At 67.4% G+C, this 112,488-nt stretch carries 115 protein-coding genes and 1 pseudogene (1 of these 116 running past the window's edge); 68 read left to right on the top strand and 48 right to left on the bottom strand.

All coding sequences use genetic code 11. The features are described from left to right. Positions 1 to 7: 7 nt before the first annotated feature. Positions 8 to 436, top strand: a pseudogene (locus IHQ52_RS21550) (extracellular solute-binding protein); the annotation flags it as partial. A 58-nt stretch (positions 437 to 494) separates the two neighbouring features. Further along, positions 495 to 1,607, top strand: coding sequence for an ABC transporter ATP-binding protein (locus IHQ52_RS21545; RefSeq protein ID WP_096274498.1), 1,113 nt, complete (start codon positions 495 to 497; stop codon positions 1,605 to 1,607). Here the strand turns inward: IHQ52_RS21545 and fdhD are convergent. From fdhD to IHQ52_RS21520, 5 genes are all read right to left on the bottom strand, one after another. Then, positions 1,597 to 2,454 (bottom strand): formate dehydrogenase accessory sulfurtransferase FdhD, encoded by an 858-nt coding sequence (gene fdhD / locus IHQ52_RS21540; protein ID WP_006434607.1) that lies wholly within the window; start codon positions 2,452 to 2,454, stop codon positions 1,597 to 1,599. The two genes, IHQ52_RS21545 and fdhD, sit on opposite strands and share 11 nt — an antisense overlap. Before the next feature lie 16 nt (positions 2,455 to 2,470). Then, positions 2,471 to 2,920 (bottom strand): D-aminoacyl-tRNA deacylase, encoded by a 450-nt coding sequence (gene dtd / locus IHQ52_RS21535; protein WP_096274496.1) that lies wholly within the window; start codon positions 2,918 to 2,920, stop codon positions 2,471 to 2,473. A 55-nt stretch (positions 2,921 to 2,975) separates the two neighbouring features. Beyond that, a complete protein-coding gene (locus tag IHQ52_RS21530; protein ID WP_096274494.1) occupies positions 2,976 to 3,479 on the bottom strand; it encodes a hypothetical protein in 504 nt (167 codons plus the stop codon). Between the two features lie 160 nt (positions 3,480 to 3,639). Beyond that, a complete protein-coding gene (locus IHQ52_RS21525) occupies positions 3,640 to 4,356 on the bottom strand; it encodes an SIMPL domain-containing protein (RefSeq protein ID WP_006434604.1) in 717 nt (238 codons plus the stop codon). An 11-nt stretch (positions 4,357 to 4,367) separates the two neighbouring features. Beyond that, positions 4,368 to 4,760, bottom strand: coding sequence for a phage holin family protein (locus IHQ52_RS21520; RefSeq protein WP_006434603.1), 393 nt, complete (start codon positions 4,758 to 4,760; stop codon positions 4,368 to 4,370). A 297-nt stretch (positions 4,761 to 5,057) separates the two neighbouring features. Between IHQ52_RS21520 and infA the strand changes: the two genes are divergently transcribed. The 8 genes from infA to truA all read left to right on the top strand — a co-directional run bounded on the left by infA (position 5,058) and on the right by truA (position 9,818). Continuing rightward, the gene (gene infA / locus IHQ52_RS21515; RefSeq protein ID WP_004023539.1) at positions 5,058 to 5,279 is read left to right on the top strand and encodes a translation initiation factor IF-1; all 222 of its coding nucleotides are present in this window, start codon (positions 5,058 to 5,060) and stop codon (positions 5,277 to 5,279) included. A gap of 119 nt (positions 5,280 to 5,398) precedes the next feature. Continuing rightward, the gene (rpmJ, locus tag IHQ52_RS21510; RefSeq protein WP_005207978.1) at positions 5,399 to 5,512 is read left to right on the top strand and encodes a 50S ribosomal protein L36; all 114 of its coding nucleotides are present in this window, start codon (positions 5,399 to 5,401) and stop codon (positions 5,510 to 5,512) included. A 210-nt stretch (positions 5,513 to 5,722) separates the two neighbouring features. Then, entirely contained in the window at positions 5,723 to 6,091 is a 369-nt protein-coding gene (gene rpsM, locus IHQ52_RS21505; protein WP_006360180.1) for a 30S ribosomal protein S13, read from the top strand. Next, positions 6,091 to 6,498, top strand: a complete 408-nt coding sequence (gene rpsK, locus IHQ52_RS21500; protein WP_004023536.1) for a 30S ribosomal protein S11 — start codon at positions 6,091 to 6,093, stop codon at positions 6,496 to 6,498. Before rpsM ends, rpsK begins: the two co-directional genes overlap by 1 nt. Positions 6,499 to 6,522: 24 nt before the next feature. Further along, complete coding sequence (gene rpsD / locus IHQ52_RS21495) at positions 6,523 to 7,128, top strand: 30S ribosomal protein S4 (protein WP_005197585.1); 606 nt, start codon at positions 6,523 to 6,525, stop codon at positions 7,126 to 7,128. Between the two features lie 89 nt (positions 7,129 to 7,217). After that, positions 7,218 to 8,270 carry a DNA-directed RNA polymerase subunit alpha gene (locus IHQ52_RS21490; protein ID WP_005197582.1) on the top strand — a complete coding sequence of 351 codons (1,053 nt, stop codon included), beginning with the start codon at positions 7,218 to 7,220 and terminating at the stop codon, positions 8,268 to 8,270. Between the two features lie 83 nt (positions 8,271 to 8,353). After that, positions 8,354 to 8,923, top strand: a complete 570-nt coding sequence (rplQ, locus tag IHQ52_RS21485; protein ID WP_006434601.1) for a 50S ribosomal protein L17 — start codon at positions 8,354 to 8,356, stop codon at positions 8,921 to 8,923. A gap of 19 nt (positions 8,924 to 8,942) precedes the next feature. Beyond that, positions 8,943 to 9,818, top strand: coding sequence for a tRNA pseudouridine(38-40) synthase TruA (gene truA, locus IHQ52_RS21480; protein WP_182156182.1), 876 nt, complete (start codon positions 8,943 to 8,945; stop codon positions 9,816 to 9,818). 41 nt (positions 9,819 to 9,859) lie between these two features. On the opposite strand, the gene IHQ52_RS21475 is transcribed toward truA, so the two are convergent. The 3 genes from IHQ52_RS21475 to IHQ52_RS21465 form a co-directional block, all read right to left on the bottom strand. Continuing rightward, positions 9,860 to 10,570 carry a TM2 domain-containing protein gene (locus IHQ52_RS21475; protein WP_096274492.1) on the bottom strand — a complete coding sequence of 237 codons (711 nt, stop codon included), beginning with the start codon at positions 10,568 to 10,570 and terminating at the stop codon, positions 9,860 to 9,862. Between the two features lie 60 nt (positions 10,571 to 10,630). After that, positions 10,631 to 11,137: a hypothetical protein gene (locus IHQ52_RS21470; protein WP_096274490.1), complete on the bottom strand. Its 507-nt coding sequence runs from the start codon at positions 11,135 to 11,137 to the stop codon at positions 10,631 to 10,633. Between the two features lie 73 nt (positions 11,138 to 11,210). Continuing rightward, entirely contained in the window at positions 11,211 to 12,281 is a 1,071-nt protein-coding gene (locus IHQ52_RS21465) for an alpha/beta fold hydrolase (RefSeq protein ID WP_096274488.1), read from the bottom strand. 190 nt (positions 12,282 to 12,471) lie between these two features. Between IHQ52_RS21465 and IHQ52_RS21460 the strand changes: the two genes are divergently transcribed. Continuing rightward, complete coding sequence (locus IHQ52_RS21460) at positions 12,472 to 13,143, top strand: DedA family protein (protein WP_040004493.1); 672 nt, start codon at positions 12,472 to 12,474, stop codon at positions 13,141 to 13,143. Between the two features lie 9 nt (positions 13,144 to 13,152). Here IHQ52_RS21460 and IHQ52_RS21455 read toward each other — a convergent pair whose 3' ends face one another. Then, positions 13,153 to 14,682 (bottom strand): MinD/ParA family ATP-binding protein, encoded by a 1,530-nt coding sequence (locus tag IHQ52_RS21455; protein ID WP_006434595.1) that lies wholly within the window; start codon positions 14,680 to 14,682, stop codon positions 13,153 to 13,155. A 398-nt stretch (positions 14,683 to 15,080) separates the two neighbouring features. On the opposite strand from IHQ52_RS21455, the gene IHQ52_RS21450 reads away from it, so the two are divergent. The 13 genes from IHQ52_RS21450 to ahcY all read left to right on the top strand — a co-directional run bounded on the left by IHQ52_RS21450 (position 15,081) and on the right by ahcY (position 25,709). Next, positions 15,081 to 15,467, top strand: coding sequence for a hypothetical protein (locus IHQ52_RS21450; RefSeq protein WP_006434594.1), 387 nt, complete (start codon positions 15,081 to 15,083; stop codon positions 15,465 to 15,467). A gap of 8 nt (positions 15,468 to 15,475) precedes the next feature. Beyond that, positions 15,476 to 15,790 (top strand): YbaB/EbfC family nucleoid-associated protein, encoded by a 315-nt coding sequence (locus tag IHQ52_RS21445; RefSeq protein ID WP_006434593.1) that lies wholly within the window; start codon positions 15,476 to 15,478, stop codon positions 15,788 to 15,790. A gap of 58 nt (positions 15,791 to 15,848) precedes the next feature. Continuing rightward, positions 15,849 to 16,157, top strand: a complete 309-nt coding sequence (locus IHQ52_RS21440; protein ID WP_006434592.1) for a type VII secretion target — start codon at positions 15,849 to 15,851, stop codon at positions 16,155 to 16,157. Then, positions 16,154 to 17,503 (top strand): hypothetical protein, encoded by a 1,350-nt coding sequence (locus IHQ52_RS21435; protein WP_096274484.1) that lies wholly within the window; start codon positions 16,154 to 16,156, stop codon positions 17,501 to 17,503. The genes IHQ52_RS21440 and IHQ52_RS21435 overlap by 4 nt, the downstream gene beginning before the upstream one ends. Next, positions 17,500 to 17,811: a PE family protein gene (locus IHQ52_RS21430; protein ID WP_096274482.1), complete on the top strand. Its 312-nt coding sequence runs from the start codon at positions 17,500 to 17,502 to the stop codon at positions 17,809 to 17,811. Before IHQ52_RS21435 ends, IHQ52_RS21430 begins: the two co-directional genes overlap by 4 nt. Positions 17,812 to 17,896: 85 nt before the next feature. Then, positions 17,897 to 18,961 carry a PPE domain-containing protein gene (locus IHQ52_RS21425; RefSeq protein WP_096274480.1) on the top strand — a complete coding sequence of 355 codons (1,065 nt, stop codon included), beginning with the start codon at positions 17,897 to 17,899 and terminating at the stop codon, positions 18,959 to 18,961. Beyond that, complete coding sequence (locus IHQ52_RS21420; RefSeq protein ID WP_096274479.1) at positions 18,958 to 19,764, top strand: ESX secretion-associated protein EspG; 807 nt, start codon at positions 18,958 to 18,960, stop codon at positions 19,762 to 19,764. The genes IHQ52_RS21425 and IHQ52_RS21420 overlap by 4 nt, the downstream gene beginning before the upstream one ends. A 115-nt stretch (positions 19,765 to 19,879) precedes the next feature. After that, positions 19,880 to 20,200: a WXG100 family type VII secretion target gene (locus tag IHQ52_RS21415; RefSeq protein WP_006434587.1), complete on the top strand. Its 321-nt coding sequence runs from the start codon at positions 19,880 to 19,882 to the stop codon at positions 20,198 to 20,200. A 29-nt stretch (positions 20,201 to 20,229) separates the two neighbouring features. Continuing rightward, positions 20,230 to 20,526, top strand: coding sequence for a WXG100 family type VII secretion target (locus IHQ52_RS21410; RefSeq protein ID WP_006434586.1), 297 nt, complete (start codon positions 20,230 to 20,232; stop codon positions 20,524 to 20,526). Positions 20,527 to 20,724: 198 nt separating this feature from the next. Then, positions 20,725 to 22,305, top strand: coding sequence for a sodium-dependent transporter (locus IHQ52_RS21405; protein ID WP_096274477.1), 1,581 nt, complete (start codon positions 20,725 to 20,727; stop codon positions 22,303 to 22,305). Beyond that, positions 22,302 to 22,481, top strand: a complete 180-nt coding sequence (locus tag IHQ52_RS21400; protein ID WP_006434584.1) for a methionine/alanine import family NSS transporter small subunit — start codon at positions 22,302 to 22,304, stop codon at positions 22,479 to 22,481. The genes IHQ52_RS21405 and IHQ52_RS21400 overlap by 4 nt, the downstream gene beginning before the upstream one ends. 121 nt (positions 22,482 to 22,602) lie before the next feature. Further along, positions 22,603 to 24,111 carry an amino acid permease gene (locus tag IHQ52_RS21395; protein ID WP_006434583.1) on the top strand — a complete coding sequence of 503 codons (1,509 nt, stop codon included), beginning with the start codon at positions 22,603 to 22,605 and terminating at the stop codon, positions 24,109 to 24,111. Between the two features lie 122 nt (positions 24,112 to 24,233). Next, on the top strand, positions 24,234 to 25,709 hold the full coding sequence (ahcY, locus tag IHQ52_RS21390) for an adenosylhomocysteinase (RefSeq protein WP_006434582.1): 1,476 nt from the start codon (positions 24,234 to 24,236) through the stop codon (positions 25,707 to 25,709). A gap of 99 nt (positions 25,710 to 25,808) precedes the next feature. Here ahcY and IHQ52_RS21385 read toward each other — a convergent pair whose 3' ends face one another. Further along, positions 25,809 to 26,318, bottom strand: coding sequence for a hypothetical protein (locus tag IHQ52_RS21385; RefSeq protein WP_006434581.1), 510 nt, complete (start codon positions 26,316 to 26,318; stop codon positions 25,809 to 25,811). 415 nt (positions 26,319 to 26,733) lie between these two features. Further along, complete coding sequence (locus IHQ52_RS21380; RefSeq protein WP_006434580.1) at positions 26,734 to 27,366, bottom strand: dTMP kinase; 633 nt, start codon at positions 27,364 to 27,366, stop codon at positions 26,734 to 26,736. Positions 27,367 to 27,463: 97 nt separating this feature from the next. Here IHQ52_RS21380 and mtrA point away from each other — a divergent pair, with 97 nt between their 5' ends. From mtrA to lpqB, 3 genes are read left to right on the top strand one after another with little or no spacing between them, the layout of a single operon-like run. Continuing rightward, complete coding sequence (gene mtrA, locus IHQ52_RS21375; RefSeq protein ID WP_004023513.1) at positions 27,464 to 28,141, top strand: MtrAB system response regulator MtrA; 678 nt, start codon at positions 27,464 to 27,466, stop codon at positions 28,139 to 28,141. Then, a complete protein-coding gene (gene mtrB, locus IHQ52_RS21370; protein WP_006434578.1) occupies positions 28,138 to 29,808 on the top strand; it encodes an MtrAB system histidine kinase MtrB in 1,671 nt (556 codons plus the stop codon). The genes mtrA and mtrB overlap by 4 nt, the downstream gene beginning before the upstream one ends. Continuing rightward, complete coding sequence (gene lpqB, locus IHQ52_RS21365) at positions 29,805 to 31,568, top strand: MtrAB system accessory lipoprotein LpqB (RefSeq protein ID WP_006434577.1); 1,764 nt, start codon at positions 29,805 to 29,807, stop codon at positions 31,566 to 31,568. Before mtrB ends, lpqB begins: the two co-directional genes overlap by 4 nt. Before the next feature lie 7 nt (positions 31,569 to 31,575). On the opposite strand, the gene IHQ52_RS21360 is transcribed toward lpqB, so the two are convergent. After that, the gene (locus tag IHQ52_RS21360) at positions 31,576 to 32,244 is read right to left on the bottom strand and encodes a ComF family protein (protein WP_006438665.1); all 669 of its coding nucleotides are present in this window, start codon (positions 32,242 to 32,244) and stop codon (positions 31,576 to 31,578) included. Between the two features lie 384 nt (positions 32,245 to 32,628). Here IHQ52_RS21360 and hpf point away from each other — a divergent pair, with 384 nt between their 5' ends. From hpf to IHQ52_RS21315, 9 genes are all read left to right on the top strand, one after another. Next, positions 32,629 to 33,450, top strand: a complete 822-nt coding sequence (hpf, locus tag IHQ52_RS21355; protein WP_006438664.1) for a ribosome hibernation-promoting factor, HPF/YfiA family — start codon at positions 32,629 to 32,631, stop codon at positions 33,448 to 33,450. Between the two features lie 177 nt (positions 33,451 to 33,627). Further along, positions 33,628 to 36,441, top strand: a complete 2,814-nt coding sequence (gene secA / locus IHQ52_RS21350) for a preprotein translocase subunit SecA (protein WP_096274471.1) — start codon at positions 33,628 to 33,630, stop codon at positions 36,439 to 36,441. Positions 36,442 to 36,496: 55 nt separating this feature from the next. Beyond that, a complete protein-coding gene (locus IHQ52_RS21345; RefSeq protein WP_040005075.1) occupies positions 36,497 to 37,108 on the top strand; it encodes an Rv3235 family protein in 612 nt (203 codons plus the stop codon). Positions 37,109 to 37,176: 68 nt separating this feature from the next. Next, on the top strand, positions 37,177 to 38,658 hold the full coding sequence (locus tag IHQ52_RS21340) for a wax ester/triacylglycerol synthase domain-containing protein (protein ID WP_096274469.1): 1,482 nt from the start codon (positions 37,177 to 37,179) through the stop codon (positions 38,656 to 38,658). Positions 38,659 to 38,718: 60 nt separating this feature from the next. Next, positions 38,719 to 39,285 (top strand): DUF6912 family protein, encoded by a 567-nt coding sequence (locus IHQ52_RS21335; protein WP_238063922.1) that lies wholly within the window; start codon positions 38,719 to 38,721, stop codon positions 39,283 to 39,285. A gap of 94 nt (positions 39,286 to 39,379) precedes the next feature. Beyond that, positions 39,380 to 40,495 (top strand): ferredoxin reductase, encoded by a 1,116-nt coding sequence (locus IHQ52_RS21330; protein WP_024497771.1) that lies wholly within the window; start codon positions 39,380 to 39,382, stop codon positions 40,493 to 40,495. A gap of 121 nt (positions 40,496 to 40,616) precedes the next feature. After that, positions 40,617 to 41,747, top strand: coding sequence for a GNAT family N-acetyltransferase (locus IHQ52_RS21325; RefSeq protein WP_006438658.1), 1,131 nt, complete (start codon positions 40,617 to 40,619; stop codon positions 41,745 to 41,747). Between the two features lie 270 nt (positions 41,748 to 42,017). Beyond that, positions 42,018 to 43,349 (top strand): fatty acid desaturase family protein, encoded by a 1,332-nt coding sequence (locus tag IHQ52_RS21320; protein ID WP_006438657.1) that lies wholly within the window; start codon positions 42,018 to 42,020, stop codon positions 43,347 to 43,349. Positions 43,350 to 43,436: 87 nt separating this feature from the next. After that, positions 43,437 to 44,633 (top strand): fatty acid desaturase family protein, encoded by a 1,197-nt coding sequence (locus IHQ52_RS21315; RefSeq protein ID WP_024497772.1) that lies wholly within the window; start codon positions 43,437 to 43,439, stop codon positions 44,631 to 44,633. On the opposite strand, the gene rsgA is transcribed toward IHQ52_RS21315, so the two are convergent. Genes rsgA through IHQ52_RS21295 form a run of 4 tightly spaced genes read right to left on the bottom strand, consistent with a single transcriptional unit; the run spans position 44,587 to position 47,576 of the window. Next, positions 44,587 to 45,630, bottom strand: coding sequence for a ribosome small subunit-dependent GTPase A (gene rsgA / locus IHQ52_RS21310; protein WP_024497773.1), 1,044 nt, complete (start codon positions 45,628 to 45,630; stop codon positions 44,587 to 44,589). The genes IHQ52_RS21315 and rsgA overlap by 47 nt on opposite strands. Beyond that, positions 45,627 to 46,904 carry a 3-phosphoshikimate 1-carboxyvinyltransferase gene (gene aroA / locus IHQ52_RS21305; protein ID WP_024497774.1) on the bottom strand — a complete coding sequence of 426 codons (1,278 nt, stop codon included), beginning with the start codon at positions 46,902 to 46,904 and terminating at the stop codon, positions 45,627 to 45,629. The genes rsgA and aroA overlap by 4 nt, the downstream gene beginning before the upstream one ends. Before the next feature lie 57 nt (positions 46,905 to 46,961). Further along, positions 46,962 to 47,345, bottom strand: a complete 384-nt coding sequence (locus tag IHQ52_RS21300; RefSeq protein ID WP_024497775.1) for a VOC family protein — start codon at positions 47,343 to 47,345, stop codon at positions 46,962 to 46,964. Then, positions 47,346 to 47,576: a hypothetical protein gene (locus tag IHQ52_RS21295; RefSeq protein ID WP_096274999.1), complete on the bottom strand. Its 231-nt coding sequence runs from the start codon at positions 47,574 to 47,576 to the stop codon at positions 47,346 to 47,348. Positions 47,577 to 47,705: 129 nt separating this feature from the next. Here IHQ52_RS21295 and IHQ52_RS21290 point away from each other — a divergent pair, with 129 nt between their 5' ends. From IHQ52_RS21290 to IHQ52_RS21270, 5 genes are all read left to right on the top strand, one after another. Beyond that, positions 47,706 to 48,200: an NUDIX hydrolase gene (locus IHQ52_RS21290; RefSeq protein ID WP_096274998.1), complete on the top strand. Its 495-nt coding sequence runs from the start codon at positions 47,706 to 47,708 to the stop codon at positions 48,198 to 48,200. Between the two features lie 281 nt (positions 48,201 to 48,481). Continuing rightward, the gene (locus IHQ52_RS21285; RefSeq protein WP_024497259.1) at positions 48,482 to 49,873 is read left to right on the top strand and encodes a recombinase family protein; all 1,392 of its coding nucleotides are present in this window, start codon (positions 48,482 to 48,484) and stop codon (positions 49,871 to 49,873) included. Continuing rightward, a complete protein-coding gene (locus tag IHQ52_RS21280; RefSeq protein WP_024497260.1) occupies positions 49,870 to 50,232 on the top strand; it encodes a hypothetical protein in 363 nt (120 codons plus the stop codon). Before IHQ52_RS21285 ends, IHQ52_RS21280 begins: the two co-directional genes overlap by 4 nt. A gap of 124 nt (positions 50,233 to 50,356) precedes the next feature. After that, on the top strand, positions 50,357 to 50,578 hold the full coding sequence (locus IHQ52_RS21275; RefSeq protein WP_075862724.1) for a hypothetical protein: 222 nt from the start codon (positions 50,357 to 50,359) through the stop codon (positions 50,576 to 50,578). A 319-nt stretch (positions 50,579 to 50,897) separates the two neighbouring features. Next, entirely contained in the window at positions 50,898 to 52,421 is a 1,524-nt protein-coding gene (locus IHQ52_RS21270) for an AAA family ATPase (RefSeq protein WP_238063920.1), read from the top strand. A 9-nt stretch (positions 52,422 to 52,430) separates the two neighbouring features. On the opposite strand, the gene IHQ52_RS21265 is transcribed toward IHQ52_RS21270, so the two are convergent. Beyond that, positions 52,431 to 53,596 (bottom strand): IS3 family transposase gene (locus tag IHQ52_RS21265; RefSeq protein WP_085948641.1). Its coding sequence is split into 2 segments (ribosomal slippage): positions 52,431 to 53,309 and positions 53,312 to 53,596, totalling 1,164 coding nucleotides; the frame shifts between segments, so codons are not numbered across the junction. Between the two features lie 134 nt (positions 53,597 to 53,730). Between IHQ52_RS21265 and IHQ52_RS21260 the strand changes: the two genes are divergently transcribed. The 9 genes from IHQ52_RS21260 (at position 53,731) to IHQ52_RS21220 (ending at position 60,128) form a co-directional block, all read left to right on the top strand. Continuing rightward, positions 53,731 to 53,886: a hypothetical protein gene (locus tag IHQ52_RS21260; RefSeq protein ID WP_157753378.1), complete on the top strand. Its 156-nt coding sequence runs from the start codon at positions 53,731 to 53,733 to the stop codon at positions 53,884 to 53,886. Next, the gene (locus IHQ52_RS21255) at positions 53,883 to 54,044 is read left to right on the top strand and encodes a hypothetical protein (RefSeq protein ID WP_157753379.1); all 162 of its coding nucleotides are present in this window, start codon (positions 53,883 to 53,885) and stop codon (positions 54,042 to 54,044) included. The genes IHQ52_RS21260 and IHQ52_RS21255 overlap by 4 nt, the downstream gene beginning before the upstream one ends. Next, complete coding sequence (locus tag IHQ52_RS21250; protein ID WP_024497263.1) at positions 54,037 to 54,309, top strand: hypothetical protein; 273 nt, start codon at positions 54,037 to 54,039, stop codon at positions 54,307 to 54,309. The genes IHQ52_RS21255 and IHQ52_RS21250 overlap by 8 nt, the downstream gene beginning before the upstream one ends. Positions 54,310 to 54,754: 445 nt before the next feature. After that, on the top strand, positions 54,755 to 56,209 hold the full coding sequence (locus tag IHQ52_RS21245; RefSeq protein ID WP_024497264.1) for a terminase large subunit domain-containing protein: 1,455 nt from the start codon (positions 54,755 to 54,757) through the stop codon (positions 56,207 to 56,209). Further along, positions 56,206 to 57,549, top strand: coding sequence for a phage portal protein (locus IHQ52_RS21240; RefSeq protein WP_024497265.1), 1,344 nt, complete (start codon positions 56,206 to 56,208; stop codon positions 57,547 to 57,549). Before IHQ52_RS21245 ends, IHQ52_RS21240 begins: the two co-directional genes overlap by 4 nt. 531 nt (positions 57,550 to 58,080) lie before the next feature. Next, the gene (locus IHQ52_RS21235) at positions 58,081 to 58,554 is read left to right on the top strand and encodes a hypothetical protein (protein WP_024497266.1); all 474 of its coding nucleotides are present in this window, start codon (positions 58,081 to 58,083) and stop codon (positions 58,552 to 58,554) included. A 121-nt stretch (positions 58,555 to 58,675) separates the two neighbouring features. Further along, positions 58,676 to 59,512: a phage major capsid protein gene (locus IHQ52_RS21230; protein ID WP_238063917.1), complete on the top strand. Its 837-nt coding sequence runs from the start codon at positions 58,676 to 58,678 to the stop codon at positions 59,510 to 59,512. Further along, positions 59,509 to 59,823: a hypothetical protein gene (locus IHQ52_RS21225; RefSeq protein WP_024497268.1), complete on the top strand. Its 315-nt coding sequence runs from the start codon at positions 59,509 to 59,511 to the stop codon at positions 59,821 to 59,823. Before IHQ52_RS21230 ends, IHQ52_RS21225 begins: the two co-directional genes overlap by 4 nt. Then, on the top strand, positions 59,820 to 60,128 hold the full coding sequence (locus tag IHQ52_RS21220) for a hypothetical protein (RefSeq protein ID WP_096274462.1): 309 nt from the start codon (positions 59,820 to 59,822) through the stop codon (positions 60,126 to 60,128). Before IHQ52_RS21225 ends, IHQ52_RS21220 begins: the two co-directional genes overlap by 4 nt. 268 nt (positions 60,129 to 60,396) lie before the next feature. Here the strand turns inward: IHQ52_RS21220 and IHQ52_RS21215 are convergent, their stop codons facing one another. The 19 genes from IHQ52_RS21215 to IHQ52_RS21120 form a co-directional block, all read right to left on the bottom strand. Beyond that, a complete protein-coding gene (locus IHQ52_RS21215) occupies positions 60,397 to 61,035 on the bottom strand; it encodes a DUF222 domain-containing protein (RefSeq protein ID WP_317698943.1) in 639 nt (212 codons plus the stop codon). A 201-nt stretch (positions 61,036 to 61,236) separates the two neighbouring features. Further along, positions 61,237 to 61,854, bottom strand: coding sequence for a TetR/AcrR family transcriptional regulator (locus IHQ52_RS21210; RefSeq protein ID WP_096274460.1), 618 nt, complete (start codon positions 61,852 to 61,854; stop codon positions 61,237 to 61,239). A gap of 23 nt (positions 61,855 to 61,877) precedes the next feature. Beyond that, on the bottom strand, positions 61,878 to 63,725 hold the full coding sequence (locus IHQ52_RS21205) for a hydroxysqualene dehydroxylase (RefSeq protein ID WP_096274458.1): 1,848 nt from the start codon (positions 63,723 to 63,725) through the stop codon (positions 61,878 to 61,880). A 134-nt stretch (positions 63,726 to 63,859) separates the two neighbouring features. After that, the gene (locus IHQ52_RS21200) at positions 63,860 to 65,398 is read right to left on the bottom strand and encodes a PH domain-containing protein (protein ID WP_238063915.1); all 1,539 of its coding nucleotides are present in this window, start codon (positions 65,396 to 65,398) and stop codon (positions 63,860 to 63,862) included. Then, positions 65,385 to 65,903, bottom strand: coding sequence for a PH domain-containing protein (locus IHQ52_RS21195; RefSeq protein WP_096274454.1), 519 nt, complete (start codon positions 65,901 to 65,903; stop codon positions 65,385 to 65,387). The genes IHQ52_RS21200 and IHQ52_RS21195 overlap by 14 nt, the downstream gene beginning before the upstream one ends. A 54-nt stretch (positions 65,904 to 65,957) precedes the next feature. After that, positions 65,958 to 66,719, bottom strand: coding sequence for an SDR family NAD(P)-dependent oxidoreductase (locus IHQ52_RS21190; protein WP_096274452.1), 762 nt, complete (start codon positions 66,717 to 66,719; stop codon positions 65,958 to 65,960). A 67-nt stretch (positions 66,720 to 66,786) separates the two neighbouring features. Next, entirely contained in the window at positions 66,787 to 68,637 is a 1,851-nt protein-coding gene (locus IHQ52_RS21185) for an acyl-CoA dehydrogenase (RefSeq protein WP_096274450.1), read from the bottom strand. Between the two features lie 325 nt (positions 68,638 to 68,962). Further along, positions 68,963 to 70,756: a sigma-54-dependent Fis family transcriptional regulator gene (locus IHQ52_RS21180; RefSeq protein ID WP_096274448.1), complete on the bottom strand. Its 1,794-nt coding sequence runs from the start codon at positions 70,754 to 70,756 to the stop codon at positions 68,963 to 68,965. 241 nt (positions 70,757 to 70,997) lie between these two features. Further along, positions 70,998 to 72,650 (bottom strand): chaperonin GroEL, encoded by a 1,653-nt coding sequence (groL, locus tag IHQ52_RS21175; protein ID WP_096274446.1) that lies wholly within the window; start codon positions 72,648 to 72,650, stop codon positions 70,998 to 71,000. A 298-nt stretch (positions 72,651 to 72,948) separates the two neighbouring features. Continuing rightward, a complete protein-coding gene (locus IHQ52_RS21165) occupies positions 72,949 to 73,974 on the bottom strand; it encodes an NAD(P)-dependent alcohol dehydrogenase (RefSeq protein ID WP_096274444.1) in 1,026 nt (341 codons plus the stop codon). 3 nt (positions 73,975 to 73,977) lie between these two features. After that, the gene (locus tag IHQ52_RS21160; protein WP_096274443.1) at positions 73,978 to 74,778 is read right to left on the bottom strand and encodes an iron-sulfur cluster assembly protein; all 801 of its coding nucleotides are present in this window, start codon (positions 74,776 to 74,778) and stop codon (positions 73,978 to 73,980) included. Continuing rightward, a complete protein-coding gene (locus tag IHQ52_RS21155; protein ID WP_096274441.1) occupies positions 74,775 to 75,821 on the bottom strand; it encodes an amidohydrolase family protein in 1,047 nt (348 codons plus the stop codon). Before IHQ52_RS21155 ends, IHQ52_RS21160 begins: the two co-directional genes overlap by 4 nt. A 160-nt stretch (positions 75,822 to 75,981) precedes the next feature. Further along, a complete protein-coding gene (mimD, locus tag IHQ52_RS21150) occupies positions 75,982 to 76,320 on the bottom strand; it encodes a propane 2-monooxygenase effector subunit MimD (protein ID WP_198362523.1) in 339 nt (112 codons plus the stop codon). A 5-nt stretch (positions 76,321 to 76,325) separates the two neighbouring features. Then, positions 76,326 to 77,453, bottom strand: coding sequence for an aromatic/alkene monooxygenase hydroxylase subunit beta (locus tag IHQ52_RS21145; RefSeq protein WP_096274436.1), 1,128 nt, complete (start codon positions 77,451 to 77,453; stop codon positions 76,326 to 76,328). 28 nt (positions 77,454 to 77,481) lie between these two features. After that, the gene (locus IHQ52_RS21140; protein WP_096274434.1) at positions 77,482 to 78,522 is read right to left on the bottom strand and encodes a 2Fe-2S iron-sulfur cluster-binding protein; all 1,041 of its coding nucleotides are present in this window, start codon (positions 78,520 to 78,522) and stop codon (positions 77,482 to 77,484) included. A 76-nt stretch (positions 78,523 to 78,598) separates the two neighbouring features. Beyond that, positions 78,599 to 80,236: an aromatic/alkene/methane monooxygenase hydroxylase/oxygenase subunit alpha gene (locus IHQ52_RS21135; protein ID WP_096274432.1), complete on the bottom strand. Its 1,638-nt coding sequence runs from the start codon at positions 80,234 to 80,236 to the stop codon at positions 78,599 to 78,601. Positions 80,237 to 80,428: 192 nt separating this feature from the next. After that, positions 80,429 to 81,568 carry a helix-turn-helix transcriptional regulator gene (locus tag IHQ52_RS21130; protein ID WP_096274430.1) on the bottom strand — a complete coding sequence of 380 codons (1,140 nt, stop codon included), beginning with the start codon at positions 81,566 to 81,568 and terminating at the stop codon, positions 80,429 to 80,431. Positions 81,569 to 81,600: 32 nt separating this feature from the next. Next, positions 81,601 to 82,989 (bottom strand): FAD-binding oxidoreductase, encoded by a 1,389-nt coding sequence (locus IHQ52_RS21125; protein ID WP_096274428.1) that lies wholly within the window; start codon positions 82,987 to 82,989, stop codon positions 81,601 to 81,603. A 215-nt stretch (positions 82,990 to 83,204) separates the two neighbouring features. After that, positions 83,205 to 84,413 (bottom strand): aminotransferase class I/II-fold pyridoxal phosphate-dependent enzyme, encoded by a 1,209-nt coding sequence (locus tag IHQ52_RS21120; RefSeq protein WP_024498878.1) that lies wholly within the window; start codon positions 84,411 to 84,413, stop codon positions 83,205 to 83,207. Between the two features lie 60 nt (positions 84,414 to 84,473). On the opposite strand from IHQ52_RS21120, the gene IHQ52_RS21115 reads away from it, so the two are divergent. Next, positions 84,474 to 84,947 (top strand): NUDIX hydrolase, encoded by a 474-nt coding sequence (locus IHQ52_RS21115; RefSeq protein ID WP_024498879.1) that lies wholly within the window; start codon positions 84,474 to 84,476, stop codon positions 84,945 to 84,947. A gap of 87 nt (positions 84,948 to 85,034) precedes the next feature. Next, entirely contained in the window at positions 85,035 to 85,229 is a 195-nt protein-coding gene (locus IHQ52_RS21110) for a hypothetical protein (RefSeq protein WP_006437429.1), read from the top strand. 18 nt (positions 85,230 to 85,247) lie between these two features. Here the strand turns inward: IHQ52_RS21110 and IHQ52_RS21105 are convergent, their stop codons facing one another. After that, complete coding sequence (locus IHQ52_RS21105; protein ID WP_024498880.1) at positions 85,248 to 85,865, bottom strand: hypothetical protein; 618 nt, start codon at positions 85,863 to 85,865, stop codon at positions 85,248 to 85,250. 480 nt (positions 85,866 to 86,345) lie between these two features. On the opposite strand from IHQ52_RS21105, the gene IHQ52_RS21100 reads away from it, so the two are divergent. The 6 genes from IHQ52_RS21100 (at position 86,346) to malQ (ending at position 92,680) form a co-directional block, all read left to right on the top strand. Further along, positions 86,346 to 87,212: a ParA family protein gene (locus IHQ52_RS21100; protein ID WP_024498881.1), complete on the top strand. Its 867-nt coding sequence runs from the start codon at positions 86,346 to 86,348 to the stop codon at positions 87,210 to 87,212. Between the two features lie 120 nt (positions 87,213 to 87,332). Then, a complete protein-coding gene (locus tag IHQ52_RS21095; RefSeq protein ID WP_081712446.1) occupies positions 87,333 to 87,782 on the top strand; it encodes a lipoprotein LpqH in 450 nt (149 codons plus the stop codon). A 230-nt stretch (positions 87,783 to 88,012) separates the two neighbouring features. After that, the gene (locus IHQ52_RS21090; protein WP_024498883.1) at positions 88,013 to 88,291 is read left to right on the top strand and encodes a GlsB/YeaQ/YmgE family stress response membrane protein; all 279 of its coding nucleotides are present in this window, start codon (positions 88,013 to 88,015) and stop codon (positions 88,289 to 88,291) included. Between the two features lie 125 nt (positions 88,292 to 88,416). Continuing rightward, entirely contained in the window at positions 88,417 to 89,070 is a 654-nt protein-coding gene (locus tag IHQ52_RS21085; RefSeq protein WP_024498884.1) for an SDR family oxidoreductase, read from the top strand. Between the two features lie 4 nt (positions 89,071 to 89,074). Beyond that, entirely contained in the window at positions 89,075 to 90,472 is a 1,398-nt protein-coding gene (locus IHQ52_RS21080; RefSeq protein WP_024498885.1) for an FAD-binding oxidoreductase, read from the top strand. Between the two features lie 75 nt (positions 90,473 to 90,547). Continuing rightward, positions 90,548 to 92,680, top strand: a complete 2,133-nt coding sequence (gene malQ / locus IHQ52_RS21075) for a 4-alpha-glucanotransferase (protein ID WP_024498886.1) — start codon at positions 90,548 to 90,550, stop codon at positions 92,678 to 92,680. On the opposite strand, the gene IHQ52_RS21070 is transcribed toward malQ, so the two are convergent. After that, complete coding sequence (locus IHQ52_RS21070) at positions 92,652 to 93,845, bottom strand: MFS transporter (protein WP_024498887.1); 1,194 nt, start codon at positions 93,843 to 93,845, stop codon at positions 92,652 to 92,654. The genes malQ and IHQ52_RS21070 overlap by 29 nt on opposite strands. A 111-nt stretch (positions 93,846 to 93,956) precedes the next feature. Between IHQ52_RS21070 and IHQ52_RS21065 the strand changes: the two genes are divergently transcribed. Continuing rightward, a complete protein-coding gene (locus tag IHQ52_RS21065; protein ID WP_024498888.1) occupies positions 93,957 to 95,147 on the top strand; it encodes an ATP-grasp domain-containing protein in 1,191 nt (396 codons plus the stop codon). A 340-nt stretch (positions 95,148 to 95,487) separates the two neighbouring features. Beyond that, positions 95,488 to 96,999: a flavin-containing monooxygenase gene (locus tag IHQ52_RS21060; protein ID WP_191834491.1), complete on the top strand. Its 1,512-nt coding sequence runs from the start codon at positions 95,488 to 95,490 to the stop codon at positions 96,997 to 96,999. Here IHQ52_RS21060 and IHQ52_RS21055 read toward each other — a convergent pair. Genes IHQ52_RS21055 through IHQ52_RS21045 form a run of 3 tightly spaced genes read right to left on the bottom strand, consistent with a single transcriptional unit; the run spans position 96,984 to position 99,447 of the window. Further along, the gene (locus tag IHQ52_RS21055; RefSeq protein WP_191834490.1) at positions 96,984 to 97,625 is read right to left on the bottom strand and encodes a TetR/AcrR family transcriptional regulator; all 642 of its coding nucleotides are present in this window, start codon (positions 97,623 to 97,625) and stop codon (positions 96,984 to 96,986) included. The genes IHQ52_RS21060 and IHQ52_RS21055 overlap by 16 nt on opposite strands. A gap of 17 nt (positions 97,626 to 97,642) precedes the next feature. After that, positions 97,643 to 98,323 (bottom strand): ABC transporter ATP-binding protein, encoded by a 681-nt coding sequence (locus IHQ52_RS21050; protein WP_006437415.1) that lies wholly within the window; start codon positions 98,321 to 98,323, stop codon positions 97,643 to 97,645. Further along, positions 98,320 to 99,447: an ABC transporter permease gene (locus IHQ52_RS21045; protein ID WP_006437414.1), complete on the bottom strand. Its 1,128-nt coding sequence runs from the start codon at positions 99,445 to 99,447 to the stop codon at positions 98,320 to 98,322. Before IHQ52_RS21045 ends, IHQ52_RS21050 begins: the two co-directional genes overlap by 4 nt. 138 nt (positions 99,448 to 99,585) lie before the next feature. Between IHQ52_RS21045 and IHQ52_RS21040 the strand changes: the two genes are divergently transcribed. Continuing rightward, positions 99,586 to 100,614, top strand: coding sequence for a zinc-binding alcohol dehydrogenase family protein (locus IHQ52_RS21040; RefSeq protein WP_040004891.1), 1,029 nt, complete (start codon positions 99,586 to 99,588; stop codon positions 100,612 to 100,614). A gap of 7 nt (positions 100,615 to 100,621) precedes the next feature. Here the strand turns inward: IHQ52_RS21040 and IHQ52_RS21035 are convergent, their stop codons facing one another. Together IHQ52_RS21035 and ybaK are read right to left on the bottom strand one after the other, a co-directional pair. Continuing rightward, on the bottom strand, positions 100,622 to 101,368 hold the full coding sequence (locus IHQ52_RS21035; protein WP_238063905.1) for an SOS response-associated peptidase: 747 nt from the start codon (positions 101,366 to 101,368) through the stop codon (positions 100,622 to 100,624). 56 nt (positions 101,369 to 101,424) lie between these two features. After that, positions 101,425 to 101,919 (bottom strand): Cys-tRNA(Pro) deacylase, encoded by a 495-nt coding sequence (gene ybaK, locus IHQ52_RS21030; protein ID WP_006437411.1) that lies wholly within the window; start codon positions 101,917 to 101,919, stop codon positions 101,425 to 101,427. A gap of 206 nt (positions 101,920 to 102,125) precedes the next feature. On the opposite strand from ybaK, the gene IHQ52_RS21025 reads away from it, so the two are divergent. Further along, positions 102,126 to 102,920: a sigma-70 family RNA polymerase sigma factor gene (locus IHQ52_RS21025; protein WP_006437410.1), complete on the top strand. Its 795-nt coding sequence runs from the start codon at positions 102,126 to 102,128 to the stop codon at positions 102,918 to 102,920. Next, positions 102,917 to 103,204, top strand: a complete 288-nt coding sequence (rsrA, locus tag IHQ52_RS21020) for a mycothiol system anti-sigma-R factor (protein WP_006437409.1) — start codon at positions 102,917 to 102,919, stop codon at positions 103,202 to 103,204. The genes IHQ52_RS21025 and rsrA overlap by 4 nt, the downstream gene beginning before the upstream one ends. A 119-nt stretch (positions 103,205 to 103,323) precedes the next feature. On the opposite strand, the gene IHQ52_RS23815 is transcribed toward rsrA, so the two are convergent. Continuing rightward, positions 103,324 to 103,398, bottom strand: coding sequence for a 50S ribosomal protein bL37 (locus IHQ52_RS23815; protein WP_369758845.1), 75 nt, complete (start codon positions 103,396 to 103,398; stop codon positions 103,324 to 103,326). 143 nt (positions 103,399 to 103,541) lie between these two features. On the opposite strand from IHQ52_RS23815, the gene IHQ52_RS21015 reads away from it, so the two are divergent. Then, positions 103,542 to 103,757 carry a biotin/lipoyl-binding carrier protein gene (locus IHQ52_RS21015; RefSeq protein ID WP_040004884.1) on the top strand — a complete coding sequence of 72 codons (216 nt, stop codon included), beginning with the start codon at positions 103,542 to 103,544 and terminating at the stop codon, positions 103,755 to 103,757. Positions 103,758 to 103,799: 42 nt separating this feature from the next. Then, the gene (locus IHQ52_RS21010; RefSeq protein ID WP_191834489.1) at positions 103,800 to 105,305 is read left to right on the top strand and encodes a sensor histidine kinase; all 1,506 of its coding nucleotides are present in this window, start codon (positions 103,800 to 103,802) and stop codon (positions 105,303 to 105,305) included. Between the two features lie 91 nt (positions 105,306 to 105,396). On the opposite strand, the gene IHQ52_RS21005 is transcribed toward IHQ52_RS21010, so the two are convergent. Then, positions 105,397 to 105,651 carry a WhiB family transcriptional regulator gene (locus tag IHQ52_RS21005; RefSeq protein WP_004023450.1) on the bottom strand — a complete coding sequence of 85 codons (255 nt, stop codon included), beginning with the start codon at positions 105,649 to 105,651 and terminating at the stop codon, positions 105,397 to 105,399. Between the two features lie 441 nt (positions 105,652 to 106,092). Here IHQ52_RS21005 and IHQ52_RS21000 point away from each other — a divergent pair, with 441 nt between their 5' ends. After that, entirely contained in the window at positions 106,093 to 107,331 is a 1,239-nt protein-coding gene (locus tag IHQ52_RS21000; RefSeq protein ID WP_096274416.1) for an MFS transporter, read from the top strand. On the opposite strand, the gene IHQ52_RS20995 is transcribed toward IHQ52_RS21000, so the two are convergent. Then, positions 107,250 to 108,185: a diacylglycerol/lipid kinase family protein gene (locus tag IHQ52_RS20995; RefSeq protein ID WP_006437405.1), complete on the bottom strand. Its 936-nt coding sequence runs from the start codon at positions 108,183 to 108,185 to the stop codon at positions 107,250 to 107,252. The two genes, IHQ52_RS21000 and IHQ52_RS20995, sit on opposite strands and share 82 nt — an antisense overlap. Before the next feature lie 130 nt (positions 108,186 to 108,315). Here IHQ52_RS20995 and IHQ52_RS20990 point away from each other — a divergent pair, with 130 nt between their 5' ends. Next, positions 108,316 to 108,762 (top strand): hypothetical protein, encoded by a 447-nt coding sequence (locus tag IHQ52_RS20990; RefSeq protein ID WP_024498902.1) that lies wholly within the window; start codon positions 108,316 to 108,318, stop codon positions 108,760 to 108,762. 106 nt (positions 108,763 to 108,868) lie between these two features. Then, positions 108,869 to 109,657: a ParA family protein gene (locus IHQ52_RS20985; protein WP_006437403.1), complete on the top strand. Its 789-nt coding sequence runs from the start codon at positions 108,869 to 108,871 to the stop codon at positions 109,655 to 109,657. Positions 109,658 to 109,676: 19 nt separating this feature from the next. Here IHQ52_RS20985 and IHQ52_RS20980 read toward each other — a convergent pair whose 3' ends face one another. Together IHQ52_RS20980 and IHQ52_RS20975 are read right to left on the bottom strand one after the other, a co-directional pair. After that, the gene (locus IHQ52_RS20980; RefSeq protein ID WP_238063903.1) at positions 109,677 to 110,948 is read right to left on the bottom strand and encodes an Rv3212 family protein; all 1,272 of its coding nucleotides are present in this window, start codon (positions 110,946 to 110,948) and stop codon (positions 109,677 to 109,679) included. 17 nt (positions 110,949 to 110,965) lie between these two features. Continuing rightward, on the bottom strand, positions 110,966 to 112,488 hold the 3' portion of the coding sequence (locus tag IHQ52_RS20975; RefSeq protein WP_024498904.1) for a DEAD/DEAH box helicase. 88 nt of this gene lie beyond the right edge of the window; 1,523 of the gene's 1,611 nt are visible here — the last part of the coding sequence; the start codon falls outside the window, past its right edge; it ends in the stop codon at positions 110,966 to 110,968.

The raw sequence follows: 112,488 nt of genomic DNA, 5'->3' as shown, positions 1-112,488 counted from the left end.
ACGAGCCCTTCCCCAAGTAGACGGGACAAAGGGCTGCCCGACCGGCGGCGCCGGCCTCGCCATCCCGGCGAAGATCTCCGATGAGCGGAAGGTGAACGCGCTCAGGTTCATCGACTTCTTCACCAACACCGCGAACACCGCGTACTTCTCGCAGAACGTCGGTTACATGCCGGTGCGGACCGGGGCGGCCGACGACCCGTCGATGAAGAAGTTCCTGGCCGAGAACCCGAACTTCAAGACCGCCATCGAGCAGATGCCGAACACCAAGTCGCAGGATTACGCCCGGGTGTTCCTGCCCGGCGCCGACAAGGTGATCGGCACCGGCTACGAGCAGATCGGTCTGCGCAACGCCGATGTCACCAAGACCCTCGGCGATGTGCAGCAGCAGCTGCAGCGGATCTACGACGGACAGATCAAGTCCAAGCTGCCGAACTGATCACGCACCCCGCAACCATCTCCTAACAGCAAGACACAGGGCAGGATTCGATAGTTTCATGGCTTCAGTGACCTTCGACGCGGCGACCCGTCGGTTCGCCGACGACCTACCACCCGCGGTGGATTCGCTCGATCTCGACGTCGCCGACGGCGAGTTCATGGTGCTCGTCGGCCCGTCGGGTTGCGGTAAGTCGACCAGCCTCCGGATGGTCGCGGGCCTGGAGTCGGTGGAATCGGGGGCCATCCTGATCGACGGCGTCGACGTCGTCGGGATGGCCCCCAGGGCGCGCGACGTCGCAATGGTGTTCCAGAACTATGCGCTGTACCCGAACATGACGGTCGCCGACAACATGGGCTTTGCCCTCCGCAATGCCGGTATGAGCAAGCCGGACACCGGCAAGCGTGTGGCCGAAGTCGCCGAAATGCTCGACATCGCACATCTTCTCGACCGGAAGCCCGCCAAACTGTCGGGGGGACAACGGCAGCGGGTGGCGATGGGACGTGCGATCGTCCGGCGTCCCAAGATCTTCTGCATGGACGAGCCGTTGTTCAACCTCGACGCGAAGCTGCGAGTCAGCACCCGCGCGCAGATCGCCGCGATGCAGCGGGAACTGGGTGTCTCAATGCTGTACGTGACACACGACCAGATCGAGGCGATGACCATGGGGCACCGGGTGGCCGTCCTCGACCATGGTGTGTTGCAGCAGGTGGGCACTCCGCGGGAGATCTACTCGAGGCCGTCGAATCTGTTCGTCGCATCGTTCATGGGGTCGCCGCAGATGTGTCTGATCAACGGCCGTATCGACGCCGGTGTCGTGCGTCTGGGCGCGGCACACCTACCGGTGCCCGACTCCGTTCTCGCCGCTGCGACGTCCGCGGAGGTGGTCGTCGGACTCCGCGCCGAATCGTGGACGGTCTCGACCGTCTCGCACGACGGGGCGCTGCGCGGGACGGTTGATCTGGTCGAGGAACTCGGTGCCGAACAGTTCGTCTACTGCAGTGCCGATGTCCCGCTGCGGAACAGCCGTATCGTCGTTCGCGTCGACCATCGACGCACCATCGATGTCGGTGACGTGGTCGGTCTGGTGCCGGAGCCCTCCGAGACCTACTGGTTCGACCCGGTCACCGGTGCCGCACTCGACGATCCGCTGCGCCACGACCTCAACTCGTGACGGTCCCGGCGTGTTCGTCGACGGCGACGACCCGGTCCGGCCGCGTGTAGACCACCATCGACTCGCCGCGGGAGAACCCGATCAGGGTGATGCCGAGTTCGTCGGCGAGGTCGGCGGCAAGCGAGGACGGCGCCGACACCGCGCTCAGCATCGGGATGCCCGCCATCGCGGCCTTCTGCACCAGTTCGAAGCTCGCCCGGCCGGAAACCTGGAGGACGGTGCCGGTCAACGGGAGTCGGTCGGCGAGGACCGCCCAGCCGACGACCTTGTCGACGGCGTTGTGCCGGCCCACGTCCTCGCGGACGACGAGCAGTTCGCCGTCGGCGTCGAAGAGCGCCGCCGCGTGGAGCCCGCCGGTCTTGTCGAAGACGTCCTGTTCGACGCGTAGACGGTCGGGGAGACCCAGCAGCGTGTCGACGTCGACGGTCAAGGTGTCGGCTGCCGGGTCGTGGGCCGACGCGGTGTGGACGGACTCGATGCTGTCCTTGCCGCAGACACCACAGGCACTGGTCATGGTGTTGTGACGGACGACGCCGGGTGCGGGCGGCGGAACGTGGGCGGCCAGCGAGACGTCGACGACGTTGTAGGTGTTCGCGCCGGTGGAGTCGGTACCCGCGCAGTACCGCGCGGTGGCGTAGTCGCGGCCGGCGATGATGAGACCCTCGGAGACGAGGTATCCGGCCACGAGTTCGAAATCGTGGCCGGGGGTACGCATGGTGACGCTCAGCTGTCGACCGCCCACGCGGATCTCCAGCGGTTCCTCGACGGCGAGGGTGTCGGCACGCTGCGTCGGGGCCGCATCGCGTCGGATGCGGGTGACGCGGCGTCGTGCGGTTATTCGTCCCACGGTTCGACCCTAGCCGTCAGACGTCGAGGATCAGGGTGACCGGTCCGTCGTTGACCAGGCTCACCTGCATGTTCGCTCCGAACCGGCCGGTGGCGACGGTTGCCCCGGCGGCGCGCAGGGCGTCGGCGACCGCGTCGACCAGCGGTTCGGCCACCGGGCCCGGCGCCGCGGCGTTCCAGGACGGGCGTCGTCCCTTGGCGGTGTTGGCGTACAGGGTGAACTGGCTGATGACCAGGATCGGGGCGTCGATGTCGGCGGCGGCCTTCTCGGGGCCCTCGTCGCCGTTGAAGATCCGCAGACGCCAGATCTTGTCGGCCAGTTTCGCTGCGTGGTCGGGGGTGTCGTCGTGGGTGGCGCCGACGAGCGCGACCAGGCCCGAACCGCCGGCCGGGATGTCGAGTTCACCGACGACCTCGCCGTCGACGCTCACGCGGGCTTGACTGACTCGCTGGATGACGGCTCGCACCGGTCCAGGATGCCAGGCGCGCGTGGCTCTTTCGCGCCAGGGGAGACCCGGAGAGCTAGTTGATCTCGATGTCCCCGTCGAACTCGTACGGGGTGGCCCCGGGATTGCATCCACGGAAGGAGTGGGTGGGTGCCGGGCCGTTCACCCCGACCGTGTTCTCATCGCCCTTGCGTACGGTGATCTGCACCGCGAGCGCGTCCCTCAGCGGAGCGGGGACGAGGTTGGGCTCGGTGCCGGTGATCGGGTAGACCAGCGACGCCGTGTTGCCCTCGGTGTAGATGCATGTGATCGGTCCCTTGACCTTGAACGGGAGGGGATTGTCGTCGTCGCCGGCCAGCAGTGTCGCGACGTAGGTTCCGGTGGTCTTACCCTCCGCGTCGGTGGTGCCCTCGGCCTTGATCTCGAGGATCTCGAGGTCCGGCGCGATCTCGAGTTCGCCGGAGATCTTCAGCGACTTGGTCTCGGCGGCGTCGGCCGGTGCGGCGACCCCCAGGGTCGCAATCACTGCGGCCGCGGCCATCCCGGTGGCGGTGAGTACGCGTACTCGAATACCCGTCATGACAATCTCCTTCGATCGACCCCGTTCTGGTCCTCCCGACCCGCCTCACCGTAAGAGCGTGTTTCGGCGACGATGGGGAGTTGTCACCCAGTCGTTGCCGTTCTGTGCCGAGAATTCTCCGCGCACCGGGCAATTCGGACGCGTCTCACCGCGAACGTGCTCAGTTGAGCGCGAAGGTCACCGTGACCGTGAAGGTCAACTCCTGTTCGCCGGGCTCGATGGGGACGGGTGCGGCGGCGACGTCGCGCTCGAAGGTGCCGGGGGAGGCGGGCTGCTCCTGGCCACTGGTCGTCTCCTTGATGGTCAGCACCTTGCCGAGTGAATCGTCGGCGAGCGAGGCGTACTGCTCGGCGCGGCCGCGGGCGTCGTCGAACGCTGCCTTTCGGGCCTGCTCGAGGAGTTCCGAATCGTCGTCGATGGCGAATGCGACGTTGCTGATCCGGGTGTTGTCGCCGCCTACGGTCGCCGCGGCGCTCAGGACCGTGGACGCCTTGGAGATGTCGCGGATGGTGACCCGGATCGAGTTGGTCGCCACGTAGCCGCTGATCTGGCTGGAACCGCCGGGGACCGGACTGGCGTACTGCGGACTCACCGACACCTGCTGGGTGGCCACGTCCTTGCGATCCACGCCGGCGTCGACCACAGCGTCGGCGACCGCGCGGATCTTCTCGCTCGTCTCGTTCAGTGCGGTGGTCACGTCGCCGGCCGTGGACTCGACGCCGATGTCGGCTCGCAGGGTGTCCGGGGCGCCGCTGACCTGACCGGACCCGACGACGGTGACCGAGCGTTGTTGGTCGACGGCACCGTCGCTACCGCACGCGGTCAGTGCCAGCGCGGCCGCGAGGGCCGCCACGAATCCGACTCGACGGATGCCCATGCTCATCGTCCTCATCGATCGACCGGGTCCCGCATCAGCAGCGCGAGTAGCCAGCCCACGACCGAGACGACGATCGCGCCGAAGATCGCCGACCAGAAGAAGTCGTCGACCTCGAGACCCCAGTGCGTGGTGTTGCGGGTGATCCACGCGGTGATCTCCAACATCAACGCATTGATCACGATGTGGATGAGCCCCAGCGTCAGGATGTAGAAGGGGATCGAGATGATCTGCACGATCGGCTTCACGAAGGCGTTGAGGACGCCGAAGATCACGGCCACGACCAGCGCGATCCCGATCTTCTCGGCCGTCGTCGACCCGCCGACGAACTCGATGCCCGGGACGATCAGCGTCGCCACCCACAACGCCACCGCGGTGCACACGGTGCGGACCAGAAATGCCAGCATGCGCAACAGTCTGCCGGTACGGTCGTGCCGAAATCGTGGTCTCGTGTCCGAACCACGTGGATTGCCGGAGTGGATCGGCACGCATTTGGACTGTTCTCGCAGTTCGCGTAACATAGAACGTCGGTGCGTCTCGCGTGCCGGTGTCTGCGTGTCCCCACGCTGGTCCGGCAATCGCTCGCACCGGGTGCAGGTCCTCGCGGACCGGTGCCCACACCCTAACGGACAAACACTGATTCAACCGGGCCAACGACGCAGCACCACCCGGGTGTCGCGGAAACGGCCAGGATCGCGGAGGACATGGCGAAGAAAGACGGGGCCATCGAGGTCGAGGGTCGAGTGATCGAACCCCTGCCCAATGCGATGTTTCGTATTGAGCTGGAAAACGGACACAAGGTTCTCGCCCACATCAGCGGCAAGATGCGGCAGCACTACATCCGCATCCTGCCCGAGGACCGGGTCGTCGTGGAACTTTCGCCCTACGACCTGGCTCGTGGGCGGATTGTGTACCGCTACAAGTAAGACTTTCCCGGCACCGCCGGGAGAAGACTTCCCCGACATCCGTCTGGGAGGAGACCGACACCCACGTGTACGGCCGCGTTTCGGCGTGCGCGCGGGCGAGCCGAGCAGGAGAGATTGACGTGAAGGTTCAGCCGAGCGTCAAGCCGATCTGCGAGAAGTGCAAGGTGATCCGCCGCAACGGTCGGGTCATGGTGATCTGCGAGAACCTGCGTCACAAGCAGCGTCAGGGCTGATCACGCGCACCCTCCGGGTCGCTTGAGTCAAAACAACTGAAAAACGACAACTGAACATCAGAAGACCTCTCAGCACCAGCGGCGACAGACGAGTCACCGCCTACCTCCGGATCAGAGGCCGGAGCCCGCGAGGCCGAACACACGGTTCGGCACCAGCTCACGGGACGGACTGGGAGAAGACCTCTGGAAACCGAAAAGGAAATCCGCCACATGGCACGTGTTGCTGGTGTGGATCTCCCCCGCGAAAAGCGGCTGGAGATCGCACTGACCTACATCTACGGAGTTGGGCGCACCACCTCCAAGGAGATCCTCGCGGGAACGGGCCTCAGCCCCGACCTCCGTGCGAAGGACCTCACTGACGCAGACGTCTCGAAGCTGCGTGAGTACATCGAAGCCTCGGTGAAGGTCGAGGGTGACCTGCGTCGCGAGGTGCAGGCCGATATCCGTCGCAAGATCGAGATCGGCTGCTACCAGGGTCTGCGCCACCGTCGTGGCCTGCCCGTCCGTGGACAGCGCACCAAGACCAATGCCCGCACTCGCAAGGGCCCGAAGAAGACCATCGCCGGGAAGAAGAAGTAATGCCTCCGAAGTCACGTAGCGCAGGCCCCAAGAAGGGCACCCGCCGTCGCGATAAGAAGAACGTCCCGCACGGCCACGCACACATCAAGTCGACGTTCAACAACACCATCGTGTCGATCAGCGACCCCAGCGGAAACATCATCAGCTGGGCGTCGTCGGGCCACGTCGGTTTCAAGGGCTCGCGCAAGAGCACCCCGTTCGCGGCTCAGCTCGCGGCCGAGAACGCTGCGCGCAAGGCCCAGGAACACGGCGTCAAGAAGGTCGACGTGTTCGTCAAGGGACCGGGCTCGGGTCGTGAGACCGCCATCCGCTCCCTGCAGGCAGCCGGCCTCGAGGTCGGCACCATTTCCGATGTCACCCCGCAGCCGCACAACGGTTGCCGTCCGCCCAAGCGGCGTCGGGTCTAGCGGGAAAGGGAGGAACAGAGAAACATGGCTCGTTATACCGGCCCCGCAACAAAGAAGTCTCGTCGTCTTCGCGTCGATCTGATCGGTGGAGACGCTGCGTTCGAGCGTCGCCCCTACCCGCCCGGCCAGCACGGCCGCTCGCGGATCAAGGAGAGCGAATACCTCCTGCAGCTGCAGGAGAAGCAGAAGGCCCGCTTCACCTACGGAGTGATGGAGAAGCAGTTCCGTCGCTACTTCGAGGAGGCGAATCGTCGCACCGGCAAGACCGGTGACGAACTGCTGAAGCTGCTCGAGACCCGTCTCGACAACGTCGTGTACCGCTCGGGCATCGCGCGGACCCGTCGTCAGGCTCGCCAGCTGGTCAGCCACGGCCACTTCACCGTCAACGGTGTGAAGGTCGACGTCCCCAGCTACCGCGTCAGCCAGTACGACATCATCGACGTCCGTCCGAAGTCGCTGCAGACCGTCCCGTTCCAGATCGCCAAGGAGCTCGTCGGCGATCGTCCGGTCCCGGGTTGGCTCCAGGTCGTGCCCTCGACCCTGCGCATCCTCGTGCACTCGGTGCCCGAGCGCGCCCAGATCGAGGTCCCGCTGCAGGAACAGCTCATCGTCGAGTTCTACTCCAAGTAGTTCTTCGAGCAAGACCAGCCCGACAGCTACCTGCTGTTCGGTTCACCCTCGAGGCCGTCATATAGCGGGCGGCCAAAGGAGAAAACGAAATGCTCATCTCACAGCGACCCACCCTCACCGAGGAAGTCATCGCCGAGAACCGGTCGAAGTTCGTCATCGAACCGCTCGAGCCGGGCTTCGGTTACACCCTCGGTAACTCGCTGCGTCGTACTCTGCTCAGCTCGATCCCGGGTGCTGCGATCACCAGCATCCGCATCGACGGTGTCCTGCACGAGTTCACCACCGTCCCCGGGGTCAAGGAAGACGTCACCGACATCATCCTGAACCTCAAGGGCCTCGTGGTCTCCTCGGACGAGGACGAGCCGGTCACCATGTACGTGCGCAAGCAGGGTCCGGGCACCGTCACCGGCGCCGACATCGTGCCCCCGGCCGGTGTCACCGTGCACAACCCCGATCTGCACATCGCAACCCTGAACGACAAGGGCAAGCTCGAGATCGAGCTCGTCGTCGAGCGGGGCCGCGGCTACGTGCCGGCCGTGCAGAACAAGGCGTCGGGTGCCGAGATCGGCCGTATCCCGGTCGACTCGATCTACTCGCCGGTGCTCAAGGTGACCTACAAGGTCGAGGCCACCCGTGTCGAGCAGCGCACCGACTTCGATCGGCTCGTGCTCGACGTGGAGACCAAGAACTCGATCAGCGCGCGTGACGCGCTGGCGTCGGCGGGCAAGACCCTGGTGGAGCTCTTCGGGCTCGCCCGGGAGCTCAACGTCGAGGCCGAGGGCATCGAGATCGGGCCGTCTCCGGCGGAGGCCGACCACATCGCGTCGTTCAGCCTGCCGATCGAGGATCTCGAGCTGACCGTCCGTTCGTACAACTGCCTCAAGCGCGAGGGTGTTCACACCGTCGGCGAGCTGGTTGCCCGGACCGAGTCGGATCTGCTCGACATCCGCAACTTCGGCCAGAAGTCGATCGACGAGGTCAAGGTCAAGCTGCACGCGCTCGGCCTGTCCCTCAAGGACAGCCCGGCCAGCTTCGACCCGTCGCAGGTCGCCGGTTACGACCCCGCCACCGGTACGTGGTCGGAAGACGCGTCGTTCGACGCCGATTCCGGTGAGGATTTCGCCGAAACCGAACAGCTCTAGTCGCGTCGCCGCGGCAAGCTGTCACGCTCGCCCAAACCCTGACTTCCCGCTCGAGCGATCGGGAGTCCTCCTAGGAGAAGACAATGCCCAAGCCCACCAAGGGTGCCCGCCTCGGCGGGTCGGCCAGCCACCAGAAAGCGATGCTGGCGAACCTCGCCACCTCGCTCTTCGAGCACGGCCGCATCACCACCACCGAAGCAAAGGCCAAGCGCCTGCGCCCGTACGCGGAAAAGATCATCACCCACGCCAAGGCCGGCAAGCTGGCCAACCGTCGTGAGGTGCTGAAGGACATCCGCAACAAGGACGTCGTGCACACGCTGTTCGACGAGATCGGCCCGTTCTTCGCCGATCGCAACGGTGGCTACACCCGCATCATCAAGACGCTGCCGCGCAAGGGTGACAACGCCCCCATGGCCGTGATCGAGCTGGTGCGCGAGACCACCGCGTCGAGCGAGGCTTCGCGCGCGACCCGCGTCGCCGCCTCGAAGAAGGCCGCGGAGACCGAGAACGTGGTGGAGGCCGTCGAGGCCGACGCCACCGACGCCGAGGTCGCCAACGCCGAAGCTGTCGCCGAGGCCGTCGACGACGAGTCGACCGCCGCCATCGCCGTGGAGGCGGAAGAGGCGACCGACGCAGACGACGACAAGAAGTAGTCGACTGAGTCGAGAACTGCTGACCGAACCCGTCGGCCCGGATTCCGGTGCCGGCGGGTTCTGTCGTCTGCGCTTCGACCTCGGCTACGACGGCACCGATTTCGCCGGATGGGCACGGCAGATCGGTCAGCGCAGTGTGTGCGAGGAGCTCGAGACCCGGTTGTCGACGATCCTGCGGGTGCCGGTCCGGCTGACGGTGGCCGGGCGGACCGACGCCGGTGTGCATGCGACGGGGCAGGTCGCTCATGCCGTCATCCCGGCCTCGGCGCTGGAGACCCGGTCGATCGGCGGGGACCCGTCGACCCTCGTCGGTCGACTGGCGAAGATGTGCCCGGATGACATCCGGGTGAAAGAGGTCCGGGTGGTGCCGGACGCATTCGATGCGCGGTTCTCCGCGCTGCGACGCCACTACCGGTACCGGCTGGACGATTCGCGCTGGGGCCCGGAACCCGTGGTGGCTCGGACCACGGCGACGTGGCGCCGACCGCTCGATGTGCAAACGATGAACGCCGCGTCGTCGGAGTTGTTGGGACTGAACGATTTCGCCGCCTTCTGCCGTCGACGCGAGGGCGCGACGACGATCCGCGATCTCCAGCGTTTCGAGTGGACCCGCGACCCGGACGGTGTCCTCGTCGGTGAGGTCAGCGCGGATGCGTTCTGCTGGTCGATGGTGCGGTCGCTGGTGGGTGCCGTCGCGAGCGTCGGCGACGGCAGGCGCGACCTCGACTGGTGTCGAGGACTTCTCTCGGAGAAGGTGCGCAGCCCGCAGGTTCCGGTGGCGGAGGCCCGCGGCCTGTGTCTGGTGGGCGTCGACTATCCCGCCGACGACGAACTCGCCGCCCGCAACACGGTGACCCGCGACGTGCGCGGGTCCACCGGTTGCTGCGGCGGCTGAGTAGCCCTGCTCCCTGAGTAGCCCCGGAGCGTATCGAAGGGTCAGTTCCCGAGCTTGAGGCCGTTCTTGTCCCGGACGCTGCCGGTCAGCATCATGATGCCGTCGACGAGGGCCCAGATCGCCACGCCGAAGATCAGCACGAACCCGATCAGGAAGATCGCGGTGATGTAGCCGATGATGGTCAGGCCGAGCTGGATACCGCCGATGGTGTTGTCGCCGATGTAGAAGCGGCCGACGCCGAGGGAGCCGAGGAAGATCTGGAGCAGACCCGCGACGAGCTTCGACTTGTCCGACAGCGGTTCGCCGGTCGCGGGATCGCGACCGTACGGAGCGGTCGGGTCCGGTGCGCCGGGATATCCATAGCCCGCCGGTGCACCGTACTGAGGTGCTCCGTACTGAGGTGCTCCGTACTGAGGTGCTCCGTACTGGGGTGCTCCGTACTGGGGTGCTCCGTACTGGGGTGCTCCGTACTGGGGTGCTCCGTACTGGGGTGCTCCGTACTGGGGTGCTCCGTACTGGGGTGCTCCGTATTGGGCGGAACCGTACTGCGGCGGGGTGCCGTACTGCTGCTGGGCGTCATACCCCTGCGGCGACTGGTAACCCTCGGGCGCGCCGGGAGACGGCGGTGCCGCGTATCCCGCGCTGGGGTCGGTGCCGTGGGCCGGGCCGCCGTTCTGGGAGGTCTCCGCAGGCGGGGGCTGTTTCACGAACGGATCGTACGGCTTGTCTCCGGGGTTCTCCGGACTGGTCATCGGGGTCGTCCTCCTCGGTGTGGTCCTGCGTGGTGTCGAGCGTGCTCGGGGGTCGTGCGGTCAGGCCATCGCAGCCAGCGTGCGGGCGTAGTTGACGCGACCCGAGACGTCACCCATGGCGACCGGCGAAAAGGCCGGGATGTTGGTGACGTGCAGGAAGCCGCCCGCGCCGCGCACGGTCACCTGGATGTATCCGGTGGTACTGCGTTCCTTCATCAGCAGGAACAGCATGCTGAGAAAGCACACCATGAAGAACCCCACGATGGCCAGTACCAGACCGGTCTGTGACATCCGTTCGGTCGACACGGACATGTCGGTGACGGTCCACTGGGTGCCGGAAATGGGACAGGTGCCCGAGGGCGTGATGACGAAGTTCTGGGTGCACGTGATGTCGCCGATCACGACGAGCGGTTGCTCGGGGATCGGTCCTGCACCGTACTGGTATTGAGTCGGATCCGCCTGTGGCGCACCGTAGCCGGGCACGGCGAAACCGGGGCTCGAGTCGTACTCGGAACGTTGGTGCGGGAACGGTGTGGTGCCGTCGGGCCCGCCACCCGGGTAGGTCATGGACCCATGGTGGCACAGACCTCCGACGTGTGACGGCGGTGTGCGGGCTCACGCCCGGCGGCGGTGTGTGGGCTCAGGTCGCGTTGCGTTCGTCTTCGAACGCCTCGAGTACCTCCTCGACCGTGTCCTCGTCGCCGGTGAACTGCTCGGGATGAGCTCCCTTGGACATCAGATGACGCCAGTTCAGCGGGTCGAACACGATGGGCTCGTGCCGCGAGATGAAGTCGATGACCACTCGGCAGAAGCGTTCCGGATCGTCGTGGAACGGGAAATGTCCGGAGCCGACAAAGGTTTCGAGTTCGGAGTGCGGAATCGCCGAATGCGCGAGTTCGGCGTGGTGATACGGGATCACGATGTCCTCGTCACCCCAGACGAGCAGCACGGGGAGGCGTTCGGTGAGGTAGCTGCGGTCGAGCATCGTGACCGACTGTCCGCGCCAGTCGACCACGGCTCGCAGTGTTCGCAGGAACGCCGAACAGGCCGTCGGGTCGGCGAGGCCGCCGAGGACGCGCATCAGGTCCTCATGATCGGCGAGAAGGCGCGCGGGTGTGGCGCTCGCCGGCGCGAACGGGAGTACCGGGGCGGCCGCGGCGGCCTTCGCGGCGACCCGGAGTCCGGGTACGACGCCCGGGATCCGCAGCGCCGACAGGGCCTGGTGGACGACCGGCAGCGAGATCAGGCGCAGGGCCGGGTTGACCTCCCTGGTCACGCCGCCGGCGGCGACGAGGACCAGGCGCTCGACGAACCGCGGGAACTGATAGCAGAACTGCATCGCCACACCGCCGCCGAGGGAGTGCCCGACGACGGTGACCTTGGAGTGCCCCAGGACGACGAGGAGATCGCGCATCCCGTTGGCGAAAGCCGGGACCGAATAGTCGGCCCGGGGTTTGTCGGAAAGGCCGTGGCCGAGGAGATCCGGCGCGATGACCGTGTAGTGCTGCGCCAGAATCGGGATGACCTCGTCCCACGTCGACGAGTTGTCGCCGATGCCGTGGATGAGCAGCAGGGCGGGACCGCTGCCGGCGATCCGGTAGGCGCGACGGTAGCCGTGGATCGTGTGGTACTCGATGCGGACGTCGGTGTCGGTGACGGGTCGCAAGGACGGGCCTGGTGTCTTCGACGGACCGGGGGTCTTGGACGGCACTGTGGTTCCCCCTTCTGCTCGAGGTGTGCTGCTTTCAATCGAGTAAACCCCATCTCGTGGGAGGTCGCGCGCCGGTATGTGAGTGGGACGGATGACCAGGCCGGCCGTCGCCCGGACCTCGACCGGAATTCATCTGTTGGTCCGGTCCGAACAACCGTCTCACCTGCGCGAACCACTACTGTTGGCGCTGATGAATCCGTTCGATGTCGAATCCTTCGTGGCCACCGGTGGCCTGGTCGGTCTGTGCGTCCTGGTCTTCGTCGAGACCGGATTGCTGGTCGGCGTCGTCTTCCCCGGTGACTCGCTCCTGTTCACCGCGGGCGTCTTCGTCGCGCAACCCGACCCGTTCGCACCGGTCTGGCTGGTCATTCCCCTGGTGGCGCTGGCCGCGGTGGCGGGGGACCAGTGCGGCTACTTCATCGGTCGACGGCTGGGTCGCGGTGTCGTCGAGGGCCGGATGATGCGGAGCATCGGTCCCGAATATGTGGTGAAGACCAACGCCTTCTTCGACCGATTCGGTCCGCTGACGGTGTTTTTCGGCCGGTTCATCGGGATCGTCCGAACGCTGACGCCACTCGTCGCGGGCTTCAGCGGGATGTCGCACCGTGTGTTCACGCTGTTCAGCGTTCTGGGTAGCTTCGTCTGGGCGGGCGGGATAATCCTGGCGGGCTACCTGCTCGGCAACGTGCCGGTCGTCCGCGACAACATCGAGATCCTCATCATCGGATCTGTTTTCACGGTCGTGGTGCCGATGTTCGTGCACGCGGCGCGGCGCTGGCGGGAGACGCGACGACGGCAGCGCGCCGTCGCGCCGGTGGACTCGACCCCGTCGGAGGAACAGGTCCCGCCAGAAGCGACGTGAGATCCCGATCTATCCGAGGTAGGGATCTTCCCGCGGCAGCGTGGTACCCGAGAAATCGTCGGCGATGGTGGCCGCGAGCTCGACGAACGACCGCTTGGCGTCCTTCGACATCAGCTCGAGGTCGACGTCGGCGCCCTCCGCGAGATGGTCGTCGAACGGGATCTTGTGGACCGCACGGCACCTGGTCAGGAAGTGCTGGCCCAGCTGATCGGTGTCGATGGTCGACGACCCGGGACGCGACGAACTCAGCACGACGACGGCCCGCGACACGAGGTGTCCGAAACCGTGGGCCTCGAGCCAGTCCAGGGTCGCACCGGCGCTGCGTGCACCGTCGAGCGCCGGCGAGCTGACCAGGATGATCGTGTTGGCGAGGTCGAGGACACCGTTCATCGCCGAGTGGCTCAGACCGGTGCCGCAGTCGGTGATGATAAGGTTGTAGAACCGCTGGAGGATGGTGACGACCCCGCGGTACTCCTCCTCGTTGAACGCCTCGGCCACCGCCGGATCACGTTCGGAGGCAAGCACTTCCAGGCGGCTGGGCGCCTGAGATGTGTGAGCCCGGACATCGGAGTAGCGGTACACGTTCTGATCGGCGAGCAGATCGCGGACCGTGGACCGGGTCTGCTGCGGGATGCGCTGGGCAAGCGTGCCGAGGTCGGGGTTGGCGTCGACGGCGATCACCCGGTCACCGCGCAGGGAGGCGAAGGTCGAGCCGAGGCCGACGGTGGTCGTCGTCTTGCCGACGCCGCCCTTCAGCGACAGCACCGCGATCCGATAGTCGCCCCGCACGGGTCGGTTCACCCGTTCCAGGAGCTGCTGATAGGCGATGTCGCCCTGTGACTCGCCGGGATTTATGGCGCCGGCCGACAGGGTGTGGACCGCTCGTCGCCATCCGCGGCTCGGTGCACGACGGGCCTTGCGGATCAATGCAACTTCGTCCAGCGACGGTCCGCCCGGTGGCGGACCGTAACCCGCAGGCATCGGCTGACCCGGATATGCGGGCGCGGGGCCGGTGCCCGGGCCGAACTGTCCCGGCGGCATCTGCCCGTTCACCATCGGCGGGCCGGCGGGGCGAGCCGGGAAGTGGGCTCCGGACTCCGGGAACGACGGAGGCAGGTGAGGTGCGGGTGGGGGTGACTGGTCGAACGGGGGAGTGGGCCCGGGGTGGATGGGCGGTCCGGGCGGCGGCGTGTAGGGGTCGGCTGCCGGATGCGTGGCGGGGAACCGGCCCGGCTCGGGCGCGGGCGGAACCGGCGGTGGCGTGTACCGACCGGTGGTCGCGGGCGTGGTGCGGTCAGCGGGATTCGTCTCGGGTGGACGCGGTGCGTCGTGGCCGGGCGGCGCTGCGGAGTTCGGCGGGGTGTGGCCGGGGACCGGCGGAAAAGCGGTGTCCTGGCCGTCTTTCGACGAGGGCGGTGGCGCCGGTGCCGACGGTGGTTGCGGAGCCGGTGCGGCCTCCGGGGGAGGCGGTGCGAACTGCAGCCACGGCGGTGGTGCCGGCGCGTCGGCGCCGTTCGGCGTCGAGTTCTCGTACGTCATCGGGGAATCCTCTGGTCTTGCGGCCGGGCCGACGGGGCGAGCGGTGATCCGTGCGCGAGCACGATCACCGGCGGCATGCGAGGATCTGCTTGCACTGTGATCGACTCCGGCAGCGTCGACGAGAGTGTACCCAAGGGTGTGAGAGGATTTCGGACGAGATCCACAGTTCGTCTCACGCCTGGGTTCGAGATATCGGATTCGGTGTGTGGTGGCGTTGATCGGATTGTGGCAGGATCAGGCACTTGAATCCCAGGTGCGAGGCGGGGCGGCACCGTGGTCATGGTGAGGCATGACGCGGTGCACGGTATCTGGGAGATGGTTTCGTCGAACGAAAATTCGATGGAACCGGGAGGGACCCCGTCTGCGTCTAATTCGGCGTGAAGGGGGGTTCGGCTTCGATGAGCTACACCGAAGAGACGGCAACGTATGCCGATGACGCGCGCGACGGCGACGATCCGTGGGCGGCTGTGCATCAGTTCTCACAAGCACGTTCGCGATCTGGTGGCCTGGCCGTCCGGACAACGGCCCAAGGTCTGCCGGTTGCCGTGCACATCGCGTCCACCGAACTCGACAAACACCCCGAACTGCTGGCTGCTGACATCCTGCGTCTGTGCAAGCAGGCCGCGATGTCGGCCGGAATCCGGTTGCGGGAGAACCTGCTCGCGGCCGGAATCGATCGCGATCTCGTCAACGAGATGAAGCTGCCGCGTCCGGAGGATCTGTCCGCGGCCGAAGAGCGTGACGACGAGGAAGCCGACGCCATGACGTCGTGGTTGCGCCGATGAGCTGGGCCATGGACGAACTCGAGGCGCGTGCCGCCCGTCAGCTGGACGGACTGCGATCTTTCCAGGAGAACCTCGAGGCGATCACGGTGGCGGTGACCTCGGCCGACGGTCTGGTGACCGCCGAGGTCGACGCGAAGGGGGCCTTGATCGATCTTCGCCTCGAGCGTGGCGCGAACGAACTCGGCGCCGCACGGCTGGGTGAGCAGATCGTGGCGACTTCGGCTCTTGCCGCACAACGGGTCTACGCCCGCGTGGCGGCCGTGACCGAGGACTTCAACGAATCATTCGGCGACATGCTCGGTGCGCGTCCGGCGGGTGAATGACGTCGACCGGCCGACAGGTGGCCGACCGAGAAAGACTTGCACTCACGAGGGGGTTGTGATGACAAACGTGAAAGTGACATCCGAAGCGCTCGAAGGCTTCGCGGCGACGAATGCGGCCATGGCGTCCGCCATCGGAACGGCCGGGTCGATCGACGCCGCCGCCAACACGGCTGCGATGGTCCCGGTGTTCGGCCTCATCGGTCAGGAGTTCCTCGCGTCGTTCATCGTCGCTCAGGCCAATCACCTGATGTCGGTCGGACAGCTCGCCGCGGTACACGCCGCGACCGCCGCCTCCACGGTGGCAGGTCTCGCCGAGTACGAGGGCACCGACGCGGCGACCGCCGCGGCGATCCGTTCGGTGCTGTGACCCCGATTCCACCGTGGCCAGGCCCGCTGCCCGGCGTCCCGGACGTGCCCGCACTCGACCACATGACGGTGCAGGAGATGATCGACGCCAGTCCGCTCGGACCGATCCTCGACCGCACGGTTGCGGATGTGCTCGGGGGACTGGGACTTCCGCCCCTCCCCGCGCTGCCGTCGTTGCCGCCGATGCCGGGTCTGCCACCGATACAGCCACCGAACCTGGACATGTTCATCAAGCCGATCACCGACCTGCTCGGTGGGTTCGGCAGCGGTGATCTCAACGGGGCCGGCTTCGACCCGACGATCATCTTCGACAGCCTCACCAAGGTGCTCGAGACGTCGATGACGATGGGGCAGGGCGCACTCAAGCTCGCCGATCAGCTGTGGGCGGGCCAGGGTGCGGTCGGTGCGGCCACCAAGACTGCCGAGGCCGGAACGAACAGCACAGCCCTGGCAGCCCAGGGGTCCGGTATCTCGATCGACACCAAGACCGCCGCCGCCATCGTCGCGAAAGGGCTGGCCGTCGTCCAGGGAATCGTCGCCGCCACGGTCGCCAAGATCTCGGCTCTGGTCCCCGTCATCATGAGTCCGGCGATCGCGGTCGGGCTCAGTACGGCGGCAGTGGTCGCCGGAGCCGGGCTCGAACTGGCCACCGCGGCGGTCGCGGTGACCCGGGGAGAACTCCTCGCTCCCACGACGGCCATGACCGCGAACGGGGCGCCCGTCGCGGTCACGGGCGCGCCCAGCGCAGGTGCCGGGCAGTCCCCGTTCACCCTGGCCGGCTCGGTCCTCGACGTGGTCTCCCCGGCGGTGTCCACTGCCGTCGAACTCCCGTCCTCGTTGATGCAGCCGATCAGCAAGATGCTCGGCGTCGATCCCGATTCGGCGATCGTCGGTCCAGCTGGAATCCCGCTCACCAAGGCCAAGGCCGCCGGAGGCGGCGGCGGAGGGGGCGGCGGCGGTGGTGGCGGCGGAAGTGGTGGAGTCGGCGGCATCATGGCGCCGCTGAGCGCGTCCCGTCCGACGGTGCCGACCGGTTTCGGCGTCGGCGAGCCTGCGATGGGATCGCCGTCGGCGACGCGGGTCGTGACGACGCCGGCGGCGATGCCGATGGGCGGGGCGCCGATGGGCGCAGCCGGAGCCGGAGCGCGTGGAGCAGGCGCGGCCGAGGGGCAGCACAGCGTGCCCGATTATCTGGTCACCGAGGACAACGGGCGCGCGGTGGTCGGTGAAGATCCCGAGGTCGCACCCGCGGTCATCGGCCACGACGAGACGGCCGACACCGATTCCGGTCCGGACATCGAGCTACGGCTGGGCGTGCCCGGTCTGACACGAGACGAGGAAGTATGAGCAACACACAACTTCGCGTAGAGCCCGCCGAATTGTTCTCGGCTGCAGGTGATCTCGACAAGATCGCGGATCGACTCGAGCTGGCTCTCAACGGAGCGGGGCCGAAGCTCGCGGTTCACGCCCAGGGGCGGGATGAGGTGTCGACCGCGACCGCGGCCAGTTTCACCTCGGTGGCCCGGGAGTTCGAGAAGGACACGGCGACCGGCATTCTCGAGCTTCGCAAGATCGCCGCCCTGCTCCGGGCGCAGGCGTCCGGATTCATCGAGGGTGAAGCCGAGGCCGTCGCAGCATTCAAGACCGAGGCGTGAACCCACATACCTGACCGACCGCCGCCACCGCGGCAGTCGACTCGTACATCGCACCAGACTCGTGGACCAGCAGAGGGGAGGGACCATGACCAGCACGACCGGAGCAGGCTTCACCGGCGTCAACTGGGACGCGCGTACGAGCGAACAACTTGCCGCCGACCTCGGGGCGGGGCCGGGTCCCGCGCCACTGGTGGAAGCCGGGTTGGCGTGGGCGTCGCTCGCGACCGAGATAGGCGAGGCCGGGGTCGACTACGCTGCGGTACTCGCGCGGATGGGCGTGCACTGGCAGTCCGCACACACGAGTGCGGCGTTCGAGAAACTCACGGAGCTGGCTCCGTGGTTCGCCGACACCGCCGCCGAGGCTGCGGAGAATGCCCTGCGTGCGGAGGCGCAGGCAGCTGCGACCACCGTCGCGCGCCTGAACATGCCCAACCTCGCCGAGGTCGAGGTGGTGGCGAAGTTCCACGAGATCGCCACCAGCGCAACCGCGGTCGCGCCGATCATCGCCGGGGCCGCGGCGGAGGCCGAACGTGCTGTCGCACAGCAACGTATGCGCGCAGCCCGGGTCATGCAGACGTACGAGAACGCGACGGAACCGGTGGGCAAACCCTGGCCGTCTTCGCGCCGGGCTCCCGACCTGGTGTCCGGCGAGGCGCTCGCTTCCGAGCAGGCCGCCGCAGCTCGGGCTGCGGCGCGGGCCGAGGTCACGCCGCCGGTGACGCCTCCGATCGCGCCGATGGCCGGTGTGATGTCCGGCGCGTACGCGCCGCCCGCGGAAAAGCTCCGCTACGCACCGACGGTCGTGGCGAGCGCTGGACCCACGTCTGCGACTCCCGTTGCGGCACCCGCGAGTACGGCGACCACGCCGGGGGCCGGTGTGCCGCCACCGATGGCGCCGGGAACGGCGGCCGCCGGCGATCGTGGCGCCACCATCCGCAGCGTCTCCGTCGACTCCGAGTCGTCCGATCCCGACGATGGCCTCGCACGTGCGTCGGACGGCCTTGACGCCCCGCTCACCTGGGCCGACGTCGAAACCTCCGATCATCCTGCAGCCCACTATGTCTCGGCTCCGGCCTCCGAGTCTTCGAAGGTCGATCCGCGGTACCTGGCGGAGACGTTGTTCCTCGGTGATCACGGGGACCGCGCATGATGCCGACGACTCACGACGACCCCGTTGCGCTCGACGCGGCTGTGCTCCTTCGCCTCGGGGATCGCTTCGGCGTGCAGACCTGGCCGGTGGTGCTCGACATGCCCGTCGGTGCTGAGGACGAGTCCGCGCAGCGTGTGGCCGACCGTGAGCGCGATGCGGCCATCGCCGCCCTCGGCCTGGTGGACCATGACGAGCCCGTCCCGTGGCTGGCCACCGTTCTCCGTGTCCTCTCCCAGCCGCAACGTGAGATCGAGATCCGTTCCTTCACCGATACTGGTGTCCGCCGAATGTGCCTGGCACGCAGGGGTTATGAGCATGTTCTGGCCGAACGTGCCGGCGAACGGCTCGACCTGGCCGTCGTCGAGGTCGCCGACCTCGACGCGGTGGCCGACATCGTGCGCTCCCGGTTCGACGACGCCGCCGCATGCGAGTTCACCTCGTTCTCGGTACCCACCGACGAACTCGTCGACAGCCTCGGACGGAGTGGCACGGGTACCGAGGTCACCGACGCTCTGTACACGCTCGGCGTGCCGCTGTCCGATGCCGTCGTCATCTCCTCGGCATTCGCGTCCTGCCGGGTGCGCACCGAGATCGTCGCCTCCTCGAACGAGGACGGACGATTCTCCCAATCTTCTGGGGCCCTAGCCGTTTTCGACACCGCCCGGGGGCGGATCGTGTCGAGTCCCAGTAAGTCTCCGGACGGTCGGGTGTGGACCACCCTCTCACCGGGTTCGGGTCATCGGATCGCGCAGGCCGTGCGCCTGCTGATCGAGACCCTCCCGGACGGGACGTGGTCGACATGATCCGCATCGGGGGATCTCGCGGTCCACACCGCGAGAGACAACTGTCAGGGGTATCTGTGTCACGGATACCAACGGGGGCATCGCCAAACGGTGCCGTTACACAGGAGGACAACTCATGCTGAATCTGCCAGGTGCCAGTGGCCCCGGTGTGAAGGTCGATGTCGCGGAGGGCCAGGCCACCGCGGCCGGTGTCGGCGGGATCGTCGCCGATATGAAGGAAACGATCGATGTCATCGCGAAGCATGCGTCGAACGCGACGCCGACGTGGCAAGGCAAGGCGGGCGTGGCATTCGACGGCACACACACCGACTGGAACAAGGCCGCGAACACGATGAACCAGCTCCTCGATCAGATCAAGGCCCAGCTGACCAACGGCTTCACCGGCTACGAGGACCAGGACGCCGCCGCAGCCGGTGGCCTCAACATCACCGTCTGACCTGCTTCGCCTCTTCGAAAGGGACTTCCATGACCATCAACTACGATTTCGCGGCACTCGGTGACCTCAGTGGCGGACTGCAGCGGGCATTCAGTGAGCTCGACGCTCTCAACACGCAGCTCAAGAACCAGATCGCTGCGCTCGACGGCAACTGGAGCTCGGCTGAGGCGAAGGCGGCCTACCTCGACGCACAGATGAACTTCGACCGCATCTTCACGCAGTCGCGGGAGTCGCTGCAGTCGCTGCAGTCCGGCGTCAGCAACGCGAGCCGCATCATGTCGGACACCGACTCCTCGATCGCCAGCGGGTTCCGCTCGCTCGCCTGACCGACACCCCGACGGGGACTCCGCGGTCACCCCGCGGGGTTCCCGTCGTCTCTGCTCAATCGGGGGGCATCCGTCGACGGCATTCCGACAGGCCGACGTCAACGGACCCGCGTGACGGGTGGGTGCGATAGCGTCGGACTCCGACGTTCGTCGGGGCACCCGTGTCTCGAGGACTCAGCGCCCGACGAGGAGGTAGCAGTGGCATCTGCGAACGCCGCCGGAGAGCACCGGGAGTCCTTCACCCGGAATTCCGGCTTCATCTTCGCCGCAATCGGATCGGCGGTGGGGCTCGGCAACATCTGGCGATTCCCCGGCGTGGCCTACGAGAGTGGAGGTGGGGCATTCCTCATCCCGTATCTGGTCGCCCTACTCACCGCAGGCATCCCGGTGCTGTTCCTCGACTACGCAGTCGGTCACCGTTCCCGGGGCACCGCGCCGTTGTCCTTTCGGCGGATCAAGAAACCGGCCGAGGTGCTCGGCTGGTTCCAGACCGGCCTGCTGTTCGTCATCGGTGTCTATTACGCGGCGGTCATCGCCTGGGCCCTGAGCTATTTCTTCTTCTCGTTCAATCAGAGCTGGGGCGACGATCCCGCGGCCTTCTTCACCGGCGAGTACCTGAAGGTCGGCGACCCCGGGGTCTCCACGACCGTCGTCGGCGGCGTCGCGTTACCGCTGATCGTCGTGTGGCTGGCCGTGCTCGCCGTGCTGATGCTGGGCGTCGCGAACGGCATCGAAAAGGTCAACGTCGTCTTCATCCCGCTGCTCTTCGTCGGCTTCGCCGGGCTGGTGATCCGCGCTCTCACGCTGCCCGGTGCCGTCGACGGCCTCAATGCCCTGTTCACCCCGCAGTGGGCGGCGTTGAAGGACCTCGACGTGTGGATCGCGGCCTACAGCCAGATCTTCTTCTCGCTGTCGATTGCCTTCGGGATCATGATCGCCTACGCGTCGTTCCAGCGGCGTAAGGCGAACATGACCAGCTCCGGTCTCGTGGTCGCATTCGCGAACTCCTCGTTCGAGATCCTCGCCGGCATCGGCGTCTTCTCCGCGCTCGGCTTCCTCGCCTACCAGCAGCAGGTCGCCGTGTCCGACCTGGAAGGTCTCACCGGACCGATCCTGTCCTTCGTGACGTTCCCGGCGGTCATCTCGGAGATGCCCGGCGCCGCGTTCTTCGGTGCACTGTTCTTCGGCTCGCTGGTCATCGCCGGGTTCACGTCGTTGATCTCCTTGATGATCGGCGTGTCGAGTGCGCTGCAGGAGAAGTGGGGCCTGTCCCGGACCAAGGCCGCGGTCGGCGTGTCGGTGGTGTGCGGTCTCATCTCGGTCGGGTTGTTCTCGACCACCTCGGGTCTCATCGCCCTCGACACCGTCGACATGTTCGCCAACAACGTCGGCGTGGTCTCCTCGGCGATCCTGATGACGATCATCCTGATCTGGGTGCTGCGACGCGGAGACATGCTGCGCCACCACCTGAATGCCGTGTCGACGTTCAAGGTCGGCAAGATCTGGCTCGGGCTGGTCGGTGTGGTCGCGCCCATCTTCCTGACGATCATGCTCGTCCAGAAGGTCCGGTCGGTGATCGACGAGGGTTACGAGGGGTATCCCACCTGGTACATCAGCATCTTCGGGTGGGGCACCATCGCCCTGATCGTCGTCGGTGCCGTCGCCCTGACCCTGCCGTCGTGGAAGGGCCGCGACGAACCCGATTTCCTACCGTGGCCGCCACTGCCGGACGGTGTCCGCGGCGCCGCCCCCAATCCCACTGAGGAGGCCCTCCGATGAGTGGAGTCGCCATCGTCATGCTCCTCGTCTCCATCGGAATCGTGTGGGGAGGGCTGGTCGCGAGCATCATCTTCCTGAACCGTCGCCCCGAGGTGGAGGATCTGTTCGAGGATCCCGACCTCGTACGCGACGACGAGGAACGCGCAGCGCAGCCGCACCCGTTCCGCGACACCTGAACCGCAACGGCTGACCTGGGTCCGGCCTGGTGGTCCCATCTGAGCTCGGCCTACGACCAACCTCCGGTCAGCTAGCCTGGATGAGCTGCGATGCGCGTCACCTTCGGTCCTAGGAGGCACGATGAGTAACCCGTTCAAGCGCATCAAGTCGGTCGAGCAGTCGATCACCGACACGGACGAACCGGATACCAAACTCCGCAGAGACCTCACGGCGTGGGATCTCACCGTGTTCGGCGTCGCGGTCGTGGTCGGTGCCGGCATCTTCACCCTCACCGCCCGGACCGCGGGCAATCTCGCCGGGCCGTCGGTCTCGTTGGCCTTCGTGCTGGCCGCGATCGCCTGCGCGCTGGCCGCGCTCTGCTACGCCGAGTTCGCCTCGACCGTGCCCGTCGCCGGTAGTGCCTACACCTTCTCGTTCGCCACCTTCGGCGAGTTCGTCGCATGGGTGATCGGGTGGGATCTGATCCTCGAGTTCGCCTTGGCCGCGTCCGTGGTCGCGAAGGGCTGGTCGCTCTACCTGGGCAACATCCTCGGCTCCGCGGCATCTGTACAGATCACCGACTCGATCGGCTTCGACTGGGGCGCGGTGCTGCTGATCGCCGTGCTGACGGTGTTGCTGGCTCTCGGTACCAAACTGTCGTCGCGGGTGTCACTCGTCATCACCACCATCAAGGTCTTCGTCGTCCTGCTGGTCATCGTGGTCGGCGCGTTCTACATCAAGATGAAGAACTACGACCCCTACGTGCCGCCCGCCGCGCCGCCCGCCGAGGGCGACACCGGCCTCCACCAGACGCTCTTCTCGGCGATCACCGGTGCCGAGGGCAGCACCTTCGGCTGGTACGGCCTGCTGGCGGCGGCATCGCTGGTCTTCTTCGCCTTCATCGGTTTCGACGTCGTGGCCACGACCGCCGAGGAGACGAAGAACCCGCAGAAGGCGATGCCGCGCGGCATCCTGGGATCACTGGCCATCGTGACGGTCCTCTACGTCGCGGTCAGCCTGGTGGTGTCCGGGATGGTGCCCTACCCCGAACTGGCCGACCAGACCGATCCGGTGACCGGAGAGGTGACCGGGTCGACCCTCACCACGGCATTCGAGGCGAACGGTGTCACCTGGGCGGGCTGGGTCATCGACCTCGGCGCGCTCGCCGGCCTGACCACGGTCGTGATGGTGCTGCTGCTCGGTCAGACCCGCGTGGGATTCGCGATGGCGCGCGACGGACTGTTGCCCCGATCGCTGGCGCACACCGGCAGGCGCGGTACACCGGTGCGCTTCACCGTCGTCGTCGGCATCGTCTCGGGTGTGCTGGCGGCGTTCTTCCCCATGGGGACCCTGGAGGAGATGGTCAACATCGGCACCCTCTTCGCGTTCGTGCTGGTGAGCATCGGGGTGCTCGTCCTCCGCCGGACCCGGCCCGATCTCGAACGCGGCTTCCGGGTGCCCTTCGTTCCGCTCATCCCGATCCTCTCCATCCTCGCCTGCCTGTGGTTGATGCTGAACCTGTCCGTGGAGACATGGATCCGGTTCGTGGTGTGGATGGTGGTCGGCGTCGTCGTGTACTTCTCGTACGGATACCGGCATTCGGTCTTCGCCCGGCGCGAGCGGGGTGAGCAGATCGGAACGGCGGCGTAGCAGCCGGAGACGCCGGGCCCGACACCTGACAATGGGCTCGGCGGGCGTGGTCGGATAGCCTGGATCGAACGCATATCGCGCTGCAGACACGCGGCGTCCGACGCGAACGACAAGGGGATCAGATGACGACTGCTCAGGACGAGCTGAAGGCCGACAGCCGCAACGGGATCGACTACAAGGTGGCCGATCTGTCCCTGGCGGACTTCGGCCGCAAGGAGATCGAGCTCGCCGAGCACGAGATGCCCGGACTGATGGAACTGCGTCGTGAGAACGCAGACGTCCTGCCGCTCAAGGGTGCTCGAATCTCCGGATCGCTGCACATGACCGTTCAGACCGCCGTGCTGATCGAGACGCTTGTTGCGCTCGGCGCCGAGGTCCGCTGGGCGTCGTGCAACATCTTCTCGACCCAGGATCACGCGGCTGCGGCCGTCGTCGTGGGTCCCCACGGCACCCCGGACGAGCCCAAGGGCGTCCCGGTGTTCGCCTGGAAGGGCGAGACGCTCGAGGAGTACTGGTGGGCCGCCGAGCAGATGCTGACCTGGCCCGAGGCGGACAAGCCGGCCAACATGATCCTCGACGACGGTGGTGACGCCACCATGCTGGTGTTGCGCGGTGCCGAGTTCGAGAAGGCCGGTGTCGTGCCGCCCGCCGAGGATGATCACCCGGCCGAGTACAAGGTCTTCCTCGAACTGCTGCGCAAGCGTTTCGAGACCGACAAGAACAAGTGGACCACCATCTCCGAGTCGGTCCAGGGCGTGACCGAGGAGACCACCACCGGCGTGCTGCGGCTCTACCAGTTCGCGGCCGCCGGCGAGCTGACGTTCCCCGCGATCAACGTCAACGACTCGGTCACCAAGTCCAAGTTCGACAACAAGTACGGCACCCGCCATTCGCTGATCGACGGCATCAACCGCGGTACCGATGTCCTCATCGGCGGCAAGAAGGTGCTGATCTGTGGTTACGGCGACGTGGGCAAGGGTTGCGCGGAGTCGCTGGCCGGGCAGGGCGCCCGTGTCCAGGTCACCGAGATCGACCCGATCAACGCGCTGCAGGCCCTGATGGACGGCTACGACGTGGTCACCGTCGAGGACGCGATCGGTGACGCCGACATCGTGATCACCTCCACCGGCAATCTGGGCATCATCACCATCGACCACATGCGTCAGATGAAGCACCAGGCGATCCTGGGCAACATCGGTCACTTCGACAACGAGATCGACATGGCCGGCCTGGAGCGTTCGGGCGCCAAGCGCATCAACGTCAAGCCGCAGGTCGACCAGTGGATCTTCGACAGCGGCAAGTCGATCATCGTGCTGAGCGAGGGTCGTCTGCTCAACCTCGGCAACGCGACGGGCCATCCGTCGTTCGTGATGAGCAACAGCTTCTCCAACCAGGTCATCGCGCAGATCGAACTGTGGACCAAGAACGACGAGTACGACAACGAGGTCTACCGTCTGCCCAAGCATCTCGACGAGAAGGTCGCGCGCATCCACGTGGAGGCGCTCGGCGGCAAGCTGACGAAGCTCACCAAGGAGCAGGCCGAGTACATCGGCGTCGACGTCGAGGGTCCGTACAAGCCGGAGCACTACCGCTACTGATCGGACCCGCGTCGCAAACCCACCACTGATGGAGATATCCACCACCCGATCGGGTGGTGGATATCTCCAAAAGTGGTGGGTTTGCGGCTTTTTCGCTGTTCAGGCGCCGATGTCGGGTTCGGCGTCGGGGCAGTAGATCCACGAGCCCCGTTCCTTCAGGAACCGCTCCTTGGACTTCTCGGATTCGGTGCGCTGGTTGCCCTTCTCGAGGTGGGACACGACCTCGGACTGTGCGACGTCGCCGTCGAACACGGTCCCGAGGAAGCCGTCGACCACGATGTTGCCGTCGTCGTCGGGCGGCGGGCCGGTGATCCGGTCGCGCGATTGCGTGCAGACCGCGGCCTTCATGCGCACGACGTCACGCGCGTTGCGAGCCGACACGTAGTTCTGAAGGGCCGCTCGGATCTGGGAAAGCGCTGCGTCATCAGCGGATTCGGATTCCGATTCGTCCGCGGTGCTCGCGGAACCATCCGGCGAACCGCTCGACGAGGTGCTCGAACCCGTTGCCACGGAGGACTCGTCCGGTCCGGACGACGTCACCATGAGGGTGACCACGAGGGCGACGAGGGCCACCACGGCGACGCCGCCGGTGATCCAGGCGACGATCACGCCGGCGTTGCGCCGGGGCGGCGGGGGACCGTAGGGGCCGCCCGGAGGGCCTCCGTGACCGCCGCGCTGAGCGTATGGCCCGGGACCGTGGGCGCCGTACGGAGGCGGGGGGCCGTATGGTCCGTAGGGTGGTCGCGGCGGTGACGCGGGGGGTGTCTGCCCGGGCGGGAACTGTCCTGGACGGGGTCCGCCGGGCTGCCGCCCGCCGGGGCCCGGCCACTGGGGGCCTTCTCCGGGCCGACCGGGACCGAATGGTGGCGGCGCACCGCCGGGTGGTGGCGGTTGATAGGTCATGCGACCCTCTCCCCAGTCATTGATTCAGGCTATCGAAGTGCCGTCGTGGCGGCAGAGGCCCGTCATCGCCGGTGGCGTTCGTCCGAATGACACCTGTCTCGGGTGTCGCGCGGGCCCTGGGTCAGGGAATCAGGAGATCGGCCAGCGCGGCGATGTCCTGCCCGTCGTACCGGTACCACGGGGATGTCCAGTTGTCCTCGGCGAGCCGGCGGTACACCGCGTCGACGCGGCGCTGCAGGTCGCTGTCGCGTTCGTAGGCGTCGCGTACCCGGCTCGCATCGCCGGCGGCCCGGGTCCGGGCCCGCTGCATCGCCACCTCGGCGGGCACCCCCAGCAACACGTGTCGATCGGGTACGGGCATCCCGAACCGGCCGTATTCGAGGTCGGCGACCCATCGCACGACCTCTCCGTCGACGTCCTGTTCCAGGCGTCCGGCGTTGTAGGCCGCGTTCGACGCGACGTAACGGTCGAGGATGACGATGTCGTTGGCCTTGGTGGCCGCTGCGATGTCCTCCGCGGCATCGGCCCGGTCGAGGGCGAAGAGCAGGGCCATGGCGTACACGCTGTCCCGCAGGTCGCCGTGCGAACCGTGCAGCGCCTCGGAGGCGATGTCGGCGGTCGCGGACTTCCCGTAGCGCGGGAAGGTGAACGTCGCGATCCGCAGACCCGACGCCGTCCAGCGCTCGACCAGACCGGTGACCAACGTGTTCTTACCGGCGCCGTCGAGCCCCTCCACCGCAATCAACTGACCCACGCGGAGGAGTGTATGTGGTGGGACGAATCCGGCCAGTACGTCCGGTACGGCGCGTCATTCACCACGCTTTCATCACGATGGTGTCACCATTGAACACATGAAGCCTCGCATCCTCGTCGTCGACGACGACGCCGCTCTCGCCGAGATGCTGACGATCGTGTTGCGCGGCGAGGGTTTCGAACCCTTCGTGGTCGGTGACGGGACTCAGGCACTCACCGCGGTGCGGGAGATCCGGCCCGACCTCGTGCTCCTCGACCTCATGCTCCCGGGCATGAACGGTATCGACGTATGTCGCGTGCTGCGTGCCGACTCCGGTGTCCCGATCGTCATGCTGACCGCGAAGTCCGACACCGTCGACGTCGTGCTGGGTCTCGAGTCCGGCGCCGACGACTACATGGTCAAGCCGTTCAAGCCCAAGGAACTCGTCGCCCGTGTGCGCGCACGCCTGCGCCGGACGGACGAGGAGCCGGCCGAACTGCTCTCGATCGGTCCGGTGGAGATCGACGTCCCTGCACACAAGGTGACCCGGGACGGCGTGCCGATCTCGCTCACCCCGCTCGAGTTCGATCTGCTGGTCGCGCTCGCGCGGAAGCCGCGTCAGGTCTTCACCCGCGACGTCCTCCTCGAACAGGTGTGGGGCTACCGTCACCCGGCGGACACTAGACTCGTCAACGTGCATGTTCAGCGTCTGCGTGCGAAGGTCGAAACCGACCCGGAGAATCCCGAGGTCGTGCTGACTGTGAGGGGGGTCGGCTACAAGGCCGGCCCGCCGTGATCGGTCGTTCCCGACGACGGGTCAACAGCACCTTCGGACGCTTCACCCGCGCTGCCGGCGCTGTCGGACGTGCCTTCGGGCACATCTGGCGGCGCTCGCTGCAGCTGCGGGTCGTGGCGTCGACGCTGTCGCTGTCGGTCGTCGTGCTGCTCATCCTGGGTTTCGTGCTGGTCTCCCAGATCACCGACCGACTCCTCGACGTGAAGCTGGCGGCGGCGACCGAGGAGATCGACCGCGCCCGCATCTCGGTGGAACGCGATTTGTCCAGCGGCGCCGGCAACATGTCGGTGCAGAACCGGCTGCAGCAGACGCGGTCGCTGCTGACCGATCGTGACGCCGACACCGGACAGACCTCTGGAACCGTCGGCGCATTCGACACCGTCCTGCTCGTCCCCGGATCGTCGGGGGGCAGTGCGTCCAGCGGCGTCGGCCCGACCGCCGAGGTGCCGTCGAACCTCCGGGACATGGTCCGCGGCGGCCAGGTGGCCTATCAGTACACCCAGGTACCCAACGGTTCCGGCGGGCACGCGCCGGCGCTGATCGTGGGCACGCCGACCAACGCGTCGGTTCCCGGTCTCGAGCTGTATCTGGTCTTCCCCCTGACCGCGGAGCAGAACACCGTCGACCTCGTCCGCGGCACCCTGCTGACCGGCAGCATCGTGCTGCTCGGGTTGCTCGCGGCCATCGCCTGGCTCGTCTCGCGGCAGGTCGTCATCCCGGTGCGGTCGGCGTCCCGGATCGCGGTCCGCTTCGCCGACGGCCGCCTCAAGGAGCGCATGCCCGTGCGCGGTGAGGACGACATGGCCCGGCTCGCGATGTCGTTCAACGACATGGCGGAGAGCCTGTCCAAGCAGATCACCCACCTCGAGGAGTTCGGCGGGCTGCAGCGTCAGTTCACCTCCGACGTCAGTCACGAACTGCGGACGCCGCTGACCACGGTCCGCATGGCCTCGGACGTGCTCTACGAAGGCCGCGATGAGCTCGACCCCGTCCGGAAACGTTCGGTCGAGTTGCTGGACAAGGAGCTCGACCGCTTCGAGACGCTGCTCAACGAATTGCTGGAGATCTCCCGCCACGACGCCGGTATGGCCGAGCTGGCGGCCGAGCGGATGGACATGGCCATCCCGATCGACGGAGCTCTCGCCACGGTGCGGCATCTCGCCGAGGAGACCGGGACCGAACTCGTCCTCGATCTGCCCGCAGAACCGGTGCTCGCCGAGATCGATCCGCGCCGCGTCGAACGCATTCTGCGGAACCTGCTGGCAAACGCGATCGACCACGGCGAACGGAAGCCGGTGACGCTCACGATGCGGTCCGATGGCGACGCGGTCGCCATCACGGTCCGCGACCAGGGCATCGGGCTTCGGCCGGGGGAGGAGAAGCTGGTGTTCAACCGGTTCTGGCGCTCGGATCCGTCGCGGTTCCGCCGCTCGGGCGGCACCGGTCTCGGACTGGCCATCAGCATCGAGGACGCACGTCTTCACCAGGGCCGGCTCGAGGCGTGGGGCGAACCCGGCAAGGGTGCGTGCTTCCGGTTGACCCTGCCTCTGGTGCGCGGTCACAAGGTGCTCGGCTCGCCGTTGCCGCTGAAATCCGTCGGCTCGGCTCCTCGGACCGCCGCCAAGACGAGTGGCCGTACACCAGGCGTGGAGGCTGGTATCGAATGAGCGTCGCAGGTCGTCCGGAACACCCGCGTCGGAGTGTTCTGGGGTTCGTGATCGCCGTCGCGATGGCCACCGTCGCGATGGTGGTGGTGTCGGCGTGCGGGTCGATCCCGAGTGACTCGTCTCCGCAGCCCATCAAGTCCTTCCAGCGCGAGGGCGCCACCAACGCGGCCCCGGTGCCGCAGTCCGACATGGACCCGGAGGCCCTCGTCCGCGCATTTCTCAAGTCGACGGTCGACCCGGACTCCGGACACGACACCGCGCGTGCCTTCCTGACCCCGGTCGCCTCGCAGCAGTGGGACGACCGCGGGGACGCGCTGATCCTGGACGAGATCAGCATCTTCGTCGACCAGCGCAACGAGGACTCCGTCCGCATGCGGCTGACCGGCGACAACGTCGGCACCCTCAAATCGGACGGACAGCTGCTGCCCGCCTCGGGCCGGGTCGAGACCAGCATCAGCCTGACCCGGCAGGGCGACCAGTGGCGGATCGACGGGCCCCTGCCGAACGGGACGATGATCGACCGCGACCAGTTCGACAACACCTACCGTGCGGTCTCGCTCTACTTCTCCGACCGCACCGGCCGGCGACTGGTCCCGGACCCGCGGTGGTTCTACGCCGGGCAGGCCACCGACCCGACGGTGCTGGTCAACCGGCTCATCGCCGGTCCGGCGGCCGACCTGTCCGCCGCTGTCGACAGCGGATTCCCGAGCGGGGCGACGCTGCGCGGGCCGGTCGTGGGACTGGCCGGCGGCGGGGTACGCGTCGACCTCAACGGCATCGGCAACGCGTCGAGCCGGGATCGCGCGGTTCTGGCGGCCCAGATCGTCTGGACCCTCGACGGGGCCGACATCTCGGGGCCGTACGTGATCGACGCCGACGGTGCGCCACTGGTGGGCGAACGGGCCTCGGGGTGGCAGCCCGCCGACGTCCGGTCCTTCGATCCGAACGCGGTGCCGTCGACCGACGTCGGTCTGAACATCGTCACCGGCGGGGCGTTGCGCGCGGTGACCGACACGGGCACCGTGCCCGTGCGCGGACCGCTGGGATCGTCACGTGATGTGCGGGCGGCGACGATCTCCGACAACGGCGCGCGGGTTGCCGCGGTCCGGACCGCGAGCGACCGCCGGCTCGAATGCGTGATCGGCGACTACGGCGGCGACGTCGGTCCGATCGTCAGCGGCGTGTCCATCACCCGGCCGTCCTTCGGGGCGGACGAGAACTCCGTGTGGGTGGTCGTGGACGGCAAGCCCGTCCAGTGGCAGCGGGACGACGACGGGACCCAGACCGTCCCGGTCGAGGCGTCGTCGATCCCGACCGTGGCGCGCGGGGCCATCACCGAGATGCAGGTCGCACCGGACGGCGTCCGTGCGGCGCTCGTCGTCGGCGGGCAGATCGTGTTCGCGGTGCTGTCGACGAACGCCGAGGGGCAGGTGTCGCTGACAAGTCCGCGCATCGCGGCCTACAACGTCGGCAATCGTGCGGTGTCGCTGGACTGGGCGTCGCCGACGACGCTGGTCATCGCGCGGGAGGCACCCGAGTCCCCGGTCGTGCAGCTGTCGATCAACGGCACCCCGGCGGTCGGCCTGCTCAGCGGCAACGTGTCGCCACCGGTGCGGGCCGTGGTGGCGAACTCCTCGACCATCTACGTCGGGGATCAGCGTGGCGTGCTCCGCCTCGGCAGCAACAACGGGCAGCCCGACCAGTACTGGACCGAGGTCGAACCGGCCATGATCGCTGGCGCCATCCCGGTTCTGCCCTGATCTCTCGCTAGGCGGCGGCCAGCACCACGACCGCCGCGACCCCGACCCCGGCCGCACGCAGTACGCGCACCGACTCGGCCGCGGTGGCACCCGTGGTGATCACGTCGTCGATCAGTAGTGCCGCGCCACCGAGCGGTGGACACGGACCGGCGCGCAGACGGACCGCACCCGCGAGATTGCGGGCCCGCGCCCGGGCGTCGAGTCCGGCGGAGTCGCGAGCGGTCGCCGATGTCACCAGCAGCGGCGTCACGACGACCCGGGATCCCAGAAGAGGTGCGGCGTGTTCGGCGATCGCGGTCACCCGGTCGCCGCCGCGACGGCGGGCGCTCATCCGGCGGGTCGGTGCGGGGATCAATGTCAGGCGATCCGCGTCGGGCATCTCGCCCCAGCCGGCCAGGACCCGCACGGCGTGGGCGAGTGCGGCGCCCAGCGGTGGGATCAGATCACGCCGATCGTGTTCCTTGACCGCGATGATCCCCTGCCGGTGCGGACCCCGGTAGCGCCCGAGAGCCCACACCGGAACGCCGGGCGGGATGCGCGGCCGGGCGGCGACGGGAACGTCGTGCCACGCCCTGTCGCAGCGTGGGCACCACGGCGTCCCCGGCCGCCCGCACCCGCCGCACACCAGGGGAAAGACCAGATCCGCCGCCGCGGCCGGCACCTGTCGCCAGGTCATGTCCCGACCCTAGGTCCGGTCGTGGCCCAACCCGGTGGCGTCGCGCCGGCTGTGGACAGATCGGCCTGTTGGACGACGTGTGCCGAGACCTTGGGATCACCGTGCCGGGGCCTTCGTACCCCACTTGTCCCGACTCCGCCGACGCGGCAGGCCAAAACGTGGCCGATACCCGAACTTGCGACTACGGTCGTGGGTACATCGGGTTGCCGGGAGGACAACAGATTCCCCGCGCCGGTAACGACCGGTTTTCAGGAGGTGGTGCCCCTGCCGTTGAGTGTCAGCTGTCAGTTGGCATGGACTAATCCTCGACGTCGACCAAATCATCAGTGCGACAACAGATCACGATGTATCAGGCGCGCCGGGAACAATTCAGGAGGTAGTTGAATGTCCAACGTCATCCACCGCAGAGGCCAGCGCGAACCCAAACTCGCAGAGCAGAGGCCGACCGTGGAGGAGGGCCTCGAGCCCGACCACCAACCCGCCCAAACCGACTCCGACGACCAGGAGTTCGCGTTCGTCCGCCCACCGGGGACGGTGGAATCCGACGAACCCGCCGAGCCCATCGCCAAGATCGTGTTCAGCGGCCGGAACGTCGAAATACCCGACCACTACCGCATCTACGTCGGCGACAAGCTCGCCCGCCTCGAGCGATTCGATCCGACGATCTTCCAATTCGACGTCGAGCTGTACCACGAACGCAACCGGAGACAGTCCAAGGCCTGTCAGCAGGTCGAGATCACCGCGAAGGGCAAGGGTCCGATCGTCCGTTCGCAGGCCTGCGGCGAGAACTTCTACGCCGCACTCGAGCGGTCCCTGGACAAGCTCGAATCCCGCCTGCGCCGGGTCAAGGACCGGCGCCGTGTGCACCACGGCAACCGCCGTCCGCTGTCGGTGGCCGAGGCCACCGAGATCGGGGCACCGCCGTTGCGGGACAACCAATTGTCCGTGGAGGGGCTCGTCGGTGAGCCCGGGACCGCCGCGGCCGGTGCCACGACGTCCAATCATGACGACGTGGACGAGTACACGCCGGGTCAGATCGTCCGCGTGAAGGAACACACCGCGGTACCGATGAACGTCGACGACGCGCTCTACGAGATGGAGCTCGTCGGGCACGATTTCTTCCTGTTCCACGACAAGGAGACCGACAAGCCGTCGGTGGTGTACCGCAGGCATGCGTTCGACTACGGCCTCATCCGCCTGACCTGAACGCCGCTGAGCCGCCCTTCCGGTGAGCCGCCGACGAATCCGAAGGGATGAAGTCTTCGGCCAACGTGCCGGTCGATCAGGGTCTGCTCAGCTCACCTCGCTACCATGGGATCCGGTCTGTGTGTTCGCACGGGCCGGATTCCGTGTGTTTTCTACAGGTGAGGGACTCGATCCACGGTGCTGAACAAGCTGTTGCGTGTCGGCGAAGGCCGCATGGTCAAGCGACTCGACGCGATCGCGTCGCACGTCGAGGCGCTGTCCGACGAGTTCGAGGCGCTTTCCGACGCCGAACTGCGAGCCAAGACAGACGAGTTCAAGAAACGGATCGCCGACGGTGAGACGCTCGACGAGCTGCTGCCCGAGGCCTTCGCGGCAGCCCGCGAGGCGGCATGGCGCGTGCTCGACCAGAAGCACTTCCACGTGCAGCTCATGGGCGGCGCGGCGCTGCACTACGGCAACATCGCCGAGATGAAGACCGGTGAGGGCAAGACCCTCACCTGTGTGCTGCCGGCGTACCTCAATGCGCTGTCGGGCGACGGCGTCCACGTCGTCACGGTCAACGACTACCTCGCCAAGCGCGACTCCGAGTGGATGGGGCGCGTGCACCGCTTCCTCGGCCTCGAGACCGCGGTGATCCTCACCGGCATGTCCTCATCTGCGCGCCGCGAGGCCTACGCAGCCGACATCACCTACGGAACCAACAACGAGTTCGGCTTCGACTACCTGCGCGACAACATGGCGCACTCGCTCGCCGACCTCGTCCAGCGCGGCCACGCCTACGCGATCGTCGACGAGGTCGACTCGATCCTCATCGACGAGGCGCGCACCCCGCTGATCATCTCGGGCCCGGCCGAGGGGTCGAGCAAGTGGTACACCGAGTTCGCGCGCATCGCGCCGCTGCTCGAGAAGGATGTCCACTACGAGGTCGACATCAAGAAGAAGACGATCGGCGTGCACGAGGCCGGTGTCGAGTTCGTCGAGGACCGCCTCGGCATCGACAATCTGTACGAGGCCGCCAATTCGCCGCTGGTCAGCTACCTGAACAACGCCATCAAGGTCAAGGAGCTGTTCCAGCGCGACAAGGACTACATCGTTCGCAACGGTGAGGTCCTGATCGTCGACGAGTTCACCGGACGTGTGCTCGACGGCCGCCGCTTCAACGAGGGCCTGCACCAGGCGATCGAGGCCAAGGAAGGCGTCGAGATCAAGGCCGAGAACCAGACTCTCGCCACGATCACCCTGCAGAACTACTTCCGTCTCTACGACAAGTTGTCGGGTATGACCGGTACCGCCGAGACCGAGGCCGCCGAGTTCGACCAGATCTACAAGCTCGGGGTGCTACCGATCCCGACCAACCGACCCATGGTCCGCAAGGACCAGGGCGATCTGATCTACAAGACGGAAGAGGCCAAGTTCGCCGCGGTTGTCGACGACATCGTCGAGCGTCACGAGATCGGCCAGCCGGTGCTCATCGGTACCACCAGCGTCGAGCGGTCGGAGTACCTGTCGCGCCAGCTGAAGAAGCGCGAGATCCCGCACAACGTCCTCAACGCCAAGTTCCACGAGCAGGAAGCCCAGATCATCGCCGAGGCGGGCCGTCTGGGAGCGGTCACCGTGGCCACCAACATGGCCGGCCGTGGTACCGACGTCGTGCTCGGCGGCAACCCGGACATCATCGCCGACACCCGTCTGCGCAAGGCCGGTCTCGACCCGGTCAACACGCCCGACGAGTACGAGGCGGCCTGGGACGAGGCCATCGAGGTCGCGCGCAAGGAGGCGACCGACGAGGCGGAGGCCGTGCGCAAGGCCGGCGGCCTGTACGTGCTCGGCACCGAGCGCCACGAGTCGCGTCGTATCGACAACCAGCTGCGCGGCCGCTCGGGCCGTCAGGGCGATCCGGGCGAGTCGCGGTTCTACCTCTCCGTCGCCGACGAGCTCATGCGCCGCTTCAACGGCGGTGCGCTCGAGGCGATCATGAGCCGTCTGCCCGACGACGTGCCGATCGAGGCCAAGATGGTCACCAAGGCCATCCGCAGCGCTCAGACCCAGGTCGAGCAGCAGAACTTCGAGATGCGCAAGAACGTCCTCAAGTACGACGAGGTCATGAACGAGCAGCGCAGGATCATCTACGCCGAGCGCCGCCAGATCCTCGAGGGCGAGGATCACCACGAGCAGGTCAAGCAGATGATCGACGACGTGGTCAGCGCCTACGTCGACGGCGCGACCGCCGAGGGCTACGCCGAGGACTGGGATCTCGACGAACTGTGGACCGCCCTGCGCACCCTGTACCCGATCGAACTCGATCCCAAAGCGGTCGTCGGAGAGACGGAATACGGTGAGCGCGACGACATCTCGGCCGAGGAGCTCCGTGAGACCCTCGTCGCCGACGCGAAGGCCGCCTACGACAAGCGTGAGCAGGCCATCGACGAGCTCGCCGGTGAGGGTGCGATGCGCCAGCTCGAGCGCAGCGTCCTGCTGAGCGTCCTCGACCGCAAGTGGCGTGACCACCTGTACGAGATGGACTACCTCCGCGAGGGCATCCACCTGCGTTCGATGGCGCAGCGCGACCCGGTGGTCGAGTACCAGCGCGAGGGCTTCGACATGTTCACCGGCATGCTCGAGGGCCTCAAGGAGGAAGCGCTCGGCATTCTGTTCAACGCACAGGTGCAGACCGAGCAGCCGGCACCGCAGGCGCCGCTGCCCACCGCGGCCGATCTGCGTGCCGCGGTCGGTGCCGGTGCACCCGCCCCGGCGACCGACGCCGGTTCGCAGGTGCCCGCGGCATTGCGGGGGTCCGGCGTCACAGATGGTGACGTGCCGATGACGTTCTCCGGGCCCGACGAGGGTGGTGGCACGGTCGTCCACTCCGAGGAGGAGGAACTCGCCGGTGCCGCCGAGTCGGCCAGCCGTCGGGAGCGTCGTGCGGCCGCGCGTGCGAACACCAAGGGCAGCCGCCCGAAGCCGCCGAAGGCCAAGAAGCAGCGCCGCTGAAAAATTTTCGGGTGAAAAGCGGAACCTGACAGGGGAGTGGCTGCGTCCAATCCCCATGCAGACACTCACTTCCGCTCCACCCGCCGGCGCACAGACGACGAGGGTTCGGGTTCGGCCGGCCCCCACGTATGAACCGGCCGGGCCCGGCGCGATGGGGGCCGGGGCGACCGGTGCCGGGCCCGACCGGGAGCGCACCGTGTTCCCACGGCCGCGCTCCGGTGCGGGGCCGTCGCGCAAGACCGTGGCCGCCGCGGTGGAGGCCCGGAGGTTCACCGTCGCCACGTCTCGACTGCTCTTCGAGGTCATCGACCGCCGCCGCGGGATCGCGCACCTCGGCGACTCCGTCTCGCCCGCGATCGCCGACCAGGTGGTGGCACTGGTCCGCCACGACGCCTTCCGCGTCGCCGAGACGAGCGGTGCCCCCGGGGGACCGCCGGCTCGCGGTACGGTCCTCCACCGCGTCCACGTCCAGCTGCGCGATACCAGCAGCGCCGAGGTCTTCGGGTCGTACACCAGTGGCGGGCGGGTCCGCGCCTTCGCCGGGCGCGTCGAACGCAAGCCGTGCCGTGTGCGTGGAGCCGATCCGCGCGCCGCTGGCCGGGGTGCGCGAGCCGGCCTCGGTCAGGTCGAATACCGCTGGCAACTCGTGGCGCTCGAGTTCTGCTGACCGCTGTGCAGTTCTGCTGACACTGTCGATTCCGGCCACCACGCGTCCGGGCGGCTAGGATCGGCGGCGTGGTGAACCGTTTGTCGCCGCGCGACGCGATGTACTACTTCCTCGACGATGCCCGGTCGACGACCCATCTCGGGGCGCTGCTGGTCATCGACCCCTGCGCCGGCGAAGGGACGAAGGCAGGTGACACGGCGACCGGGGAGAACGGTTCCGCTTCCGCTTCCGTGTCCCGCAGACCCGCGATCGACTATCAGTCGCTGGTGTCGCTGGTCGAGAACCGACTCCAGCGTGCGCCCCGGTACCGGCAGGTGGTCCGCGAGGTCACGCTTGGGCTCGCTCGCCCGGTGTGGGTCGACGACCGGGATTTCGACATCAACTTCCACATCCGGCGCTCGGGACTACCGCGGCCGGGCGGTCCCACCGACCTCGCCGAGCTCATCTCCCGGGTGATGTCCCGACCGTTGGATCGCACACGGCCGCTGTGGGAGATGTACCTGATCGAGGGTCTGGCCGACGGACGGCTGGCGATCCTGACGAAGTCGCACCGCTGTCTGATCGATGGTCCGGAGCACCCGGAGATCAGCGAGGTCATCTGCGACGACACCGACACGCCGGAGTCGCTGCCCGAGGAACTGTGGATGCCCGGCTCCCCGCCGGGAACGACGAGCCTGGTCATCGGTGCGCTCGCCGAGGCGATGGCCCGTCCGGGCGACCTGGTCGAGACCATGGTGCACGGCAACGGCCTGGTGTCCGAGGTGCGTTCGGCGGTCGGCAACACCGTCCGGCGGTTCGGGGACGTCGTCGGCCAGCTCACCGACTCCGCTCCCCGCAGTCCGCTCAACAACTCGGGTACGACGACGCGGACCTTCACCACGGCGTCGGTGCCGCGCCGCGACTGCGCGAAGATCGCCGAACACCACAACTGCACCGTCACCGACGTCGAGCTCGCCATCATCTCCGGGGTGATGCGCAGGTGGATGCTGTCGGTCGACCCGGCTACGGTGCCGGCCGACACCGTCCGGGTGGTGATCCCGTTGTCGACCCGGGACCCCGGTGTGGAGGTCGAGGCGGAGTCCGAACCCGGCTGGATCAGTGTCGGCAAACCGAGCTTCGTGACGGACCTGCCGGTGGGGGAATCGAACCCGACCGTGCGGCTCGCCCAGGTCGCGGGACTCGCCGACCGGTACGCGCAGTCGTCGCGACGCATGAGTACCGGCCCGAGTCCGCTGTTTCCCGAGCTGGGTATGGTGCCGTTCGCCGACATCAGTTCCCGGGCGTTCCGGTCTCTCGACAGCCGCTCGTACAACGTGCCGGTGGCGATGAGTACGGCGCCGGTCGCCGACCGTTTCGTGCTCGGTGTTCCGGTGCGCGAGGTTTTCTACATCCCGGTTCTCGTGTCACCGCGGGCGCTCGCGGTCAGCGTCGTCGAGTACGGCGACCGGTTGCAGTTCGCGTTCATGGCCGACCGCGGTGTCATCCGGGACCTGCCCGACATGGCGGATTACGTCGCCGAGTCCTTCGAGGAGTTGCTGGTCACCGGCTGAGCCGAGGTCGCGGCTAAGGTGAGCGGGTACCGCAATCGGACCGCGAGGAGCGAAGGTCGAATGAGGGTCTACCTGCCGGCGACGTTGGCAATGTTGATGCAGCTCAACTCGAATGGCGAGTTCCGGCCGATCGGCGGTACCGGATTCTCCTTGACCCCGGCGCTGCGCGAGGCGTTCGTCTCCGGCGATGACGACGAACTCTCCGAGGTCGCGATGCGCGAGGCGGCACGGGCGTCGTTGCGCCTGCTCGCCGGGGAAGCGCCGGAGCCCGGCGACGCCGCCGCCGAGGGCGATCTCGCCGCCGACGAGGCCGTCACGAAGCCGGGCGACACCCCCTCGTTGCCGCCGCGTCGGGTCGTGGTGGCCGCCGACGTCGAGGAGGTGGAACTCCGTCCCGATCTCGACGACGCCGTGGTGAAGGTCTCCGGGACGATTCCGGTCTCGGCGATCGCCTCGGTCCACGTCGACGTAAAAGAGGCGGAGGACAAGGTCCGTGCCGCGGTGGTCGTCATCGACGCAGCCGACATGGGCGACCTGGACGCCGAACTGGCCGTCGGCGACGCCGAGGACTTCGACCTCGCGTGGTATGCCACCCAGGAGCTGCCGTTCCTGCTCGAACTGCTCTGACCCGACTCGTCCCCGACTCCTGACGGCGCTAACCTACGGTTGCGTAGGTTAGAGTGTCAACGCAGTGTTCCTGACGTCGAAGGCGGTGTGTGGGTTGGGTCTGCTCGAGCGATTCGAAGAACCGGTGGCCGGGGTCGCGGCGCGAAGTCGCGGTGCCCAGTGGGTCCGTGCGGCGGTCACCCGCATCACCACGCCGTTGCTGCCCGACGACTACCTGCATCTCGCCAACCCGTTGTGGTCGGCGCGCGAGCTGCGCGGCAAGGTCATCTCGGTGATCCGGGAGACCGAGGACACCGCGACCATCCGGATTCGTCCGGGCTGGGGATTCTCGTTCGACTACGCGCCCGGACAGTACGTCGGGATCGGCGTGCTCATGGAGGGCCGATGGACGTGGCGCTCGTATTCGCTCACCTCGACCCCCGATACGTCGGCGAACGACAAGACCATCGCGATCACCGTGAAGGCGATGCCGGAGGGTTTCCTGTCGACCCACCTCGTGAACGGCCTGACGCCGGGCACCGTGGTGCGCCTCGCCGCGCCGCGCGGTGAGTTCGTCCTGCCCGACCCGCTGCCGGAGAAGATCCTGTTCGCCACCGCCGGCAGCGGACTCACGCCGATCATCTCGATGCTGCGCACCGTCAAACAGCGCAAGCAGAACACCGACATCCGCCTGATCCACTCGACACCCACCGAGGCCGACCTGCTCTTCGCCGACGAACTCGAGGAGATGGCGTCTTCGGGTCTCGTCGACCTGCACGTGCAGTACACCCGCACGGCAGGCAAGATCACCCCTGAGGTGCTGCCGAACCTGTGCCCGGACTGGCGTGAGCGTCAGACCTGGGCGTGTGGCCCAGCAGGTTTCCTCGACGGTCTGCATCGCCTCTACTCCGACGCCGACCTGGCCGACCGCTTGCACATCGAACGGTTCGCCCTCGAACGCGGTGTGGTCGGTGCGCAGGGCGGGACGGTGACCTTCGGCCGGTCCGGCAAGACCGCGGCTGTCGACGGCGCCACCACTCTTCTCGAGGCCGGCGAGGCCGCGGGCGCGATCATGCCGTTCGGCTGCCGGATGGGGATCTGCCAGAGCTGCGTGGTGATGCTCGACAAGGGATGCGTGCGCGATCTCCGCTCCGGCGTCGAACATGTCGAGGGCGAACGCGTCCAGACGTGCATCAGTGCCGCTGCCGGGGACTGCACGCTGGACGTCTGACCTGCTTCTTCGTCTGTGACCCGGCGACGCCGCGGGAACAGCCGGTACGCTCGAAAACGTGCGTGGTCACAGTGATGGGTCCCGTCGAGCTCGGCGTCCAGTTCGGTCTGGAGGCTGACCGGTGAAAGCCGCGGTCCCGATTCCCGAAAACGTCCCCGTTCTCACCGACGGCGGAGTGACCCTGCGGCCTCATGAGCCCCGAGATCTCGATCGCATGGTCGAGCTCGCGGCTGATCCGGCCATGATGCGGTGGACACCCGTCCCGGCGCCCTACAGTCGCGCCGCCGCCGAGAGGTTCGCCCTCGACTATGCGCCCCGATCCTGGGCGGAGGGTTCCCGGATGTTGTGGGCCGTCGAGTTCGACGGCCGGTTCGTCGGCACCGTCGACCTCGAGGGGGAGGGGCCGCTCAGCAGGCTGAGTTACGACCTCCACCCCGACGCCCGTGGCTGGGGCGTGATGAAACGCGCGGTCCTCCTGGCGGTCGATTACGCCTTCACCGAGGCGGGCAAAGAGGTCGTCCGCTGGACCACGGTCGCGGGCAACATCGACGCCCTGCGCGTCGCGCACTCCTGCGGGTTCCGTCTCGACGCCGCGGTGCCCGACGGGATCGAGGTCCGCGGACACATCCGGGACGCGTGGGTCGGCTCGCTGCGTGCCGACGATGTGCGGAAACCGAAGACGGAATGGCGCACCGACGTGTTCGAGACCGAGCGGTTCCGTCTCCGGCCCCTCGCCGAGCACGATGATCCGCGCATCCGCGAAACCCTCGACGACCCGGTCTCCCGCAAATACCTTTTCGCACGACCCGACCCGCTGGAACTCGAGCACGCCGCGGCCGAACGTCTGCGCAAGTGGTGGACCGCGGCGCAGGGCCTTACCTGCACCTGGGCGGTCGCCGACCTGGAGACCGACGACTACCTCGGTGACATCACCCTGCTGCACATCGACGAGGTCACCGGTGCCGAGGCCGGCTTCTACACGCATCCCGAGGCGCGCGGTCAGGGCGTTCTGGGAGAAGCGTTCCCGGCGTCTGTGCGCTATGCCTTCGAGAAGCTGGGGTTCCGGCGGTTGACGCTGTTCGCCGCCGACAGCAACGAAGGCAGCAAGAAACTCGCCCGCGCGGCCGGTTTCCGCGAGGTCAGCAGGCAGAAGCTGGCTGCCCGCTCCGACGGTGTCTTCGAGGACCTCATCGGCTTCGAGCTGTTCGTCGACGACTACCGCGAGGCCGCGTCCGTGTGCCCTGCTCGTTGAGCCGGTACCGAGCGCAGCGAGGCACCGCGTCGAAACGGACCCGCCCGCCCCATCGCCGCGTCCGTGTGCCCTGCTCGTTGAGCCGGTACCGAGCGCAGCGAGGCACCGCGTCGAAACGACCCGCCCACCCCATCGCTGGACACACGCGCGATCAGTAACCTACGCTTGCGTAAGTTACGGAAACGTAGGGTTTGGAACCCAGGCATGAGCCGCACCGGTTGTCGACGCCGACACCAGCGCAGCCACCCACCCGGCGAAGGGACCACACGTATGGCTATCACCGACATCCCCGAATACGCGCATCTGTCCGAAGCCGACGTCGAAGCACTCGGCGCAGAGCTCGACGCGATCCGCGCCGACATCGAGGCCAGCCGCGGCGAGCGGGACGCCCGCTACCTGCGGAACACGATCCGCTTCCAGCGCGGGCTGGAGCTGACCGGACGCGCCCTGCTGTTCGGGTCGACCAAGAAGTCGGCCTGGTGGGCCGGTGCCGGTGCACTCGGGGTGGCCAAGATCGTCGAGAACATGGAGCTCGGCCACAACGTGATGCACGGGCAGTGGGACTGGATGAACGATCCCGAGGTCCACAGCACCACGTGGGAGTGGGACAACACCGACCCGTCGGCGCACTGGAAGCACACCCACAACTACATCCATCACAAGTACACCAACGTGCTCGGCATGGATGACGATGTGGGCTACGGCCTGCTGCGCGTCACGCGTGACCAGCGCTGGCGGCCGTTCAACTACGGCAACCTCGTCTACAACACGATCCTGGCGCTGGCGTTCCAGTACGGAGTCGCCGTGCAGCACCTCGAGCTCGGCAAGAAGCGCCGGACGCCCGAGGAGAAGGAACAGTACAAGCGCGACGTCGCCGACGTGTTGTCGAAGGTCGGCAAGCAGGTCGCCAAGGACTATCTCGCCTACCCGGCGCTGGTGGCCGCCACCACCGGACACAAGGTGGGATACGTCAACGCCTACCGCAAGGCGGCCACTGCGACCGCCCTGGGCAATGTGATCCGCAACGTGTGGAGCAACGCGGTCATCTTCTGTGGGCACTTCCCCGACGGTGCGGAGAAGTTCACCAAGCAGGACGTCGACCACGAGACCCAGGCCGAGTGGTACCTGCGTCAGATGCTCGGCAGCGCGAACTTCGACGCCGGTTTCGTGCTGGCGTTCATGAGCGGCAACCTGTCGTACCAGATCGAGCACCACATCTTCCCGGACCTTCCGAGCAACCGCTACGCCGAGATTGCCGTGCGCGTTCGTGAGCTGTGCGACAAGTACGACCTGCCCTACACCTCCGGCCCGTTCCCGGTGCAGTACGCCAAGACCTGGCGGACCATCGCCAAACTGTCGCTGCCGGACAAGTATCTGAAGGCGACCGCCGACGACGCCCCGGAGACCGCTTCCGAGCGTCGCTTCAAGCAGGGGCTGCCGGAAGGCGCGCGCCTGCAGGCCACCGTCGACGAGCAGACCGGTACCCGTCGCGGGCTGCGATCGGCCATCGCGGGTCTGCGCGAGCGGCGGCGCGCCGGCCGTGGAAGCCGTGCCGTCGTGACGCCGCTGCGCGCGACGCGCGACGACGAGGCGGCCGCCTGATTCTGGGATCGTGGTCGGCGGGCGCGTCGGACGCCCGCCCGGCTGCGTCCATGCATCGATTCGACAACGTCGGCATAATGGGACCCAATGGCGATCACTGACATCAACGAGTACGCACATCTGACGGACGCCGATGTGGAGGCGCTGGGTGCCGAACTCGACGCCCTCCGTCGTGAGATCGAGGCGGACCGGGGGATTCGCGACGTCAAGTACCTGCGCCGCACGATCCTGGCGCACCGCGCCCTCGAGGTCGCCGGCCGCGCAGCTCTGCTCGGCAGTCGATCGCGGCCGCTGTGGCTCCTCGGGTCCGGGGCTCTCGCGCTCTCGAAGATCATCGAGAACATGGAGCTCGGGCACAACGTGATGCACGGGCAGTGGGACTGGATGAACGACCCGGAGGTCCACTCGACCACCTGGGAATGGGACATGGTGTGCGCCTCGCCACACTGGAAGCACTCCCACAACTACATCCATCACAAGTACACCAACGTCCTCGGCATGGATCACGACGTCGGCTACAAGACGCTGCGCGTCACCCGCGACGAGCCGTGGCAGCCCAAACAGATCTTCCAGCCGTTCACCAACATCGTGCTCGCGGCGCTGTTCGAGTGGGGGATCGGTCTGCACGATCTCGACCTCAAGGACGTCATCTCCGGCGACAAGCCCAAGGAGATCGCGATCCCGCAGCTCAAGCTGTTCGCGCGCAAGGTGGGCAAGCAGGTCGCCAAGGACTACGTGCTGTTCCCGGTGTTGTCCGGACCGAATTTCAAACACACGCTGACCGCCAATCTCACCGCGAACCTCATCCGCAATGTCTGGGCCTATGTGGTGATCTTCTGCGGCCACTTCCCGGACGGTGCAGAGAAGTTCACCGCAGACACCCTCGACAACGAGACCCAGGGCCAGTGGTACCTGAGGCAGATGCTCGGCACGGCCAACTTCGACGCCGGACCCGCGATGGCGTTCTTCAGCGGCAACCTCTGCTATCAGATCGAACACCACCTGTATCCCGATCTGCCCAGCAATCGGTATGCCGAGATCGCGGTTCGGGTCCGTGCGCTGTGCGACAAGTACGACCTGCCCTACACGACGGGTTCGATCGTGGTGCAGTACTTGCAGACGCTGCGCACCATCAACAAACTGGCCGTGCCGGACTCGTTCCTGCGCGCGACCGCCGACGATGCCCCGGAAACCGCGTCGGAGAAGCGTTTTGCCGGGATGCCGAGGTCGACCGGGCTCAAGACGGCGATTCGTCAGCTGCGGGAACGGCGTCGTCGTCGCTGAGCGTTCCGCTGACGGCCGCCAGTAGGTGCCGGACGGCCATGCCGCGCCGGTAGGAGTGACCCCCGAGGTCGTCGAGCCGGCATTCGGGATCTGCCGGCGGGCCGAGATGCGTACAGCCCCTGGGGCATTCCTCGATGGCGTCGCGGAGATCGTCGAACGCTGCGATGATGTCGTCGGGACCGACATGGGCGAGTCCGAAGGACCGGATGCCGGGGGTGTCGACGACCCAGCTGCGCGGGATGCCAGTCCCGGGTAGCGGAAGCGCCACCGACTGGGTCGAGGTGTGGCGTCCCTTGCCGACACCGGAGACCACCCCCGTCGCTCGATATGCGTCGGGGACAAGGCGATTCACGAGTGTCGATTTTCCGACGCCGGAGTGTCCGATGAAGGCGGTGATGTGCCCGCGCAGCGCGTCGAGGATGTCGTCGATGGGGTCGTCGCGTCCGGCGCGGATGACGGGTAGGTCGAGGTCGGCGAAGGCGGCGGTGAACTCGATCGGATCGGCGAGGTCGGATTTGGTCAGGCACAGGATGGGGGACAGACCGCCGACGTAGGCCGCCGCCAGTGCTCGTTCGACGAACCCCGTGCGCGGCGGCGGGTCGGCCATCGCGGTGACGATCAACAACTGATCGGCGTTGGCCACCACGATCCGCTCATACGGGTCGGAGTCGTCTGCGGTGCGCCGCAACACACTTCGGCGCTCGGCGACACGCACGATCCGCGCCAGGGTGTCCGGCTTCCCGGAGAGGTCGCCGACCACCGACACGTCGTCGCCGACGACGATCGGAGTCCGGCCGAGCTCTCGGGCCCGCATCGTCACGACGCGACGGTCCGGATCGCCGCCGAGGACGACACCCCACCGGCCGCGATCCACCGACACGACCATGCCCTGTTCGGCATCGTCGTGGGACGGACGTTGTTTGGTGCGCGGACGCGTGCCTTTTCCCGGACGAACCCGGACATCGGATTCGTCGTAACTCGCCGCGCGGCGGCTCAAAGGCGACCGATCATCTGCTGCCACATACCGGGGAAGTCGGGCAGGGTCTTGCTCGTCGTCTCGATGTCGTCGACCACGACATCGGGCGTGACGAGTCCGACGATCGCGCCGGCGGTGGCCATGCGGTGGTCGGCGTAGGACTCCCAGGTCCCGCCGTGCAGCGTCGTCCCGGTGATCCGGAGCCCGTCCTCGGTCTCGGCGCAGATCCCGCCGAGCCGGGTGATCTCGGTGGTGAGGGCGGCCAACCGGTTGGTCTCGTGGCCGCGCAGATGGGCGATGCCGCTCAGCTCGGATTCGCCGTCGGCGACGGCACACAGGGCGGCGATGGTCGGGGTCAGTTCGCCGATGTCGCGCAGGTCGAGGTTCACCGCCTTCAGCACGGCGGGCCCGCGGACGGTCAGAGTGCCGTCGAGGTGCTCGACGGTGCAGCCCATCGCGGCCAGCACGTCGGCGATACGTGCACCGGGCTGCGTGGTGACCGCCGGCCAGTACGGGACGCGGACGGTGCCGCCGGTGACCGCGGCCGCGGCCAGGAACGCCGCGGCGTTCGAGAGGTCGGGTTCGACGGTCCAGTCGACGGCCCGGATCGCACCGGGGGACACGCGCCAGACATCGGCTTCGGAGGTGTCGACCTCGACGCCCGCGGTCGCCAGCATGTCGACCGTCATGTCGATGTGCGGTGTCGACGGGACGGGCGGCCCGACGTGGCGGATGACCAGTCCCTCGTCGAACCGGGCGGCCGACAGCAACAGACCCGACACGAACTGCGACGACCCGGACGCGTCGATGGTGACCTCGCCACCCCGCACCCGGCCGGTGCCGTCGATGGTGAAGGGCAGGCGGTCACCCTCGATCGCGACGCCGAGACCGCGCAGGGCGTCGAGGATCGTGGTCTGGGGGCGGACGCGGGCCTGCGGGTCGCCGTCGAAGCGGACCCGCCCGGTGGCCAGCGCACCCAGCGGCGGCAGGAACCGCATGACCGTTCCGGCGAGGCCGCAGTCGATGTCGGCTGCGTGTAGCGGCCCGGGGGAGAGGGAGACGGTGGTCTCGGCAGCGGGATCGACACGCACCTGCACCCCGAGCGCTGCCAGAGCATCCAGCATGAGGTTGGTGTCGCGGCTGCGGAGGGTTCCACGGACGGTCGACGGGCCGTCGGCGAGCGCGGCCAGGACGAGCGCGCGATTGGTGATGGACTTGGAACCGGGCAGCTCGACGGTGGCATTCAGACCGGCGTTCGGGCCGCTCGCGCAGGTGGGCGCGTTCCAGGTACTCATGCGAACCAGTTTGTCATGCCCGGTCCTGCCGGTTTCACCACCGCCGAGGCCGTCCGACTAGCGGGTGTCCTTGCGCAACGGGTGATCGGCGGGGATCTCCACGACGATGATCCGGCGTCCGTCGGGGTCCTCGGCATGCATCTCGATGAGGCCCCAAGGTTCGGTTCGCGGCTCGCGTGTGACGCTCACCCCGCAGTCGCGGAACTGCTTCTCGGTGGCCTCGGCGTCGCGGACCTGCAACCAGAGCGCCGCGTTGCTCGACGGGTCGGGTGCATCGGTCTTCATGTGCGACGAGATCTCGATGAGTCCGTTGCCGGCGAAGAACACGATTCCGCCGGTATACTCGCGGTGGATCGGGAGACCCAGCTGGTCACGGTAGAAGGCCTGCAGTCGTTCGGGATCTGCCGAGAGCAGGAGTACTCGGCTGGACAAGACCTCCATCTACTGCCCCTCGGTGCTTCCGTCGGACCCGCCCACCGCGTGGCCCCGGTTGTAATCGGCGTGACCGGCCGCCTCGTACGCGGCGCGTTCACGGGCCAGGCGATCGGTCTCGCCGATCGGCGTCGAATCACCGAAGGCGAAGGCCGAGGCGTGGGGCCATTCATGCGGGACGTCGGGATCGACGATGTGTTCGTCGGGGCCCGATTCCTCGGGGTCGAGTCTGGAGGCCATGTCCACAACGATATGCCCATTCGACGGCCCAGGATGCTCGGAGCGAGCGATGCGTCGGCAGATGTCGCCGATCGTGCCGCCCGCCGAGACGTTCGACGACATCTGACGCGTTTCCGCGATGATGTGTGGGTGACCGCTTCCACCACTCGCCGCAGCGCAGGAATCCTGCTGTTCCGCCGGACCGACTCCGATCAGGGCGTCGAGGTGCTCCTCGCCTATCCCGGCGGTCCGATCTGGGCCCGCAAGCCCGACGAGGGATCGTGGTCCATCCCCAAGGGCTTGATCGACCCGGACGAACCGGAATGGGAGGCAGCCCGACGCGAGTACCTCGAGGAGGTCGGCACCCCGGTGCCCGACGGCCCGCACATCGAACTCGGCGAGGTGAAACTCAAGAGCGGGAAGATCGTGATCGGGTTCGCCGTCGAAGGTGATCTCGACGTGTCGACGGTCATCAGCAACACCTTCGAGATGGCCTGGCCCCCGCGGTCGGGGCGGATGCAGTCGTTCCCCGAGATCGACCGCGCCGAGTGGTTCGACCCGGAGACCGCACGGAAGAAACTCAACCCGGCGCAGGCGGCGTTCGTCGACCGGTTGCTCGAGGCACTCCCGCCTGTCCCCTTTTAGAAGGGCGGCGGGTTGGCTGTGTCCCACTCGTCGAGTTGTCGACGATGAGTTGTGGTGCGGGCGGCCCGCTCGTCTGCGAGTCGTTGCCGGGCCGGGTGATCGGGTGGTTTCCGGGGCGTCAGGGCACCGAAGAGGTCACGTCCGGTGAACGCGTTGCCCAGATATGTGTGGCCGGTGGGTGCTTCGAACAATACGGCGAGGTAGTCGTCCTGGTGGTCGCGCCACCTCCCGAAGGTCTTGATGCGATGGTGTATGCGACTACGCGAAGTACACTCTAGGGTATGCCGATCAGCCCGACGCGCAAAGCCGCGATCTACGTCCGAATATCCCTGGACCGCACGGGCGAACGGCTCGGTGTCGAGCGCCAGCTGGAGGACTGCCGCGCACTGGCCGAGCGCCTGGGGTGGACGGTAGCCGCCACCTACGACGACAACGACCTGTCGGCCTACAGCGGCAAGACGCGCCCCGGATTCGAGGCACTGCTCGACGCGATCAAGCGCGACGAGGTCAACGCGGTGGTGTGCTGGCACCCCGACCGGCTGTATCGCAAGCTGTCTGATCTGGTGCGCCTGCTCGACGTGGCCGACGGCGTCGCGATCCGCACGGTCACCGCGGGCGACCTCGACCTGTCGACCTCGTCCGGCCGCATGATGGCCTCAATCCTCGGATCGGTGTCAGCCGCCGAGGTCGAGCACAAGTCCGAGCGGCAACGCCGCGCGTTCTCTCAGATGGCGAAGCTCGGGAAACCGAAGTGGCGCCGCGCGTTCGGCTACCTCGACGACACCCACCAGCCGGACCCGACGACCGCGCCGCTGGTCGCCCGGGCGTACGCGTCGATCCTCGCCGGTGGTTCGATCAGTGACATTGTGCGCCAGTGGAACTCGGCAGGACTCTACGGTTTGACCGGCAAGCCGTGGACGCCGACGACGATGAGCCTGTTCCTGCGCAACCCGCGTAACGCCGGCCTGCGCGCTCACCGTGGGGAGATCGTCGGCCCTGGCACGTGGCCCGGTCTGGTCGCCGAGGACACCTGGCGAGCGGCACAGACGATCCTCACAGCTCCTGGCCGCGGCCCTGGCCGTAAGAGTGTGCGTCGGCACCTGCTGACCGGGATGCTCACGTGCGGCAAGTGCGGCGGCGATCAGATGGCCGGTAAGCAAACGCTCGACAAGGCAATCGTCTACGGCTGCAAGCAATGCCACGGCGTGTCGATCCGCGCCGAGTACATCGAGCCATTCGTATACGAACTCATCGCCGGTCGGCTGGCGATGCCCGATGCGGTGGCGCTGCTCGAAGCCGAGCAGGACGAGGCCGACGTCGAGATGCTGCGCACCCAGCGGGCAACTCTGCTCGCACGGCTGGATGACATCGCCGACGAGCGTGCCGACGGACTGCTGACCGGCGCCCAGGCCAAGCGCGCCACCGACCGGATCACCGAGCAGATACGATCCCTCGAGGTGCAGGCGCACGACGCCGAGAAGGTGCGCGTGTTCGACGGGCTGCCGTTGGGCACCGACGACGTCGTGGCCGCGGTCGAGTCGCTGAGCCCTGATCGGCTGCGTGCGATCCTGGGTGTGCTGGCCGAGGTGGTCATCGCCCCGGTGGGTAAGGGGCACAGGGGAACCGACGGCGTCAGATTCGATCCCAAACGGATACAGGTGGTGTGGAAATGACAAGCATCTCGCTCTACTGCGACTCCCAACACGAGCGCGAGGACGTCGCGCGGTTCGTGCATCACGACGCGCTCGGTCGCGGCTGGACTCTCGAGCATCCGCTCGCCGGGTATCGCCGCGATCTGGTCAGGATGGTGCAGGTACTCGACGAGTCTGGTCGGCCCTCGACCACGATCGGAGCACCCGCCGAGCAGGTGTTCGCTCGGCGCTATCGCCTGTCGTGCCAGCAGTGCCACACGCGCGTGGTGGTCCGCGACAACCTGCCGTTGTGGGACTGCCTCGCCGAGCTGACTAAGCGTGGTGTCGTCGAGCTGCGACTCGCCGAACTTGCCGCTGCGCTGCGCTTCCGTGGCAAGTAACTGCTACTGTTTCTAGCAAGCGTTCCACGCGGATATGGATTCAAGGCCCTCGTGCTATCGGAATCCGCGGATCGTCAGAAAGCCTCCCAGCAGAGGGTGAATAACCCATGCTCGGAGGCTTCTGTTGTCTTCCCCGACCCATCATCGAGCGCGTGTCGCCGCGCTCTCACGCGTCAAGCGACCTGACGACCCCGCACTGATCGATGCTCGGCGTGATCTCAAGCTCGCCAACATCGAAAGCTACGTCGGAAAGGTTCTGGCCGAAGCGCCACCGCTGACCGATGAGCAACGCACCCGCCTTGCGGAGTTGCTCCGGCCCGCGCGTCAGGGCGGCGGTGCAGCTTGAGGCCCCCGAACAGCGAAGAGGCCCCCGCGCCACACGAGGACCTCTCCAAGTCAGTCGCCACCAAGCAAGCCGACACCACACAGTCTATCGGCGGTGGTGGCGAATGAGCAGCGCATACGAGCGTGTCATCGATGCTCTTCGAGCCAACGGCAGCAGGGTCGAGGACCGCGGTCGAAACGATGCAATGGCGCAATGCCCCGCTCACGACGACCGCAACCCCTCGCTGAGGGTGTCGGTCGGACGGGCCGGTGACCGGGCGGTAATCCACTGCTTCGCCGGGTGTGCCCGCGCCGAGGTTGTCGAGGCTCTCGGAATGAATATGCACGACCTCTACGACGACGATGTCGAGTACCGCTATGCCGGCGGTGCGGTGGTGCATCGTCGATCGGGAAAACGCTTCTCGCAGAGTGGCAACAAGGCAGACCGGTCGCTCTACCGTGTCGAGTATCTACCCGAGGATCACGCGCAAACGGTCTACGTGGTTGAAGGTGAAAAGGACGCCAACACCGCAATGGACCTCGACGGGGTCGTGGCCGTCTCGCCGCGGCAGGGCGCGAGCACTCGGCCAGAACGCTACGACTGGTCACCGCTCAAGCATCGACCCGTCGTGGTGGTGGCTGATCGCGACGAGAAGGGCCTCGAACACGCCCGCCGCGTCGGTGATCTCCTCGAGCCCATCGCGACGTCTGTGGTCATCGTCCAGGCCGCCGAAGGCAAAGACTTCACCGACCATATCCAAAGCGGTCACACCGTAGCCGAGCTGGTGCCGGTCGAGGAAGGCCCAGACCTGTTGGCGGGCTTGATCTCTGCCGCCGAGCTGGACTGCAAGACCTTCGCCGACCTCGTCGAGCACGTACCCGGCATCATCACCGAAGGATCGGGACTCATTGTCGGCCCACCGAAGGCCGGCAAGTCGTGGCTGATGGGCAATATCGCGCTCGCGTGTGCGTCCGGTGGTCGTGCGCTCGGCACCATCGAGGTCGAGCAGCGGCCGGTCCTGTACCTCGCGCTGGAGGACGGGCACAGGCGCCTGCAATACCGACTGCGTGCGATCAACGGCACCGACCCGCTACCGAAGGCACTCGACATCCTGACCAGTGTGGTGCCCGGTCAGGTGATCCCCACGATCGCAGCGTGGCTCGATCAACACCGCGGTGACGAGCCACTGGTCATCCTCGACACCCTCGGCAAGGCGCGCAAACAGCGTCGTTCGGGTGAGGATGCCTACCTGGCGGACTACCAGACGGGCTCAGAGCTCAAGGCGCTTGTCGACGTCGTGCCGGGCGCGTGCTTGTTGGCCGTCCACCACACCCGCAAGAGTAGCGGTGAGGACTTCGTCGACAGCGTCAGCGGTACGCAAGGCATCGCCGGTGCCGCCGACTTCGTCCTGGTGCTGCAACGACCACGCAAGAGCAACGAGGCCACCCTCGCAGTGACCGGGCGCGACATCGTCGAACGCGAAGTGGCGTTGGTGACCGAGGACGGGCGTTGGCGCTTAGACGGCGACAGCATCGAAGCCGCCGAAAGCCAAGGCGAGACGCGGAAGGACCGTCAGCGGCTCGGCGATCTAAGCATCGACGTGCTCGAGTACGTCAACGGGCGCGGCGCCACAACGCCAGCTGAGGTGGCAGCGGAGTTCGGCGTGGACAACAAGCACGCCGGGGTGATCCTGAGCCGCCTCTACGAGTCGGGACGACTGACGAAACCGAAGAGGGGCACCTATAGGGGTGTTGTATCTGTTGAATTGTTGAATTCGGAGCCTCAGAACCCCTCCACTTTCAACACATACAACGGATACAACACCACCCTTTTAGGCACTTGGGCCTGGTGCACGGATAGGTGACAGGGTTAGTCACGCGGCCTGAGGGGCCTCGTGGTTGATGATGGTCTCGAATTCAATGGGGGTCAATCTGCCGAGGCGGTCCTGTCGTCTGCGGCGGTGGTAGGTCCGTTCGATCCAGTGCACGATGGCGGCCCGGAGCTCGTCTCTGGTGGCCCAGGATCGACGGTCGAGGACGTTGTTCTGTAGCAGCGAGAAGAAGCTCTCCATCGCCGCGTTGTCACCACACGCACCGACCCTGCCCATCGACCCGAGCATGCCGTGCCGGGTGATGGCCTTCTGCATCTTCTTCGAACGAAATTGAGACCCTCTATCGCTGTGCAGAACGCAGCCGGCCACGTCCCCTCGCCTGGCGACAGCGCTGTTCAGGGCGGCCACGGCCAGGCGGGACTTCATTCTCGAGTCGATCGAGTACCCGACGATCCGGCCCGAGTAGACGTCCTTGATCGCGCACAGGTACAGCTTGCCCTCGGCCGTCCAGTGCTCGGTGATGTCGGTCAGCCACAGCTCGTTGGGGCCGGGCGCGGTGAAGTCTCTCTTGACGAGATCGTCGTGTACAGGCGGGCCGGCCTTGCGGTGCTTGCCGCGGCCTCTCTTGCTGATGGTGCTGGTCCAGCCGCCGGCGGAGCAGATCCGCCACGCCGTCCGCCGGCACATCTTCTCGCCTGCGGCTTCGGCCTCGTCGGCGAGGTAGCGGTAGCCGAACTCCGGGTCTTCGCGGTGGGCGTCGAACAGGGCGTTGGCCCGGTACGCCTCGGCGAGCTCGGCGTCGGTGATCGGGTTCTTGCGCCACCGGTAGTAGGGCTGGCGAGCGATCTTGAGTACCCGACACGCCACCGTGACGGGGATGCCGTCAGCGGCCAGCTCACTCACGAGCGGGTACCACCTTTTCCCGGCAGATTCGCTTGGGACAGGTACGCCGCCGCCCGGCGTAAGACCTCGTTCTCCTGTTCAAGCAGGCGCACACGCCGCTTGGCCTCGCGCAGCTCACGCGATTCGGCCGACGTGGTGCCGGGCTTGATCCCGGCCTCCACGTCGGCCTTGCGGATCCACTTGTTCAGGGTCATCGGGTGGATACCGAAGTCGGCAGCGATCTGTTCGAGAGTCACACCGTCTTCACGGTTCTGGGCGACGCGGACAACGTCGTCGCGGAACTCCTGGGGATAGGGCTTGGGCACAGCTGGCATCCTTCCAGGCCGCCCGGCAGGGCAAGCCAGATCAGATGTCACCTACTCGTGCACCAGCCCCCTTGTTCGGTCTGTGGCATTTCGTTGCCCTCCGACCTCGTCGATACGTGCGGGGGGTGTGCATCGTGATCGAGACCCGTCGCCTGCCCTACGGCCTCACCGCAGTCATCTACCTCCGTGACGAGCGTGACGACCTCGCACCCGAAACTCGCGACCGCCTCGACCACATCACCGAGTCGGAGTCGGAGTACACCCGGCGCTGCGAGAGGGGCAGCTCATGACCGAGTCACGGCCCCGCACCCGCCGACGCCTGGTGTCCCGGCTCTACGGCCTGGCCGCGCGCATCAACCACGACCGACTCAACGACGCCCAACTCGCCTACCTCACTGCGGTACTCGACCACTACAACCACGCCATCAAGGGGATGACCGATGACTGAGCCGACCAACCTCGACGACCTCGACCACCGCGACTCGATCAACCACTACCTCGCGTTGTGTGCCCTCGTCGGCGAAGGCCGACGCCTCGACGCATTCGCCTACATGAAGAGCCTGACCGACGTCGAACGCATCGACATGTGGCTCGCAGGCTGCTCCATCACCATCGCCTTTGCCGACGACTGCCGCCGCTTCCACAAGGTGCCGGTGGAGCTTCCGGCGTGGTTGCGCCTCATGGCGCTCGCCGACGAGGACGGCGCCCAGTGATGGGCCTCATGCGGCCGTGCGTCGAGTGCGGCGAACCCGCCGAGGACACCCGCTGCGCCGAGCACACCGTCAGCCACCGCGCGGTCACCCGTACGCCCGAATCCCGTCCGTCGCGGCGCGCGGGCTATTCGACGGCGTGGGACCGGCTCTCCAAGCGAGCCCGACGTCTGCAACCGTTCTGTTCCGACTGCGGTACGCGCGACGACTTGACCGCCGACCATTCGCCCGAGGCATGGCGCCGCCACGATGCCGGCAAGCCTGTACGGCTCTGTGACATCGACGTCGTGTGCCGCCGATGCAACTCCCGCAGAGGCCCCGCGAGGCCGTCAGCGGCCCGCTCAGACCCCAGGGGGGTGCCCCCTGCGCCGGGGGGTGGGAGCCGACGGGGGGAGTCGGGATGTCGCTCTCACACCCCCGGGGGGTACCCAATGGCGGGTGGTGCGGCATGAAGGCCGGCGTCAAGCAGCAGATCACGGTGGACCCGCTCGATCTGAGCGACTACCCGGCGGAGCGGGCGGCCCGCATCGCTCGGTTCATTGAGGAGTTCCTGGTGATCCCCAAGGGTGTGGGTGCCGGTGAGCCGGTGCGCCTGCCGGACTTTCAGCGCGAGATCATCGACGGCGCGTTCGCTGACGGTATCCGTCAGGCGTTGGTGAGCATCGCCCGCGCCAACGGTAAGACCGGCTTGGCCGCGATGGTGGGTGTCGCCGAGCTGTTCGTCGGTGGTGAGTCTCCCGAGGTGCTTGTGGTGGCCTCAGATCAGCGTCAGGCCAACATCACGTTGCGGGTGGCACGCCGCATGGTGGAGATGAGTCCGGCGCTCTCAGAGCGTTGTCACATTTACGCCGACAAGCTCCAGACCCCGCACAACGGAGGCCTGTTGCAGCCGTTGCCGGCCGATCCGGCTGCGCTGCATGGTTGGGACCCGACGCTGTTGATCGTCGACGAGTTGCATGTGGTGACTGAGGAAGTGTGGGAGGCGGTCACCTCGATGGTCGGCAAGCGGCCGGTGTCGACGACGCTGGCCATCTCGACGCCGGCGACCAGTATCGAGTCGGTGATGTGGCGGTTGGTGCAGCACGGTCGCACCAACGACGACCCGGCGTTCTATCTGCGAGAGTTCGCGGCGCCGGAGGGGTGCGACATCGACGACCGCGAGGCGTGGCGCATCGCGAACCCGGCGATGGGCCTGTTTCTCGCCGAGGACGGTATGGCCGCGGCGCGACGCACGTTGCGTGAGCCGGTGTTTCGTCAGCTCCGACTCGGCCAGTGGGTGGGGCAGGTGGACAGGTGGTTGCCGTGGGGTGCGTGGGAGCCGCTGGCCGACGCGAAACGCACGGTGGGCCGACGCGACAAGGTGGTGCTGGCGTTCGACGGGTCGGCCTCGGGGGACTCGACAGCGCTCGTTGGCTGCACGATCGGCCCTAAGCCGTTTCTGTTCACCGTCGGCATGTGGGAGAACCCCGGTGATCCGCGGTGGCGTGTGCCGCGCGGTGAGGTCGATGTCGCGGTGGCGCGCGCTTTCGACCGGTACGACGTGGTCGAGTTGGCCGCGGACCCGTGGGGGTGGCGCTCGGAGATCGAGGCATGGGCCACCCGGCACGGTCAGCGTCGGGTCCTGGAATGGAACACCGCTAACGCCGCCCGCATGGCCCCGGCGACCGATCGCCTCTATCAGGCGGTGGTCGACAAGACTGTGTCCCACGACGCCGACGAGCGTCTGGCCCAGCATCTGGGCAACTGCGTGGCCAAGTCGACGCCGGCGGGCGACCTGGTCAGCAAAGACAAGAAGGGCAGCAAGAACAAGATCGACGCCGCGGTCGCGGCAATCGTGGCTCTGGACCGGGCCGCGTTTCACACCAACAAACCTCGCAAGAGGGCAAGGAGTTTCCCATCATGACCAATGCTCTGCACACCGATCTACTGCAACGCATCGACGCCCCGCAGGCCCGCTACGCGGTGCTGGACCGCTACTACGCCGGCGAACAACCGCTGGCGTTTCTCGCCCCGGAGGCCCGTAAAGCGTTGGGGGACAGGTTCGGTCGTATCGCATCGAATCTGTGTCGTCTGTCGGTGACGTCGATCGCCGAACGGTTGCGCGTTACCGGATTCACCGGCGCCGACGTCTGGGACGACTGGCTGCGCAACGACCTCGACCAGCTCGCCCCGGTCGCTCACCGCGAAGCGCTGCTACTCGGCGCCACCTACGTCCTGGTGTGGGCCGACGCCCAGGGCCGCCCGCAGGTGTCCATCGAGTCGGCGCATCAGATGTCGGTCAAGGTCGACCCTGGCACTCGCCAGATCGTCGCCGCCTGTAAACGGTGGACTACTGACACCACTACCGAGGCAACGATTTTCGAGGCCGACAAGGTGACCCGGCTGCGTGCCAACAACACCGGTGCGACGACGGCAGGATTCGAGACCGTCGAGGTGCTCGACAACCCGCTCGGCGTGGTGCCGGTGGTCCGGCTGGCCAACACCGACCGCATCCTCGGCGACCCGGTCTCCGAGATCGCCGACCTGATCCCGCTCAGCGATGCGCTCAACAAGATTCTCGCCGACATGATGGTCGGCTCCGAGTTCTACGCCCGCCCCCGCCGTTGGGCCACCGGTGTCGAACTCGTCGAGGAACCTGTCGTTGACGACGAGGGCAACCCGGTCCTCGACGAGGACGGCGTACCGGTCGTCGAAGAGACATCGCCATATCCAGAGACCAACAGGATGATGCTCGCCGAGCAGGCCGAGGCGAAGTTCGGTCAGCTCGAAGCGTCCGGTCTGACGGCGTACTCGTCGAGCATCGAGGCGCTGCTCACTCAGATCATGGCCGTCAGCGCGCTACCGGCGCACTACGTCGGCATCACCTCGGCGAACCCGGCCAGCGCTGACGCCATGCGTGCCGCTGAGGCCGCGCTGACCGCCCGCGCCGAAGCCAAGCAGGCGCTGTTCGGTCGTGCCTGGGAGCAGGTGGCGCGGCTGATCGTTGCGGTGCGTGACGGCGTCGATCCGGCTGAGGTGCAGGCGTCGGTGCAGTGGGCCGACCCGTCGACCCGGTCGATCGCCCAGGAGGCCGACGCGGTCACCAAGCTCTACCAGGCGGGTCTCCTGCCGGCGACCTACGCGCTCAAGCGGCTGGGCTACTCCGACACCGACATCGTCGAGATCCGCACCGCCACAAGGCTTGAGGCTATGGACTCCGCCGGCGCCGACGTCACCAGCCTGTTGCCCGAGGCTCCGAGGTGAACGCGTACGCCGAGCGGGTGGCAACGCTGGCCCAGTCCACCAGCGACTCCGTCCAGGCGCTCTACGACCGTCTCCTGGCCGGTGAGCTGACCGAGGAGATGTTCGTCGAGCTGGCCATCACCGCGCTGACCGTCAACGATCACCGCGCCGCCACCCTGGCCGACGTCGGCGTCGCCGCAGTACTGACCGCGCAACTGCGCACGGTGGCGCTACCCGTCGGCATACCCGCGCCGAACCCACCGAAACGACTGTTGCACAACCTGATTCGGGAAGCGCTCGACGACCCAGACCCGCGTACCAAACTCGACACCGCCGCCCGCGGCCGGACGCTGGAAACCGCGCGCGAATCCTACGCCTCCGGTCTGCGCCGCCACGAGGTGCAGTTCTGGAAGCGCGTACCGAACTCCGGCGCGTGCCCGGCATGTCAGAACCTCGCCGGCACCGTCCTACCCATCGACACCCCGATGTGGCACCACACCGGTTGTGCCTGCACTCAGCAGCCAGCCACCCCCACCGAGAAGGAGAACGCAGATGCCCAACGATCCGCAGCAGCCCGACGAGCAGCAGCAACCCGACGAGCCAACGACACCCCCGACGCCGCAACCCGACGATCAGCCGCAGCCCAACGAGGCGCAGCAACCCGACGAGCCAACCGAGAACGAGCCGACGCCGGAGCCTGAGCCCGACACGTTCCCGCGGGCCTACGTCGAAGACCTCCGCAAGGAGAACGCCGACTACCGCACCCGCGCCAAGGCCGCCGACGACCTCGCCAAGCGGCTGCACACCGAACTGGTCCGGGCCACCGGCAAGCTCGCCGACCCCACCGACATGCCGTTCGATCCCGAGCACCTCGACGACCCGGACAAGCTGGCCGTGTCCATCGATCAGTTGCTTTCTGCCAAGCCGCATCTGAAGGCCCGCCGGGTTGTCGGTGCCGTGGGGCAGGGTGAGTCCGGCACCACCACCGGTGTCGACCTGCTCGGCATCATGCGCGGCACCGCCTAACGACAACCGTTGTCATCTGGCCTGCATCCTGTCATCATGGGTGCAGGCCAGATGCCTGTCTAAGAGACGTTGCGAGCCGGGCGCTCGACGTGAATCCCCAACACTCACGTAGGAGCCCCGTATGGCCACCCAGACCACCGCAACCCTGTCCACGCTGCAACAGACCCAGATTCAGCAGCTACTCGTCCAGCCCCTCGAGAGCGAGTCCGTGTTCCTCGCGTCGGGCCCGAAGGTCATCGACACCAACGGACCCATCCGCATCCCGCGTATCGCGTCCGGTCTGACCGTCGGATTCGTCGCCGAAGGCGGCACCATCCCCGAAAGCTCCGTCGGCCTCGACGAAGTCTCGATGCTGCCCTCGACGCTCAAGAGCCTCAAGGTCATCAGCCGCGTCACCTCCGAGGTGCTCCGCTCGTCGGCCCAGGCACTCGACGCAATCCTCAAGCAGCGCTTGGTAACTGATACCGCCAAGGCGCTCGACGTCGCCCTGTTCACCGGCACCGGTACCTCCAACACCATCCGCGGTCTGCTCAATCAGAGCGGCGTCGCGACCGGCACCCTCGATGCCGACGAGCCCGACAGCCTGCTCGACGGCATCGGCATCGCCCGCGCCAACGAGGTCAAGCCCAACCGCTGGTTCCTCAGCCCCGCCGACTACCTGTCGATCCGCAAGGTCAAGGACGCCGATGGTCGCTACATCCTGCAGCCTGATCTCACCCAGGCCGGCCAAGAGGTGCTGTTCGGTGTCCCGGTGACCGTGACCGCTCAGATGCCCACCGGCAAGGCAGCACTGGCCGATATGAGCATGGTGGCCATCGCCCGCGACATGAGCCCGAGCGTGACCGTCGACAGCTCGCGCTACTTCGACACCGACGAGGTCGCGCTGCGCGTCGTCGCCCGCTACGACCTGGCGCTGTTGCAGCCCAAGGCCGTCACCATCCTCACCGCCACGCCGTGATCGAGTCCTCTCAGGTGGTGGCCCTGCTCGGCCGCGACGGCGACACCGAACTCGCCGCCGTGGCCGAACGGGCACTACCGATCGTCACCGCCCAGGTGCGCGCCTACACCCGCGGTCGTGGATTCTCCGGCGACCAGCCGGCGCCCGACGTCGAGACGGTCATCCTCACCTCGACCGCACGCCTGGCCGCCAACCCCGAGAACCTGCGCGCCGAGAAGATCGGCGATTACGAGGTACAGCGTCAGGTGATCGACGGGTGGACGTTGCCCGAGCTGGCGATCCTCGGCCGCTACCGCAGGCGTGCCCGATGATCCCGAAACGGCTGCTCCCTCAACGGCTGACCTACCGGCCGATCGTCGGTCGGGGCAGTTTCGGCCCGATCTACGACGACCCGGTCACCATTCCGGCGCGGGTGCAGTTCACCGCCAAGGCGGTCCGCAACGCCAACGGTGAGGATCTGGTCGCCGCCGCGACGATCTACGTGCAGCCCGGCGAGAACCTGCCCGACGTCGGCGACATCGTCACGTTGCCTGACGGCAGCGTCCGGCCGATCATCGCCCGCTCCGATCAGGTGGGCGCCCGAACTGTCGAGGTGGTGTCCCTCGACGTGTCCTGAATGGTGGACAGGACACACAGAACGACCCCGGTTCTCCTCTGGGCATGGTGGAGGACCGGGGTCGTTCGCTGTCTACGGTTAGCGGTGCAGACCTTTTCACGGTCAACCTTGAAAAGACCGGTGGCCGACCACCTACACCAAGCGCAGCACCGGCGCCGCGGTTGCCTGATGCAGAGCGTTGATGTTCTCCAGCATGACCGTCAGCGCGGCAATCTGCTCGGTCGACAGGTCGTCAGTGTGCAGCCGGTTGAGCGCGTCGCAGCAGCGGTCAATCCATGCAGTTCTGTCTGGTATCACGTCGGGCCTCTCGATAGAAGGGTTCTACGGCGAGTCGCTTGTGGAACCGGCACAACGGTTTGAGGTTGCGTTCGCTGGTCTTCCCGCCGCGGTCGGGGGTTTCGGGCGCGTCGGCGGATGCGTAGGTGGCGCTACTCTTTTCGGCGCTCACCCTGTCGGCGCTCACCTTGTCGGCGGGCTCCGGTACGTCGCGCTCGGTGGGCGCGTCGCCGGGCTCGCGGGCGTCGAGCTCCTGCTCAGCGGGTTCGGGCGTGCAGTCCGGGCAGAGGCAGTCCAGGGCTCGTTGCCCGTGAGCCAAGGCGAGGAGGGCGTCGGCGCGGCGTTGGTCGATGGTGCGCCCGTCACCGGGGTGGGCGGTGGTGGCGATCGCGGTCAGCTGTGCGTTGAGTGCGGCGGCGTCGGTGTGGGGTAGGTGGCCGGTGGTGCGTGACCGGCCGGGCTGGAATCGGTCCGGGCGGATCGTCACACCGCGGTCGCGGGTGGCGTGGTCGTTGCGTCGGCGTACCGCATCCGGTGCGTGCTTGTGCACGACCTGGTCGACCAGGGCGGTGAATCGCGTGGTGGACAGGGGTTCACGTGACAGGATCGCTTCGGCCAGGTGCGCGTCCACGATCCATGACCAACACCATACGATCAGCCACCGACAATCCTGCCCGACGTGCAATCGTGCGGATCGTCCTGGTGACAACGACTTTCGGTAGTAGAAGCTCCCGCTTATCGGTTTCCTTCCCGCCTATTGAGCTCAATAGGCGGGAAGGAAATGGTCAAGCGGGACCTCGATACGGTCCTCGGTCAGCAGGAGGGCGGGGCCTCACTTGTCCACCAGGTACACCCGGATCATGTCCTTCCACAGCGGCAGGTGCGGGTCGGTGCGCGGGTCGCGTCGATCGATGAGGTAGGTCGTCGCGGCACCGCGCATGCTCGTGAACAGGATCGGGTAGAGGTCTGCGTACCGCGGCGACGCCGTCAGTTCCGGCCCGAGGAACCCGGCGACCGCCTCGCGCACGGTCTTGCCGATCTCGCGTTCGGTCGGCAGCAACGCGGTGCGCAGGTTCTCGTTGGTCCGGGCGGCGACCCACAGTTCCATCGACGCCACGAAGTACGGCTGATGGAACGTCGACCACCCGACGTCGGTGGCGAGCGAGATGCGGGCGATCGGGTCGTCGGGCCAGTCCACCCGACTGGGGAGTTCCTCGATCCGGGTGCGGGCGAGGTGCCCGACCGCGGCCATCAGCAGTGCATCCCGCGACGGGTAGTGGTGCAGGAGCCGGCCGCGACTCATGCCGGCCTCGTTCTGGATGGCGACCGTGCTGGCACCGGAGTAGCCGCGCTCGACGAGCACGCGGATCGCTGCGTCGAGGATGCGGGTACGCGTCACGCCACTGCGTTGCTGGACGGCGGGGCGTGCGCCACCGGGTGAGGTGGTCACCTCCGCATCCTAGATCGCACGGCTCACACGTCGAGGATGTGCGGGAGGCCGGCGCGGTAGCGGTCGCGGTCGATCTGTTTGAGGGGGTCGAGCATCGGCAGCTCCCACAGGGGAAAGAGCGTCGCATTCTTCGCGGGACTGTCGGCCGCGGCGATGATCGCGTTGGTGACCCGACGACCGGATTCGTTGGCGCCCTCCATCGTTGCCAGGTCGATGTTGCTGCGGACGTGGTCGCCGCCGATGAACAGGTTCGGGATCCTGGTGTGCGCGTTCGGCCGGTTCGCATACGACCCGGCGGTGTTGACCATCAGCGGTGTCGCGTTGGCGATGTTCGGCGACCACGTGATCCCGGGATCGAGCGACCATGTCACGATGTCCGCGGAGTTCAGGATCTTTCGTCCACCGGCGTTCATCGCCCGGCTCATCTGCGCCCACACCTCCCGGGCGATCTCCTGCTTGGTGCACTGCTTCGCAGGCTTTCCGTACAGGATCCCGGGCTTCTCCCACTCCGAGATGTCGATGGACAGGCAGTCTTTCACGCGACCGTCGCCGTACTTGCGGGAGAAGTCGACCTGCCACGGAGGTGCCTGGTACAGGCCCGTCAGCGCCCACGGCGTCCCGAGCGCGGCGATGTGGCCCGGTGGCAACTCCGATCGCCTCGACAGGAAGTACTGGATGCCCACCATCCAGTCGTCCTGGAGCTGGTGGATGCCCGCGAGCGCCGGGTCCGCGGAGACCAGCTCGGGCGACAGCAGCGGCTTGAGCCGGTCGATCGGCATGGCTGCGACGTACCAATCGGATTCGACCGTCGTGCCGGTGGTCAACCGGGCACCGGTGATCCGGCCGCGTGCGACGTTCAGCTGCGCCAGACCCGTCCCCATCGCGAATCGGACGCCTCGACTCCGGAGATAGGCGACCCACGGGTCGATCCACGCATGGTTGGTGGGCCGGTTGAGAATACGGTCGACGTCACCGATGACCAGCCCGGACTGGTACTGCGGGATCAGGCCGCTGGCGGCGGTGGTGAGGGCCAGACCGATCTGGCCGATCGTACGGGCCGACGCCGAGTCGGGTTTCGCGGCCACCAGGGCGCGGGTGAGGGCACCGACGAGGTAACGCTGGTAGGAGCGCGATTTGCCCTTCGCCTTCACGAATTGCATCCAGGACTGGTTCTCCCACTGGCCGATCCGGCGTTCGGTGCAGCTCGTCGCGATCACCAACTCCCGCGACACGAAGTAGGCGAGTTCGGTCAGGGGGACGTCGACGACGAACTTCAGTCCGGTCATCATGGCGTTGCGTAGGTTGTCCAGGGTGACGATCTCGGGTGCGTGGTCGACGAAACCCAGGAGTGAGGCGGGCGCCGTGGTCGGTGCGTAGCCGGATTCGTCGAAGGCGATCGTCGCCGATTCGACGCTGATCAGGTGTCGTTCGCGAACGCTGCTGCGGCCCGCGGGGATTCGTTCCATCATTTCCGGAACGTGCTGATAGCAGCTGGGGAAGAAGCGGAATCCGTGCTCGCCGGGCAGCGCCAGGCGGCCGCCGCTCGCGGTGCCCGGCACGTCGTGGCTGCGGGCTTTCCCACCGAGGTGTGCGGGCTCGTAGACGGTGACCGCGAAGCCGCGCTCGACGAGCTCGTGCGCGGCGGCGAGACCCGACATCCCACCGCCGAAGACGGCGACATCGCGCCCGCGCCCGCGACCGTGGCGAGGCACTGCCCGTGCCGATGGCACGTGCGCGTGTGGGAGTGCCGTCGCGGTGCCGGCGAGCACGGCCGCGGCTGCCGATCCCCGCAGGACCGAGCGCCGGGAAAAGCCCTCCCGACCGCCTCCCGCACCCGAATCGCTCACCGTAGATTGCTGGTCATCCGACATGTGTCCGACCCTCCATCGACCCCAGAACAGTCAGTGCTGACTCATCTGGTGTGGTGTCTACCACATCGGTTGGCGCCGTCGGACGGATTTCCGAGAACGTCTCGGTCAGTCGTCCAGGTCATACGTCGGTCGGGTCAGGAGCGAAGGAACGGCGCCACCCAGTCCGGCGACACCTCGCCGGTGATCCCCGCGGCGGTCGGATCGTCGAGGTCGACCAGCGAATAGTGCTCGGAACCGGCGGCCGTTGCGAGGATCAGCGTGCTGACCCCGGCGCGACGCTGGAAGACCGACGCCCTGCTCGCCCAACCGATGACGCCGTCACGGTTGATGACGATCCGCTGTCGGGCGACGGTTGGGGGTGCGATGACGACCGACGACGGGGTGAGGCGGTGACCGAGGTGCCGTGCCCGGACCGCGCCGAGGCCGATCGACCCGGCGAGCGCGAGCACTCCCACGGCGATCCAGCCGACCGGGATCGCGCCGGTGACGACCGGGACGGTGATACCGACGAGGATCACCAGACCCGCGAGGAACCCGCGGTTGAGCCGCCGGAGGTAGGCGACGCGGCCGTGCCCGGTCAGCGATGCGGTGAGTTCGGAACGTTCGTGGGTGACCAGATCGGCCACCCGCATCGCCTCGTCGATCGGAGCGGGCGGGAGCAGGAGCGGGTGTTTGGTTGCCCCGGTGGCGATCGCCTGCAGTCGAGCGCCTCGAAATGGGCGCATCAGGACGGGTTCGGTGAGATGGCTGCCGCGGATGCGCTTCTCGTCGAAGCTGATCGCGGTGGTGGTGAGGAGTCCGCGTTCGGTGCGCAGCGTCCCGTCGGGATGTCGGGTGAGCCGGAAATCCCAGTAGCTCAGGACATATCCGATCACCGACAGGACGGCGCCCACGAGGATCACCGCCACCACGACCACGGCGATGATGAGCGCGAGTGGGATCGACCGCAGGCTGTGGAACGCATCGCGCGCCAGTCCGACCCCTTCGTCGAACATGCCTGCGTCGTTCGCGATCTGGAGTCCGATGCCGCCGACCGCGGCGGCGATCGCGAGACCGCCGAGGGAGAACGGTGAGTACCGCAGCCAGGCGTTCTGGAATCGCGTCAGCACCTCGGGTGCCGCCGCCGGTGTGTCGGGAGAGGCCGGCGAATTCGACGCCGCTGCAGCCGGTCGGGCTCCTGCCGTCGGCATCAGGTCGTCGTGCAGTGCGCGCGCTTCGGGGAGGGTGACGGCGCGGAGTTTGACCTGCGACGCCTGTTCGTCGCCGCCGGTTCCGATGGTGACCTTCTGCAGGTTCAGCACCCGGTGGACGAGGGATGCGGTGAGGTCGACGCTTCGGATCCGGTCGCGCCGAGCGGTGGCGACCTTCTTGGTGACCAGTCCGCTACGGACCCGGACGTGTTCGCCGGTCACCTGGTAGTGCGTCGTCAGCCACGGTACGACGGTCACCAGCGGCACGATCACGATCGTCGCGATCAGTGTGATCAACGGCGCGCCCTGACCCGCGAAGATCAGTGCGATGAGGATCGGCACCAGCGAGGGGAGTTGTTCGACCGGGGTCACGGCCATCATCCACGGCGACAGGCGATGCCACTCGTCGGGGGCGTCGATGTGCAGGCCCGGCACCGGGGTCGGTGGCGACTCGGGGCCGGGCTGCGGATCAGGTTGCGTCATCGGTGAACGCCTGCGTGCGGATGGTGAGGTCGGATGCGGTCGCGCGGGCCAGCTCGGCGTCGAGGCCGGCGATGTGGATCGTGCCCGCCGACGAGGCGGTGGTCACGGTCAGCTTCGCCAGCCTCAGCAACTGCTCGATCGGTCCGGCCTCGGTGTCGACGACCTGAATCCGTGCGATCGGGATGATCACCCGGTGCCGGACGAACCAGCCGGACTGCGCGTACACCGCGTCCTCGCTGACCTCCCAGCGGTGAAAGCGGTACCGCCACAACGGGACCACCGTTGTGTAGAACACGGTCAGCACCGCGAGCGCGATTGCGGCGAGCGCTGCGCCCCATCGTGCGTCGGCGACGACGACCGCGACCACGATCGCCGCGACGGTGGCCGGGACGCCCATGATCAGGGGTCCGATGCGCCACAGTGTCTTGGCCCGGGGGTCGACCTGGTTGACCGGTTCGCGCAGGGTGGGATGCAACGGATTGTCAGGAGCGGGTGCGGATTCCATTGCGGCCAGTCTAGGGCCGCGCGGCCCCCACTCGCCGCAATCGCGTGCCGCCTTCTAGGTGATTGTCACGCCACCGTCGACGGCGAGGGTCTGGCCGGTGACGTACCCGGCGGCCGCAGACGACAGCCAGATCGCGGTGGCGGCCAGTTCCTCGCCGTGGCCGGTGCGGCCCAGGACGACGCGCGGCATCTGGGAGTCGAGGTAGCCGGGCTTGTAGGTGTCGGTCATCTCGCTCTCGAAGAAGCCGGGCGCGATCGCGTTGACCCGGATGCCCTTGCGGGTGCCCCACTGCTGGGCGAGGTCGCGGGTGAGACCGATGACACCGGCCTTGCTCGCGGCGTAGGCAGCCTGCGGCAGTCCGGCGGTCGTGATGCCGAGGATCGACGAGATGTTCACGATCGCACTGCCCGGCAGCATCACCCGCCCACACGCCTGCGCCATCCAGTACGAGCCGTTGAGGTTGATGTCGATGACATCCCGGAACTGCTGAGGGGTCTCGCGGGTGGCGGGGTACGCGGTGCCGACACCGGCATTGTTGATGAGGACGTCGACCTTGCCGAAGGTCTCCATCGCCGCGTCGACGACGCGCTGGCACTGTTCGGGATCGGAGATGTCGGCGGGGACGACGAGCGCCTTGCGCCCCAGCGCCTCGACGGCCGCGGCGGTGTCGGCGAGTTTCTCGGCCCGACGCGCGGCGAGCACGACGTCGGCGCCGGCCTCGGCGAAGCCACGGGCGAAGGAGACACCGAGTCCCGACGAAGCGCCGGTCACGATGACCACCTTGCCGGTGGTGTCGAACAGATCCATCACGGACATCGTTGTCTCCCTTGCATATTCTTACGTGACGCGGCGCATCGGGCGCCGCGTCGATGTGGTGGTGAGGTCAGAACCAGGACGGTTCGACGTCGAGCGTGGTCCGGTCCAGAGCGGTCAGGAGATCGAGCTGCGGACCGGTCTTCGGTAGTTCATACCGGAAGAAGTACTGGGCCGCAGCACGTTTGCCATCGTAGAAGTCACCGGTCCGTCCGTCCGCGGCGAGCAGCTGCTCGAGCCACATCCAGGCTATGACGATGTGACCGGCGGCCTCGAGATAAAGCGTTGCGTTGGCCAGGGAGAGCTTCGGATCGCCCGCCGACCAGATGTGCGCGGTCACCTTGACGAGCCGGTCGACGGTCGACTGCAACACCTCGGCGTAGTCCGCCGCATCGGGTACCTCGAGTGCGCGCGTGACGGTCGCGCCGATGGTCTCGGCGAGCAGTGCCAGCCCGGCCCCGCCCTGCATGATCACCTTGCGGCCCAGCAGGTCGATTCCGTGGATGCCATGTGCCCCTTCGTGGATGGGGTTGAGCCGGTTGTCGCGGTAGTACTGCTCGACGTCGAACTCGCGGGTGTAGCCGTATCCGCCGTGGACCTGGATCGCCAGGCTGTTCGCCTCCAGGCACCACTGCGACGGCCAGCTCTTGGCGATCGGGGTCAGCACCTCGAGCAGCAACTCGATCCGCGCGCGTTCCTCGGCGTCCGCGGCCGTCGCGGCCTGGTCGACGAGGACACTGCAGTACAGCTCGAAGGCGAGTGCGCCTTCCACATAGGACTTCTGGGCCAGCAGCATGCGCCGGACGTCGGCGTGTTCGATGATCGGCACCGGCTTGGTCGACGGGTCCTTCTGGTCGACCGGCCGGCCCTGGGTGCGCACCTTCGCATACTCCAGCGAGGCCTGGTAGCCGGCGTAACCCAGTGCGGTGGCGAGGAATCCGACGCCGATCCGCGCCTCGTTCATCATGTGGAACATGTAGGAGAGGCCGCGGTGCTCTTCGCCGACCAGGAATCCGACAGCGCCGGGAGCGGAGCGAGCGGGCTGAGTGTCTACAGCGCCGGGAGCGGAGCGAGCGGGCTGAGTATCTACAGCGCCCGGCGTCGAGTCGTCGGAGAAGGTGCCGTCGCCGAAGTTCAGCAGGGTGTTGGTGGTGGCCCGGTTGCCCATCTTGTGGTTGAGGCCGACCAGGGCGACGTCGTTGCGGGTGCCGTCGGGGAGGAACTTGGGCACGATGAACAGCGAGATCCCCTTGACGCCCGGGCCTCCGCCGGGAACCTTCGCCAGCACGAGATGCACGATGTTCTCGGTCAGTTCGTGGTCGCCGGCGGAGATCCACATCTTGGTCCCGGTGATCCGGTAGGTGCCGTCACCGGCCGGTTCGGCCTTGGTCGTGATGTCGGCCAGCGACGATCCCGCCTGCGGCTCGGACAGGCACATGGTTCCGGAGAAGCGGCCCTCGACGAGTGGCCGGACCCAGGTGTCGCGCTGCTCGGCGGTTGCGTATTCCGCCAGCAGGTTGGCGTTGCCGACCGTGAGGAAGTTGTACGACGACATGGCGGCGTTGGCCGCCTGGAACCACACCGCCGACGCCTGCCGGATGACGGTCGGCAACTGCATGCCGCCGAGTTCCTCGTCGAACGAGGCCGCGATGAGGCCGGCCTTCCGGTACTCGGCGAGCCCCGACACCACCTCGTCGGGGAGCACGACCTTGCCGTCCTTGCCGATGTAGGGCTCGTTCGCGTCGCCGATCTTGTTGGCCGGAGCGAAGCATTTCATCGCGATGTCGGCGCTGAGTTCGAGGACGGCGTCGAAGGTGTCGCGTGAATGCGCGGCGAAGCGGTCCCGTGAGGTCAGTGCCTCGACATCGAGCCATTCGTACAGCAGGAACTCGAGATCCCGCCGGGACATGGGTGTGGTCATCGCACTTCCTCGTGATCGGACCGCTGTGTGGTGCCCGTCTCACGGGGCACTTGTTCATCATGCCCCTGCCGATCGTCCGCTCGGTATCGGGCCCTAGGTCGAGGGGTCGGGCCGCGCCGAAATCCAGCCGTCGCCGGACCCTGTTGCGGCCATCACACCTTGACACTTTTGCTTGTCACGGTGCGCGGAACATGCTGGACTATCCGGGATTCACGATCGTGAACAACTTCGGTCATGGCGTGCTCGTGCAGCCCACCGGGGCCGGGGACGATGCCATTCGGCGGGGGTGGCATCGTCCCGATCTGCCGGCCTCCCGATCTGGCCGCTAGACGTCGATGCCGAATTCCTTGATCTTGCGGTAAATCGTCGCGCGCGAGATGCCGAGCGCGTTCGCGGCCGCGACCTTGTTCTGGCCGTTCTCCTCCAGGCTCCGCACGATCGCATCCCGTTCGAGTGCCTCGATCCGCGTGAGGGTGTGCCGGCTCTGTGCGCGATACGTCGGTGGAAGATGCTGTGCGGCGATCGTTCCCGACCGATGGTGGGTCACCACGTCGCGCAACGCCTGGCGTAGCTCCGCGACGTTTCCCGGCCACGTGTACTTGCTCAATTGCCGCATGGCGTCTGGCGCGACGTCGAGTTCCCGTCCCCGCGTGAGCTGTCGGAGGATGGTCGGCACCAGCACCTGGAGGTCCTCGATGCGATGGCGCAGCGGCGGTACCTCGATGGTGTGCGAGAAGAACGGCAGGAGCGTCGCGCCCAGCGTCGGCATCGCGTCGCTGGTGCTGAGAGTGATCCCGAGCCAGCCTGCGTGCTCGCGTCCCTGCAGCACCTCGGCGACGTCGAACAACATGTCGTCGTCGAACTCGTCGACATCGCGCAGGATGATCGCGAATCCGTCTGTGTCGATCTCGGCAGCGAAGCCGTCGATCGTGTCGGTGTCCTGGAAGTCCTCGGCGGCGAACACCCGGGTCGTCCCGCGTCGGTACTGTCCCGCCGCTGCCCGCAGAACCGCCGACCGGCCGGAACCGCGTTCGCCCGAGACCGCGATCCATTGACCCGCCGCGACATGCTGGGCGATGCGCTCGCATCCCTGCCGCCACGAGGAACTGCGCCCGACGATCCCGGGTAACACCGAGGCCTTCGCCGGTTGGCGCTTCGGTGGTGTGGTGGCCGAATCCATCAGATGCACATGGAAAACCGCGATACCCGCGTCGGCGTCGGAGAACTCGGCGACCGGTGCGAGTCGTACCGAGCGACCGCTGGGCAGCGTGTTCACCCGACGCCCCGCGGCGACGTCGAGGGTCTGGTCGACGGCATGCTCGAGCATCGACACCTGATCCTGTGGGTCGATGCTCTGCCGGAGTCGCCGGTTCATCAGCACGACGTCGGCGGCGATGGCGAGCACCATCATCTGCGGTGCGCGCCGGCAGGTGGCGAGATAGGCCGAGAGAAGCCGGGATTCGCGTTCGCTGGCGTTGGCGAGCATCTGTTGTTCGATCTGCACGGTCGCCGACCTGGCCAGCGACAGCAGGAGGGAACCGCCCTCTTCGACCCACCCGGTGAGGTCGAGGGCACCGACGACGCCGCCGGAGAAGGGATTTCGGATGGGTACCCCGGCGCAACTGAGCTGCGCGAGGCATCCGGCGTAGTGTTCGGCACCCGTGACGAGGGTCGCCTGCCGGGTCTCGAGCGCGGTTCCGATCCCGTTGGTGCCGGCGTGTTCCTCGCTGTAGCTGTAGCCGGGGGCGAGGGACACCTCGTCGAGCCGGCCGAGGAGTTCGCCGCTGCCGGCCGCGCGGGAGAGCACGACGCCGTCCGGCGAGGTGAGGATGATGCTCACGGGTTCGGACGACAGGTCGGCGGCAAGCTGATCGAGAACCGGTTGGGCTGCGGTCATCAGCGGGCTGTCGGTGTTCGGCTCCCGCACGAACGGGAGTTCCAAGCGGTCGGCCTGGACCTTGAACGACCGGGAGCGGCGCCAGGAGGTGGAGATCGCATCGCGGACGGCGTCGTCGAGGCGACCGTCCCCGGAATCGTCGGCACTGAGGAACTTCTCGCGAGCCCGGGCCACGTGGGCGATGGGTTCACGAGAGCGGGCTGTAATTGGCTTTGGCTTCACCGGGACTGCAACTCCCTACTGTGATGTAGGTCTCGTGTCCACCGCAGTGTATCGGACAAAGCGCTGGTCATGGGGCGTTAACGACCAGTCGTGTCGACCAGGGTCATACCTGGTCAGGAGTCCGCAGACAGCCGGAAGTGGGCCGGTCGCGATCGACGCCGAGAACGAATCCGCAATCGCGACCGGCCCCCGTCGCCGCTGCAGCGGCGACGTCCCCGCCGGGGTCTTGGGGGAGGGAGGACTAGTAGATGTTGGAGGGCCGCACCATCCCCTCGGCGAGATCACCGAATCCGGGGGCTTCGATCGCGCCCGGGTGCGTCAACACCTCCTCGACCACCGCGGTCTCCGTGGTGATCAGCAGCGCCGCGATCGACGCGGCGCTCTCCAGCGCGGCCTTGGTGACCTTGGCCGGATCGATCACGCCCTCGTCGAACATGTCGCCGTAGTTGCCCGTCATCGCATTGAATCCGTGGCCGAGAGGAAGACCACTCACGACCTTGACCACTTCCTCGCCGTCGAATCCGGCGTTGGTGGCGATCCAGAACAGCGGTTCGGCCATCGACCTGCGGACGACGTCGATGCCGGCTCCTTCGTCACCGCCCACGTCGCCGAGGGCGTCGAGGGCCCGGTGCGCCTGGGCCAGTGCGGTTCCACCGCCGGAGACGATGCCGTCCTCGACCGCGGCACGCGTTGCGGCCAGGGCATCCTCGACACGGAGCATGCGTTCCTTGAGTTCGACGCTCGTCACGCCGCCCACCCGGATCACCGCCACCCGGCCCGTGAGCCGTGCGATACGCAGCTCCAGGCTGTCCCGGTCGGCGTCGATCCGGGCGCGCGCGTGTTGCGCCTCGAGTTGGGCGACCCGCGCATCGACGAGGGTCTGGTCGCCGCGTGCACCGACGATCGTGGTGGCGTCCTCGGTGACGGTGATCCGGTCGCACTGGCCGAGATGCTCCAGGGAGACCTCGTGCAGTTCGAGGCCGGTGTCCTTGGCGATCACATGACCGCCGAGCGCGACGGCGAGATCCTCGAGTTCGGCGACGCGGCGATGGCCGAATCCGGGCGCACGAACGACCACCGACTGCATCGTCTTGTGCATGTTGCCGCCGACGAGCAGCTGCAGGGCGGGACCGTCGACGTCCTCGGCGAGTACGACCAGCGGTCGGTCGGCCCGTTTGGCCGCCTCGATACTCGGCATGATCTCCTGCACCGAGGTGATCTTCTTGTTGGTCAGCAACACCACCGGATTGTCGAGAACCGCTTCCATCCGTTCGTGATTGGTGACCATGTACCCGGAGATGTAGCCGTGGTCGAACTCGATGCCGTCGACCACGTCCACCGACAGTCCCAGGGTGTCGCTCTCCTCGGTGGTGATGACGCCGTTGCGACCGACGTATTCGACCGCGGCGGCGATGGCCGAACCGATGACCTCGTCGTCACTCGCGGCCAGGGTCGCGATGCGTTCGAGATCGCCACGGCCGCCGAGCGAGACGGACTGTTCCGACAGCGCATCGATCACCGTGCTGATCGCACGCTCGATCCCGCGGCGCACGCGCATCGGGTTGGCACCCTGTTCGACCGCGCGCAGACCTTCGCGAACCATGGCCTGCGCCAGCACGGTTGCCGTGGTGGTGCCGTCACCCACGACGCCGTTGGTCTTCATCGCCACTTCTTTGACCAGCTGTGCGCCCATGTTGGCGAACGGGTCCCGCAGCTGGATCTCCCGGGCGATCGTCACCCCGTCGTTGGTGATGGTCGGTGGGCCGGTGAGCTTCTCGAGGACCGCGTTGCGGCCCTTCGGTCCCAATGTCACCTTGACCGCGTCGGCGAGTGCGTTCACTCCTCGCTCGAGCCGCAGTCGCGCTTCGGCGTTGTAGCGCAACTCCTTGGCCATGGTCGTCCTGCCTTTCTGTGGTGTTCTCGGCTTGGTGTTCTCGGCTGGGTACTGCGGGAAATCTGTTGTGCCTTCTGCTCGCTGCGGTGCGAGGGGCGGGTTCGGCCTGCGTGGGGCTTCGACGCGGTGCCTCGCTTCGCTCGGTACCGGCTCAGCCGGCGGGGGGTGCCTCGCTTCGCTCGGTACCGGCTCAGCCGGCGGGGGTGGTGCCTCGCTTCGCTCGGTACCGGCTCAGCCGGCGGGCGCGCGTCCTCTGCTCCCTGAGGTGCGAGGAGCGATAGCGACGAGCCTCGAAGGGTCAGGGGACGAGGATCGCGCGGCCGCGTACGCGACCGGCGTCGAGATCGTCGAGTGCCTGCTGGAAATCGGTGAGAGCGTAGGTGCTGGTGTGCAGCTTCACCTTTCCCCGGGCGGCGAGGTCCATCAGCTCACCGAGGTCGTTGTAGGAACCGACCAGGTTGCCGATGAAGTTGATCTCGGTGGAGATCACGTCGATGGTGGGGACGTCGATGTTCTCGCCGTAGCCGACCACGAAGAAGCTGCCGGCGCGGCGCAGCATCGCGGTACCCTCGGCGGTCGCCCCGCCCTCGCCGACGAAATCGAGCACGGCCTCGGCGCCGTGTCCGCCCGTCAGGTCGAGGACCTGCTGCACATGTGTTCCGTCGGCGACGATGCCGATCTCGGCACCCACTTCCTTGGCGAGTTCCACCGCATCGGGGTTCCGGTCGACGACGACGATCCGCAGCGCGGAGATCGCGGCGAGCACCTGGATTCCGATGTGCCCCAGACCGCCTGCGCCGATGACCACGCACGTGTCGCCGGGTCGGGTCATCCGCGCGACCTTGGCGGCCGCGTGATAGGCGGTCAGGCCGGCGTCGGCGAGTGCGGCCACGTCGGCGGGTTCGAGGGAATCGTCGATCTTCACCACGCTGCGGGCGGTGGTCTTGAGGAACTCCGCATAACCGCCGTCGGTGTCGATACCCGGGAACTGGCTGTTCTCGCAGTGGACGTCGTCGCCGAATCGGCAGGCCCGGCAGAGACCGCAGGTGATCAGCGGGTGCAGGATCACCTTGTCGCCGACGGCGACGTTGGTGACGGCGTCACCGATCGACTCGACCCAGCCGGCGTTCTCGTGCCCGATCGTGTAGGGAAGCGCGACACCGCTCTTCGCCTCCCACTGACCCTCGAGGATATGCAGATCGGTGCGGCACACACCGGCGCCGCCGATTCGGACGATGACGTCGTGGGGTCCGGTGATCTCGGGTGCCGGGACCTCGTTGAGTTGCAGTTTGTCGTGATAGCCGACGACCTGGACTGCGCGCATGGCTTACTCCTGTTCGCTTCGGTGGTGTGCGCGAGGGGTTTCGCGGCGGTTGGTGATGACCGGGCCGCTGGCCCCGTCGCATTCGTCGTCGTCGGCGTAGCGGGTGGCGAGCAGGCCGCGGCAGAAGTGGCTGTTGCCCTCCATCGAGATACGCACGGAGCGCGCGAATCTCAACCGCATGGGGACCTGATCGGCCGGCAGTGCGTGCCCCTCCTCGTCGACGACGACGAGGCTGTTGGGGCAGATGCTGAGGCCCAGTTCCATGCGTCGTCGCAGCAGCGCCGACTTGTGGTGTCCGCGGGGCAGATCGCGCAGTGCCAGCCGATCCACCTCGGCCACCGTGACCCGTCCCGCGGCGATCTCGGCGGCCACGGCGCGCTCCATCGCGGCCGTGTGGGCCTTGCGCTGGAACGTCAGGCGCAGTTCGTCGAGGCTCTCGAGTGCTTCGACGCCGAACGTCCCCTTGTAGCCGGCGCGGGCGTCGAGGCCGGCGTTGATCTTGTCGCTGTCGTGATGATCGTCCAGCAGCACCCGGACCTGACCGATGCCGTTGACGTCCTCGAGCGCGTCGAGGGCATCCGACCCCATCAGATAGGCGAAGTTGGGCGAGCAGAACGACGTCGGGAGCCGGAGGTGGACGGTCACCCCCGCCTCGTCGATCAGGATCGACCGCACGAACCTCAGTTCGGTGATGGGCTGGTCGAGTTCGGGATCGAGCACGGTGTCGAGTGCGGCGAGGACGTCGCGCTCGAGTTCCACCGCGGTACCGGCGACATATCCGGGAAGATGTGCGACCGCGGTCATGCCGTCACCGCGTCCTTCGCGCCGGCGGCCACCTCGACTTCCGGATCGGCCGCACTGGTCGGGAGCTTCAGTTCCTCGGGAACCTCGATGTGCGGGTACAGGGCGGCCGCGTTGAGGCCGAGGATCTTCTTCTTCTGTTCGACGGTGATCGGGGCGTATTCGGTCATGTCCTCCGGGATCTGGAAGTCGACGAACCGCTCGACCAGCCACTGCGGCGTCCACAGGGCGTAGTCGCTGGCGAAGAGGATCTTGTCCTCGCCGATCCAGTACAGGAGCTCACCGATGATCTGCGCGAAGTAGCGGGGCCGCGTGTGGATGAACGGAATGGCCACGGCCAGACCGCCGAAGACGTTGGACTCCTGCGTGGCGATCCAGCAGAAGTCCTCGAGACGCGGCAGGCCGACGTGCTCGATGATGAAGTTCAGATCCGTGTAGTCGGTGGCCACCTTGTCGACGTCGGCCACGTCGAAGGCGTCCCGGTCGAGCGGCCGGATGGTCGGCCCCTTGTGGACGTGGATGTTCTTGATGCCGAGCTTGAGGCACTCCTCGAGGTAGCGGCGTGACCACGCGTCGTCGAGCTTGTAACCCCGCGAGTCGCCGAACCATTCGGCGGTGTAGAGCTTCACGCCCTTCAAATTCATGTTCTCGGCGTCCTTGCGGAGCTGCTCGAGACCGGCTTCACCGTGACGCGGGTCGTAGGCGTGGTTGTACGTGAGCAGCCCGGGGTTGTCCTCGCACAGCTTCAGCGAGTCGTCGACCTGAGCGAAACCGTTGACGTAGAAGTCTTTCAGGATCGTCGCCTGGAAGATCGCATGGTCGGCCGGGCCGTTCTCGAACAGGTCGCTCATGAGGCGTTCGGGACCGTAATAGGTGTAGGTGTCGTAGTCCCAGACCTCCTCTTCCGGACTGAGATTGCGGTGGTAGTCGTAGAAACAATCGATGAACTGCTTGCCGTGGATGTTGCGCTGGTTGGATTCACGGCCGTCCCAGAGATGGACGTGCGCGTCGACGATGAAGTACTTGTCGCCATTCTTCTCGTACATCGATGACTCCCTTGTGTCGTGGGCTGGTTTCGAGGGCGGGGATGGTGATGAAAGGTGTTGGCGGGGATGGATGATGAGCTGGTGGTGGGTACGTCGTGACCGCCGGGCTCGGTCACCGGCGGTCACGACGTAGTCGTGTGGGGCGTCGGTTCGCCTCGCGTCAGCTCTCGGCGGTGAGGTCGAACCCGATGAACTCGGCGGCGTCCTCGGGGCTCGCGAACAGGTAGGTCCGATCGTCGAGGTGCACCATCCGCCCGTAATGGGTGGAGCTGATCTCCTCGAAGACCGAGCCGTCGAACTCCTGGCCCAGGGCGTCGGTGAGTTCGTCGTAGTCGAACTCGAGCCGGTTGACGCCGTCGACGCGGATCATCGACGGGTACTCGGTGAGTTCGACGCCTTCCTTGGCGCCCATGACGTCGGCGACCACGCGGCCGATGGGCGTGTTCATCAGGGTGACGCCGCACATGTTGGAGAACTCGGTCTGTGCGCCGAATTGCATGGTGCTCACTGGTTCAACTCCTCGGGGATGTCGACTTCGATGGCTTTGAGGACGTCACGGAACTTCTCGGTCGCCGCCTCGAGACTCGTGGCGAAGGTGACCGACTTGTCCGCCGGCTGGGACCAGATCGGCTGCAGTCCACGCGCTGCGTCGAGGCAACGCGGCACCCACTCCGACAGCCACTGTCCGAACAGCTCGCGGTTCTGCGCGCCGTACTGTTCGTCGCGGGAGAGCATCTGGAACAGGGCCCGCGTGTAGTTCAGGTCGCGGTCGTAGTCGTACTCACCGGTGCCGACGATCGTCGGCGTGATGTAGTCACCGTTGCGTGCCGCGACCTGCATGATCAGTTCGGTCCGGAACAGCGACCCGACGAGTTGCTCGAAGACGATGTTGGTGCAGAACAACAACTTCGCCCAGTCGCCGATCGCGGTCAGCCGTTCGACGGCCTCCCGGGTGGGCTGCCACTCCGGCGCGGACTGCCACACCTCCTTGTGTGCCGATCCGTCGAAGGCCTCCTCGGCCTCGGCGAGATCCAGGTTGAACAGTGCGAGGTCCTGGGCGAAGCGCAACTTGTGCGCCGCACTCACCGCGACCGCGTTGTTGATCATGTTGGTGGGTGCCGACCTCTGGATCGAGGTGAAGACATGCAGGCCCATTCCGCTCTCGGCATGCATCCAGGCGCCGAGGTTGCGCTCGATGAACTTGAGCCACGAGGGATTCCATCCGTCGTAGACCCGGGCCCGCTTGGCGTTCTGCAGACACAGGTCGACCTGGTGGACCACCGCCGAGTTGTTGCGGTAGATGGTCTGTTCCCACTCCTCGTTGGGGTCGAGGAAGGCATGCCAGTTGCTGGACTTCGCCGCCGTCCACTCCTGCGGATAACCGCCGGGACCGTTGCCGAAGCCGTAGATCCAGCCCTGGGTCAGGTGGCGTTCCGGGTCGGGCTGCACGTCGACGGTGACGTCCTCGTAGACGGTCGCCCGTTTCTTGGCCGGCTGATAGTAGTTGTACTTGCGGCTCTTGCTGCTCGGGAACTCCTTGGCGCCGGCCTCGGCGTCGGTGAATTCGATGGTCGGGAAACTACGTTCGCGCTGAGATCCCGTAGAGGACTTCGGTGCGGTGGGTGCGGACATACCTTTCGTTCCTGTCGTTCGGCGACTTCTAGTCGAAAGCCGGGCTGGTGAACTTGTCGTAGAAGATCTGGTCCCGGGGGACCGAATGCTGGTCGGCGAGAGCGAGTGCCGCATCGACCATGGGTGGGGGGCCGCAGAAATACACCTCCGTTCGGGCGAGATCGGATTCGTGCTCGTTGACGATGTCGGTGACGTTGCCCTCGGCGACCTCGACCCCGTCGGGGGCGCCGTCGGCGGACTCCGACAGGCAGGCGAGGAACCGGAAATCGGCAATCTTCTCGCCGAGCGCGGCGATCTCGTCGAGATAGAACAGATCCGCCGCGGTCCGGGCGCCGTAGTAGAAGCGCACCGGCCGGTTCAGGCCGGTCTCGCTGACATGACGCAGCAGCGAGAGCAGCGGCGCCATGCCGGCCCCGCCACCGATGCAGATGATCGGCAGCACATGGCCGTTGCGCAGCGTGCAGGACCCGTACGGACCGTTGACCATGATCTCGTCGCCTGGCGCGAGCCCTTCCTCGAGCAGGCCGGCGAAGAGACCGCCCGGGTACTTCTTGATCAGGAACTCGAGTTTGTCCGGGGTGGCCTGGGTCGTCGCGATGGAGAACGAACGCTTCTCGTCGGTACCGGGGACCGAGAGGTCCACGTACTGGCCGGGTTTGAACTCGAAGGTCTCCGGTTCGACCACGTCGAGGCGCAGCGACACGATGTCGGAGGTCACCGGCTCGATGGCGGTGACCCGGGTGCGGACGTCCTGGATCGGTGCGCCGCCGAGCAATTCGTCCTCGTCGAAGTTGAGGAGCTCGATCTCGCAGTCGCTGTAGGCGTAGGACCGGCACAGCAGCACATAGCCCTCGGCCTCTTCCGCCTCGTTGCAGGCGAAGGTGGAGTAGTCATCCATCTGGACGTCGCCGTCGAGCATGTACGACTTGCAGGCCGAACACCGGCCCTCGCGGCACCCGTGCATCAGGTGGATGCCCTGCCGGAACGCGGCGTCGAGGATCGACTCGTCCTCGGTGACCTCCATCTCGATGTCGACGGGGGCGAAGTTGATGCGATGTGTGTCGGCCACGATAACTCCTTCGGACGGTGACGACGGGAGGACGGGGAGGCGGGGGCGCCAGGGGGACGCCCCCGCCCGTGTGCCGTCAGGCCGGCACGGCCCCATTGGGATTGGCGCGATACGCCGCGATGTGCGCGTCCCGCTCGGCGTCGGACATCTCGTTGAGCAGCACGTTGGGACTGTTGAAGACGTTGCCGCGGACGTCGTCGAGCGTCCACATCTTCTTCGGGTCCAGGTTGAGGTGCGGCTGTGGGATCAGGGTCTTGCCGTCGTCGCGGACGTAACCCAGATCCGTGATGATGTCGGCGAGATCCTTGCCGTGGTGCAGGGTCTCCCATTCGCGGAAACCGGTGAGGCGACCCATGTTCGGAGTCTCCCGGCCGTCGTAGTGGTCGCGGAAGGCGACTGCGTCGGTCCAGTGGCAGGTCTCCGAGCAGTAGGTGCGCCACTGGTCGTCGACCTTGTCGACCACCATGTCCTCACGGATGAGGCAGGGCACCATGCAGGTCCAGCATCGATGCGGGTATTCGTAGTCGACGTCCTCGAAGGCGATCGGCTTGTTGCGGCCCGGGTAGGCGAGGCGGTTGTAGTTCTCCCACCACTTGCCGAACTTGTTGTACCAACCGGGATACTTCTCCTCGAACCACTCGAAGTCCTTGTCGGTCATCGCGTCGATGCGCCAGTAGTTGACCGGCCAGCCCGTCGCGAAGAACCGCGCGACCTCGTGGACATAGTGCTTGTTGGTGATCCGGTTCCAGGCCTCCTCGACCAGGTCGTGCGGGATGGTGAGCCCGTACTTCTCCAGCGGCAGAAGGTAACTGCGGTAGTAGTCGTCGTAGATCCACCGGCGCCACATCTCGGCGTAGCTCTCGCGGTCCTTGCGCCGGTCCTTGGTGCCGTACTCGATGAAGGTGCCGATCGCCGCGTCGACGACGCAATGGTTGTTCCACCATGCGTACCGCAGATCACGTTCCAGCAGAGGGCGATTGCGCTCGTCGGCCAGCGCCATCAGCAGGATCGAGTAACCGTTGGAGATGTGCCGCGACTCGTCGGACTGGACCGAGTGGAAGACGGTGGGCAGCAGGTAGTCGCCGTTGGCGGCCGCTTCGTCGGGCATTGCGACGAACAGGGTGTTGGTGAAGGCGGTCTCGGCGACCACGGTGAGGTAGATGTTGGCGGCGGTGATGGCGTCGCCGGTGATGAACCCCTCACCGAACTGGCGTCCGATGGTGCCGGCGTAGTTGTTCGCGAAGGCCTTCTCGGTGATGTCGAAGCCCGCCGGGTCGATGTAGTTGTTCATGTACAGCTTCTTGAGGTTCATCTGGATCGTCGAATGACGAACCTCGTCGATCATCTGCACGGCCAGGCCGTTGTGGATCTCGGGGTTGGGTACCGCGTCGATGGCCATCGGCATCGCGCGAGCCGCGGAGATCTCGGGGAACGGGATGATCGACAGGAACAGCTTCTGCCATTCCAGCCAGCGTTCCTGGACCTGGCGGAACATGTTGCCGCGGATCGCGCCGTCCATGGCGCCGTACACGCGGTTGTCCTTCTCCTCCTCCATCGGGAAGTACGACCGCATGATCTGCTTCAGCGGGTCCTTCTTCGGAGCTTTCTCGAAGGTGTAGTCGGTTCCGAACCGGGTTGCCGGGGTCGCAAAGGTGGGCTCCCAGGACAACTCGGTGATCTTCGCATGGGCTTTTGTCAAGCTCTGCCTGCTCAAAGTGCGCCTCCTCTTAGAGGGAGCCGACGGATGTGCCGGCCCGCATGGACTGGAGCGACTTCGATACAACCCTGTGATGCAGGTAACAAACGTCTCACTGTGAGACGGACGACCTACCTGGCCGGCGTCTCGCGACGAAAAAGGAGGGCCCGCAGCGCGGACCCTCTTCGTCGATGTGACGTCGACCTGCGGTTATGGGGTGGAGGCGTAGAAGCCCGACGGGGCGAGCGGCTCGTTGAGCCGCTGTGCGTACTGGTCGAAGTACACGCGTGCGATGAGTTCACGACGGCTGCGGACGCCGGCCTTGTCGAAAATAGACTTCAGGTGATCCTGCACCGTGTACGCCGATACGTGCAGGGTGGCGGCGATGTCCTTGGTCGCGACACTCTGCAACACCATCTGGGTCACGTCACGCTCCCGCGCGGTGAGCCCGAATGCCTCGACGACCAGCGGGATGATCTCCGGTGGCCGTGCCTCTTCGATCGTGATGACGACCTCGCCGGACCGTCCGTCGGCCGAGGACAGCGGAGAAGCGTTGATGACGAGCCACATACCCGACTTGCCGCGGACCCTCAGGCGGGGTGGTACGTCGGTCTCGCCCGCGCCGTAGCGCCGTGCGGCACCGATGAGTCCGAAGATCGGGTTGCCCGGCGACGCGGTGTTCGGCCCGGCCGCCAGGTCGTCGATGCGTTCCTGGCTTCCGGCGCTCATCTGCGCGATCTGGTTGTCGCGGTCGATGATCAGGACCGCCGGGCCCTGTGCGATCGACGTGCGTTCCTCGGCGACGATCGCGGTGAGCAGCCCGATCCGGACCCCGTGGGCCAGCGTCTGCGACAGCGAAGCGAGGAACCCGATCTCGTCCTCGTCGAACGGACGACATCCGGCGCCGCTGCGGAACATGGCGACCCCGGCCCACACCCGGTCCCCGTCGCGCACTGCCAGACGTGCCTCGTCGTGGAAGCAGTACTCTGGAATCATCAACTGCGCCATGCGATCCGAACGATGGGGCTCGCCCCGGGTCAGCAGGTTCATGCCGATGGCGTCACGCTTGTGCGCCACGAGTTCCCGGAACGCCGAGGGCTCGACCCGGCCGTATTCGAGGAGTCCGAATTCGGGGTCCTTGTGGTCCTGCCCCAGGAGATCGCCGTACTTGCGGGCGGACGTCAGCATGACCGTGTTCGGGTCGAAGGTCGCGACGCATGCGGCGTCGATCGGTACCGCGCGACGCAGCGAATCCACCGCCTCCGCGAAGAAGTCGTCGAGACCGAGACCCGCGTGCGCCACGACGTCGATGTCGCGGCGCACGCGTTCGGCGGTCAGGCTCGAGGTCATTGGACAATCATCGGCATGAGCTGCAGCGATGTCTATCCCACAAAGCTGGGATCATCCACTCGGAGGACACCGGTCGGGTCGTGGCGGCGCCGGATCGTCTCGAGGCGCATCCGCTGCTCGGGCGTCCACAATGCCGCCCGCTCGGCGGCGCCGAGGCCGCAGAAGTTGAGCAGTGCACCGCAGGACCACGGGGCGAGAGCCGCGGTCACGGCGCTCAGGTGTGCTCCCACCTGAGCGCCGAGGGGGCCTGCGGGCACACCGATCGCGATGACGTTGAAGGCGCCGTACCGCCCGGCGACCGCGTTGGGCACGCGCTGCGGTCGCTGCAACGCGCCGCCCATCAACCGGACCTCGACGATGGCCAGCGGGCTCGCGACCTGTGGTCCGGCCGCTTCGAGGAGGGCGTCGACGGCCGACGCCGGGAATTCGCTGAGGAGGCTGCCGCGCTCGGCGCTCGGCATCGGCCCGGGCGGGTCCATGTGCACGGCATCGAGTGCGGCGGTCGGCAGCACGTCGATGTTCTCGAGCAGGATGGGGCCGGCCGACCGCATGGGCGCGAGAAGCGCTGCCGCAGTTGCCGGGTCGCCGGTGTGGGTGTAGCGGACGTGCACGGCGAGCTGACCCTGCAGCGGGGCGGGCAGGTTGGGGTCCGGCGGGAGACGCAGGATGGCGACCGAGGTGCCGGCCTCGTCCGGGAGCGTCGGCGCCCACTCACGCCACGCGTGGAGGACGTCTGCCGCGGCCGAGCCGGCGAAGAAGATGCCGCCGCCGTAGACGGTGGGGAGCTCGAAGAGTTCGAACTCGATGGCGGTGACGATGCCGAAGCCGTCACGTCCGCCGAGGATCGCCCAGTACAGATCCGACCCGGCCGAGGGGTCGACCGTTCGGATGATCCCGTCCGCGGTCACCAGTTCGATCGACCGGACATGATCGGCGGCCCAGCCGAATCGGCGTCCGAGCGGGCTGAGGCCGCCTCCGAGGTGATAGCCGACCACGCCGACCGACGATGCGGACCCGACGATGCCGGTCAGTCCGTGCGGGGCGGTCACCGCGGCGAGGTCGCGCCAGCGGACGCCGGCGCCGACGCGGGCGGTCTTGGCGACCGGGTCGACGACGATCTCGGTCATCCGCGACGTGGTGACGACGACCGTGCCGCGCCCCTCGATCGGTGCCCCGTGCCCGGTGGCCCGCACGCCGACTCGCAGTCCGTTGGAACGCGCGTATCGCACTGCGGCGGCCACGTCTTCGGCAGTGGTCGCGCCGACGACGACCTGTGCGGCCGGGGTTGCCACCAGGTTGAAGCCGGTGAGTTCGGCGGTGTAGCCCTCGTCGGCTGCTGTCAGGACGGGGCCGGCGACCGTTGTCGCGAGGGCGTCGATGTCGGCGAAGTCGATGGGTTCGGAGGTGATCGGTGTGTTCATGGCACTCAGAGTCGCTGAACGCCTTTTGTTCCCGCCATCCCTCGAACGCCGGAAATCTCCTCGCCAGCATTCTGGATGAGTCGTACCCCCAGAACTCTGGGGGTCCCGGGGACGTCGCGTGACGCGCTTCCCGGCCGGACCGGTCAGGTGTCGTCCTGCGGTCCTTTTCCGTCTGGCGTCGCGCGCCGGTACCGGCGGCGTTTCCGCCGCTCGCGTCACGCGATCTCGGTGTCGCTGCCCGAACGCACGCCGACGAACGCCCCGAGACGATCGACGGCGAGGGCGAGATCCTCGGTCGAGGCCGCATAGGACAGCCGGACGAACCGGTCGGCGCCGGCCAGTCCGAAGTCCTTGCCCGGTGTGAGGGCGACGTGTGCCTCACGCAGGGCGCGGTCGCAGAACTCGGCCGCGGTCAATCCGGTCGAACTCACGTCGACGTAGACGTAGAACGCGCCGTCGGGGACGACCGGCACGTCGAGCCCGATGCGGGCGAGTCCGTCGATGACGAGGTGCCGACGACGTGCGAACTCCCGCCGGTTGTCCTCGGCGACGGCCAGCGACTCCGGGGTGAAGCACGCGAGTGCGGCGTACTGGGATGGGGTGGGCGGACAGACGTAGAAGTTCTGTGCGAGCCGTTCGACGACCCCGACCAGCTCGTCGGGCACGATGCACCAGCCCAGGCGCCAGCCGGTCATGCCGAAATACTTGGAGAAGCTGTTGACCACGATCGTCTCGGCCGTGCCCGGGGTATCGACGGCCAGGATGCTGCGCGGTGCGCGTCCGTCCGGACCGGGGTCGGAGAGCCCGAGGTAGATCTCGTCGACGATGGTCCAGCCGCCACGGGCGGCGACGAGATCGGTCATCGCGACCAGCTCGTCGTAGGGCACCGAGGTGCCGGTGGGATTCGAGGGGGTGGCGACGATGACGCCCCGCGTGGTGTCTGTCCACGCCCGCTCGACGTCGTCGGTGGTCAGCTGGAACCGTGTCTCGGCGCTGGTCTCGATCAGGCTGACCTGTGCCCCGAAGGCGTGGGCGAACTGGCGGTTACACGGGTACGACGGATCCCCGATGAGCACTCCGTCGCCGGGATCGATGAGCGCGGCACACGTCATGAGCAGTGCCGCAGAGGCGCCGGAGGTGACGGCGACCCGTCGAGGGTCCACATCGGCGCCGAAGTGGCGTCCGTAGAAGTCGGCGATCGCGATCCGCAGCTCGGGCAGTCCGAGTGCGCCGGTGTACGCGAGAGGTCTGCCGTCGCTGACCTCACGAGCCGCCGCGAGCACCGCCGGCGGCGGTCCGAAGTCGGGTTCGCCGATGTTGAGCTTGACCACGTGGTGGCCCTGCTCTTCCAGCTCGGCCGCGTTCCGCGCGAACTCCATCGCGTAGAACGGGGCGATCCCTTCGGCTCGTCGGGAGATCCTCATGAGTTCCATTGTGCGCACGGCCGATGCTCGCCACGTCGTGCGGGCGGGCAGGATGTGGGGATGCCCATTCCCGACTTCATCCGAGACCTGCGCGCCCACGTCGGCCATCGCGAACTCTGGTTGTCCGGTGTCAGCGTCGTGGTCCGCGACGCCGACGGCCGGTTGCTGCTCACCCGACGCGTCGACAACGGACAGTGGGCGGTGGTGTCCGGGGTCCTCGAACCAGGGGAGGAACCGGCTCGTGCGGCGTTGCGCGAGGTCGCCGAGGAGACCGCGGTGACCGCCGAGATCATCCGGCTGACCAGCATCGACGTTACGCCTCTGATCACCTACCCGAACGGCGATCAGACGCGCTACCTCGACGTCTGCTTCCTGGCGCGGTACCTCGAGGGTGAACCGCGGGCCGCCGATGACGAGAACTCCGATGTCGACTGGTTCGCGCCCGACGCGCTGCCCGACGATCTCACCGACACCTCGCGTCTGCGGATCTCCAAGGCGCTTAGCGGCAATCCCGAGGCCTGGTTTCAGCGGTAGGGCCCGACCTCAGGGAAGTCCCTGAACTTCGCCCCATATCCCGGCCGGCCGGTCGATTTCCGGGCTACGGCGGCGGAGACTCGAGGCATGAGCACATCAACGGATTCAGGAACCACGTTCTGGAAGGTCCTCGGGATCATCGCGGTCGTCCTCATCGCGCTGGCGGTGATCGGCCCACTCCTCAAGGGGCTTTTCTGGATCGCACTCATCGCACTGGCCCTCTACGGCGGCTACATGCTGTTCCGCTCGAAGTCGAAGGGCAACCATCCGACGCCCCTGTGACGTTCGTCCGGTGACGCGTCAGAAAGCCGGGACCGGGTAGCAGGCCCACGGGACGCAGATCTGCTCGGGAACCTGGATCTGCGGGAATCCCGGGACAGAGGGACGTGCGGGCTTCTCCGGTGTCGGCGCGGCGCGCCCGGCACCGGTGACCGTGACCCGGATCGGTGCGCCCGCCGTCGGGGTGATGTCCGTCAGCGGCGGGTTGGTGCCCCAGAACTCTTCGCGGGCGGAACCCGGAGGCAGGGTGATGGTGGCGCAACCCCAGTAGATGTCGTAGGTCCCGTTCGGGATGGTGCTGGACCCGGTGGGCTTCGGCGGCGTGCCCGTGGCGACCTGCATCGTCACATTCTTCGACGTGCCGGGCGAGATGAGGGCGCCGAGTTCTTCGGGGGTCTGATAGCCGAAAGCCACACCCGACGCGGCCGGAGGGGTATTCGCCGCCACGCCGAAGATCTCGCAGCCGATGCGCTTGGCCGATTTGTTGACGACGTTCAGCGTGATCGTGTTTCCCGACACCGACGGTGACACGGTGACGTCGGCCGGAGCTGCCGTCGCGACCGGTGCCAGTGCCGTCGCGAATGCTGCGGCCGCGATGAAAGCCGTTCCAGCGGTGAGCGTTCGGAGGCGAGTGGTCATGATCGTCCTTCCCTCGCGGAAGTCGGGCGGCCGCGGTCGGTGAATGTGTGGGTACTCCGCAAACGAAGGAAACGGAAATCGGGACGAGTTTCCTCGCGGTTCACGAAATATGCCGATGATCTCCGCACGGTCTCGGCGTGAATGTTCGGCGAACGTCATTCTTACAGATTTCTCGTCGGTCGGCAGAATCGGGGCCGATATGAATTTCCCGGCCGCTCGAATAATCGCCACTTTCACTGTTCCGCGCGATGCGACGGACGACCACCGGCGTCGAGTCCGCTGCGGCCGGCGCCGACTGCACGGCCGAGGTTCAAACCGGATTGGACGCCGGCTCGTCGTCGGCTCCTCGACGGCTGGGTCGACGTGCCGGACCGTCTCCCCGAGACCGACGGCATCCACTTCGGCCGGCCGACTGCGCGCCGAGAGCCACCCGGTTAGTCTGTCTCGCGACGGGCACCACCGAACAGACCGGGGACTCCCATGCCGACGGTGATCGCGACCATCAGCCTCAAGGGTGGGGTCGGGAAGACCACGCTCACGGCCGGTCTCGCCGATTTTCTCGCCGGTGTGTTCGGCAAGAAGGTGCTCCTCGTCGATCTCGACGCCCAGACCAACCTCACGACGATGATGATCGGGGAGAAGACCTGGCAGGCGTGCAACGCGCGCGGCCACACCGTCGCCACCCTCTTCGCCGACGTCCTCGACGGCACCCGTCGCTTCGATCTCGAACGCACCGTGCAACGCGGTGTCTCGTCGATCGACGGGGTCGCGGGAATCGACCTCGTACCCTCGTCGCTCGATCTGATCGACCTACAGGAGGAGATGAGCGCGCACCGGGTCGTCGCCGACGATCATCTCGCCGCGGTCGGGGTGCTGCGGGGTGCGTTGGCGCCGGCCATGTCCCGCTACGACTACGTGCTCATCGACTGCCCGCCGAACGTCGGCCCGTTCAGTCTCAACGGATTGTTCATGGCCAGTGGATATCTCCTCCCGACGATCCCGGATGTGTTGTCCACCTACGCGATTCCGCGCATCCAGCGGCAGGTCGCCGATTTCGGCGCCGAGATCGGCCGAACGATCGTCGAACTGGGTGTCGTCATCACCAAGTACCGGTCGTCGTCGTCGCTGCACCGGGACACCGTCCACCGGCTCCGGCGCGATCCGACCATCCAGAACATCCTGCCGGCATACCTTCACGAGGCCAACGCGATCGGCGCGGCCGCCGCCCACACGCGGTGGCCGAGTCTGCATGCCAAATACGGGTATCACGGACACTACGAGCAATTTCGGGATCTGACGCGTGCGGTCATGGTCGAAGCCGGGGCCAAACTGCTGCCCATCGGCTGAGCCGCCCTGCTACGCCCAACGACGGCGAGATCCCCACGTTTCGGTTCCAACCCGCAGCTCAACGGCTAGATTCGTCTCAGTCCGCCGCCCGGCGGCATTCACGACTGCCCAGGAGTTCCCATGATGAACAAGGTGCACATCGCTTCAGTCCTCGGCGCGGCGGCACTGGCGATGGCCGTCACCGCATGCGGCTCGGACGACTCGGGTTCCGACGGTACCGACGCGGAGGCTTCGGTGACCGTAGACGGCAAAGAGGTGGAGCTGGCGGACAAGAGCGTCGGCTGCACCAACGCCGGCGACAAGGTCACCATCGGGATCGGTTCCGGATCGGGAACCTCCGGTGTGGGCGTCGTGCTGTCGTCGGGTGATTCGCCCGAGGTGGAATCGGTCGGGCTCGGTTCGGTGGACGGCGTGACGCTGGGCTTCCAGAAGGGATTGGGCGACGGCAAAGCCGAGGCCTCCAAGGACGGCGACACCTACACGATCACCGGCGACGCGACCGGAATCGACCTCGCCAACCCGACCCAGAAGGTGACCAAGTCGTACGAGATCAAGGTGACCTGCCCCTGACTCCGGTCACTCCGCCGACCCCCGGAAACGGCTGACCTCGGACCGGGCCGCGTCTGGGCTGCTCGGAGGTGTCGGTTGAGGCATCCGAGGGTCTCGATGCGCATACAGATCGAGGGCTCAGGTGTGAAGGGTGCGCGATCTGGGTACGTTCAGCCTTGTAGCAAATCGCACGATCTGGACGATTCGGACGATTTACACACGCAGGATCAACGACGACCTAGGAGGCAGACATGCTGGGAATTGGCATCATTGCGTGGATCATCATCGGTGGCCTGGCCGGCTGGATCGCCAGCAAGATCATGAAGACCGATGCGCAGCAGGGGATCATCCTCAACATCGTCGTCGGTGTGATCGGTGGTCTGCTCGGCGGTTGGTTGCTGACACTCTTCGGCGTGGACGTCGAAGGCGCCGGATGGATCTTCAGCTTCATCACGTGCCTGGTCGGTGCGTGCATCCTGCTGTTCCTGGTCAAGCTCGTGACCGGGCGAGGACGCCGCACACGCGTCTGACCGACCCGACCGTGACCCCGCCCCGGTTCCCGACGCACCACGCGTTCGGGCCGGGGCGGCGCCGTTCGCGGGTGAGTACGTTGGGAGAAGTACGTGTGTTCCTCGACTGCGAAAGTGAGCAACCAGTGACCCGAGTGGCCATCATCGGTGGACACGGCAAGATCGCGCTGCGCCTGGCGAAGATCTTGGCCGACCGAGGCGATCAGGTGACCTCGATCATCCGCAATCCCGAACATGCCCAGGACGTCGCGGAGACCGGCGCGGTGCCCGTGGTCGCCGACGTGGAGACCCTCGACACGACCGGGATCGCCACGGCGATCTCCGAACACGATGCCGTGGTGTGGTCGGCGGGTGCGGGCGGAGGCGACCCGGCACGGACCTTCGCCGTCGACCGTGACGCCGCGATCCGTTCGATGGACGCCGCGGCGAAGGTCGGGATCAACCGGTACGTGATGGTCTCCTATTTCGGCGCCCGCCCGGATCATGGTGTTCCCGAGGACAATTCGTTTCACGCATACGCCGAGGCCAAGGCGGCTGCCGACACCTACCTCAAGTCGGGCGATCTCGACTGGACGATCCTGGGACCCAGCCGGCTCACCGACGAGCCGGGGACGGGGAGGATCGCCGTCGGCGGGACCCGCGGCGGGGGTGACGAGGTCAGCCGCGACAACGTCGCCGCGGTTGCCGCAGCCGTTCTCGCGCGGCCCGAGACCGTACACAAGGTGATCGAGTTCAACGACGGACCCACGCCGGTCGCCGACGCGGTGGCACAGGTCTGACACGATGCCCGCGCGTGCGCATGCTCTGGTGACGCAGCTGCGCGACGTGGTCGGTGAGGGCCACGTCCTCACCGATCCCGAAGCGGTCGAGGGCTTTCTCGTCGACTGGACGGGCCGGTACCGGGGCGAGGCCGATGCGGTCGTGCGGCCGCGCACCACCGAGGAGGTCTCCCGGGTCGTCGGTGAATGCGCGTCCGTCGGTGCGCGGATCTGCGTGCAGGGTGGGAACACCGGACTGGTGGGCGGGTCGGTCCCGCCGGCCCGGGACGACACGGGACGACCGGTGATCGTGCTGTCGACGGTCCGGATGACCGACATCGACGAGGTCGACGCGGTCGGACGCTGCGTGGGCGCCCAGGCGGGGGCGACGATCGACGCGATCGACGGCCGGGCCGCCGAGGCCGGTCTCGCGTTCCCCGTCGACCTCGCCTCCAGGGAGTCGGCCACCGCCGGCGGGGTGGTGTCGACCAACGCCGGTGGCATCCGCATGATCCGTCGCGGTAACACGCGTTCCCAGGTGCTCGGGATCGAGGCGGTCCTCGCCGACGGTCGCGTCCTGCGCCGGTGGACGTCGCTGGTCAAAGACAATGTCGGATACGACCTCCCGGCACTCCTGGCCGGCAGTGAGGGCACTCTGGCGGTCATCACGCGCGTGCTGTTCAAACTCGTCGTGCCGCCGTCGGCGGCGACGGTCGCGGTGGCCGCCGTCGAGCACGTCGAGAACGCGATCGGGCTGATCGGGGCCGCATCGTCACGCGGCCTCACCGTCGAGGCGGCCGAACTCATGACCGAGGCCGGCATCCAACTCGTCCACGAGCACGGACAGCGTCGCCCGACCGCGACACCGGGCCCCTCCTACGTTCTGCTCGAGGTGTCCGGGGTCGGCGACATCGAGTCGACCATGGCCGAATTGTTCGGCGAGACCGACGGACTCATCGACGCCGTGCTCGAACCCGCGCCCGCCCGTGCGCTCTGGGGCGCGCGCGAGAGTCACACCGAGACGATCGCACGGTCGAGTACGACGCCGGTGGTCAAACTCGACATCTCGGTACCGATCAGGGCCCTGCCGGAGGCCTTCGCCGAACTGGCCGAGGTCGGCGAGATGAGCGAATTCCCCTGCCGGCCGATACTTTTCGGTCACATCGGCGACGGCAACATCCACGTGAACCTGCTCGACGTCCCCGAGGAACACACCGGGACGGTCACTGATCGGGTGTTCGGGATCGTCGCGGCCAACGGCGGGTCCATCAGCGCCGAACACGGCATCGGCCGCGCCAAGACCGCCTGGACGCACCTCGGCCGGTCCGACGTCGACCTCGACACGATGCGGCGCGTCAAGGCGTCCTTCGATCCGCAAGGGCTGTTGAATCCGGGCGTCATATTCGGTGCTCCTGCTTCCTGAGCAGCCCGGAGCGTGCGGAGGGCGTATCAGTCAGCAGACCCGTCTGAATCCTGAGACGATGGCGAGGTGGCTGACGTGAACCCCGACAGGTTGACCGAGCTGGCGCATCGTCACGGTGTGGCCACCGAGTATGTGGGCTGGGACGAGGAGACCCACGACGTGAGCGCGGAGACGCTCGTCGCCGTCCTGGGCGCCCTCGATGTCGCCGCGGACTCGGCCGAGGCGGTCGAGGAGTCGATCCGCGAGGTCGACGAGCGGCCGTGGCGCGAGTTCGTCCCCTCGGTCACCGTGGTGACCGAAGGCACCGGCCACACCTTCTGCGTCCATGTCCCGCACGGGAATCTGGTGAAGGTGTGGATCGCGACCGAGGACGGCCGCGACGTCGCACCCGAACAACTCGACGTATGGGTGGAGCCGCGCGAGATCGACGGCGCGCTGGTCGGGCGGGCCACCTTCGCGATCCCGGACGACCTCGAACCCGGATACCACCACATCAAGGCCCTGGACGTCGACGACTCGACGGCGTCGAGTGCACCGCTGATCGTCACCCCGCGCCGGCTCCACACCGCTGACCGGCTGCTCGGGCGGCAGCGGTGGGGTCTGGCCGTGCAGTTGTACTCGATTCGCTCGGCGGATTCGTGGGGCGTCGGCGACTTCGCCGATCTGACGGGCATCTGCGAGGTCGCGGGCAGCGCGTTCGGCGCCGACTTCGTCCAGGTCAACCCGTTGCACGCGGCGCAACCGCACCCCCCGATCGAGGCCTCGCCGTATCTGCCGGTGACCCGCCGCTTCCTCAACCCGCTCTACATCCGGGTCACCGACATCCCTGAACTCGACGGATTGTCGAAGGCGCAGCGCAAGTGGGTTCGCAAGCTCGCCCGCGGGTTCATGGGCGAGAACACCGCCACCGACAGGATTCGGCGCAACAAGGCCTACCGGGCCAAGCTGGAGGCGCTCGAACTGATCTACGACGTGCCACTGAGCCCGGAGCGGAAGACCGCCCTGCGCGAGTTCCGCCGGCGGGAGGGCAAGGGCCTCAAACGTTTCGCCACGTGGTGCGCGCTGGCCGAACGCTACGACGCCGACGACCCGCGCTGGCAGGACAAGTTCCTCGATCCCGTCCACCTGAAGAAGAAGCGCCGGAAACTGGCGCGGCGCATCGACTTCCACATCTGGTTGCAGTGGATCTGCGACGAGCAGCTCGCCACTGCGGCGCATGCGGCGAAGTCCGCCGGGATGTCGGTCGGCGTGATGACCGACCTCGCCGTGGGAGTGGGCCGGCACAGCGCCGACGCCTGGGCGCTCGGTCACGTGCTCGCGTCGGGGGCGACGGTGGGCGCGCCGCCGGACGGGTTCAACCAGCAGGGACAGGGCTGGGATCAGCCGCCCTGGCATCCGCGGCGTCTCGCCGAGGCCGGCTACGAGCCCTACCGCGACATGATCCGCACCGTGCTACGGCATGCGGGCGGCGTCCGCGTCGACCACATCCTGGGCCTGTTCCGGCTGTGGTGGATTCCCGACGGCATGACTCCGGCCGGCGGCACCTACGTGCACTACGACAGCGAGGCCCTCATCGGAATCCTCGCGCTCGAGGCGCAGCGGGCCGACGCGGTGGTCGTCGGCGAAGACCTCGGCGTCTTCGAGCCGACGGTGCAGGAGACGTTGCGCGAGCGCGGAATCCTGGGCACGTCCATCCTGTGGTTCGAGCAGGACCGCGCAGCCGCGATCGCGCCGGAGCGCTATCGCGAGCTGTGCCTGACGTCGGTGACGACCCACGATCTGCCGCCGACGTCGGGCTATCTGGCCGGCGACCACATCGCGCTTCGAGCGCGGCTGGGCCTCCTCGAGACGGGCGAAGAGGCCGAACGGGAGCGCAACGAACGCGAACGTGACGCCGTCCTCGAACTCGCCTACGAGCGCGGGCTGCTGTCCCGGGACACCCCGCTGTCGGACCCCAAGGTGGTCGATGCCCTGTATGCCGTCATCGCCCATTCGCCGTCGGTGCTGCTGAGCGTCGCCCTGGTGGATGCGGTGGGGGAGCGGCGGATTCAGAACCAGCCGGGTACCAGCGCCGAGCAGTACCCGAACTGGTGCATCCCGCTGGCCAACGCCGACGGCGAGGTGGTGCTGGTCGAGGACCTCGTCAGCAGCGTGCGGTTCCGTCGCCTGGTGAACGTGCTCAACGAGTGCGGTGTGCCGGGCTCCTGACCACAAAGATCGTCAGTATCAGCGCCACCAGCGCGAGCACCGCGACACCGATGTTGAAGGCGATCCCGGCCGGGCGCAGACCCCACTGTTGCGCGGCCACGCCCTGTCCCACGATGGGCAGCGAGATCGCGACGTAGGCGACCACGAAATAGGTCGAGGTGACCTCCGCGCGCCGATCCGCCGGGCTCGCCGCCACCACTGAGGCCAGTCCCTTGCTGAAGGACATGCCCTGCCCCACACCGCACACCACGGCGCCACCGAGCAGAGCGGCAGTCGACGCGGCGGTCAGACCGACGATCGACAGGCAGGTGCCGCCGATGAGGATCGCACAGCCGGCGATCAGTGCCGGGTCGGTGGGCATGCGCCGCACCACGATCTGCGTGACGGCCGACGAGGCGAACAGCACGAAGACGATGAATCCGGTGAAGGCGCGGTCGTCGATGCCGAGGATGTTCACCACAAAAGAGGGCATGACGCCGGTGAATGTCCCCATCACGGCGAAACCGGCGAAGGCGGCGATCGACGCGCGCACGAACACCCCGCGCATGTCGGCGGGCACGGACAGTCGCTGAACACCAAGACGTGCACCGGGTTTGACGTCGACCGTCTCCTGCAGTCGCCAGATCCCGACGCCGGCGAGCGTCAGCAGGACGAGATCGACGAGGAACGGGGTGCGCAGCGGTGACGGCGCGTATTCGGCGAGCAGGCCGGCCACCAGCGGTCCCAGTCCGAGACCGCCGATGTTGGCCGCGGTCGCCACCGCCGGCGCACGACCCCGCCACGAGGGTGGGGCCAGTTCGATGACCGCGGTCGTCGCCGCCCCGGCGTAGATGCCCGCCGACAGCCCGGACAGCACCCGCCCCACGAGCAGTTGCCAGACCGGTCCCGCGGTGAGGAAGACGACGGCGCTCGCGGCGGACAGCAGTGCGCCGGCGAGGAGCAGCTTGCGTCGGCCGACGACATCGGACCAGCGGCCGAATCCGATCAGTGCGGCGATCACGCCGGCCGCATACACCCCGAAGACGACCGTCGTCGTCGCGACCCCGAATCCGAGCTTCTCGCTGTAGATCGAATACAGCGGCGTCGGCAGCGTGGTCCCGAGCATGACAACGGCGAATGCGTACACCGCCGCGATGAACGACGGGGTGCTCGATCGATCAGACATGAGACTGCCAAACTACCGCCGGACCGGTTCCGGGCGTTCACCGGGAACAAATCCTCGACGTCTCGGCGCATCGCCGGACCGGGCGCCGTCGCGTCGCCTATGGTCCGTGGCATGCAGGCTTCTGAACCTCGTGTCCTGGTGACCACGTCACGGATGCCGTTCGCCGTCGACGAGATCCACAAACTCGGCGAGACCGGCCGCGATGTCACCGCCGCGGACACCTTCGCGGCGGCGCCGGGCAGCCATTCGCGCGGCGCGCGGAGGCATCTGGTGTTCCCCGCGCCCACCCAGCAGACCGCGGCCTTCATCGACGCGGTGATCGAAGCGATCGGCGATCACGACATCAACTGGCTGCTCCCGATGTTCGAGGAGGTCTTCTACCTCGCCAGGCATCGTGACCGCATCACGGCGGCGCATCCGGTCACCGAACTGTTCTTCCCCGACTTCGAGACCCTGGCCCGCGTCCACGACAAGGTCGAATTCACCGCACTGTGCCGCGAACTCGGGCTTCCGGCCGCGGAGTCGGTGACCACGACGAACCGCGACGAACTGCGCGAGGCCACGCAGCGCTGGCCGCACTGGTTCGCCCGGGCCGCCTACGGCCGTGGCGGACTCGACGTCCTCACCAACACCGGCCCGCTGGCCGGGGAGTCCTCGATCGATGACATCACCCCGACCCGCGACGATCCGTGGCTCGTCCAGGAATACCTCACCGGTGTCGACCGGTGCAGTTGGAGCGTCGCGCATCACGGGGAGATCGTGCTGCACTCCTGCTACGAGCATCCCCTCGCCATCGACGACCGCGGCGGTATCGTCTTCGAGTCGGTCGACTCCCCGGAGTCGCTCGCCGCCGCACAGAGCCTCGCGCGAGAACTGAACTGGCACGGGCAGATCAGTTTCGACTACCTCGTCACCGACGACGGCGTCCACCACATGGTCGAATGCAATCCGCGGCCGACCGCCGGGTGCACCGTCGCCACCGCCGACGAGTTCGACACCGCGTTGTTCGACCCGGGTGAACTGGTCGTCGTCCCCGCGGGGCGCAAGAAGATGATCACAGCGGCTGTACTGCGTGATGCGCTCAGGCATCCATCGCATCTGCGCAGGGACCTGGCCGCGGCGAAGGGTGCAGGCGGTGTCTACGACCAGCCGCACGACCACCTGCCGTTGCTCTACTCGGCACTGTCCCTGCAACACATCCTGGCCTATCGCAAGGAGCTCGGACTCAACCGCGACACGAGCGAGGAGCTGATGGCGACGCAGTTCTTCGACGTGCTGTGGGACGGGACCGCGATCGCATGATGGCGATGAGCGCCATGCGATGTCATTCGGGTGGCGCGACTTTCACCGAGTTCGCGGAGCCGGACCGATATCGCATGGGACGTCAACTCGGCGAATTCGGTTGTTGCACAACTGGACACCCCGGGCCATCACCGGCGACGACGCCCCGCCGCCGACTGATCGAACCGCCGCGAAACACGCCCGGCGGCGAGCCGAACGTGCCCGCAACCAGCGCGAGCGGGAACGTCGTCAGCGGGCGGACGGTCCGGCGCCTTTCTGAGGCGATCCGGAGCGGTTCCGGGCCGCCTGAGTGTGTGCTACGTTACGGTAACTGTCGGTAACAGTTATCGGGGAATTTTCCATGCAACCTGCACACGACGCTCCTGCTCACGAGGCTCCTGCCCACGACGTCCTGATCGTCGGCGCGGGATTCGGTGGGATGGGCGCGGCCATCGCATTCAAACGCCTGGGCATCGGCAACATCGCGATCCTTGAGCGGGAGGACGATCTCGGCGGGACCTGGCACGTGAACCACTATCCCGGTCTCGCCGTCGACATCGCCTCGGTCACCTACTCGTACTCCTTCGAGCCCAACCCGAACTGGTCTCGACTGTTCGCCCCCGGTCCCGAGCTCAAGCGGTATGCACATCACGTCGCGGACAAGTACGACCTCACACGGCACATGGAATTCCAGACGACGGTCGACGGCGCCGAGTGGGACGACACCGCGCGTCTCTGGCGGGTGCGCACCGGTGACGGAACCGAGCGCACCGCCCGGTACCTGGTGACCGCGACCGGCTTTCTCTCCCAGCCGCACGTCCCGGACTTCCCGGGGATCAAGAACTTCCAGGGCACGATCCTGCACACCGCGGCGTGGCAGGACGGCTTCGACTTCACCGGTAAGAAGGTGGCGGTCATCGGCACCGGCGCCACCGCCGTCCAGCTGATCCCGGAGATCGCCGAGCGTGCCGATGCGCTCACCGTCTTTCAGCGGACACCGATCTGGGTGGTGCCCAAGATCGACTTCGCGATCCCGTCGCCGGTGCAGCAGCTGTTCCGGCGAATCCCGTTGACCCAGCGCGCAGCACGGCTGGTCAACACCTCGTTGCTGGAGATGCTGATGGTCTTCGGCGTCCTCCACTTCAAGCAGTTCAAGCCGGGCAACAAGCTGGCTGCGGGACTCGGCAAGGCGCACCTGCGATCACAGGTCCCCGACCCGGAGTTGCGACGAAAGCTGACGCCGGACTACGACTTCGGATGCAAGCGTCCCACCTTCTCCAACACCTACTTCCCGAGCTTCGCCAGACCGAATGTGACACTGGAGACCAGCGGGATCGCCCGGCTCGAGGCGGACGGCATCCTCGCCGGCGACGGCACCAAGACCGAGATCGACACCCTGGTCCTGGCCACCGGATTCAACCTGTGGGACGTCAATTTTCCCGCCTTCGAGATCATCGGCCGGGAGGGCCGCGACCTCGGGAAGTTCTGGCGGGAGGGCCGATTCCAGGCCTACGAGGGCGTCGCGGTGCCGAAGTTCCCCAACTTCATCTCGCTCAACAGTCCGTACTCCTACAGCGGCCTGTCCTACTTCACCACCATCGAGGGGCAGATGAAACACATCACCCGCCTCTTCGGTGAACTCCGACGCCGCGGCCGGGACACCTTCGAGGTCACCGAGGCGGCCAACGCCGACTTCCTCGACGAGGCGACCCGCCGCCTGCAGTCGTCGGTGTTCTACAACGGCGACTGCACGACGTCGCGGAGCTACTACTTCAATCAGCACGGTGAGGCGACGCTCCTGCGTCCTGCCTCCACGCTGCGCACCCTGCGCGAGATGGACTCATTCCCCTTGAGTGACTACGCATTCCGCTGACCGGAGCCCAGGTCAGTGTCGGGGAGTCCGAGATAGCCGCCGAGCAACCGGCGGATCATCGCGGTGATCTCGGACCCGTCTGCGTTCGCAGGTGGCGACGTCGCCGTCTCGGAATGCTCGGCACCCAGTGACCTGCACGCCTGGACGATCACCGCGTCGATCAGCTGGGCCACCTCGAGCGGACGTTGCTCGCCGTGCGCGACGAGGGCTTCGACGAGCGGCTCCTGCAGTTCCCGATGGAACCGCTGCATCGGCTCCTGTAGGACACTCGGATCGACCACCCGGGCAAGCGCATTCGCCACAGCCTGTTCCGAACCGACGAACAATTCGACGTTGGCACAGATGTAACCCCAGATCTGCTGTCCGGGTTCGGTCTGCGCACCGACACGATCGCGGACGAACCGGCCCCAACTGGGGAACAGATCAGCCACGACCGCGGCCAGGAGTTCCTCGCTCGACGAGTAGTACTGGTAGACGCTCGAGCGGGCGAGGCCGACGCGCTTGCCGACCGCGGCCAGGGTCGGCGCCTCGCCGGTCTCGGCCAGGATGGCCTTCGCGCCGGCGAGGATCGCCTGGATCTGCTGTCGTCGATGCTCGGCGACAGTGGGCGCTTGAATGCGTGGCAAACGCCCACCTCCTCAGCTCATCTGGATGCCGGCGATCCCGGCGTGAGCTTTCCGTCGACCATTTCGTACACCTTGTCACAATGCGCGACGACCTCGTGGTCGTGTGTCACCATGACCGTCGCGACGCCGTGCTCATGGGCTTCATGGGCCAGGAGCTCGACGATCTCGTGGCTCCGCCGGCGGTCGAGCGCGGCCGTGGGCTCGTCTACGAGGAGTACATCCGGCCGGGTCATCAGTGCCCGGGCGATGCCCACACGCTGCCGCTCACCTCCGGAGAGCTGGTGGGGACGACGCTTGGCCTTGTGCGACATGCCGACGTCGGCGAGGAGCTCGTCGGGAGAGCGGGGGTCGGTGACGCGGCCGAAGGTCAGTGGCAACCGTAACTGATCCTCGACGGTCAGTGCGTCGAGAAGGTTGCCGCTCTGGAAGACGAATCCGATGTGTTCGCGCCGGATGCGGGTCAGCTCTCGTTTCGACGCGGTGCTCAGGTCGGTGTCGTCGACGGTGACCGTCCCCGAGGTCGGAGTGATCAGACCGCCCGCGACGGCCAGCAGGCTGGACTTACCCGAACCGGACGGCCCCATGACGGCGACGAACTCACCGGGCGCGACGTCGATGCTCACGGTGTCGAGTGCGGTGACGACGTCCTCGCCGTCCCCGTGCACGAGGCTGACCTCGGAGAGGGTGAGTGCGCTCATCGGTTGCCTCCCAGGGCGGTCAGGGGATCGACACGGGTGATGCGGAGGACGGCCACGGCGGCGCCGATCATGCCGAAGAGCACGAGCAGGGCGCCGGCCCCTGCGACCGAACCGGTCTCGAGGGCGAAGGGCATCGGGGTGGAGCCGATGGCGGCCCCGAGGCCGACGCCGATGCCTATACCCACCCCGGCCGAGACGAGCAGCAGGATGAACGACTGCATCAGCGAGTCGCGCAGCAGGTATCCGGTGGAGGCGCCCATCGCCCGCATCACCGCGATCTGCTGCCTGCGCTGGATCGTCCAGACGGTGAAGAACGCCCCGACGACGAGTGCCGAGATCGCGTACAGAAATGCCTCGATCAGTGTCAGGGTCGACGTCTCGGCGGTGTATCCCGGTGAGGCGCCGAAGGATTCGTCGAGGGTGAGCGAGGTGGTGTTCGCGGCTGCGTCACCGGCCGCCAGGTCGACGCCGTTGCCCGCCTGCACTGCGACAGCGGTGATGTCCTCGTAGACGCGGGGCGGCACCGGCTCGCCGGGACGCGACCCGGCGCCGATCTCCTGCCAGGTGCCGAGCGGCACGTAGGCGACGTCGACGTGTCCGAAAGTGCTCTGACCGTCGAGGATTCCCACGACGCGAAGCTGCGTACCCAGCGGCTCGACGGTGACCGTGTCGCCGATCGCGAGGCCGTCCTCGGCGGCGGTCTCGCTGATGACGAGCTCTCCCGGTGCACCGGAGAGCGAGTCGCCGTCCGCGGCGGCGGGGTTGACGAAGGTGTTCGGTTCGACGCCGAAAAGGGCGAGGTCGATGTCGACGCCGGTGTTGGTCCGGCCGTTGATCAACGTGTTGCCGAACGGGGCGGCGTCCTCGACCTCCGGCTGCTGCGCCCACTTCTCGACGGCCGAAGTCGGCACCAGAGAGCGCGAGAAAGCGGAATCCGTGGCGACGTCCTTCTGGAACGCGAAGGAGGTCACCGGCAACTTCTTCAGGCCGGAGACGCCGTCGTTCACCAGACCGACCGACAGCCCGCTGAGCAGCACCATCAGGATGGCGATGAGCGCGACCACCGAGCCCATCAGGGCGAATCGTCCGCGTGCGAATGAGAGTTCACGTAGTGCGAGGAACATGTCACTGCTCTCGCAGGTTTGCCGACACCATGTCGACAACGATACCGACACCCTGTCGGCATGATGACGTCCCCAGGAGTGATACCGGTCATGTTCAAGACCGCGCGGCGTCGTGTGTCCGGCACTAACCTGAGGGGCATGCGTGCTTGGGCGGTGACCGAGCCGGGGCCGATCGACACACGTCCGCTGCGGCTCGTCGACAAACCGGATCCGCGGCCCGGGCCCGGTGAACTGCTGGTCCGGGTGCGCGCGTGCGGCGTTTGTCGCACCGACCTGCATGTCGCCGAGGGTGATCTGCCGGTCCGCCGCACAGGCGTGACACCTGGTCACGAGGTGGTCGGGGAGGTCGTCGAACTCGGTCACGACGCCGACGGTTTCGCGCTCGGCGACCGGGTCGGCGTGGCCTGGCTGCACAGCACCGACGGCACCTGTGATCGTTGCGTCCGAGGTGCCGAGAACCTCTGTGCGGCATCGGTGTACACCGGATGGGCGGTCGACGGCGGTTACGCCGAGTTCGTCACCGTCCCCGCCGCGTTCGCGTATCCGCTGCCGTCCGGGATCGACGACGTGGCGATCGCCCCGCTGCTGTGTGCGGGCATCATCGGCTATCGCGCACTGCGCCGGACCGGCCTCCTCGACGATCTCGAGACTGATGGCCGACGTCCGAAGAGGTTGGGGCTCTACGGTTTCGGCGGCAGTGCCCACCTGTGTGCGCAGCTGGCGATCGCGCTCGGGATCGAGGTGCACGTCCTGACGCGCGGGGAACAGTCCCGGCGATTGGCCGCCGACCTCGGCGCGGCGTCGGTGGGAGACGCCACCGACGCCCCGCCGGTGCCGCTCGACGCGGCCATCACCTTCGCCCCGGTCGGCGAGCTGGTCCCGGTCGCGATGCGCGCACTCGACCGTGGCGGCGTCCTGTCGATCGCCGGCATCCATCTCAGTGACATCCCTCCGCTCAACTATGAGCGGGAGCTGTTCTACGAGAAGGAGATCCGCTCCGTCACCGCCAACACTCGCGCCGACGGCGTCGAGTTCCTGACGCTGGCCGCCCAGCACGGCGTCCGGGCGACGACCCACCGGTACCCGATGTCGCAGGCCGATCGCGCACTCGCCGACCTCGCGGCGGGACGCTTCGACGGGGCCGCAGTGCTGGTCGCGGATGCGTGAGTCGGCATCACAGGGGGTTGAGCAACTCCGGTCCGTTGTTGGCGACGCGGTTGACCAGCGGGGCGACCTCGCGGATGTCGATCGCCTCCGCGAGACGCTCCGCGGGCGCGGCGAACAGCTCGTCCGGTGCCCGGTGGTCGGGATCGAGCCAGGCATCCCAGTTGTCGAACGGCATGATCAGCGGCATCCGGTCATGCACGTCGCGCAGTTTGCCCACGGCATCGGTGGTGAGGATCGAGCAGCTCAGCAGGGGCGGCGCGTCGTCGGAGTTCTTGTCGTGCCAGACCGACCACAACCCGGCCATGAACAACCGCGTGCCGTCCTGCGGGGACATGTAGAACGGGACCTTGGTGGGCTTGCCCTTGCTGTCGAGCGGACCCTTCTTCCACTCGTACCAGCCGTCCATCGGCACGAGGCATCGCTTGGACTTCACCGAGGCACGGAACGAACTCTTCTCCGCGGCGCTCTCGGCCCGGGCGTTGAAGAGCAGCGGACCCTTGCCGACCTCCTTGCTCCACGGCGGCACGAGCCCCCACCGCATGGCGCGGATGCGCAGCAGCGGGTCGTCGTGCGGGTCCTCCGGTGAATGCCGCTTGACCACGGTCATCACCGTGGTCGTGGGCGCGACGTTGTAGTTCGGGCCGAGGGAGCGCGGACCAGGGGAGTCCAGGTCGGCGGCATCCGCCGCCGGGGGGTCGGGTACCTCGTTGACCGCGTCGATCTCCGCCGCCAGCTTCGCCGGATCGGTGGTCACCGCATAGCGTCCTCACATGGTCACCATGCTGCCCTACGCCTGCGACACAAGGGACCTCACACGGCGATGTCGGCGACCACCGCCTTGGTGACCGCCACGAGGTCGGCCGGTGCGAGGGCGATCTCGAGTCCGCGTCTGCCTGCGCTGCAGAGAATCCGGTCGAACTCGAGCGCCGAGGAGTCGACGACCGTCGGCAGGGCGGTGCGCTGGCCGACGGGCGAGACGCCGCCGAGGACGTAACCGGTGCTGCGGGTGACGGCCTTGGCCTCGGCCATCTGCGCCTTCGACGCACCGAGTGCGGCGGCGGCCGCCTTCACCGACAGTTTGCGGGGGACCGGGACCACGGCGACGGCGAGCCCGGGGCGATCGCCGCCGGACAATTCGACGACGAGCGTCTTGAAGATCTGTTCGCCGACCACCCCGAGCGAGTCGGCGAGGGCCTCGACGGCCTCGGCCCCGTAGGCCTCCGACCGCGGGTCGTGGTCGTAGCGGTGCACGGTGTGCACGACCTTCGCGCGTTCGAGTGCAGCGATCGCCGGTGTTGCCGCCATGGTCGGGAGCCTCCTGGGGGACGGAGTCGGGACGTGGAAAGCGTAAGCGAGCCGCCCCCGGTTCACCGTTGTCGGCGGAGCTGCCCTGCTCGGGGTCGAATTCCGCCGATGTGACGGATCACGTCGGGAACAAACCTCCCGTCCCGGCCTGTTGTGACTGGTTGCGACGTGATGATCGGGAGCGCATGCGAGGAGGTCGAACCGATATGAGCTCAACGGCGGTACTCGAACCACCGGAACTCGTGGAGGCGAGGCCTCTCCTGCCTGGGCCGAGGTCGGTAAGCTTGACCGGCAACGTCCCAGTGACGCCTCTCATCGAAGGGATCGTAGTGGCCGAAGCCGAGTCAGCCGACACCGAGAAGGGGTCTGCCGAGAAGGGTGCGCCGCGGCGCACCGATCCGAGCGAGTCGCCCGCGGAGCTCACCGAACGGTTCGAGCGCGACGCCCTGCCGCTGCTCGACCAGATGTACGGTGCCGCCCTGCGGATGACCCGCAATCCCGCCGATGCCGAGGACCTCGTCCAGGAGACCTACATCAAGGCGTTCACCGCCTTCGCGTCGTTCCGGGAGGGCACCAACCTCAAGGCGTGGCTCTACCGGATCCTGACCAACACCTACATCAACGGCTACCGCAAGAAACAGCGCCAACCCGCGCAGTACCCGACCGACGAGATCACCGACTGGCAGCTCGCGTCGACTGCCGAGCACACCTCACAGGGGTTGCGCTCGGCGGAGATCGAGGCCCTCGACGCCCTTCCGGACGACGACATCAAGGCCGCGCTGCAGGAGCTCCCGGAGGATTTCCGGATGGCCGTGTACTACGCCGACGTGGAAGGCCTGCCGTACAAGGAGATCGCCGAGATCATGGACACCCCCATCGGCACCGTCATGTCCCGACTCCACCGGGGACGCCGTCAGCTGCGTGAACTGCTGGCCGACGTCGCGCGGGAGCGTGGTTTCAACCGATCCGCCAGCGCGAAGGGTGCGGAGGTGGCGCGATGAGCGACATCGATCCGGAACTCACCCAGCTCGACTGCTCCGCGGTGATCGCCGACGTCTGGCTGCTGCTGGACAACGAATGCGACGAGAACGCCCGCAGGCGGCTCCAGGGGCACCTCGACACCTGCCCGTCCTGCCTCGCCCATTACGGCATCGAGCTGCAGCTGAAGGCGCTCGTCAACCGCAAATGCGGCGGCGACCAGGCACCTCAGGGTCTGCGCGATCGTCTGCGAGTGGAGATCCGTAAGACGGTCATCATCCAGGAGATCGCCGAAACCGACCGCTGAACCCGATCCGGCCTCCGACCGTGCGGAGGCCGGACACGAAAAAGCCCGGGCGGCCATGGTGGCCGTACCCGGGCGTTTTTCTTGGTGCTCGTTCGCCGAACCCCGCCGAGAGGCGAAGATCAGGCGTTGGGACGCTTGCCGTGGTTGGCAGCGTTCTTCTTACGAGCGCGCTTCTTGCGTCCGCGCTTTCCCATGACGCATCTCCTTTTGCCGGCGGATGGGGACATCACAGTGTCTCAGGCATTCTCCCACGTGCCAAAACCCGGTCGGTCATCGCCCGGCGCCGACGCGGCCCCGACCGATCGTCGGCCGCCATCACGTGGGCTAACTTATGTGCATGGCAGAAGACGTGGTGGCAGAGATCGTCGCGAGTGTCCTCGAGGTCCTGGTCGCCCCCGGACAGCAGATCGAGGTCGGTGACAGCCTGGTGCTGCTGGAGTCGATGAAGATGGAGATCCCTGTTCTCGCAGAAGAACCGGGCACCATCGCCGACATCAAAGTGCAGGTGGGCGATGTCATCCAGGCCGGCGACGTCATCGCGACCTTCGAGTAGCCCGCCCGCCCGCCCGCCGGTCCGCGAACCCGGAGCATCCCCATGTCGACCCTTGCCGACCTGCTCGCCGAGCACACCACCCTCTCCGACGCGGCTGCCGCGCACCTGCAGCGTCTGGTCGCCGAGTGGCAGCTGCTGGCCGACCTCTCCTTCGCGGACTTCCTCCTGTCGGTCCGCACGGCTGAGGGCGCCGTGGTCACCGTCGCACAGTGCCGGCCCAACACTGCGTCGACCGTGTTCCCCACCGACGAGGTGGGCCGCGTCATCGACACCGCGGTGCATCCGCAGGTGCTCCGCGCCTTCGACTCCGACAAGGTGCTCCGCGACGAGGACCCCACCTGGTTCGGGGCGACCGCCATGCGTCAGGAGGCGGTTCCGGTCGGTTTCGACGGGGCGGTGATCGGCGTGCTGACGCGGGCCGTCGACCTCACCCACCCGCGGTTGCCGTCGCCCCTGGAGCTCGCCTATCAGGACTCCGCGGACGATCTGTGCCAGATGGTCGCCGATGGCACGTTCCCGCACGAGGAGGGGAATCCGCGGGGTCTGTCGACGCCTCGCGCCGGGGACGGGTTCATCCGGCTCGACCGGACCGGCACGGTCACCTACACGAGCCCCAACGCGCTCTCGGCGTTCCACCGCATGGGCTGGACGGCGGAGCTCAACCACACCAGGCTGTCCGACGTCGTCAAACAACTCGTCACCGAGCCGTTCGAGGCCGACGATGTCGCGATGATGCTCGACATCGCCGCCGGGGTCGCCCAGGTACCGACCGGGCCGTACCGCGACATCGGCATGCGCGTGGAGGCCGACGCCCGACGCGCGACGGTCCTCATCCGGGCGGTGCCGCTCCGCCCGAAGGGCCAGGAATCCGGGACCGTGGTCCTGATCCGCGACGTCACCGAGGTCAAACGGCGCGACCGCGCGCTGATCAGCAAGGACGCGACCATCCGGGAGATCCACCACCGGGTCAAGAACAACCTGCAGTCGGTCTCGGCGCTCCTGCGTCTGCAGGCCCGGCGCACCTCCAACACCGACGCGCAGGAGGCCCTCAACGAGGCCGTGCGCCGCGTCGCCTCCATCGCCCTCGTGCACGAGCTGTTGTCCGGCAGCGTCGACGAGGAGGTCGATCTCGACGAGGTCGTCGATCGCCTGGTTCCGATCCTGGTCGATGTCGCGTCGAACGAGTCGCGGGTGACGGTGCGTCATCGCGACCGTCTCGGGGTGCTCACCGCGGAGCTCGCGATGCCGCTGGTGATGGTGCTCACCGAGCTCATCCAGAACGCGATCGAGCACGGCTTCGACGGCTCACCCCGGTCGGACGCCGAGATCGCCGTCATCGCCGAACGTGACGTGCGTAACCTCCGGATCGCCGTGCGCGACAACGGCTCCGGCCTACCCGAGCATTTCGACCTGTCCACCTCGGATCACCTCGGACTGCAGATCGTCAAGACACTCGTCTCGATCGAACTCGGCGGCGAATTGGACGTCCGTGCCAATCCCGAGGGCGCGGGAACCGAAGTCGGAGTGAACGTTCCCCTGCGGTCATGAGGGGCGGTCGGCAAAACCGTTGCCGGGCACGAAAAAACCCGGCCGTGGCCGGGTTTCTTCGAATCCGGGCGAACGCCGACTCGGATGAGCTCTAGACGCTGCTCCGGGTGCGGGTGCGTGCGGTACGACGCTTCAGTGCGCGACGCTCGTCCTCGCTCATGCCGCCCCAGACGCCTGCATCCTGGCCCGACTCGAGGGCCCACGAGAGGCAATCGGCGGTGACGGGGCACCGTGCACAGACGAGCTTCGCGTCGGCGACCTGTGCGATGGCCGGACCGCTGGTTCCCACGGGGAAGAACAGCTCCGGATCCTCGTCGCGACAGATGGCCTTGTGACGCCAGTCCATTCCACTACTCCTTCAGGCGCGTTTCCGCGCACCACTCGATTGGCTGATTGCTGATTTGTTGGCTGGTAACTCTCAGTTCACGCGGGCGCACCGTATGTTTCCGCGTTGTTGCTTGTGAATACTTTCACGAATCCGGCCGAAGTCAATGGTTCTCGGTTAACACGTGGGCAACATCACGTCTCGCGCCTACCACTCCGGCCGAAGCGGGACCCACGGGGGGTACGGACAGCAGGTTGACCGCCCGTGTAGTAGCCTACGCGCACCCCGCGACAACTGTCGATGAGTTTCCGCAGGTCGCGACCCTGGCATGGCACAAAATAGCCCGTGACGTGGACAGACCCATCGAGTACTCTTGCTCACATGCGTCGACGATGTTGATCCACACCACGCCGATCCGGCCATGACGGTCCGAGTCCACAACGGCGACTAACGGCCGCGGCCGTGAGCGCCGCCCTCTTCGAGGACCTGATACCGCTCTACCCGGTCTACGCGATTCTGTTCGCCGATGCCACCGTTCCCGGGGCCGGGCTGTCGGCCGTCGAGATCAGCGCCCTGTTCGCGCTCTGGTCGGTCTCGACGGTGGTCGTCGAAGTTCCCACCGGAATCCTGGCCGACCGGTTCTCACGACGCCGCCTGCTCGTCGCGGGGCCGCTGGTCACCGGTGCCGGCTTCGCGCTCTGGACCTTCGCTCCCTCGTTCCTCTCCTTCGGGGCCGGCTTCGTCCTGTGGGCGATCGGCGGCTCGCTGCGCTCCGGCACGAGCCAGGCGCTCGTCTACGACGAACTCGCGCATCTCGGCAGGTCACCGGACTATGCGCGTCTGGCCGGTGCGATGCGCGCGGCCGCCGCGGTCGGGCTGATCGGCGGCACGGCGCTGGCGGTGCCCCTGCTCGCGTGGGGCGGATACGCGGCGGTCGGTATCGCAAGCGTCGCGGCATGCGTGCTCTGCGCGGTCGCATCCGCGTTGTTGCCCGAGACCCGGCGCACCGGGCCACGACGCACAGGACAGGATGTGGCACCGGGCGCCGCCGTCACTGCCGTCGACGATGCGCCGACGGGGTGGCTCGCGATTCTCCGCAATGGGCTGCGCGACGTGCGCGAACAGCCGGTCGCCCGCCGGATGCTGATGCTTGTCGTCGCTCTGACCTGGGTCGCGGCGCTCGACGAGTATCTGCCGCTGCTGGTCGAGTCCTTCCTGGCCGATTCGGTCTCGGATACCCCGACCCCACAGTCGGTCGCACTGCTCATGATCGTGGTCGCCGCCGGCGACATCTGCGGTTCCCTCGCGGCGCGACGCGTCTGCGACTCCGCCGCGGTCGGCCCCGCGGTGGGAGCCGGTGCGGTCACGCTGATCCTCGCCGCGCTGTGGGGCCACCCGGCCGGTGTCCTCGGCGTGGCCGTCGCTTTCGGGATCTTCGGCTGGGCGCTGGTCGTCGCCGACGCCGCGCTGCAGGACCGGTTGGCTTCGGCGTCGCGGGCGACGGTCACGTCGATCGCGGGCGTGGGGGAGGAGGTGGTCGCGCTCCTGGCGTTCGCCGGATGGGCCGCGGGCTCGGCACATCTGGGCCCGGCGGCGCTGTTCGCGATCGCCGCGCTGCCCTACGCGGTGGCGGGCGGCGCGATGACGCCGAGGGCGTCGCGACGATGGCGAAAGCGTATGTCGCGGAACGCGCCGATGTAGTCGCCGTCCATCTGCACGTCGATCGGGGCCTCGGCGATGAAGCGGACCTCGTCGACATCGTCATCCCGGAATAGATGGTGCGCCTTGGGATCTGCTTGTGTCAGCAATCGAGTGGCCAGGGGAAGGTTGCGCAACACGCCGGTCGAGGTCGCCACGAACACGCCCAGACCGGTGTCGAAACCGGTGGTCGGATTGGTGCGGATCTCGCGCGGTCCGAGATAGGTCCAGGGGCTGGTGTTGGAGACGAAACCGAAACGGGCGCCGACGATCCGGTCGCGGCCGGGGATCTCGACGTCGAAGGTCGCCGAACTGCCCGCCTGCTTGAGGAAACTGGTGACGGTGGTCCACAGGTACCGGGCGGGAGTGGCGGCCTTGCCCGCATGGCGCTTGTCCTCCATCGCATGCACCACGACTGCGTCCATACCCATTCCGGTGTTGAACAGGAACCACCGGTCGTCGGTGTGACCGAGGCCGATCCGACGGCTCGCCCCCGCGTCGAGGAGTTCGATGATCTGCCGGGTCGCGAGCAACGGGTCGGGGTCGATGCCGAGGGTGCGCGCGAAGACATTGGCGCTGCCGCCCGGGATGACGGCGAGGGCGGGCCGGTGACGCGAGGGGTCACTCGTCCCCGGCGGGTCGAGGAGACCGTTGGTGGCCTCGTTCACCGAGCCGTCGCCGCCGTGGACGATGACCGTGTCGAAATCCTCGGCCGCCGCGCGGGCAGCGAGTTCGAAGGCATGCCCGCGGTGGGTGGTGAGCTCGACGTCGAGGTCGAAGTGTGCGCTCAGCGTGTGCACGAGAGCATCGCGACCGGCCGGACTGGTCGCGGTGGCGAAGGGGTTGACGATGAGCATGACGCGCACGACACCCGAGGATATGGGGTGGGTGGCATGGGCGCGCATCCGCCCTGCGTCCGCCGGCCCGGCAGATGTGCCCGCGTGGGGTGCACAGCCTCTCCCGACCCGCGCCGAATACCCTGGACGGGTGAGCACGGAGAAGGACCGCCCGGAGCACGACCGGCTTGAGATCGACGCCGATCCGTCGGTGACGCCCACCCAGATCAAGGTGGCCGGGGCGGTGACCACCGTCGAGGGACTGATCGGCGTGGTGGTGGCGGTGATCCTGGTGATCCGCGCGCTCGCCGGGCACGAGGAGACGACCATCAGCGGCTACGGCACCGCGGCCTGGTTCGGCATCATCGGCGGCGGCGTCCTCGCCGGGGGGATCGCGCTGTGGACGGGGCGGCGCTGGGGACGCTCGATCGCGATGATCGCCCAGATCCTGCTGCTCCCGGTGGCGTACTACCTGTTCACCAGCGGCCTGCCGGTTTTCAGCGTGCCGCTGGCCCTGGCGGCCCTCGCGGTGCTGGTGATGCTGTTCAGTCCGGCTTCGGTCCGGTGGCTGGCCGGCGACCTCGAACCCGGCCCCTGACCTGATCGCGGCGGAAATCGGGCATTCCGATCAGTTGACCCAGTTGTTACCGCGACGCCGACTCTAATATGTCGACTCGGTGCCGACCGGCCGTACAGTAGGGCCCATGACGCGCATCCTCGCGATTGCCAATCAGAAGGGTGGGGTCGCCAAGACCACCACGGTCGAGTCCCTCGGAGCCGCTCTCGCGGACCTCGACGTGTCGGTGCTCGTCGTCGATCTCGATCCGCAGGGCTGTCTCACGTTCTCCCTCGGGCACGATCCCGACCAGCTGGAGTCCTCGGTGCACGACGTGCTCCTCGGCGACGAGGAGATCGCCGACGTGCTCCTCGACACCGAGGACAAGGTGACCCTGCTGCCCGCCACCATCGACCTGGCCGGGGCCGAGGCACTGCTGCTGATGCGGCCCGGGCGGGAGTACGCACTGAAGCGGGCACTGGCCGAGGTCGGGCAGGACTTCGATGTCATCATCGTCGACTGCCCGCCGTCGCTGGGCGTGCTCACGCTCAACGGGCTCACCGCGGCCGACGAGGTGATCGTCCCGCTCCAGTGCGAGACGCTCGCGCATCGTGGTGTCGGGCAGTTGCTGCGCACCGTCCGCGAGGTCCAGCAGATCACCAACCCCAACCTCACGATGCTGGGTGCGGTGGCCACGCTGTTCGACGCTCGGACCACGCACAGCCGCGACGTCCTCTCCGACGTCGCCGATCGCTACGAGCTCCCGGTGCTGAACCCGCCGATCCCGCGAACCGTCCGGTTCGCGGAGGCCTCGGCCTCCGGGAGTTCGGTCATGCGCGGACGAAAGAACAAGGGCGCCACCGCATATCGCGAACTCGCGGAGAACCTGTGGAAGTACTGGGACGCGGGGGAGGGTGTACGCACCCTCGACTTCTGAGGCGTCGTGACGGGTGAGGTCAGGCCGGACCGAAGGCCTCGACCGTCGTGCCGCGCTGTTCGACGACCACGTCGCCGAGGACCCGCAGGCTCACCACTCCGTCCGGCGGGGCGTTGCGGGCGAGCGGGATCGAACGGATCTCGCGGCCGCCGGCAACATCACGCACGCTGATCCCGGCCGTACTCGGCAGCAGGAGCTGCCCGGCCATCACCTGGCCGGGTCCGAGCGTGCCGGGGACCTGGTAGATCGGTTTGAGGCTCTGTCCATCCAGCACGACCGTCGACTTGCCGGTCCAATAGGTGACGATGCCGTTCCCGTCGAGCGGGACGCTTCCCGACGGTGGTGTCGCATCCCCGGACACGGTGTTCGAGCCGGTCGCCACGCCCTCGGAGTCGAAGCGTCGGATGGACGGTCCGCTGTCGCCGCCGAGCGCCGGCGGTTCGGCGGGACTCGCGCCGCCGTCGTAGACGGCGATACCCGACGACGACATCGCGATGACCACCGGCGGTGGCCCGCTGACGTCACCGGTGATCAGTGTCGACCCGTACTGCTCGACGCGTTCGTCGTCGAGGAGGACGCCGAGCACGGTCAGCCGATACCCCGGGTCGTCGGCGCAGCGTTCGGTGACGGACATGCGGTCGCCGGAGATGGCCGAGGAATAGATGACGCAGTCCTTGCGCTTGGCCTCGTCCTCCGGGCGGACGCGCGCCTCCACCCGGCCGTACTCGATTCCGCGCACCAGGTTCGAGCCCCACGTCTCGAGCCGGCGGGGGCCCTGGGCGATCACGTACCCGTAGTCGCTGACCAGCCGTAGCTGGTCGTCGGCGTCACTGGTCCGGGCGCCCTTGCGGGCCCCGGTCTTCGCGTCGAGCGCGGTGACCTCCGAGCAGCCGCGGGAGTTGCGGTAGACCGCGAGCGCGAGGTCGGTGCTGGCGGTCCACGCGGTGCCGACGACGCAGAGGTCGAGATCTCGGCGGTAGGACCACAGCTCCGCCCCCGAGGCCGGGTCGTGCCCGGTGACGGTGCCGCCGTTGCCGGTCACGACCACCGAAGCGGCGATGGCCGGCGTGACGGTGGCGTCGGAGGCGGCGTGCCAGCGTGGCGCGAAGGAGCCCGGAACCGCCGCGGGTTGTTCGACCTTGGGTGGGGTGGACTGCGCCTGGACGCTGGTGGTCCCACGTACCGGACTCACCAGCCAGGCGATCAGCCCGGACACGGCGACGAGCACGACGATGATCGCGGTGACCGCGAGGTCGATCGGCCGGCGCCGCTCCGGTTTGACGCGTGCCACGCGTGGACTCGTGGTGGTTACTCGGCAGCTGCCGGTGCGGACTGGGCGGACACCGGGGTCGCGTCGCCTGCACCCTCACCGGCCGGCTTGCCCTTGGCTCCACCGCGACGGCGGCGACGACGGCGCGGCTTCGAGGCGCCCTCGCCGGTGCCCTCGTCGGAGGCCTCGGAATCGTTGCCCTTGGCTTCCTCGGCGGTCTCGGTGCTCGTGCTGGCGGTTTCCGCGGTGTCGCCCTCGGAGGTCTGGCCGCCGCGGGTACGACGACGGGTGCGGGTCGAACGCTTACGCGGTTCCCGGTCCTCGCGCGTCTCGCGGGTCTCGTTCGGGTCGCGCTCGGGCTTGGCGGCCACGATGCGGCCGGTGGCCGTCTCCGGGATGGACAGGTCCTCGCGCAGGTGCTCGGAGGTCGAGTAGGTCTCCGCGGGGTCGGGGATGCCGAGACCGAGGGCCTTGTCGATGAGTTCCCAGCGGTGCAGCTCGTCCCAGTCCACCAGGGTCACCGCGATGCCGGTGCGGCCGGCGCGCCCGGTACGGCCGATCCGGTGCACGTAGGTCTTGTCGTCCTCGGGGCACTGGTAGTTGATGACGTGGGTGACGTCGTCGATGTCGATGCCGCGGGCGGCGACATCGGTGGCGACCAGGACGTCGATGGCGCCGTCGCGGAACCGCTTGAGGGCCTTCTCGCGGGCGATCTGACCGAGGTCGCCGTGCACGGCACCCACCTTGAACCCGCGCTCGGCGAGGTCGTCGGCGACCTTCTGGGCCGTGCGCTTGGTGCGGGTGAAGACCATCGTCGCGCCGCGGCCGTCGGCCTGCAGGATGCGGGCGACGAGCTCGACCTTGTCGAGTGCGTGCGCGCGGTAGGCGTACTGCTTCGTGCGGTCGTGGACCGCCGAGTCGTTGGCGTTCTCGGCGCGGATGTGGGTAGGCCGGTGCAGGAAGGTCCGGGCCAGGGTGACGATCGGTCCGGGCATGGTCGCCGAGAACAGCATGGTCTGGCGCGGGGTCGGCAGCGCGGACATGATCCGCTCGATGTCCGGGAGGAAGCCGAGGTCGAGCATCTCGTCGGCCTCGTCGAGGACGAGGATCGAGACCTTGCCGAGCACGAGGTGGCCCTGCTGGGCGAGGTCGAGGAGGCGACCCGGGGTACCGACCACGACGTCGACGCCGGACTGCAGCTCGGCGATCTGCGCCTCGTAGGGGCGACCGCCGTAGATCGAGGTGACCTTCAGCGGCCGACGGGTGCCGTCGGCGAGAGTGACCTCGAGCGACGGCGCCGCCACCTGGAGGTCGCCGGTCACCTGAACGCACAGCTCACGTGTCGGCACGATGATCAGCGCGCGCGGGGTGTTGTCGAGGGGCCGCACGCCGGAGGCCTCGGCGTGGGCCAGGCGGTGCAGCAGCGGGATGCCGAAACCGAAGGTCTTGCCCATGCCGGTGCGGGCCTGACCGATCAGATCGTGACCCTCGAGGGCGAGCGGGAGCGTCAGTTCCTGGATCGCGAAGGTGTGGGTCTTGCCGTCGTCGGCGAGAGCCGAGA

It is taken from the genome of Gordonia amicalis (genome assembly GCF_022059885.1).
In the GTDB taxonomy this organism is placed as follows: domain Bacteria; phylum Actinomycetota; class Actinomycetes; order Mycobacteriales; family Mycobacteriaceae; genus Gordonia; species Gordonia amicalis.
The sequence above is the reverse complement of the archived record's forward strand: the minus strand, read 5'-3'. Positions and strand labels throughout refer to the sequence as shown.

What these genes read in the sequence shown, in the direction of transcription:
- IHQ52_RS21235 (WP_024497266.1), top strand. Translation starts at nt 58,081, where the DNA reads ATGCCCAACGATCCGCAGCAGCCCGACGAGCAGCAGCAACCCGACGAG.
- rsrA (WP_006437409.1), top strand. Translation starts at nt 102,917, where the DNA reads ATGAGCGACATCGATCCGGAACTCACCCAGCTCGACTGCTCCGCGGTG.
- IHQ52_RS21425 (WP_096274480.1), top strand. Translation starts at nt 17,897, where the DNA reads ATGACCAGCACGACCGGAGCAGGCTTCACCGGCGTCAACTGGGACGCG.
- IHQ52_RS21160 (WP_096274443.1), bottom strand. Translation starts at nt 74,778, where the DNA reads ATGACCGCGGTCGCACATCTTCCCGGATATGTCGCCGGTACCGCGGTG.
- IHQ52_RS21010 (WP_191834489.1), top strand. Translation starts at nt 103,800, where the DNA reads ATGTCGACCCTTGCCGACCTGCTCGCCGAGCACACCACCCTCTCCGAC.
- IHQ52_RS21095 (WP_081712446.1), top strand. Translation starts at nt 87,333, where the DNA reads ATGATGAACAAGGTGCACATCGCTTCAGTCCTCGGCGCGGCGGCACTG.
- IHQ52_RS21005 (WP_004023450.1), bottom strand. Translation starts at nt 105,651, where the DNA reads ATGGACTGGCGTCACAAGGCCATCTGTCGCGACGAGGATCCGGAGCTG.
- IHQ52_RS21345 (WP_040005075.1), top strand. Translation starts at nt 36,497, where the DNA reads ATGCAGACACTCACTTCCGCTCCACCCGCCGGCGCACAGACGACGAGG.
- IHQ52_RS21155 (WP_096274441.1), bottom strand. Translation starts at nt 75,821, where the DNA reads ATGTACGAGAAGAATGGCGACAAGTACTTCATCGTCGACGCGCACGTC.
- IHQ52_RS21200 (WP_238063915.1), bottom strand. Translation starts at nt 65,398, where the DNA reads ATGACGCAACCTGATCCGCAGCCCGGCCCCGAGTCGCCACCGACCCCG.
- IHQ52_RS21125 (WP_096274428.1), bottom strand. Translation starts at nt 82,989, where the DNA reads ATGAACACACCGATCACCTCCGAACCCATCGACTTCGCCGACATCGAC.
- ahcY (WP_006434582.1), top strand. Translation starts at nt 24,234, where the DNA reads ATGACGACTGCTCAGGACGAGCTGAAGGCCGACAGCCGCAACGGGATC.
- rpsK (WP_004023536.1), top strand. Translation starts at nt 6,091, where the DNA reads ATGCCTCCGAAGTCACGTAGCGCAGGCCCCAAGAAGGGCACCCGCCGT.
- groL (WP_096274446.1), bottom strand. Translation starts at nt 72,650, where the DNA reads ATGGCCAAGGAGTTGCGCTACAACGCCGAAGCGCGACTGCGGCTCGAG.
- IHQ52_RS21045 (WP_006437414.1), bottom strand. Translation starts at nt 99,447, where the DNA reads ATGTTCCTCGCACTACGTGAACTCTCATTCGCACGCGGACGATTCGCC.
- ybaK (WP_006437411.1), bottom strand. Translation starts at nt 101,919, where the DNA reads ATGGCGGCAACACCGGCGATCGCTGCACTCGAACGCGCGAAGGTCGTG.
- IHQ52_RS21445 (WP_006434593.1), top strand. Translation starts at nt 15,476, where the DNA reads ATGGACGAACTCGAGGCGCGTGCCGCCCGTCAGCTGGACGGACTGCGA.
- IHQ52_RS20985 (WP_006437403.1), top strand. Translation starts at nt 108,869, where the DNA reads ATGACGCGCATCCTCGCGATTGCCAATCAGAAGGGTGGGGTCGCCAAG.
- IHQ52_RS21520 (WP_006434603.1), bottom strand. Translation starts at nt 4,760, where the DNA reads ATGCTGGCATTTCTGGTCCGCACCGTGTGCACCGCGGTGGCGTTGTGG.
- IHQ52_RS21475 (WP_096274492.1), bottom strand. Translation starts at nt 10,570, where the DNA reads ATGACCAGTCCGGAGAACCCCGGAGACAAGCCGTACGATCCGTTCGTG.
- IHQ52_RS21335 (WP_238063922.1), top strand. Translation starts at nt 38,719, where the DNA reads ATGAGGGTCTACCTGCCGGCGACGTTGGCAATGTTGATGCAGCTCAAC.
- IHQ52_RS21255 (WP_157753379.1), top strand. Translation starts at nt 53,883, where the DNA reads ATGACCGAGTCACGGCCCCGCACCCGCCGACGCCTGGTGTCCCGGCTC.
- IHQ52_RS21025 (WP_006437410.1), top strand. Translation starts at nt 102,126, where the DNA reads ATGAGCTCAACGGCGGTACTCGAACCACCGGAACTCGTGGAGGCGAGG.
- rpsM (WP_006360180.1), top strand. Translation starts at nt 5,723, where the DNA reads ATGGCACGTGTTGCTGGTGTGGATCTCCCCCGCGAAAAGCGGCTGGAG.
- IHQ52_RS21400 (WP_006434584.1), top strand. Translation starts at nt 22,302, where the DNA reads ATGAGTGGAGTCGCCATCGTCATGCTCCTCGTCTCCATCGGAATCGTG.
- IHQ52_RS21230 (WP_238063917.1), top strand. Translation starts at nt 58,676, where the DNA reads ATGGCCACCCAGACCACCGCAACCCTGTCCACGCTGCAACAGACCCAG.
- IHQ52_RS21100 (WP_024498881.1), top strand. Translation starts at nt 86,346, where the DNA reads ATGCCGACGGTGATCGCGACCATCAGCCTCAAGGGTGGGGTCGGGAAG.
- hpf (WP_006438664.1), top strand. Translation starts at nt 32,629, where the DNA reads ATGTCCAACGTCATCCACCGCAGAGGCCAGCGCGAACCCAAACTCGCA.
- IHQ52_RS21490 (WP_005197582.1), top strand. Translation starts at nt 7,218, where the DNA reads ATGCTCATCTCACAGCGACCCACCCTCACCGAGGAAGTCATCGCCGAG.
- rplQ (WP_006434601.1), top strand. Translation starts at nt 8,354, where the DNA reads ATGCCCAAGCCCACCAAGGGTGCCCGCCTCGGCGGGTCGGCCAGCCAC.
- IHQ52_RS21285 (WP_024497259.1), top strand. Translation starts at nt 48,482, where the DNA reads ATGCCGATCAGCCCGACGCGCAAAGCCGCGATCTACGTCCGAATATCC.
- IHQ52_RS21450 (WP_006434594.1), top strand. Translation starts at nt 15,081, where the DNA reads ATGAGCTACACCGAAGAGACGGCAACGTATGCCGATGACGCGCGCGAC.
- IHQ52_RS20995 (WP_006437405.1), bottom strand. Translation starts at nt 108,185, where the DNA reads ATGCTCATCGTCAACCCCTTCGCCACCGCGACCAGTCCGGCCGGTCGC.
- IHQ52_RS21280 (WP_024497260.1), top strand. Translation starts at nt 49,870, where the DNA reads ATGACAAGCATCTCGCTCTACTGCGACTCCCAACACGAGCGCGAGGAC.
- IHQ52_RS21240 (WP_024497265.1), top strand. Translation starts at nt 56,206, where the DNA reads ATGACCAATGCTCTGCACACCGATCTACTGCAACGCATCGACGCCCCG.
- IHQ52_RS21185 (WP_096274450.1), bottom strand. Translation starts at nt 68,637, where the DNA reads ATGACCACACCCATGTCCCGGCGGGATCTCGAGTTCCTGCTGTACGAA.
- IHQ52_RS21115 (WP_024498879.1), top strand. Translation starts at nt 84,474, where the DNA reads ATGCCCATTCCCGACTTCATCCGAGACCTGCGCGCCCACGTCGGCCAT.
- IHQ52_RS21245 (WP_024497264.1), top strand. Translation starts at nt 54,755, where the DNA reads ATGAAGGCCGGCGTCAAGCAGCAGATCACGGTGGACCCGCTCGATCTG.
- IHQ52_RS21410 (WP_006434586.1), top strand. Translation starts at nt 20,230, where the DNA reads ATGACCATCAACTACGATTTCGCGGCACTCGGTGACCTCAGTGGCGGA.
- IHQ52_RS21145 (WP_096274436.1), bottom strand. Translation starts at nt 77,453, where the DNA reads ATGTCCGCACCCACCGCACCGAAGTCCTCTACGGGATCTCAGCGCGAA.
- IHQ52_RS21455 (WP_006434595.1), bottom strand. Translation starts at nt 14,682, where the DNA reads ATGACGTACGAGAACTCGACGCCGAACGGCGCCGACGCGCCGGCACCA.
- IHQ52_RS21430 (WP_096274482.1), top strand. Translation starts at nt 17,500, where the DNA reads ATGAGCAACACACAACTTCGCGTAGAGCCCGCCGAATTGTTCTCGGCT.
- infA (WP_004023539.1), top strand. Translation starts at nt 5,058, where the DNA reads ATGGCGAAGAAAGACGGGGCCATCGAGGTCGAGGGTCGAGTGATCGAA.
- IHQ52_RS21165 (WP_096274444.1), bottom strand. Translation starts at nt 73,974, where the DNA reads ATGCGCGCAGTCCAGGTCGTCGGCTATCACGACAAACTGCAACTCAAC.
- lpqB (WP_006434577.1), top strand. Translation starts at nt 29,805, where the DNA reads ATGAGCGTCGCAGGTCGTCCGGAACACCCGCGTCGGAGTGTTCTGGGG.
- IHQ52_RS21415 (WP_006434587.1), top strand. Translation starts at nt 19,880, where the DNA reads ATGCTGAATCTGCCAGGTGCCAGTGGCCCCGGTGTGAAGGTCGATGTC.
- aroA (WP_024497774.1), bottom strand. Translation starts at nt 46,904, where the DNA reads ATGAGTACCTGGAACGCGCCCACCTGCGCGAGCGGCCCGAACGCCGGT.
- IHQ52_RS21090 (WP_024498883.1), top strand. Translation starts at nt 88,013, where the DNA reads ATGCTGGGAATTGGCATCATTGCGTGGATCATCATCGGTGGCCTGGCC.
- IHQ52_RS21110 (WP_006437429.1), top strand. Translation starts at nt 85,035, where the DNA reads ATGAGCACATCAACGGATTCAGGAACCACGTTCTGGAAGGTCCTCGGG.
- IHQ52_RS21470 (WP_096274490.1), bottom strand. Translation starts at nt 11,137, where the DNA reads ATGACCTACCCGGGTGGCGGGCCCGACGGCACCACACCGTTCCCGCAC.
- IHQ52_RS21015 (WP_040004884.1), top strand. Translation starts at nt 103,542, where the DNA reads ATGGCAGAAGACGTGGTGGCAGAGATCGTCGCGAGTGTCCTCGAGGTC.
- IHQ52_RS21250 (WP_024497263.1), top strand. Translation starts at nt 54,037, where the DNA reads ATGACTGAGCCGACCAACCTCGACGACCTCGACCACCGCGACTCGATC.
- IHQ52_RS21270 (WP_238063920.1), top strand. Translation starts at nt 50,898, where the DNA reads ATGCACGACCTCTACGACGACGATGTCGAGTACCGCTATGCCGGCGGT.
- rpsD (WP_005197585.1), top strand. Translation starts at nt 6,523, where the DNA reads ATGGCTCGTTATACCGGCCCCGCAACAAAGAAGTCTCGTCGTCTTCGC.
- IHQ52_RS21525 (WP_006434604.1), bottom strand. Translation starts at nt 4,356, where the DNA reads ATGGGCATCCGTCGAGTCGGATTCGTGGCGGCCCTCGCGGCCGCGCTG.
- IHQ52_RS21220 (WP_096274462.1), top strand. Translation starts at nt 59,820, where the DNA reads ATGATCCCGAAACGGCTGCTCCCTCAACGGCTGACCTACCGGCCGATC.
- IHQ52_RS21065 (WP_024498888.1), top strand. Translation starts at nt 93,957, where the DNA reads ATGCAGGCTTCTGAACCTCGTGTCCTGGTGACCACGTCACGGATGCCG.
- IHQ52_RS21545 (WP_096274498.1), top strand. Translation starts at nt 495, where the DNA reads ATGGCTTCAGTGACCTTCGACGCGGCGACCCGTCGGTTCGCCGACGAC.
- IHQ52_RS21050 (WP_006437415.1), bottom strand. Translation starts at nt 98,323, where the DNA reads ATGAGCGCACTCACCCTCTCCGAGGTCAGCCTCGTGCACGGGGACGGC.
- IHQ52_RS21320 (WP_006438657.1), top strand. Translation starts at nt 42,018, where the DNA reads ATGGCTATCACCGACATCCCCGAATACGCGCATCTGTCCGAAGCCGAC.
- IHQ52_RS21080 (WP_024498885.1), top strand. Translation starts at nt 89,075, where the DNA reads ATGCCCGCGCGTGCGCATGCTCTGGTGACGCAGCTGCGCGACGTGGTC.
- IHQ52_RS21395 (WP_006434583.1), top strand. Translation starts at nt 22,603, where the DNA reads ATGAGTAACCCGTTCAAGCGCATCAAGTCGGTCGAGCAGTCGATCACC.
- IHQ52_RS21300 (WP_024497775.1), bottom strand. Translation starts at nt 47,345, where the DNA reads ATGGAGGTCTTGTCCAGCCGAGTACTCCTGCTCTCGGCAGATCCCGAA.
- mtrA (WP_004023513.1), top strand. Translation starts at nt 27,464, where the DNA reads ATGAAGCCTCGCATCCTCGTCGTCGACGACGACGCCGCTCTCGCCGAG.
- IHQ52_RS21070 (WP_024498887.1), bottom strand. Translation starts at nt 93,845, where the DNA reads ATGTCTGATCGATCGAGCACCCCGTCGTTCATCGCGGCGGTGTACGCA.
- IHQ52_RS21420 (WP_096274479.1), top strand. Translation starts at nt 18,958, where the DNA reads ATGATGCCGACGACTCACGACGACCCCGTTGCGCTCGACGCGGCTGTG.
- IHQ52_RS21295 (WP_096274999.1), bottom strand. Translation starts at nt 47,576, where the DNA reads ATGGCCTCCAGACTCGACCCCGAGGAATCGGGCCCCGACGAACACATC.
- IHQ52_RS21315 (WP_024497772.1), top strand. Translation starts at nt 43,437, where the DNA reads ATGGCGATCACTGACATCAACGAGTACGCACATCTGACGGACGCCGAT.
- IHQ52_RS21440 (WP_006434592.1), top strand. Translation starts at nt 15,849, where the DNA reads ATGACAAACGTGAAAGTGACATCCGAAGCGCTCGAAGGCTTCGCGGCG.
- IHQ52_RS21460 (WP_040004493.1), top strand. Translation starts at nt 12,472, where the DNA reads ATGAATCCGTTCGATGTCGAATCCTTCGTGGCCACCGGTGGCCTGGTC.
- IHQ52_RS21190 (WP_096274452.1), bottom strand. Translation starts at nt 66,719, where the DNA reads ATGTCCGTGATGGATCTGTTCGACACCACCGGCAAGGTGGTCATCGTG.
- IHQ52_RS21530 (WP_096274494.1), bottom strand. Translation starts at nt 3,479, where the DNA reads ATGACGGGTATTCGAGTACGCGTACTCACCGCCACCGGGATGGCCGCG.
- IHQ52_RS21040 (WP_040004891.1), top strand. Translation starts at nt 99,586, where the DNA reads ATGCGTGCTTGGGCGGTGACCGAGCCGGGGCCGATCGACACACGTCCG.
- IHQ52_RS21105 (WP_024498880.1), bottom strand. Translation starts at nt 85,865, where the DNA reads ATGACCACTCGCCTCCGAACGCTCACCGCTGGAACGGCTTTCATCGCG.
- IHQ52_RS21205 (WP_096274458.1), bottom strand. Translation starts at nt 63,725, where the DNA reads ATGTCGGATGACCAGCAATCTACGGTGAGCGATTCGGGTGCGGGAGGC.
- IHQ52_RS21195 (WP_096274454.1), bottom strand. Translation starts at nt 65,903, where the DNA reads ATGGAATCCGCACCCGCTCCTGACAATCCGTTGCATCCCACCCTGCGC.
- IHQ52_RS21130 (WP_096274430.1), bottom strand. Translation starts at nt 81,568, where the DNA reads ATGACCTCGAGCCTGACCGCCGAACGCGTGCGCCGCGACATCGACGTC.
- IHQ52_RS21060 (WP_191834491.1), top strand. Translation starts at nt 95,488, where the DNA reads ATGCAACCTGCACACGACGCTCCTGCTCACGAGGCTCCTGCCCACGAC.
- mimD (WP_198362523.1), bottom strand. Translation starts at nt 76,320, where the DNA reads ATGCAATTCGGCGCACAGACCGAGTTCTCCAACATGTGCGGCGTCACC.
- IHQ52_RS21360 (WP_006438665.1), bottom strand. Translation starts at nt 32,244, where the DNA reads ATGACCTGGCGACAGGTGCCGGCCGCGGCGGCGGATCTGGTCTTTCCC.
- IHQ52_RS21120 (WP_024498878.1), bottom strand. Translation starts at nt 84,413, where the DNA reads ATGAGGATCTCCCGACGAGCCGAAGGGATCGCCCCGTTCTACGCGATG.